This is a genomic window from Pseudomonas sp. SJZ077 (genome assembly GCF_007993905.1).
Lineage (GTDB): Bacteria > Pseudomonadota > Gammaproteobacteria > Pseudomonadales > Pseudomonadaceae > Aquipseudomonas > Aquipseudomonas mandelii.
Window position 1 is genome coordinate 112040 of sequence record NZ_VIUJ01000005.1, and the last position, 112062, is coordinate 224101.

A 112062-nucleotide genomic window follows, 5' to 3' on the forward strand; every position below is an offset into this window, starting at 1 on the left:
CCGGACATCTCTGACAAACGGCCCTGGGCCAACAGGCGCAAGGTGACCATTTGCGTGATGCGGTCGCTGGCGTGGACGTAGCCGAGGGCGAACAGGGCGTCGTGGAAGCTGTTGCTTTCGATCAGCGGCATGCCCATGGCATTGCGGCGCACCGAAACGTTCTGCGCCAGGCCCTTGAGCGGCTGTACGCCGGTGGTCGGCGGGAGGGTGTCCTGAGTGTTCCAGGTCTGACAACCGGTCAGGCTCAAAACACCGGCCACTGCTGCGGCAACGCCGAACCGGGGAAGAAAATGTGTAAGGGCTGGCGAGGCCATGGCAAAGCTCCTGCGGGGGGGTAGCGTCATTAAAGGCGCTACGTTAGTGAGCAGGAGGAGGGCGCGCAAGCAGGGTGTCAGGTTATTTCAGGATTTGTCCGATAAACACAATCTTGCCTGTAAGCGGAAGTGATGCTGAAGTGCCTGAAATTCAATGACCTGTTGTGAGAAAAGTCGGCATGGAGCTTAAGACCAACGCAGCACTGATTATCATCGACCAACAAAAAGGCATCTTGCAGCCCCGGCTCGGGCGCCGAAATAATCCTCAGGCCGAGGAACGGATTGTCGATTTGCTGGCGTATTGGCGGCGAACCGGACGGCCGGTGATTCATGTGCAGCACCTGTCCCGTTCACCGGAATCGGTGTTCTGGCCGCAGCAAGCAGGCGTTGAGTTTCAGGAACGCTTCATGCCCCTGGCCGGCGAACAACTGATTCAGAAACAGGTACCGGATGCATTTTGTGCGACCGGGCTGGAGGCGAGTTTGCGCGAGGCGGGGATCGAGCAGTTGATCATCGTGGGCGTTGCGACCCATAACTCGGTGGAGTCCACGGCGCGAACGGCCGGGAACCTGGGATTTGACGCGTGGGTGGCGGAGGATGCGTGCTTTACGTTCGACAAGGCCGATTATTTTGGCCATGCGCACTCAGCCGAGGAAGTGCATGCGATGTCGCTGGGGAATTTGCACGGAGAATATGCGACGGTCGTGAGTACTGCACAGATATTGAAGGCTGGCTGAGTTCCCTGCGGGAGCGACGCACCGTCGCTCCCACAGGGGGGATGCGCGCACAGAACCAATGTGGGAGCGGGCTTGCTCGCGAAGTCGATTCAAGCGGCGAAGAAGTTCTTCGCCCGAAGCATCAAGCGCCGTGGCACTTCTTGAATTTCTTGCCGTTGCCGCATGGGCAAGGGTCGTTGCGGCCGACATCTTTCAGGGTGTTGCGCACCGGTTCCTGGTGGGCGTGGCCGCAGTTCGGGCCGTGGACATGGCCGTGGTCGTGATCATGGTGGTCGTGATGGTCATGATCGTGGTTGCAGTCAGGGCCATGGACATGGGGTTGCTGGGTCATCGGTTTTGCTCCGGAATTAAATCGGCGGGGATTATCACGCCATTGCGCGCCAGGTGCACGTAGTGCGCGATGAATAAACCGGTTTCCATTTCACCTTCCAGACGATAGGGGATGGGCTGATCGGGTTTTTTCAGCATTTTCACCAGGTCCCGCACCTTGGGCCACAGGTTGGTGCGGATCGGCACCTTGAAATAGGCACTGCGTTTGGGGCCGACCGTGAACCAGTGTTCATGCTCGCCTTCGGCCAGCAGCATGTCGCCCAAGTGAATACGGTACTCGAGGCCGCGCACTGTCAGGTCGTTGTCATTGGGATTGTCGACGCGAAAGTGCAGGATGAATTTCTGCTCCAGCAGTTTGGCGCGGACCACTTCAACCTTCACCAGGTGCACCTGCGGGTCCGGCAGATCGTCTCCGAACCAGGACGCGCAGCCGCCGAGCCCCAGAAAGAGGAGCGAGGTGAAGAGAAAAAGTGCAAGGCGCCGGGTGATCATGGTCGTGTTTCTCCCTAGAACCCAGTCTAGCCCTTTGGAATCACCTCACGCGCCGAAATACCCCGCGCAACACTTCTTGAATTTCTGCCCGCTGGCGCACGGGCAGGCATCGTTGCGTCCGGCCTTGAGTGGCACGGTGGGGTCGATGAAGTACCAGTGCCCGGAGTTCTGCACGAACGAGGAGCGCTCACGGTGGCTGTGTTCACCCCCACCGTCATGCCAGCGTGCGGTGAACGTGACGAATGCGTGTTCCGGTTGACCGCCCAATACCTCGGAGCTTTCCACCTCCAGACCCAGCCAGGTGCTTTGCGCGCTCCAGTCGCTGATGGACTGACGATCCAGGCCGGCCTGTTGCGCGGGCAGGGTGGTTGCCACCAGATAGTCGATCAAACCCAGCACATAGGCGCTGTAGCGCGAGCGCATCAAGGCTTCGGCGCACGGCGCCGGATGCCCGGCATGGTAATGGCCGCAGCAGGCATCGAGCAGGGTGCCGCTGCCGCAAGGGCAAATGGATGTACTCATTGCGTTACCACCAATATTTCCCGAAGTTTTCCGGATTGGCCCAGAACCGCGAGTTGAGCCAGTCGGGCACCTGTTTATAGTCAAGCAGATCGTAGGTGAACAGCGTCAGCACTTGTTCATCGCGCTGGAAGCGTTCACTGGCTTGCAAGGCCAGGGAAAAGAAATCCGTCTCCTGCCAGCCGCTGGCCGGCAAATCCGCCAGCACCGCAATGCGGCTGGCATTCAGATTACGGATCCCGCCTAAAAGATTCAGACCGTCACGCTTTGGCAGGTGTTCAAGGCAATCGACCACCAGCGCCAGATCAAAGCGGCGCGCCGCCAGTTCGGCCGGCAGTGCACCCGGTGCCGCATGCGCCACGCAGCTGTCCGGGTGCGCAAGCTTGAACGCCTCAAGTGCGGGGAATTCGCTGGCGCCGATCAACAACAGGCGCGCGGGGGCGTATCGATCAAGCAAAGCGGCCAACGCCTGCTGGGGCGTGCGCGAAGAAATACCTGCAATCATCAGAGTTCCTCAAAAAGAGCACCAAGACTAGCCTGCCCAAACGTGCGGGCCTAGAGCGGGTTTGCACCAAAATCGGCGAACGGCCGTGAATACGTGACTAAACAGCGGTGGCCTATTGCTGGCGGAGATTAAAACTCCGGTCTTTACTCCCTGAATCGGTTTCAAGCCGATCCCTCAGGAGAAAACTAGATGAGCATAGTTCGGACAGCATTACCCTTGGTTCTGCTAACCAGTGTGTTGACTGGTTGCGCAGGTTTGCAGAAAACCGACTGGCCGACCTGTGCAGGGGTCGGTGGTGTCATCGGTGCGGGTCTCGGTGCGACCGAGAGTACGGCATGGGCGGGGTATGGCGCGCTGGCCGTCGGCAGTTTCGCCGCGGCTTATTGCTGGGTGCATGGCGATGGCGACGAAGACGGCGATGGTGTGCCGGACAGTCGCGACAAGTGTCCGGGTACGCCTCGAGGCGTGAAGGTCGATGCCGACGGCTGCCCTCCACCGGTACCTGCGCCAATGGTCGAAGAAGTCGTGGTGGTCAAGGAAGAAGTCATTGTCATCCGCGATGTCCACTTCCAGTTCGACAAAGCCACACTCACGCCTTCCGATAAAGATGTACTCAACACAATCGCCACGCGCCTGAAACAGGAAGCCTCCACCGCTCAATTGACCGTGACCGGCCATACCGACAGCGTGGGCAGTGATGCCTACAACCAGAAACTGTCGGATAAGCGTGCTCACTCGGTGGTTGAATACCTCATCCAGCAAGGCGTGCCACGCAGCAGCTTCGTGTCTGTGACCGGTGCCGGTGAAAGCCAGCCGGTGGCCGATAACAAAACCGCTGACGGCCGTGCGCAGAACCGTCGCACGGAAATCAAAATCAACCGCTAAGTCCCATCCGCTCCGCGGCTTGTGCAGTCGCGGATGCGGGTCTTTACTCCTGTGTAACCGGTATGGGCCGGTAACACAGGAGCTTTCACAATGAGCGTTCTCACAAGGACCGTCTTGCCGGTTCTGCTGCTAGGCAGCCTGTTGACCGGTTGCGCCACTCACAGCGATGGCACCGCCCCTCTCAATCAACGTACCTGGCCGATCTGCAGCCTCATCGGCGGACTGGTCGGCGGCGGTCTGGGCGCGATTGAAAGTGCCGGCTGGGCAGGCGGTGGCGCAGCACTCGGTATCTTGACCGGTGGCTTGATCTGTTACGCCCAGGATGGCGATGAGGACGAAGACGGCGTTTTCGATCGGCGTGATCGTTGCCCCGATACCCCGGCCAATACGCCTGTCGAACATCATGGTTGTCCGCTGCCGCAGTACCCGGCCAGCGTGAAACCTGTCGAAGTAGTGGAGCCCGAAGTCATCACTCTGCCCAGCGACGTGCTGTTTGCCTTCAACAAGTCTGACCTGAGTCCCGCCGCGCAGAGTCAGTTGGATTCGCTGATGTCCAAACTGCAATTCGCCGATGTGGTGAGCATCAAGGTGATCGGTCATACCGACAGCGTCGGTTCGGATGAATACAACCAGGCACTTTCGGAGCGTCGCGCCAGCAGTGTGGCTGCTTATCTGTTGAGCCAGGGCATTGCGCCGAGCAAACTCACCAGCGAAGGCAAAGGCGAAAGCCAGCCGTTGGCCGACAACGAAACGGATGAAGGACGCGCGAAAAACCGTAGGGTGGAGTTACACATTAATCGCTAAGTCCCGAAATAGAGCCGTCGGACAACAGTGGCTGTTGATTCGACGGCCATTCGGCGGCCTTCATGAAGAATTTTCTGTTGCCCTCTGGCTTATCCCTCGCGGAAGCCGTTACTGTGCGCGCAAAGAATAATTCTCAACGGGGGGCGTATGAAGGTGTTTTGGGGGCTGGGGAAGTTGTTGACCCTGCTGTTTTGGCTGGTGGTGCTGGTCAATCTGCTGATGCCGTTTGTCAATCCGTTGCACCTGCTGGTCAATCTGGCTGGCGGCGTGTTGGCGTCTCTTCATCTGCTTGAGGCGGTGTTCTGTTTCCGCAGCCTCAGAGGTCGCGCCCACCCTTGGCGTGATCGCTTGAAGATCCTGTTTTTCGGCGTATTCCACCTGCAAACCCTCCCGTCTCCGACCGTATCGAAGGCTTCCCATGCGTAAACTCTGTCTGCTCGCCGCACTCATCAGCCCATTGGCCTGCGCCCAGGTGGTCAGTGTCGAAACCAATTCATTGATGCGCCTGCCCAACACCGCCAGCACCTTGCAGCTTGAACGCCTGGAAGTCGCCGATTACGGCACTTTGTTGATTCCTTCGAACGTGACCGAAGTCACCGTCGGAGAATTGCATCTGGGGCGTGAGGCGCGGATCGCCATCGTGCCAAGTGAACAGGTACTGGAATTGAAAGTCAGTCGTGCCGAATTGTCTGAAGGCAGCCAGATCACGGCTCGTGGGGCGCCGGGGACTTACCTCAAGGCCGCTCGCTCCGGACGCAACCTGAATTTGCAGATCAAGGCACTGAATGCACCGCTGTTGTCGGTAGACGCTCGCGGTGGCGCGGGCGCGCCAGGTTTTGTCGGCCTCGATGGGGCCAACGGTCAGGCGCCGGGTTGCACATGGGGCCAGGCCGGCCGCGGTGCCGATGGCAGCAATGGCAGTGATGGTCAGCCGGGGGCGCCGGGGGCGCTGGTCAGGCTGGAAGTGCCACGGGATTATCCGGTTGAACAGATCAAGGTTCAGGTGGCGGGTGGTGCCGGTGGCATCGCGGGGCCTGGCGGCAAGCCGGGCGCGGGCGGCAAGGCCAAGGGCTGCCTCGTTTACGAGGCCGATGGCGGCAAAAGCGGTCGTCCTGGGGTTGATGGACAGCCGGGGCCTGCGGGTGCGGCGGGTTCGGTGACCGTTCAAAGGTTGTAAGAACGACCGAGATCCTGTGGCGAGGGAGCTGGCTCCCGCTGGACTGCGCAGCAGTCCTGTTTTGGGGCCGCTTCGCAACCCAGCGGGGCTCCCTCGCCACAGTTGTACTGTTTGCTTTAGAACATCGGTCTGGCCGCAGCAATCGCCACCAGCACCAACCCGACAATCAAATTGATCCCCACCAACTTGCGAATCTTCCCCAGCGTCGCAGCCCCGGTCGGCCAATCCTGTGCGCCCACCGCCGTGCGCAACTCTGGCAGCAGCAACGCTTGAATCCGGATAAACAGCGCGGTCATCACCACATACAAGCCCATCATCACCTGCACATACCGCGGCGCCGCCTCAAACCCGGCGTATTGCAGATGAATCATGCCCACGCCACTGATCGGCAATAGCACCACCGCGACCCAGACCCAGCGGAAAAAACCTTGAAACACTTCCACCCACAGCTTCAAGCGGGCAGGCCCCTCCAGCGCCTTCATCGCTGCAGGCCGCAAGACCATCCAGGCGAAAAACATACCGCCGACCCACACCAGGGCGGACAGGACGTGCAGGGTGTAAACGATGCCAAAAGGTGTCATTGAGGTACTCCGTTCTGCGCGGGATTAATTAGCGGGGTATGATAGCGGCCCATACGAACCACTGAAAATTTATCCAGCGTTTTTTGCGCCCGACAATCCATGATCAGCACCGAACTCAAAACCACGATCCAGGGCGCCTACTCGCGTTTTCTTGAAGCCAAGAGCCTCAAACCGCGCTACGGCCAACGCCTGATGATCGCCGAAATTGCCAAAGTCCTCGGTGACATCGACACCGACGACGAAGGCCGGCGCAGTGGCGACCCCGCGATTGTCGCGGTGGAAGCCGGCACCGGTACCGGTAAAACCGTGGCCTACAGCCTGGCGGCGATACCCACCGCCAAGGCCGCCGGCAAACGCCTGGTCATCGCCACGGCCACCGTGGCCCTGCAAGAGCAGATCGTCTACAAGGATTTGCCCGACCTGATGCGCAACAGCGGGCTGAATTTCAGCTTCGCCCTGGCCAAGGGGCGCGGGCGCTACATGTGCCTGTCCAAGCTCGACATGTTGCTCCAGGAAGGTCACGCGCAAACCGCCACGGCTCAGCTGTTCGAAGAAGAAGGTTTCAAGATCGAGGTCGATGAGGCCAGCCAGAAGCTCTTCACCAGCATGATCGAGAAGCTCGCCGGCAATAAATGGGACGGCGACCGCGACAGTTGGTCCACTGCCCTGGAAGACGCCGACTGGGCGCGCCTGACCACCGATCACAGCCAGTGTACTAACCGTCATTGCCCCAACTTCGGCCAGTGCGCCTTCTACAAGGCCCGCGAAGGCATGGGCAAGGTTGACGTGATTGTCACCAACCACGACATGGTCCTGGCAGACCTGGCGTTGGGCGGCGGCGCCGTGCTGCCGGACCCGCGCGATACCATTTACGTATTCGACGAAGGCCACCACCTGCCGGACAAGGCCATCGGCCATTTCGCCCACTACACGCGCCTGCGTTCCACCGCCGACTGGCTGGAAACCACTGCCAAGAACCTCACCAAACTACTGGCCCAGCATCCGCTGCCGGGTGACCTGGGCAAGTTGATCGAGCAGGTGCCGGAGCTGGCTCGAGAGATCAAGACCCAGCAGCAGTTCATGTTCACCGCGTGCGAGCAGGTGGCCGATTTCAAGCCCGGCGAAGACGTCGAAGGCCGCGAACGGCCGCGACATCGTTTCGTCGGCGGGGTGATTCCCGAGCACATGCGCGAAATGGGCGTCGAGCTGAAGAAGGGCTATGCCCGTCTGACCGACCTGTTCACCCGGCTCACCGAACTGCTCAAGGAAGGCATGGACGGCGAGGTCAATATCGGCATCGCCAGCAACCAGGCCGAAGAGTGGTATCCGCTGTTCGGCAGCCTGTTGTCCCGTTCTTCGGGCAACTGGGAATTGTGGGTCGCGTTCACCGCTGAAGACCCGGAAGACAATCCGCCCATGGCCCGCTGGCTGACCCTGGCCGAAAGCGGTTCGCTGTTCGACATCGAGGTCAACGCCAGCCCGATCCTCGCCGCGGAAATGCTCCGGCGCAACCTGTGGAACGTCGCTTATGGCGCACTGGTGACTTCGGCGACCCTGACCGCGCTCGGCACCTTCGACCGTTTCCGCATGCGTGCCGGCCTGCCAAAAAAAGCCGTGACTGCCGTGGTCCCGAGCCCGTTCCATCACGCCGACGCCGGTGTGTTGCGGGTGCCGGACCTGAAAGCCGACCCGCGTGACGCACCGGCCCACACCGCCGCGATCATCCGTGACTTGCCAGCCTTGGTGGAAGGTTCGCGCGGCACCCTGGTGCTGTTCTCCTCGCGCAAACAGATGCAGGACGTGTTCGACGGCCTGGACCGTGACTGGCGCAAGCAAGTGTTCATTCAAGGCAACCTGTCGAAACAGGAAACCCTGAACAAGCACAAGGCGCGTGTTGATGGCGGAGACTCCAGCGTGCTGTTCGGCCTGGCGAGTTTTGCCGAAGGGGTCGACTTGCCCGGTGCGTATTGCGAGCACGTGGTGATCGCGAAGATTCCGTTCTCGGTGCCCGACGACCCGGTCGAAGCGGCCCTGGCCGAATGGATTGAAGCCCGTGGCGGCAATCCGTTCATGGAAATCTCCGTGCCCGACGCTTCGCTGAAACTGGTCCAGGCCTGCGGCCGCTTGCTGCGTACCGAAGAAGACCGCGGCACCATTACCCTGCTGGATCGACGTCTGGTCACCCAGCGTTACGGCAAAGCAATCCTCAACGCATTGCCGCCATTCCGTCGCGAAATTTCCTGAAACACCGGTGGGCTTTTTTGCCCACCGCGTTGTCTATCGTTCAGCCACCACCTTTCCATTGGCCCATTGAGGGTCGTTCGGGAGAAACACGTTCCTATGATTCGCTGTTCGTTGCCTGCTGTTTTCGCCCTGATGTTCGCAGCCCCTTTGCTGGCAGCCCCTGCCGGCCAACAGACGCTGTTCAACTTTGTGCGCCCCGCCGATGTGGTCCAGGTGGCAACTCAAGATGCCAGCCTGCCGCAATCCAATGCGGAGCAAACGGCCGAAGGTGAAGTGCTGCGTCGGGTGACGTTCAACCCGGTGGCGCAACCGACCTTGCGTCTGACCCCGCAAACCGGCGCCTGGGACTGGTCCCAGTCAGGTGTCATGAGCTTGCGCATTCAGAGCGCGATGGACTGGGCCGTGACCCTGTACGTGAAAATCCAGAGCAACGATGGCAAGACCCTGATCAGTCGCGTCGACTTGCCCGCGGGACCGGCGCAGACCTTGCTGGTGCCGCTGCAACCGAGTTCGCCGCTGAGCCAGGGCATGAAGGCCGGGCCGCCGATGCCGATGACGTTTGACGGCCAACGGGTATTGCTGGCCAGCAGCGCCGGTGAGTTGGATCGCAGCCAGGTGGTGTCGGTGACGTTGTCGATGGATCAGCCGAAAGTAGCCCAAAGTATCTTGCTTGAGCGCTTTGGCGTGCAGGACGGTGAAGCGGTGACCAAGGCGGCATACGGCGGCCTGGTGGACGCCTACGGTCAATCGACCCGGGCCAAATGGCCGGAGAAGGTCGGTAGCGATGAGCAACTGAAAAGCGCCGCCGCCAAAGAACAGCAACAAACCAGAACCTGGCTCGCCGAGCGCCAGAAGTTATCCCTGGATAAGTTCGGCGGCTGGAACAAAGGCCCGACGTTCAAGGCCAGCGGTTTTTTCCGCACGGAAAAACGTGACGGTCGCTGGTACCTGGTGACCCCGGAAGGGCATCCGTTCTATTCGCTGGGGGTCAATACCGTTACCCCGAACGTCAACCAGACCTACATCGCCGGCCGCGAGTGGATGTTTGAATCCCTGCCAAAACCGGAAGAACCCTTGGCCAGTCATTATGGCGAAGGCGACAACCGTGGTGGCAACGGCGCCGATCAGGGCCGTGGTTATAACGCCGGTCGCTGGTACGATTTCTATGGCGCTAACTTGCAGCGCCTGTACGGCGAACCGTGCGCGCTGGGCAGCGACACCAAGGCCGGTGTCGCCGAAGCAGCCAAGGCTGATGCGGTCGAGGCCACGACCGACAAGGCCGCCGAGCAACCTGTCGCACCTACGACTGCCGAATCCGGCGTCGCCGAAGCCGCCAAGACCGGCGCGGAGGAAGCGACCGTCGCCAAAGCCGTCGAGCAAAAACCTGCTGAACCCTGCAAAGCCGTGGTTGATGAACAACGCTGGGCCAGCCATACCCTGGATCGCCTGCAAGCCTGGGGTTTCAACACGGTCGGCAACTGGAGCGCTCCGGCGCTGGCCAATGCTGACCGTGTGCCGTACACCTTGCCGCTGTCGATCGTCGGCGATTACGCCAGCATCAGCACCGGCACCGATTGGTGGGGCGGCATGCCCGACCCGTTCGACCCACGCTTCGCCATGGCCACCGAACGCGCCGTGGCCATCGCCGCCCGCGACCATCGCGACGATCCCTGGCTGATCGGTTACTTCGCCGACAACGAACTGGCCTGGGCCGGCCCCGGCGACGATCCGAAAGCCCGTTACGCACTGGCCTACGGCACCTTGAAAATGACCACCGACGTGCCGGCCAAACGGGCGTTTCTCAAGCAGTTGCGCGACAAGTACCGCAATCAGGCCGGCCTTTCCAAGGCCTGGGGCATCGACTTGCCGGCCTGGGAATTGATGGAAGACCCGGGTTTCGTGCCGCCGCTGCCGAGCGCCGAACACCCGGAAATCGAGGCTGATTTCAAATACTTCCAGAAGGTCTTCGCCGATACCTACTTCAAGACCCTTTCCGATTCGCTCAAGTGGCACGCACCGAACCAGTTGCTGCTGGGCGGTCGCTTCGCCACCAGCACCCCGGAAGCCGTTGAGTCCTGCGCCCAGTATTGCGACGTACTGAGCTTCAACATGTACACCCTGCAACCGCAAGACGGCTATGACTTCGCCAAATTGCGCAGCCTGGACAAACCGGTGCTGATCACCGAGTTCAACTTCGGCTCCGCTGATCGCGGTCCTTTCTGGGGCGGCGTGACGCAGTTGGCCAAGGAAGAAGACCGTGGCCCGGCTTATGCCAACTTCCTCAAACAGGCGCTGAGCGAACCGTCGATTGTCGGCGTGCACTGGTTCCAGTACCTCGATCAACCGGTGACCGGACGTCTGCTGGATGGCGAGAACGGTCACTTTGGCCTGGTGGGCATTACCGATCTGCCGTTCCAGGGCTTTGTCGACAGCGTGCGCAAGAGCAACCTGGCGACCGTTGACCAGTTGGGCAAGGAGGCTGAGAAGGCCAAGGCTGAAGCGGATAAAGCCAGCCATGAAGGCGAGGGCGGTAAAAAAGGTGATGCGGGCAAAGGCGTGGGCCATGCCGGCGGCCATTCGGCCAACGGTCACTGAGTCCTGCTCGACCGCGTTATCGTTTTTAGCGAGCAGGCTCGCTCCCACCATGGTCCTGCGTGATCCTTGGGGAGCGAGCCTGACGACAAATTTCTGATCCAATCCATGGGCAACCGACCGCCCGGCTCACGCCTGTTCCCAAAACCTTCAATGGCTGGAACAATGCGGGCCACTTTGTAGAACGATAGTCCGGGGAGTTGCGGGTGCAGATTCAGGGTCATTACGAGCTTAAGTTCGAAGCAGTGCGTGAAGCGTTCGCGGCGCTGTTCGACGATCCTCAGGAACGTGGTGCGGCGTTGTGCATCCGGGTCGGTGGTGAAACCGTCCTCGACCTCTGGGCCGGTACCGCCGACAAGGATGGCCTTGAAGCCTGGCACAGCGACACTATCGCCAACCTGTTCTCCTGCACCAAGACCTTCACTGCCGTCACCGCCCTGCAATTGGTGGCCGAAGGCAAGTTGCAACTGGATGCCCCGGTGGCGCGCTACTGGCCCGAATTCGCCGCTGCCGGCAAAGACTCCGTCACCTTGCGCCAGTTGCTCTGCCATCAGGCCGGTCTGCCGGCACTGCGCGAGTTGCTGGCACCCGAAGCGCTCTACGACTGGTACACCATGGTCGATGCCCTTGCTGCCGAAACGCCGTGGTGGACACCGGGCGAAGGCCACGGTTACGCGGCAATCACCTATGGCTGGCTGGTGGGCGAGTTGCTGCGCCGTGCCGACGGTCGTGGGCCGGGCTCATCGATTGTGGCGCGGGTCGCCAAGCCGTTAGGGCTGGATTTCCATGTGGGCCTGGCGGACGAAGAGTTCCATCGCGTGGCGCACATCGCCCGCGGCAAGGGCAACGTTGGCGATGCGGCGGCCCAGCGCTTGCTGCAAGTGACTATGCGCGAGCCGACCGCCATGACCACCCGGGCCTTCACTAACCCGCCGTCGATCATGACCAGCACCAACAAACCCGAATGGCGCCGGATGCAACAACCCGCCGCCAATGGCCACGGTAACGCCCGTAGCCTTGCTGGTTTCTACGCCGGCCTGCTTGATGGCAGCCTGCTGGAAAGCGAAATGCTCGAGGAGCTCACCCGCGAACACAGCCTTGGCGAAGACAAGACTTTATTGACCCGGACCCGTTTTGGCCTGGGTTGCATGCTCGATCAACCGGACGTTCCCAATGCGACCTACGGCCTCGGCCCGCGGGCATTCGGCCATCCGGGCGCTGGCGGCTCCATCGGTTTTGCCGACCCGGAACATGATGTGGCCTTCGGATTTGTGACAAATACACTGGGGCCTTACGTCTTGATGGATCCGCGCGCGCAGAAGCTTGCGCGGGTACTGGCCACTTGTCTGTAATACGCACTCTCGGGCTCCAGGGCCGGAACCCGAAAGCCATTATGGTTTCCAACCGTCTGTTTATCCGGTCACGCCGGCCTGATTTTTTATGATTTCATTTTTGTGGATATCCAATGTCATTCAATAAAACCACCCTTGCCTTGGCCCTGTGTGTCGCGATCACCGGTTGTGCACAGACCCCACAAAGTGATTCGGATGGCAGCAGCTGGTGGCCGTTCGGCTCCTCCGACAAAGTCGCGGCGAAAGAGCCGGCTCCGGCCCCGACCCCAGCCCCTTTGAAAACGGCCGCCGCGGCTCCAGTGACCAAAGCTGAAAGTTCCAACCCTTGGTACTGGCCGTTCGGCTCCGATGAAGCGCTCGACAAAAAGCCCGAAGTAAAACCCGAAGCCAAGCCTGTCGAAGTGGCCAAGGCTGAAGCTGAAGCCGGTGGAAAGTGGTGGTGGCCGTTCGGGGGTAAAGATCAACCCACCGCCAAAGCCGTGCCGATGCCGGATCCTAAAGTCACTCAAGCCTGGCTCGACGACTACGAGCCGCGCCTGCGTGAAGCGATCAAGGACAGCAATCTGCAACTTGAGCGTCGTGAAAACGTATTGGTCGTGACCGCGCCGGTAGAAGGCTCGTTCAACCCGGACCGTCCGGCCATGTTGCTGCCCGTGACCCTAGGCCCGTTCACTCGCGTCGCGAAAATCCTGGAAGTCGATCCTAAGACCGCCGTCCTGGTACTGGGTCACAGTGATACCTCGGGCGCCGCACCGGCCAACGTCAAACTGAGCCAGGAGCGTGCGCAAGCCGTCGCTGCGATCTTCCGCCTCAGCGGTTTGCAGCGTGATCGCCTGATGCTGCGCGGCATGGGCGGTGAAGCCCCTCGTGCAGCCAACGACAGCAACGAAGGTCGCGCCTTGAACCGTCGTGTGGAATTGCTGGTGACTCCGCAAAACACCATGGTCGCGTTGCTGAGCAAGTACAACATGCCGGCTCCGGCGCCCGTTCGCCTGGTCGCTGCCCAGGACGTCAAGCCAGTGGTCAAGCCTGTCACGCCTGCACCTGCGGCGAAAAAAGCGGCTGTGCCTGCTGCGAAAAAAGCCCCGGCCAAGAAAGCCGCCAAGGCTCCAGCCAAGAAGGCACCGGCTAAAACCGCGACCCCGGCGAAAAAGACTGCCCCAGCAAAAGCCGCAGTGGCTGACAAGAAAGTCGCCGCTGCCGATGCTGCAAAGAAGTGATTCGTTAACCAAAAGGAATGCGCCATGACCCAGGGCCTGGCTGATATGCGTCGCGACTACACCCGTGACGGTCTGACCGAGGCGCAAGCCCCGGCCGAGCCGTTCGGACTGTTCCATCAGTGGTTTGCGGACGCGGTGAAAACCGAGCAACCGCCGGTGGAGGCCAATGCCATGACCCTGGCCACCGTCGATCAGGACGGTCGGCCGCATTGCCGCATTCTGCTGCTCAAGGGCCTGGACGAAGAGGGTTTCACCTTCTTCACCAACTACGACAGCGCCAAAGGCCAGCATCTGGCGGCAAACCCGTTCGCCGCCATGACGTTTTTCTGGCCGACCCTGGAGCGCCAGGTGCGCATCGAAGGGCGGGTGGTGAAGGTTACGGCTGAAGAGTCCGACGCCTATTTCCAGGTCCGCCCGCTGGGCAGTCGTCTCGGTGCCTGGGCTTCGCCCCAGAGCCGGGTGATCGCCGATCGTGCTGAACTGGAAGCGCTGCTCAAGAACACCGAGCAACGTTTCAGCGACACTCAACCGCACTGCCCGGAACATTGGGGCGGTTACCGCTTGCTACCCGAGCGCATCGAGTTCTGGCAAGGCCGTCCGAGCCGCCTGCACGATCGCCTCAACTACCGTTTGCAAGGCGCCGACTGGATTCTTGAACGTCTGGCACCTTAAGCAGTCTACCGATCGGGATAGCCTGCCGCAGCGGCTTCAAGCCACTGGGGCAGGTCCCGGCGCTTGATCTTCTGCGCCTGAGCGCTTGCCAGTTGCTCGAGCATGAACGCTTTTTTCTGCTCGTCTTTACCCGCCAGCGCCAACGCCAGATCGCGGTCCATCCAGCGTTTGATCCGCACGTACAGCCACCAGTGGAAGTACAAACCGGCGACCGTGGTGACGACAATGATGAAGTAATCCATGAAAATCCTTGGGTCAGTGGGGCAGGTTTTTCGGTTTGCCGCTACTGTGTGGTGAGTTCCGAGGCGCCTGTACCGAGCCTGAATGAAACCAATTTTATCCGGGCGATGCCGTGACAGACGTCAAGCTGCGGAGTTTAATGAATACTTGTCCTTTGGAGTTGATGCTATGCGTAAGTCTGTTCTGCTGGTTGCTTCCTTTTCCACGATGGCGATGTTGCTCACCGGCTGCCAATCGAGCCTGACCGGTGACTCCTATTCCCGTGACGAAGCGCGTCGTGTGCAGACCGTTCGCATGGGCACCATCGAATCCTTGCGTCCGGTGAAAATCGAAGGCACCAAGACCCCGATCGGCGGCGCAGCGGGCGCAGTGGTCGGTGGTGTCGGCGGTAGCGCCATCGGCGGCGGTAAAGGCAGCATCGTCGCTGCGGTCATCGGCGCCGTGGCGGGCGGCCTGCTCGGTTCAGCCACTGAAGAAGGCCTGACCCGCACCCAAGGCGTGGAAATCACCGTCCGTGAAGACGACGGCAGCATGCGCGCCTATGTGCAGCAGGTTCAGGAGAATGAAGTGTTCCGCGTGGGCGAGCGGGTGCGGATTGCGACTGTTGACGGTACGAGCCGCGTTACGCACTAAGCGGGAACGAGCGGTAAAAGAAAACCCCGGCCGGGTGACTGGTTGGGGTTTTGTTTGTTAAGGATTCTCACGGCGCGGCGCGGGGGCCTATGAAATATTCCAACCCCTCGGGTAAGTCTATTTCTAATAGTTCTGCAACCTGTAGGACTTGAGTGCCTGTCAGTTCCAGCTCCCCAGGCTCTATTTCTTCCAGTTTTTTTGACTCGGTCAATTGAGCCAATGCCTGGTTCATTTCATAGTCTTTGATGGTCAGTTGGAACTGCAATGAATCATCTTGTTTTTCATCAGGGTAAAAACCGGTGATGGATAAATAGCGCATAATTTTTCTCTTCAGTTTCTTGAGGTTCTTCTACCAGGCTTTGCCTTTTTGGTTCGCTCGCCGGTTACGTGATTGAATTCGCCGAAATGCACTCCGGATTTATCGTAAAGCTCTACAGCACCGCTTTTGGAGTCCCACTCATATATACGGCCTTTGCGGTCTAGCCATCGGGCTCGTTTTTTCCCTCCACCTCGAACTGAAACCTTCGGTTTTACGGGAAATGCATCAGGGAAGCCTGGGAGGGTTTCCGGATCATCGTAGTACTTATGATCCCCCGGCATGCTCATCACTACATAAACCGGATTTACCCCCGACCCCACCGGAAAAACAAGAATGAAATCCTTGTAATCAGGCGGATACACCGGATTCACAATAATCCCGTCAGCCGCTTTCGTCGGCGGATACACCCAAATATGCGGCGCTTGCGGAGCAGCCTCCAGCGCCGGAATCCCGAGAATGTCCGAACCATCCACTGCCGGTGTCCAGATCAGCTCAACCCCATCCCCTAGATCCGCCACCTGCTGACTGTCGCGCAAGGTGAACTGCACGACATCGACCATTTCCCAACCGCGGTTCTTGCCGGTATAGAAGCCATAACCCTTGAGACGGCCATCCGCCTGTTGCTCGACCTGCAAGCGAACGCGGGTCCTGGCCTGTTTCAGAGCGCGCAACTGATCTTCGGTATACAGCGCGCTGTCGCTCAAGCTTGGCGTCCAGAACAGCGCGACCACCGTAGCCAGCGCGGTGGCCCCGGCGGCGCCGATTGCGGCCACCGGAGCGGCGAGCGTCGGAGCACTCAGGGCGAGTCGGCCAATGCCGAGCGAGAGCGTACTGCCGCTGATGGTTTCGAGATTCAGCAGCCCGGCATCGTCCGCTTCGCGGGCACCCAGCCAGGCGACTTCCCCGTAATCCTTGAGGCTGTCGGTAGGTACCATGCCCGAAGGATTCGAGTAGTCGATGATGGCGTCCGGCAGTTTGCAGGACTTGGCGAAGACGCAACCGGCACGAACCGATTCGTCCCTTTTGGGGGCGATCTCACGACTGAGCTCGAAGGCCTCTTGCCTGGCGAGCATGGCGTCGTAAGTGTTTTGTCGGGCGTCCCGCTCGGCCAGTTCGGAGGCCGTCATGAAGCGGTGAGTGACGTGGTGTCCGTCGCCGGACGGTGGGTTTTTAACCCGGGGGATATCCTTGTTTCCAGCCATTGATCTTCCTTGCGCTCGCACATCGACAGCCCCGGATAAGGGGCTGTGCGACGTTAACGAACGAGGTCAAACGTGGCTGAAGGACGAATCCTGATTGTCGTTAAGAGGGTTCTCTTTCGCTCAGGATGGCAGCGCGGTGCGCTTGCGGCTCGCTGCCGCTGTCACCGCATAACCGATCAATGCCGCCAGAATCGAACCGGTCAAAATACCCATCCGGTCCATTCCGGCGTATTCACTGACACCCGGCTCGAAGGCCAGGGAGCCGACAAACAGGCTCATGGTGAAGCCGATGCCACAGAGGATCGCGACACCCAGCACCTGGCCCCAGTTGGCGCCTTGGGGCAGGGCGGCGATGCCAATTTTCACGGCCAGCCAGGTCAGGCCGAACACACCGACGGTTTTGCCCAGCAGCAGGCCTACCGCAATGCCCATCGGCACGTGGTGAGTGAAGCTTTCCATGGTCACGCCGCTGAGCGACAGGCCGGCGTTGGCGAAGGCGAACAGCGGCAGAATGCCGTAGGCCACCCAGGGATGCAGGGCGTGTTCGAGGGTCAGCAGCGGTGACGGTTCGGCATTTTTTGTGCGCAAGGGAATGCAGAACGCCAGGGTCACACCAGCCAGCGTCGCGTGGACGCCGCTCTTGAGCACGCAGACCCAGAGGATCAAACCGATGATCATGTACGGCCCGAGCTTGACCACGCCGAGCCGGTTCATCGCGATCAAGGCGACGATGCACGACGCAGCCAATGCCAGCGAAAGTGTCGACAGTGTGCCGGAGTAGAAGATCGCAATGACGATAATGGCGCCGAGGTCGTCAATGATCGCGAGGGTCATCAGGAACAGTTTCAGCGACACCGGCACGCGCTTGCCTAGCAGGGCGAGAACGCCGAGGGCGAAGGCGATGTCGGTGGCCATCGGGATGGCCCAGCCACTCAGGGCTGCCGGGTTGTCACGATTGAGGAACCAGTAGAGGAGTGCCGGAACGACCATGCCGCCAATCGCTGCCGCGCCGGGCAGGACGATCTGCGAAGGTTTCGACAGCTGGCCGTCGAGGACTTCGCGCTTCACTTCCAGGCCGATCAGCAGGAAAAACAGGGCCATCAGGCCGTCGTTGATCCACAGCAGCGCCGGTTTGGCGATTTGCAGCGCACCGATCTGCGCCACCACCGGCGTGTCGAGGAAACTGCTGTACAGCCACGACAACGGGGAGTTGTTGATGATCAAAGCCAGGGCTGCCGCGGCGATCAATAACAGACCGCTGGCAGCTTCCAACTGAAAGAAACGCGTGAAAGTGCTACGCAGAGGCAAGGTCGCTCTCCATCGAAAAATCAAAAAGGTGGCACACCCTAACCCGTACCGTTGGTTGTTAAAACAAAAGTTATATTCTTTTTTGTTATATACCGTTACAACGCGAGGGGTTGGCACGGAGATGAGCCTAGCAGTTGCCAAACGTATTGGGCCTCAGCTGTATCTGTGCGTGGCGTGGGATTTTTCCTAAGCTTATGGGCTGAGCCTTGCACGAAGGCCGACTCAACGAGAAAAACCATCATGAACGACAACCGACAGTGGGCCCGCGAAGCCATCCGGATCATCGAAGCCGACTTCCAGCGCAGCGCCGACACCCACCTGATCCCTTTGCCGCTCCCGGGGTTTGCGGGCATCGAGCTGTACTTCAAGGACGAGTCCAGCCATCCCACCGGCAGCCTCAAGCACCGGCTGGCGCGCTCGTTGTTCCTCTATGCCTTGTGCAACGGCTGGCTCAAACCCGGCGCGCCGGTGATTGAAGCGTCCAGCGGTTCGACGGCGATTTCCGAGGCTTACTTCGCCAGGTTGCTGGGCTTGCCGTTCATTGCGGTGATGCCGGCGACCACGTCCAAAGAGAAGATCGCGCAGATCGCGTTCTACGGCGGCAAGAGTCATCTGGTCGACGATCCGACGCAGATCTACGCCGAGTCCGAGCGCCTGGCCCGCGAACATGACGGGCATTTCATCGACCAGTTCACCTATGCCGAACGCGCCACTGACTGGCGGGCGAACAACAACATCGCCGAGTCGATCTTCCAGCAAATGCGTTTTGAACGGTACCCGGAGCCGAGCTGGCTGATTTCCAGCCCCGGCACCGGCGGCACCACCGCGACGCTGGGTCGATACGTGCGTTATCGCCAGCATTGCACCCGCGTGTTGTGCGCCGATGCCGAGCGTTCGGTGTTCTTCGATTTCTACCAGACGGGGGATGCCAGCCTGCGACTGGACCATGGTTCTCGGATTGAAGGCATTGGCCGGCCACGGGTCGAGGCGTCGTTTCTGCCCAAGGTGATCGATGCGATGGTCAAGGTGCCGGACGCGTTGTCGCTGGCAGCCATGCATTACCTGGCGCAACATTTGGGACGGCGTGTCGGCGGGTCGAGCGGGACCAACCTGATCGGTGCCTTGATGGCGGCCGGGCAGATGGCAGCGGCGGGGGAGTCGGGGTCGATCGTGGCGATTCTGTGCGACGGCGGCGAGCGGTATGAGACCAGCTATTACGACCAGGATTGGCTCAAGGCCCAAGGGTATGAGTTGAGTGGGTTGATGGAGGTTGTGGCGGGGAGTGTCGAGCGCGGTGAACCGCTTCCCGCCAACGTTTTACGCGCGAATATCTGATACCACCCCCCCCCGTAGGAGCGAGGCTTGCCCGCGAAGAGGTTAACGCGGTCTTCCTAATAGACCGCGTCAATTTCTTCGCGGGCAAGCCTCGCTCCGACAAGTGGGGTGTTATTTCAGGCTTCCAGGCCGAGGATGTCGCGGGCCACGGCTTCGGCGATCCGAATCCCGTCGACACCCGCCGACAGAATCCCGCCCGCATAACCCGCGCCTTCACCCGCCGGGAACAGACCTTTCACGTTCAGGCTCTGCATCGACTCGTTGCGGGTAATGCGCAGCGGCGACGAGGTGCGCGTCTCGATCCCGGTCAACACCGCGTCATGCAGCGAGTAACCGCGAATCTGCTTTTCGAACGCCGGCAGAGCTTCACGAATGGCTTCAATGGCAAACGCAGGCAGAGCCAGCGCCAGATCACCCAAGGCAACACCCGGTTTATAGGACGGTTCTACGCTGCCCAACTCGGTGGACGGCTTGCCGGCGATGAAGTCACCGACCAACTGCGCCGGGGCTTCGTAGTTGCTGCCGCCCAACACGTAAGCGTGGGATTCCAGGCGTTCCTGCAACTCGATACCCGCCAGCGGGCCGCCCGGGTAATCGACTTCCGGGGTGATCCCGACGACGATCCCGGAGTTGGCGTTACGCTCGTTACGCGAGTATTGGCTCATGCCGTTAGTGACCACGCGGCCCGGCTCGGATGTCGCCGCTACCACGGTGCCGCCCGGACACATGCAGAAGCTGTACACCGAGCGACCGTTCTTGGCGTGGTGCACCAGTTTGTAGTCGGCCGCCCCGAGTTTCGGGTGGCCGGCGTACTTGCCCAGGCGTGCGCGGTCGATCAGCGACTGCGGGTGCTCGATGCGGAAGCCCACCGAGAACGGCTTGGCTTCCATGAACACGCCACGGCTGTGAAGCATGCGGAAGGTGTCCCGGGCGCTGTGGCCCAAGGCAAGAATCACGTGTTTCGAATGAATCTGTTCGCCACCATTGAGCTCGACGCCGACCAGTTGGCCGTCCTCGATCAACACGTCGGTGACCCGTTGCTGGAAGCGCACTTCGCCGCCCAGCGCGCGAATCTGCTCGCGCATGTTTTCCACGACGCCGGTCAGTCGGAACGTACCGATGTGCGGTTTGCTGACGTAGAGGATTTCTTCCGGGGCGCCGGCCTTGACGAACTCGTGCAGGACTTTGCGACCGATGAATTTCGGGTCCTTGATCTGGCTATAGAGCTTGCCGTCGGAGAATGTCCCCGCGCCGCCCTCGCCAAACTGCACGTTGGATTCAGGGTTGAGTACGCTTTTGCGCCACAGGCCCCAGGTGTCTTTGGTGCGCTGACGCACTTCGGTGCCGCGTTCGAGGATGATCGGCTTGAAGCCCATTTGCGCCAGCAGCAGCCCGGCGAAAATCCCGCACGGACCAAAACCCACGACGACAGGACGTTGTTCAAGATCCGCCGGCGCCTGGCCGACCACTTTGTAGCTGACATCCGGTGCCACGTTGACGTTACGGTCATCGGCGAACTTGTGCAGCAACGCGGCCTCATCCCTGGCGGTGAGGTCGATGGTGTAGATGAAGCACAGTTCAGAGGACTTTTTGCGCGCATCGTAGCTGCGCTTGAACAAGGTGAAATCGAGCAGGTCATCGCTGGCGATGCCCAGGCGCTGCACGATGGCAGGGCGCAGGTCTTCATCGGGATGGTCGATCGGCAACTTGAGTTCGGTGATTCGTAACATGACGGGATCCGGTTCGCGGGGCGCACAACTGCGCCAAGGCGTTTGAAGGCGGCGATTATAAGCCCCAAACGCCGGTCCCGTGAGGCAAAAACGATCAGTCGTTACGCGAGCCGCCGAAATACCCGCAACCGCGTTGCACCTGACCATCGATGCGCAGCTCGGCGCTCATGTGCTGGACGCTGCCGGTGGTGCTGTCGACGCAACGTTGCGGCGCGACCCACAGTTCGATGTGCTGGTTATTGGCTTCGGTGCTGAGATTGAAACGGCCATCGCCCAGCTGTTCTTCAACATAGGGCACGGCCAGGGGCGGCTGGCCGGCACGGTCGATAACCATGCCTTTGCCGCTGACCTTGACGTTCCACTCCGGCGAGTGGCCGGCGGCGCGCAGGATCAGCAATTTGAAATTGGGATCGTCGCAGGCGGCGCCGGAGCGTTCGACGCGGTACAGCTGTTCAAGATCAAGGCGACTGTCGACGATTTGCCCACGCACGTCGGCGAACAGCTTGCCCTGGGCATCGGCGAGGGCCGCGGCCTCTTGCAAGACGCTGGTGCCACCGCTGTCATTGACCACATAACTGCGCTGTTCATTGCACGGCTGGAACAGCAACTTGCCGTCCGCTGCCGTCAACTGGCCCTGCAGGCGGGTCTGGCCCACGTGGGAGGCGCTTTCACGCGGGCCATCAAACAATTGGCAGGCGGCAAACAGCGGAAGCAGGGCGACAAGGACTAAGGAACGGGCAACACGCATCTTTGGCTCTCCAGACAAGTGCCGCCACGTTACGCAGCCTGACCGTTCATCACAACCCCGGCGATGTTCGATCTCCTGTAGGAGCGAAGCTTGCTCGCGAAGGGGCCAGTGCATCCAGCATCGTCATGAATGACAGAACGCTTTCGCGAGCAAGCTTCGCTCCTACAGTGAGGGTGGTGTGTCAGCCGACGTGAAAGGTCTGGCCGGTCTGCAGGCCCTCTACGCTTTTGGCGTAGGCCAATGCCACATCCGCTGCGGGAACCGGCTTGTAGCCCCGGAAGTACGGCGCGTAACTGCCCATGGCTTCGAGCAGAACGGTTGGGCTGATCGAGTTCACCCGCAAGCCGCGGGGCAGTTCGATGGCCGCCGCACGCACGAAGCTGTCCAGCGCGCCGTTGACCAATGCCGCCGAGGCGCCGCTGCGAATCGGGTCGTGGCTGAGCACGCCAGTGGTCAAGGTGAACGAGGCGCCGTCATTGGCGAATTCACGGCCGATCAGCAGCAGGTTGACCTGGCCCATCAGCTTGTCTTTCAAGCCCAGCGCAAAGCTTTCTTCGCTCATTTCATCCAGCGGTGCAAAGGTCACGTTGCCGGCAGCGCAGACCAGCGCATCGAATTTACCGGTTTGCTCGAACAGTTTGCGGATCGAGGCGCTGTCGCTGATATCCACATTGAAATCGCCGCTGTTACGGCCGATACGGATGATGTCGTGGCGCTGGGACAGTTCCTTGTCGACCGCTGAACCGATGGTGCCACCTGCGCCTATCAAAAGAATTTTCATCGTGCTGTTCCTCGAAGTGGTTGAACGAGGTTGCAGTCTAGAGTGGTTTTTTCCATTGATAAGCGCGCTAATAGGCAACCTTTGGTTTTCAAATGGAAACAATCCATGAGCGAGATGGATGATCTGGCGGCGTTCGCGGTGTTGATCGAAGCGGGCAGTTTCACCCTGGCGGCGCAGCAATTGGGCTGCAGCAAGGGACAGTTGTCCAAGCGCATCAGCTTGCTGGAAACACGGTTCTCCGTTGTCTTGCTGCAACGCACCACCCGCCGTTTGAGTTTGACGGCGGCGGGCGCGGCGCTGTTGCCTCAAGCCCAGGCGCTGGTGGTTCAAGTCGAGAAGGCGCGTCAGGCGTTGGCGCGGTTGAAGGACGACATGGCCGGGCCGGTGCGCATGACGGTTCCGGTCTCGCTGGGGGAAACCTTCTTCGATGGCTTGTTGCTGGAATTTTCCCGCCAATATCCCGAGGTGCAGATCGAGTTGGACCTCAACAACAGCTTTCACGATTTGTCCCGAGACGGTTTTGACCTGGCCATCCGCTCCGAAGTGGCCAATGACCAACGCTTGGTCGCGCGTCCTCTGCTGGCCTGGCACGAAATGACCTGCGCCAGCCCGGCCTATCTCGAACAGTACGGTGAGCCGCAGACGCCCCAGGCATTGGCCGACCATCGCTGCCTGCTCAACAGCCATTACAGCGGTCGCGAAGAATGGCTGTATCACCAGCAGCACGAGTTGCTGCGGGTTCGGGTGTCGGGTCCGTTTGCCAGCAATCACTACAGCCTGTTGAAAAAAGCAGCGCTGGCAGGGGCCGGCATTGCGCGGTTACCTTCCTACCTGCTGCAAACGGAATTGGCTGACGGGCGATTGCGCTGGCTCCTGCGTGATTATCAGACGCGGAGCATGCCGATGTACCTGGTGCATCCGTATCAGGGCGGACTGCCCAAACGCACGCAGGTGTTGGCGGACTACTTGATTGATTGGTTTAAACGCAGCGGCGAGGCATTGGCGCGTCTCCAGCAATAGCCGCCCACATCCACCCCTTGTAGGAGTGAGCCTGCTCGCGATAGCGGTGTGACATTCAGCATTGATGTTTGACTGACACACCGCTATCGCGAGCAGGCTCACTCCCACAGGGGAAGGTGTTTACCGGGCGAAATGTCGGGCGATCAGATGATCGATCGACAATTTCCCCGGCCCGGTCGCCATCAGGTACAGCAACACCGCCGCCCAAGTGCCATGGGTCGGGTAGGCGTCGGGGTACACGAACAGTTGAATGGTCAGGGTCATGCCCAGCAAGGCCAGCGCCGAAAATCGCGTGGCTAAGCCGATCAGGATCAGCATCGGGAAGACATGCTCGGCGAAGGCGGCCAGGTGCGCCGCCAGTTCCGGGGACAGCAATGGCACGTGGTACTCGCTCTGGAACAGCGGGATGGTCGAGTCCGCCAGATGCGGCACGCCAAGCTGGAAGGAGCCGTCAAACAGGTCGATGGCCAGGCCTTCGACCTTGGTTTGCCCGGACTTCCAGAACACCGCCGCAATCGAGAAGCGCGCGATAAAGGCGATCAGACTGCGGGGAATCATCTCCAGTAACGCGATGGCGCGAACGATGGGGTTCTGTGATTCGGTCCGGATGTTCATGGCGATACCTTGTTGTTATGCAAGTGAGTGATGGCGTTGCGGCTGATCAGCAGCGCCAGGGTTTGGCTGAGGTCGAAGGCGGGGGCGGCTTCCAGCGCCTGCATCAGTGACTGGCCGTTTTGCAGATACTGGATGAACGCGCTGGCACCTTGATCAATGGCGAATACTTCAACGTCCAGGCCATTGCGCAACACCAGCGCGTGTTGTCCCTGGCTCAGGTCAATCCCCGCCAGCGTTGTTTCCTGTTGATGCGCCGCCCAGATCGCCACCACCGCGAAGGCAGAACTCAACAGGTTGAGGGAGGGATGAAGTTCGACGGTGAGCTCGCTCAGGGCTTGCGGGTCGGCCAGTGCTGCGGCGATCTGTTCATGCTCCAGGGGCTGCGCATCGGCCGCGTGATACGCGATGACGCGCAGGCGCTCCAATCGGGCGACATCGGCCAGATACGGCACGCTGGCGGCGGGCGCAAAGCCTTCGATGAAGGCTGCGAAATCATGCCCGTAGTCATTCATCAGCGGGCTGCGGGGCGGGGAGCCTTGCACATGAACACCGGCCATGGCCCGGAAGAATTCATCGCCGACCAATTGCACAACCACGGGGTAACTGTCCGCCAACGCGTTGATCAGCGAGGCCTGCACATTGTTGCGATACACCGCGAAACGGCTGGCCGGATCGGCGCCATTGACGCTGAGTAATCCGTCAGGGCAGGGCCGCTCCGGATCAAGCAGGGCGGCGGCGAAATCGGCGTGATTGCTCATGACCGGACCTCGGCGCATCGCAACAACTCATCGGCCTGACGCGCTTCGGCGTGTAATACGCCGAAGGCTGGCACCTGATTGTCGCGTTCGATCAGCGTTGCTACTGGCCCGACACGCTCCAGCACTTGCACGTACAGCGCCCACACGGCGTTGTCGATGGGCGCGCCGTGATCGTCGATCAACAGACGGTCACCGAGGCTGTCGGTGTCTTCGGCAAATCCGGCCAGATGAATCTCGCCGACGGCATGAAGGGGCAGGGCATCGATGTAGGCCACAGGATCGCGTTGATGATTGATGCTCGACACGTAAACGTTGTTCACGTCCAGCAACAGCCCGCAGCCTGTGCGGCGAATGACTTCGCTGATGAAGTCGGCCTCATTGATCGTCGAGCGTTGGAACGCCAGGTACGTCGCCGGGTTCTCCAGCAGCATTGGGCGTTTGAGTGTGGTTTGCACCTGATCGATGTGTTCGCAGACGCGGTTCAACGTCGCGTTGTCGTAGGCCAGTGGCAGCAAGTCGTTGAGGAACACCGGGCCATGGCTGGACCAGGCCAGGTGTTCGGAAAAGGAGTGGGGTTGATAGCGCTCGATCAGCTCGGCAAGGCGTTGCAGGTGTTGAACATCCAGCGGACCTTCGGCACCGATGGACAGGCCAACGCCATGCAGCGACAGCGGGTACTGCTCGCGGATCAACCCCAGGTAATGATGAAAAGGACCGCCGGCCACCATGTAGTTTTCGGCGTGGACTTCGAAGAAGCCGATGTCCGGCTTTGAACCGAGCACTTCACGCAAGTGCCCGGTCTTGAGCCCCAGCCCGGCGCGGGGCGGGAGCCCGAACAGTGAATTGTTCATGGTCGACACTCAGGCTGGGAGGCGGATCAGGCTTTGGCTTTGAAGGCTTCCATCTGACCGAAACCGGTCGGCGAGGTTTTGCTTTCGGTGGTGGCGCACGTGCCTTTCGGAACGAGTTTCCAGGCGTTTGCCTGGTGGTCCATCTTGGCAGTACCGGCGCAGGTGGTGCCTGCACCTGCGGCGCAATCGTTATGACCTTTCATGGCCACGCCGAAGCATTTTTCCATGTTGCTGTTGTCGGCGGCCTGGACGGTGGAGACAGCGGCCATGCTCAGCGCAGAACCAAGGGCCAGAACGAGGGCGGTGGCGGACAGGGTGCGGGTGGTAGCAGTCATGATGTTTCTCCGTTGTTTGAGTTTTGGTAAGCCGCATGTCTGCTGGCTTACCCCTCTAGAGAGAGGTCATCGCGATGCGTTACAGCCCAGTGCAAAACTTTTTAAAAAACCTCAAAACACCACCGAGCCCTTGTGGGAGTGAGCCTGCTCGCGATAGCTGTTTCGCCTTCAACGGTTTTGTTGACTGACACTCCGCTATCGCGAGCAGGTTCGCTCCCTCAGGGGGGCTTTATTGCCGTGAAGGTTTATGGCGGGCACAAAAAAACGGCCCGAAGGCCGTTTTTTGTTTACCGCAATTGCTTAGCCGCCGAGATACGCTTCGCGCACTTTCGGATCAGTCAGCAGTGCTTCCCCCGTGCCGGTCATCACCACCCGGCCGTTCTCCAGAACGTAGGCACGGTCGGCAATTTTCAGCGCCTGGTTGGCGTTCTGCTCTACCAGAAACACCGTCACGCCATCCTTGCGCAGCTGTTCGATGATGTCGAAGATCTGCTGGATGATGATCGGTGCCAGGCCCAACGATGGCTCGTCGAGCAGCAGCAGTTTGGGTTTGCTCATCAGCGCACGGCCGATGGCGAGCATTTGCTGTTCGCCGCCGGACATGGTGCCGCCGCGTTGGGCAAAGCGTTCTTTCAGGCGTGGGAAAAGTCCGAGAACCTTGTCCATCTGTTCCTGATAATCGCCCTTGCTGGTAAAGAATCCGCCCATGGACAGGTTCTCTTCCACGGTCAGGCGGGCGAACACTCGACGACCTTCCGGCACGACCGCAATGCTTTTACGCATGATCTGCGACGAGTCCTGGCCGACGAGCTCTTCACCCATGTAGCGGATGCTGCCGCTGTGGGCTTGCGGCGAACCGCAGAGGGTCATCAGCAAGGTCGACTTGCCGGCACCGTTGGCGCCGATCAGGGTCACGATCTCGCCCTGGCGGACTTCGACGTTGACGCTGTGCAGCGCCTGGATCTTGCCGTAGAAGGTGGAAACGTTTTCAAATTGCAGCATTTACGCTTCCCCCAGGTAGGCTTTGATCACTTCAGGATTGTCGCGGATCTGTTCCGGCGTGCCGTCGGCCAGAGGCGTGCCCTGGTTGATCACGACGATGTGGTCGGAAATGCTCATGACCAGTTTCATGTCGTGTTCGATCAGCAGCACGGTGACGTTGTGCTCTTCACGCAGCATGCTGATCAGCGCTTTGAGGTCCTCGGTTTCCTTCGGGTTCAGGCCGGCGGCCGGTTCGTCGAGCATGAGGATCCGCGGACGGGTCATCATGCAGCGAGCGATTTCCAGACGGCGTTGCTGACCGTAGGCCAGGGTGCCGGCCGGGCGGTTGGCGAACTGCGTGAGGTTGACCTTGTCCAGCCAGAACTCGGCAAACTCCATGGCCTCGCGTTCGCTTTTGCGGAATGCCGGGGTCTTGAACAGACCAGACAGGAAGTTGGTGTTCAGATGACGGTGTTGCGCGATCAAGAGGTTCTCGACCGCGGTCATGTCCTTGAACAACCGCACGTTCTGGAAGGTGCGCACCACGCCTTTGAGGGCGATCTTGTGGCCCGGCAGGCCTTCGATCGGCTCGCCGTCCAGCAGGATGCTGCCGCCACTCGGCTTGTAGAAACCGGTCAGGCAGTTGAACACCGTGGTTTTGCCGGCGCCGTTAGGGCCGATCAGTGCAACCACCTGTTTTTCTTTCACGGTCAGGGCCACGCCGTTGACCGCCAGCAAGCCGCCGAAGCGCATGCTCAGATTTTCGACTTTAAGGATCTCGCGGCTCATTTGCGCAGCTCCATGTGAGGACGTTGCATGGGCAGCAGGCCTTGAGGACGCCAGATCATCATCAGCACCATCAAGGCGCCGAACATCAACATGCGGTACTCACTGAACTCACGCATCATTTCCGGCAGCAGGATCATCACCACGGCCGCGAGGATCACACCCAACTGCGAGCCCATGCCACCCAATACGACGATGGCGAGGATGATCGCCGACTCGATGAAGGTGAACGACTCCGGTGTCACCAGGCCCTGACGGGCAGCGAAGAAACTGCCGGCGAAACCTGCGAAGGCGGCGCCCAGGGTGAAGGCGGAAAGCTTGATGACCGTAGGATTCAGACCCAGCGCACGGCAGGCGATCTCGTCTTCACGCAACGCTTCCCACGCACGGCCGATCGGCATGCGCAGCAAACGGTTGATCACGAACAGCGCAGCCAGGGCCAGCAACAGTGCAACCAGGTACAGGAAAATCACCTTGTTGATCGAGTTATAGGCCAGGCCGAAGTACTCGTGGAACGTCTGCATGCCCTCTGCCGCTTTGCGTTCGAAGGTGAGCCCGAAGAACGTCGGCTTCTCGATGTTGCTGATGCCGTTCGGGCCACCAGTGATATCGGTGAGGTTACGCAGGAACAGACGGATGATTTCACCAAAGCCCAGGGTCACGATCGCCAGGTAGTCGCCGCGCAGACGCAGTACCGGGAAGCCGAGCAGGAAACCGAAAGTGGCCGCCATCAGGCCGGCGATCGGCAGACAGATCCAGAAGCCCAGACCCAGATAGTGCGACAGCAATGCATAGCTGTACGCCCCGACGGCATAGAAGCCGACGTAACCCAGGTCGAGCAGGCCGGCCAGGCCGACCACGATGTTCAGGCCGAGGCCGAGCATCACGTAGATCAGCACCAGCGTGGCGATATCCACCGCACCACGAGAGCCGAAGAACGGCCAGACCAGGGCAGCGGCGATCAGCGCAATGATGATCCAGCGTTGGGTGGTCGGCAGGGTCAGGAAGTTACTGGCCTTGGCCGGAATCAGCGGCATGTTTGGCGACGAGCGCCAGGCCGAGCTGATCTGTTGATCGAACAGCACCCGCAGGAACATCAGCACCGAGCACACCGCGATAGTGATCAGTGTGGCGCTGCTGGTGCCGTGCACTTCGAGGTGGATGCCGACGATGGTCAGTTTCAGACCCAGTACCGGGTAGGCCACGGCCCACACGAGCAAAGCACTGAACAGTGCCTGTTTAAGATTCCTAGTCATACTTTTTCAACCTCCGGACGGCCAAGGATGCCGGTCGGCCGGAACAACAGAACCAGAACCAACAAGCCGAAAGCCACGACGTCCTTGTACTGGTCGCCGAAGATATCGGCACCAAAGGCTTCCGCCACCCCTAATACCAGCCCGCCGAGCATGGCTCCCGGGATGCTGCCGATACCGCCCAGTACCGCTGCGGTGAACGCCTTGAGTCCAACGAGGAACCCGGCGTTCGGGTTGATCACACCGTATTGCATGCTCAACAAGACGGCCGCGATGGCCGCCAATGCGGCACCGATGACGAAGGTCAGGGCGATGATGTTGTTGGTATTGATGCCCAGCAAGTTGGCCATCTTGATGTCTTCGGCACAGGCGCGGCAGGCACGTCCGAGACGAGAGCGGGAGATGAACATTGTCAAGCCGAGCATGGCGACGAAGGTCACCACGAATACCACGATTTGCATGTAGGAAATCAGCACTTCATGTGCGCCACCTGGCCCGAAGGTGAAGCTGCCGGGGATCAGGTTGGCTATGGATTTGTCCTTGGAGTCTTGCGCCAGCAGAACCGTGTTCTGCAGGAAGATCGACATGCCGATGGCGGAAATCAGCGGGATCAGACGGTTGCTGCCGCGCAAAGGGCGGTAGGCGACGCGTTCGATGCTGTAACCGTAGGCACTGGTCACGACGATGGTCGCGATGAAAGCAGCGGTAATCAACAGCGGAACGCTGTCGAGTCCCAGCATGGCCAACCCGGCGATGGCGATGAACGCCACGTAGGAGCCGATCATGTACACCTCGCCGTGGGCGAAGTTGATCATTCCAATGATGCCGTAAACCATCGTATAGCCGATGGCGATCAGAGCATACGTACTGCCAATGGTCAGGCCATTAACCAGCTGTTGGAGGAAGTGATAGATGTCAGGCATTACAGCGCTCCTAAAAACCTGATACGCATTTCACTGGTGGAGTCATTTTCCCGCTCGAGCCCCGTGGATCTGCATCCACTTCGAGTTCGAGGTTTGCCAGCGAACCGCTGATGACGGTTTTGAGATTTTCAGGTGGGGAGACTGGCGGATCACGCCAGCGCGGCCCAATACATTCGTAAAACAAAGCCCACGGCACGCCGTGGGCTTTATTGGCAGTCAGTCAGGCAACGCCTTACTGAGGCTTGGCTTCAGTTTTTGGTTTGCCGAAGTGCCACTCGTAAACCACAAATTTGAAGTCTTTCAGGTCGCCCTTGTCGTCGAAGCTCAGGTCGCCGGTAGGCGTCTTGAAGGTGCCTGCGTGGATGGCAGCAGCCACTTTGGCAGTGTCTTCGGACTTGGCGGCCTTGATGCCTTCGGCAATCACTTCCACAGCCGAGTAGGACGGGAACACGAACGGACCGCTCGGGTCTTCTTTCTTCGCTTTGAACGCATCAGCCAGGGCGATGTTGGCCGGATCCTGGTCGAAGGATTTCGGCAGCGTCACCAGCAGACCTTCCGAAGCTTTCTGAGCGATCTGCGAGATCGAGTCGTTACCCACGCCTTCCGGACCCATGAACTTGGCTTTCAGGCCTTTTTCATCTGCCTGGCGCAGGATCAGACCCAGCTCAGGGTGGTAGCCACCGTAGTAAACGAAGTCGACGTTGGCTTGCTTGAGTTTCTGGATGATCGACGAGAAGTCCTTGTCGCCGGCGTTGATGCCTTCGAACACGGCAACCTTGGTGCCTTTTTTCTCGAGGGTTTGCTTAACGGCGGTGGCGATGCCTTCACCGTATTGCTGTTTGTCGTGCAGGACAGCAACGATCTTCGGTTTTACGAAGTCGGCGATGTAGTTACCGGCGGCAGGGCCTTGGGCGCTGTCCAGACCGATGGTGCGGAACACCATTTTGTAACCACGGGCGGTGATGTCCGGGCTGGTGGCAGCCGGGGTGATCATGATCACGCCTTCGTCTTCGTAAATGTCCGAAGCCGGTTGGGTGGAGCTGGAGCACAGGTGACCGACCACGAACTTGACGCCGTCGTTGACGACTTTGTTCGCGACCGCTACCGCTTGTTTTGGATCACAGGCGTCATCGTATTCAACGGCTTCGAGTTTCTTGCCGTCTACGCCGCCTTTGGCGTTGATCTGTTCGATGGCCATTTTGGCGCCACTGAACTGCATGTCGCCGTATTGGGCTACAGGGCCGGTTTTAGGGCCGGCGATGCCGATCTTGATGGTGTCAGCTGCGAACGAATGGCTGGCAACCCCGGCCAGAACCATAGCGGCAAACAGTTTGGAAATCTGCTTAGTAGCCTTAGTCATAGTGCTCCACTCTTACTGTTGTAGTTTTTATAGTCCTGGCGCCGTAGCAGCAGAACCGGGTCAGATATCTTCGATATCCTCCGGAAAATGCCCCCGACAACTGTACCGGTACAGTGTAGAGCGCCAATTGTTAGCCTGGGAAGCTGGCGCCGGGGGGCAAAACCTGAGGGTGTCGCTTAATTGAAAGAAAAAGACAGAATAGCGGCGGGATGTTAGCTGGCTAATTGCTTGATTCAGCAGCATTCCCTGGCTTTCCTGCTCGTTTCTTTCGGTGACTCAATTGCATCCGGGTTTTTCTGCCAGACCACCGACGTTATCATTCGCGTCGATTTCTTTTCCGGACAGTGCCCATGAATGAAGAACCTAGCACCCTCTATGCCAAGCTGCTTGGTGAAACCGCATCTATTACGTGGAAAGAGTTGGAGCCCTTCTTTGCCAAGGGTGCCCTATTGTGGGTCGATCCCGGCCTGGATTTGATCGCTGCTGCCCAAGCTGTTGCGACGGATGAAGGCGAGAAAGTGGCTGCCTGGCTGGCTGCTGACAAGGTCGCCAAGCTGTCTGAAACGCGGGCGCTGGATCTTTTTGAACGCGACCCGCAGCTGTGGGCTGTGGTGGTTTCGCCGTGGATTCTGATCCAGGAAAGGGCGACGAGCTGACTGTCCGCACTTTATTGGTGCGCCTGGCGGGCGACCAAAAGTGTGTAGGTGAGTAGCGTGATGGCATGTTGCCGTAGAGAAAGGCCACAGAAGGGTCTTGGCGAGGGTGACGTAAACGTAACGGGAACAGTTTATTGAGCAGCCTTCGGGCTGCTTAATTGTTTCTGGATGTTGGATTTTTCGGTGAATCCGATGCCGCCATCGCGAGCAGGCTCGCTCCCACAAGGACCGCGTTTCTTCAGAAGAAATGCGGTCCTTGTGGGAGCGAGCCTGCTCGCGATTGGGCGCGACGCGGTTTTAGAAGGTTTTACCGGTATGGTTATTGAGCGAAATAACCTTGGTCTTGCCAATCCGGTGACGGTAGATCTCACGCAGGTACTTGATCGCCTTCTTCACGCAGTCGCGCGACAGGCGAATGTCGTTGATCGAGACGAATTTGTCCTTGTCGTTGATCAGCTCGCGGTACTTCTTCTCGTACATCGGTTTGATCGCGTACCAGTTGGTGTCGAGGATCTTCGCCGGGTTCTCGAACTCGTTCAGCAGATCGTCGATCAGGTCTTCGTCGAAGTCTTCATTGATGATGAAGTCAAGGATCGAGTTATCCAGGGTGTCGTCGAAGCGGTACGGGTTCTTCGCGAAGCAGCGCTTGATGAAGGCCACGATCAGCGTCAGGAAATCGTCCGACAGGCACGGGCTCTTGGCGATCAGGGTGGTCAGCGACAAGTTGGCCGAAGCGCCGATCACCAGGGCATAACGCTTGAGCGTAGTGTTGGGGAACAGGCTGTTGAGGTGGGTCTTCAACCGGTTCAAGTCCATGTAGGACAGCTTGTAGTCTTTCGGCAGCGAGACAATCGACACCACCGACGAGCAGTTCTTGAAGAAGTGCAGGTCGTGCAACGCGGCCGCGTCGTAACCGGAATTCTTGTACTGCTCCAGCGAGGCCCGATAGCGCTTGGACTCGATCGGCAACAGGCTGATGCCTTCGATCGCCTGGGTCACTTTGTTGAAGTGCGGCAGGTCGATGGAACGGAAGAACAGGTCGTCGATGTTCAGACGCTGTGGCTCTTTCTCGAACACCTTGAACTTGTCGCTGCTCGGCGGCGGGGTTTCCGGCACCACGGACTCGGCGTAGGCAATCGCCACCGGGCCGGCCAGGCTCATGAACAGGTCGTTGGCGTCGAGGCGAATGGTTTCGCCGATATCGATGCCGGCGCGACGGAAATAGTTCTGGTCGTAGTCAGTCGTGACCGCCTGCGCCGTCAGAATGTTGAAAATCTGCTGCGAGATGTATTGGTTGGCGTGCTTTTCCATCGCGTTGACGTCGATGTTCTGAATGTTGCCGTCATCGCTTTCTTCGGCATACCGCATGATGTCGTTGGAGATCAGCATCATGGCGTTCCATGGGCGGATCCGGCCCATGACGCTGGCTTCGCTGCTGTCTTCGTTGGCGAAGTTATAGGAGAAGTCCCACTCTTCCGACAGGTATTTGCACAGCAGGCGACCGGCGTTGATGTGCAGCGCCTCGGACATTTCGCTGCGGTGATCGGAAATGTTCGGCAGCACGCAGATGCCGCTGGTGAAGATCGGCTCGAAGACGAAGGAGTGACCGCTCTTGCCGTCGTGTTCATCCATCGGCTTGGTGTCGAACGTCTTGTTCATGTACGAGTGTTGCTGGGCCAGGCCGAATTCCGAGGCCATGCCCGAACCGGTACCGCCGCCGGCACTGAAGATCGAGAAATACAGGCGCGACTGGTTGGCCTTGATCCCGCAGCTGTCGATCAGGTACGAGTGAATCATTTTCCAGTCCGGGCTGGAGAAACGCTGGGTGTCCTTGTTCAGGATGATCTTGGCCAGGTACTGACCGAGGATCGGCGCGTTACCGGCGCCACCGGCGTGGACTTCCGACAAGTCCATGATCTTCATTTTGCTGTAGTCGCGCAGGAAGCCACTCTTTTCGCCCTTGCGCGAGAAACGGATGCGACCGGCGATGTCTTTGTCCAGGTCGCCGAGCATCACCAGCGGCTCGACCAGGAACACCGGTTTGGTGGCCTTGTTCGTTCCCAGGCGCAAGTTGTTGCGGATCCACTGCGCCGGGCTGTAGCCCTTTTCGGCGTAGCGTTTGTCCGGCGACAGACGGTCTTCGTTGTTAAATTCGTTGAGGTAAAACTTGCGGGCGTTGTACACCAGCTCCGCGACGTCCAGCGCAATGTTCGATCCGCAACGTCCCAGGCCGATCAGGCACACCGACGGGAATTCCTGATCGCTGTGCTGTTCGTTGTCGCCTTCCAGGTGCGGTGGGCGCGGGAACACCATGTCGCGCAGGCCATCGAGGTTATCGAGGATGCGGTCGGTGTTGGTTTCGGTGAAATACAGGTATTGCTGACTGGCCAGAGGACGTGACGGGATCAATGGCTTCGACGATGAGGGGCTGTTCGCCGCGGGGCTCAGTGTCAGGTCGGAAACCGTAGTGGCCGGATTATTTTTAGAGGTCATTAGGCGCCATGTACCTGGGCTGGTTAGCTCGGCGACACGGTGTCGTCGAACCTTCACGGAATAGGAACTCGCGACTTTTTTAGCGCGTATTTTGCCCAAGCGTCAGGGACTAAGCCTGAGCGACGCTCGGGGGAATCCTTTCCTTAGTCATGATGAATCGGCCAATATTCTGCGATCTTTAATCAAAAAGAAGGCTAAATGATGTCAACGCTACCTTCGTTGAGTTTTGCCGGAATCGGCCTGATGGGCTTGCCCATGTGCCGCCGCCTGTTGGCGGCGGGGTATCCGCTGACGGTATGGAATCGCAACCCGGCCAAGTGCGCAGCATTGGTCGAGGCCGGCGCCCGGCAAGTGGCAACGGCGGCTGAATTGGGTCAGCACGCTGATGTGGTGATGCTGTGCCTGGCGGACACGGCGGTGGTGCGCGAGGTGGTTTTCGGTCCGGCTGGCATTGCCGAGGGGGCGAAAAGCGGTCAGTTGCTGGTGGACTTTTCCAGTCTGGAACCGACGGCGACGCGGGACATGGCATCGGCGCTTGTCGACCAATGCGGCATGCGTTGGCTGGACGCTCCGGTGTCCGGCGGGGTCGTCGGTGCCGAGGCCGGCAGCCTGGCTATTATGGTCGGCGGCGAAGCGGCAGACCTTGAGCGAGTCAGGCCGGTGCTGTTGAACCTCGGTCAGCGGGTGACTCACATGGGCGGTGTCGGCGCCGGGCAGGTGACCAAGGCCTGCAATCAGATGATTGTTGCCTGCAATGCACTGGTGATTGCTGAAGTGGTGGCACTGGCCGAGCGCTCCGGGGTTGACGCCAGTCTGATCGCCGAGGCGCTGGCGGGAGGGTTCGCTGATTCAAAACCGCTGCAGATCCTCGCCCCGCAGATGGCCGAGAGTCGTTTCGAGCCGGTGAAGTGGCACGTGCGTACGCTGCTCAAAGACCTCGACACCGCGGTGAAATTCTCCCGCGAACAGGGCTCGGCCACGCCGATCAGCGGCTTGGCCGCACAACTGATGCGCCTGCATGGGGGACAGGGCTTTTTGGAAAAGGATCCGTCGACGTTAGTGCAGTTGTACCGTAGCCAGGCTCAGAGAACTGACACTGCGTGAATGTTTGCGCTGATTGATTTCGGCCAGCACCGCAGGCAGCTCGGCCAGCGGTACCGGGCGGCTGAGCAGGTGGCCTTGAACCAGGTCGCAGCCCTGGCGTTCGAGAAAGTCATGTTGCTCGGGCGTTTCGACGCCCTCGCTGACGACCTGTAAATGCAGGGTGTGGGCCATGATGATAATGGCGTGGACAATTTCCATGTCCTGGGTAGCCTTGGGGATGTCCTGAATGAACGAGCGGTCGATTTTCAGTGTGTTCAGCGGCAGGCGCTTGAGGTAGGCCAGGGATGAATAGCCCGTGCCGAAGTCGTCGATCGAGAGCGAGACGCCGAGAGAACGGATCTGCTTCAACAACGCCAGGGTGTTGGCGAGATTGCCCATCAGCGCGTTTTCGGTGACTTCGAGTTCCAGCCGTTGTGGTGACACTCCGGCGATGCGCAGGGCGTTTTCGATTTCATCGGCCAACTCTTCGCGGGCGAGGTTCAGCGGCGAGCAGTTCACGGCGATCTTGAGTTCTTCGCGCCCCTGGCGAGACAGCACTCCAAGATCCTCACAGGCCTTGTGCAATACCCAGTTATCCAGTTCGTTGATCAGGCCGTTGGCCTCGGCAATGGCAATGAACCGATCCGGTGCCAGCAACCCGTGAACCGGGTGTTGCCAGCGAATCAGCGCTTCGAGTTTGGTGACCTGGCCGCTTTTCAGGTCGTAGATCGGTTGGTAATAAAGGATCAGACCGGCGTCGTTGCGCAGGGCGTACCGCAGTTCTTCTTCGAGTTGCAGCTCCAGCGTGGCACGGTTTTTCATGTGTGGACTGAAAAAATGCAGCCCGTTGCGCCCGCTGCCCTTGGACTGGTAAAGCGCCAGGTCGGCGTTTTTCAGCAGCTCCTCGCAGGTCGTTCCATCTTGCGGAAAAACGCTGATGCCGATGCTGGTGGTCATGACCATGCTGCGGCCGGACAGCTCGATGGGCTCTTTCATCTTCAGCATGATGCGTTGGGCCATGCTCCGGGCTTCTTCAAGCTCATGCAGCCCGATGAGGATGCAGAACTCGTCCCCGCCAAAGCGCGCCACCACATCGTCATGGCTGCGTACCGAATCCTTGATATGGCTGGCCAGGACCTTGAGCAATTCATCGCCGGCGTCATGGCCCAGGCTGTCGTTGATCCGCTTGAAGTGGTCGATGTCTAGGAACATCACTGCAAGCATCCCGCCTTCGTTGGTCTTTTCGAGCAGTTTTTCGGCAAAAATCTGATTGAAGCCGCGGCGGTTGATCAGGTTGGTCAGCGCGTCGTAGTGCGCCACCTGTTGCAGCGACAAGCGCGCCTGATCCAGTTGGCTGAGCAGGATGTTGACCCGCTTCAGGTCGGATTCCTTGTGTTGCAGCTTCTTGTCGGCCAATGCCGCGCTGATGCTGCTGCCGATGATCAGCAAGGTCATTACCGCCACCGTCAGCCCCAGTTGCAGGTGGGTGTTGTCGTCGGGCAATGGCTGGGGGCTATCGATGGGAAGCACCAGGTTGAGCGCCGCCATGCCAGTGAAATGCATGCTGACGATGCCGGCACCGAGCACCAGGCTGGCGGTGTATTTGAGCAGTTGATGAACCACGCCGCTGCCCTCGCACAGGTGACGGGAAATCAACAGGGCCGCCAGGCTGGCGCCAATTGCGATCACGATAGAGAGCGCGAACAGGGCAGGGTTGTAATAGGCCGTCGCGTAGGAGCGCATCGCGGCCATACCCACGTAATGCATGGTCGCGATACCCAGGCCGATCCATACCGCGGCCCGCAGTGTTTTCCAGAAAGTCAGATGAGGATGGCTGAGGGTATGCATCGCCAGCCACGAAGCTGTCAGTGCAAACAGCAACGAGATCAGGGTGACGGGTAACTGATAATGGATTTCGATCGGGGCCTGGAAGGCCAGCATGCTGACAAAGTGCATGGCCCAGATACCGCCCGCCAGACACCCGGTACCAACCCAGCGCCACAGACGTTGGGACGCCGCTTTCTCGGCGTGGCCGATCCGCTCGGTGATGTCCAGTGTGGCGAAGCCGGTCGCACAGGCGACCACATAGGCCAGCAACACCAGAAAGGGGTTATGGGTGCAATTGAGGATGACCTGGCCAGTCTCAGGCAGTTGAGTCGTGAAATATAAAGCTGGCCACTCCATCGGACGCCTCGTATTTATGCAGCCGACACCATGAACCCTGGCGAATGTCTTGGAGTATAGAGGTCACACAAAGAGTGCAAACGGTAGTGGCACATTGCATTCGAACATTTTGTAATTACAGGCGCTGATATTCAGGCGATCTGCTCATAAGGGAACTCGAATTCCGGTTGCAGGGCCGGCAATCCGAACGCTGCCCGTGCCGCATCGCAATCCACATTTGCCTCGCCGTTGGCCCAGGAGGCGTCGAACTCCCGACAGGTGCTGGAACGTTGGTCGTAAATCGAGCATTGCACGGTGCTGCCGACTTCGCCGACCAGCCCGACGCAGCGAGTGGGTTTGCAGTCCGTGCCCAGCATGGCCACCCGGCTGGGGCTGATGGGTGCGACTAGCTCGTCAGGCACCGTTCCCCCGGCCGAGGTGCATTCACCCCAGAAAAAAGACACGCGAAAATGAGAACAGCAGGCACCGCAATTCAGACACGGACTGGCTTCGGACATGGGCGATAATCAAAGAGGGATAGGGGATTGGTGGGGCAGGGAAGGCCGCTATTCTAGGCTTCGCTTTGAACTTGGGAAGGGGGCGAAAAAGTATTTTTTCATGTGACCAATGGCGAGAAATACTTGCCTTGCAGAATCCCTTGTGGGAGCGAGCCTGCTCGCGAAAGCGGCGGATCAGTCACCCTCTGTATTGAATGTGCCGGCCTCTTCGCTAGCATCTCGCTCCCACAGGTTTGGATTTGGCTCCATGGGTTGATATCAGCATTACGAATAATTACAGACAGCTCCGGCGGGCCTGTCTAGATTGGAGGTTCCGGGGACAGCGAAGCCCCAATAACAATAAAAGAGACGGACCCCCATGCAGAACTCGACCCAAGCGGCGAATGCCTGGCGCATTCTGTTCCTGCTGTTCCTGGCCAATCTGTTCAACTTCTTCGATCGCACCATCCCGGCCATCATCATCGAACCCATCCGCATGGAATGGCACCTCAGCGACTTTCAGCTGGGGATCATCGGTACTGCATTCACCATCGTCTACGCCATTGCCGGCTTGCCCCTGGGGCGCATGGCCGATACCGGTTCGCGCAGCAAGCTGATGGGCTGGGGCCTGGCGGTGTGGAGCGGTCTGACGGCGGTCAATGGTCTGGTGGGCAATTTCTGGGCGTTCCTGATCGTGCGCATGGGCGTCGGCGTCGGCGAAGCCAGTTACGCGCCGGCCGCCAACTCGCTGATCGGCGACCTGTTCCCGGCGCATCGTCGCGCGCGGGCCATGGGCATTTTCATGCTCGGTCTGCCACTGGGCCTGCTGCTGGCGTTCTTCACCATTGGCGCAATGGTCAAAGCGTTCGACAGCTGGCGTGCACCGTTCTTCATCGCGGCGGTGCCGGGGCTGATCCTCGCGATCTTCATGTTCTTCATCAAAGAGCCGAAGCGTGGCGCGGCAGAAACCGTGCAGGTCTCGCAAGAGAAAGTCGACAAGCCGATCCGGCGAATTCTGGCGGTGCCGACCTTTCTTTGGCTGGTCTTGGCCGGGTTGTGCTTCAACTTCGCTACTTATGCCTGCAACTCGTTTCTGGTGCCGATGTTGCAGCGTTACTTCCTGATGCCGTTGCAGGAAGCGGCGGTGGCGACCGGCGTGATCGTCGGCGTGACCGGTTTGTTCGGATTGACGCTCGGTGGCTGGGTCGCCGACAAGATTCACCAACGAGTGGCCAATGGGCGCCTGCTGTTTGCGGCGTTCAGCCTGATCATCTCGACGGTCTGTACCGCGTGGGCGCTGCATGCCGGGCGGATCGAGATCGGGGTGTTCGTGGCGGTGTTCAGCGTGGGTTGGCTGTTTGCTTACAACTTCTATACCTGCGTTTACACGGCGATTCAGGACGTGGTCGAACCGCGCTTGCGGGCCACGGCGATGGCGCTGTTCTTCGCCGGGTTGTACTTGCTGGGCGGTGGTTTGGGGCCGGTGGTGGTGGGTGGTTTGTCCGACCACTTCGCGCACACGGCGATGGCCGCGGCGGGCACCGAGCAAATGACCGAGGCGTTCAAGGCGGTCGGCTTGCATGACGCGATGTACTTGATCCCGGTGGCGCTGTTTTTCACCATGGTGTTTCTGTTTTTGGCTTCGCGGTGTTTTGTTCGGGATTCGAAGCGGATGAAGGAAGGGTTGGTCGCTGTGGGTGAATCTGATGTTGCAGTGGCGACTGCATAATCGCTATCGCCAGCAGGCTGGCTCCCACATTGGATCTACAGCGTTAACAAATCCCCTGTGGGCGCTAGCCTGCTCCTGCTAGCGATGCGACCATCAGCATCACTGCATCAAATTTCAGGCAATAAAAAAGGCCCGCATCACTGCGGGCCTTCTTGTTTTCAGCGGTGGAGCAGGGCGGTTTAACCCGCCACCAACACCCGAATCGCTTCCAGCCGCAACGCGGCTTTATCCAGCATCGCCAGACCCTGCTCGCGTTGTTTGCGCAGGGCAACCAGTTCGCTGTCGCGCACGGTCGGGTTGACCGCTTGCAGTGCGGTCAAACGTGCCAGTTCTTCGTCGGTATCGGCCGCCAGACGACGTTGCGCTTCGGCAACCCGTTCGGCGTGACGCGGGAAGATCTTCTCTTCGCCGGCGTTGATCCGTGGCGTCAGTTGATCGCGCTGAGCCTGGATGAACTTGTTGGCGCTGGCGCGGGGTACGCTTTCCAGTTGATCGTTCAAGGTCTCGAACGACACCCGTGCCGACAGGTCGTTGCCATTGGCATCGAGCAGGCAGCGCAGGGCGGCCGGCGGCAGGTAACGGCCCAGTTGCAGCGAGCGCGGCGCAACCACTTCGCTGACGTAGAGCAGTTCCAGCAACACGGTGCCCGGTTTCAGCGCCTTGTTCTTGATCAGCGCCACGGCGGTGTTGCCCATTGAACCGGACAAGACCAGGTCCATGCCGCCTTGCACCATCGGGTGTTCCCAGGTGATGAACTGCATGTCTTCGCGAGACAGCGCCTGGTTACGGTCGTAAGTGATGGTCACGCCTTCGTCGTCGCCCAGCGGGAAACTGGCGTCGAGCATTTTTTCGCTCGGCTTGAGGATCAGGGCGTTTTCCGAATGGTCTTCGCTGTCGATGCCGAATGCGTCGAACAGGGTTTCCATGTAGATCGGCAGGGCGAACTGATCGTCTTGTTCGAGAATGTCCTCGACCAGCGCATCACCTTCGCCAGCGCCGCCGGAGTTGAGTTCCAGCAAGCGGTCACGGCCGGTGTGCAACTCGGCTTCCAGGCGCTCACGCTCGGCGCGGGCTTCGTCGATCAGGGCTTGCCACTCGCCATCGTCGGCGTTTTCCAGCAGTGGCAGCAGGCGCGGGCCGAACTGATGCTGCAAGGCGTTGCCGGTCGGGCAGGTGTTGAGGAACGCGTTCAGCGCCTCGTGGTACCACTGGAACAGCCGTTCTTGAGGGCTGGTTTCCAGATACGGCACGTGCAGTTCGATGATGTGCTTCTGGCCGATCCGGTCCAGACGACCGATACGCTGCTCGAGCAAGTCCGGATGGGATGGCAGATCGAACAGCACCAGGTGGTGCGAGAATTGGAAGTTACGACCTTCACTGCCGATTTCCGAGCAGATCAGCACCTGTGCGCCAAATTCTTCGTCGGCGAAGTAGGCCGCGGCGCGGTCACGCTCAAGGATGTTCATGCCTTCGTGGAAGACCGTGGCCGGAATACCGGAGCGCACACGCAGGGCGTCTTCCAGGTCCATGGCGGTTTCAGCGTGGGCGCAGATCACCAGCACTTTGGTGCGCTTGAGCATCTTCAGCTGATCGATCAGCCACTCGACGCGCGGGTCGAATTTCCACCAGCGTTCTTCTTCGTTGGCGTCCGGCAGGGCCTGGAAGCTGACTTCCGGGTACAGCTCGGCGTGATCGCCCAGCGGCAGTTCGAGGTATTCGTCCGGGCACGGCAGCGGGTACGGATGCAGTTTGCGCTCCGGGAAACCCTGCACGGCGGCGCGGGTGTTGCGAAACAGCACGCGGCCGGTGCCGTGGCGGTCCAGCAGTTCGCGGACCAGGCGGGCGCTGGCTTCGATGTCGCCATCGTTGACGGCGGTCAGCAGCGCTTCGCCTTCGTTGCCGAGGAAACCGTGAATGGTCTTGTGCGCTTCCGGCGACAGGCGCCCCTTGTCCAGCAGCTCCTGAACGGCTTCGGCCACCGGGCGATAATTTTCGCTCTCGGCGCGGAAGGCGTGCAGGTCATGGAAACGGTTCGGGTCAAGCAGGCGCAGGCGCGCAAAGTGGCTGTCCTGACCCAGTTGTTCCGGGGTCGCGGTCAGCAACAGGACGCCGGGAATGACTTCGGCCAGTTGCTCGACCAAGGTGTATTCAGGGCTGGCCTTGTCTTCGTGCCACACCAGATGGTGCGCTTCGTCGACCACCAGCAGGTCCCAACCGGCGGCGAACAGCGCGTCCTGGGCCTTTTCGTCGTCCACCAGCCACTCGAGTGCAACCAGCGCGAGCTGGGTGTCTTCAAATGGGTTGGCGGCATCGCTTTCGATGAAGCGTTCTTCGTCGAACAGCGCGACTTGCAGGTTAAAGCGGCGGCGCATCTCGACCAGCCACTGGTGCTGCAGGTTCTCCGGCACCAGGATCAGCACGCGGTTGGCGCGGCCCGAGAGCAGTTGGCGATGGATCACCAGGCCGGCTTCGATGGTTTTGCCCAGGCCCACTTCATCGGCCAGCAGAACCCGCGGCGCAATGCGGTCGGCGACTTCGCGGGCGATGTGCAACTGGTGCGCGATCGGTTGCGCGCGTACGCCACCGAGGCCCCAAAGCGCGGACTGCAATTGGCGGCTGGTGTGTTCCAGGGTGTTGTAGCGCAGCGAGAACCAGGCCAGCGGGTCGATCTGCCCGGCGAACAACCGGTCGCTGGCCAGGCGGAACTGAATGAAGTTCGACAGTTGGGTTTCCGGCAGGGTAACCACTTCGTTCTGCGCGTTGAGGCCGTGGTAAACCAGCAGGCCATCGACGTCGTCGACTTCCTGGACGGTCAGCTTCCAGCCTTCGAAGTGAGTGATGGAGTCGCCCGGCGAAAACCGCACGCGGGTGAGGGGCGCATTCCGTAGCGCGTACTGGCGAGTCTCGCCAGTGGCCGGATAGAGCACGGTCAACAAGCGGCCGTCCTGTGCCAGAACGGTGCCTAAACCCAGCTCGGCTTCGCTGTCACTGATCCAGCGTTGCCCCGGTTGATACTGCTGCGCCATGCTGCCTGACTCCCACCTTGAAAAAGCGGGCTATCTTAACGGAATGAGGGCTTCAGGGCCAAAGGACTCTCATAAAAACTCGCACTCTTACGTTAGTCCAGCGACGCGATGCTTGCAGGTCGGGGCACCAATTGGTGCCAAACCGGTCACAGTTTGCGACCGATGGCTCAAGTCGCCATCCCCGCAGCCGACAGCCTGCTGACAGGAGACTAATAATTATGCTGCCACCGATGCTCCCTTTGAGTGCCGTGCCGATCACGTCACAGCAGGACCCGATCCGCCAGCGCCCGGATATTCCGCCTGTCGTGCCGGTGCAGGAAAGCTCCAACGAAAACACCATCGACCTGCAACAGCGAGATCCCGAAGAAGCGGCTTTTCAGCTGCGCGAGGAACAGCGGCGCAAGCAGGAGCGGGAACGGCGTCGTCGTGAGGCTGATGAAGATCCGGAAGAGCATCTGGCGATTCCCGGTAACGAGCTCAATGCCGACAATACCGTGCCGGTGGCGCCGTTGATGGAAGATCAGCCGCGCCAGGGGTTGTGGGTTGATATCCAGATTTGAGGTTGTGGCTGGTCAGCGCTGCCGTGAGACCGCATTATTGTGACAACCCTGCCATACGATGTACTGAGCACCATGAGCCAAGACGACAAGCTGATTGATCTCAATTCCGAACGCGCCAAGCGGGTTCATGACCTTAATGAAAAGCGTCTGAATGAAGTGCGTCAGGCGTTTGAGCAGGCGATGCCGTTGGGTAAAGCCAAGAAGAAACCGAAGAACAAGCCGAAAAAGCGCTGAAACACCCTGCATCCGTTGATGCAGGTCAGTTATTTCCCCTCCTTTACGCCCTGTCTTGGGCGACATTGATCCTGGTCAATTTTCTCTTCTGCCTGATTGGTTAACTTAGCCCTATCGCAACAGGGCAAGTGCAGGAGAGCCGTCATGTTTTTCGACAACGTGGTGATCGCCGGGGTGCTGACAGTCGGCCTCATGGTTCTGTTTTTCGCAGGGTTCGGATTTTTTATCTGGAAGGATTCGCATAAGCGTAAGCCGTAGTTCTTTCTGGATGTAATGAGCACGCAAGGCATTTTGGGCAACTTCGGTTGCCCTTTTTTTCGCCTGCGATTTGGTAATGGGGGGGCTGTGGAGCCTGTTTGCGAAGGCGGCCTGATAGCCGACCTGTCTCTGCGTGGTGTACATATCCATTCCTGCGGTAACGGCCACTTATGGTTTCGCCCTTGCGGCGACTCACTTTTTTTCAAATGCCAAAAAAAAGTAAGCAAATAAAGGCTCGCCCCGAACGTCCTGCCCCTCGCCTGGGCTCGGCGTTCCTTCGCTCCGGCATTCATCTGGGGGCATCGCCTCCGGTCGGCTTCGCTTCGACCTCCTCTCGATGTGTGCGGCTTCGCCGCACGGCGCTACGCGCCCACCCCCCAGATGAACGCCTCCACTCCGCCTCCCGAAGGGGCGGGCAGATCAAGAGCAGGCGAGCTAACGCTCGGCCAAATGAGTGGTGAGAAGCGTTCGGTGGGCACCGTCCCACTGTAGGAGCGAGGCTTGCCCGCGAAGGCGTCCTCACGGCCAACCATCTCTTTCAACAGACCCGGCAATGCCGGACTGCAGGCCATAAAAAAGGCGCGAACCTTACGGAACGCGCCTCTTTGTCGCAGCCATGTATCAGCTGCCCAGTGCCTTCGATGCCAGCCAGAACAGGCCGGCCGACAAGGCCACTGTCGCGGGGAGGGTCAGGACCCAGGCCAGCAGGATGGTTCTCACGGTGCCGCCTTGCAGGCCGCTTTTATTGGCGACCATGGTGCCCGCCACACCCGAGGACAGGACGTGGGTGGTGGAGACCGGCAGGCTGAAGATGTTGGCCATGCCGATCAGGCTCGCGGTGGTGATCTGTGCCGACATGCCTTGGGAGTAAGTCATGCCCTGCTTGCCGATCTTCTCGCCGATGGTCAGCACCACGCGTTTCCAGCCGACCATGGTCCCCAGGCCCAGGGCCAGGGCGACCGCCAGAATCACCCAGAACGGGGCGTATTCGGTGGTGGTGGTCAGGTCTTTGCGCAGTTTGTCCAGGTCAGCCTTTTCACGGGCAGCGAGGCCAGGCAGCTTGCCGACTTTCTTCGCCGTGTCATCCAGGCAGAGCAGGTAACGACGCACTTCGATGCGGCTTTCCGGCGACAGCGAGTGGTAATCCGCTACACCTTTAAGGGTGTCGAGGAGGGCGGTGATGGTCGGTTCGGTCTGTTGCGGGTTGCAACGGAATTTCTCCGGCAGATCGCCTTCCACGCTTTTGCCCAGGGCCAGGTACTCGCCCAAGGTGTCGGCGTTACGCTTGTAGAACTGGCTCAGGTGCAACGTCGCATCGCGGGTCCGTTCGATCTGGTAGGTCGTGCTGCCCAGGTCGAGAACGAACTGCGCCGGCACGATACCGATCAGCACCAGCATGATCAGGCCGATACCTTTCTGGCCATCGTTGGAACCGTGCACGAAGCTCACGGCCATGGCCGAGATCACCAGCACCAGGCGATTCCAGAACGGCGGGTGTTTCTTGTCGTCGATCTTGCGGCGCTGTTCCGGTGTCTTGTGCATCTTCGACAGAGGACGCCACCATTTAAGACCGATCAATATCAGCGCTGCGACCAGGAAACCCGCCATCGGCGAGAACACCAGGGACGCCCCGATGTCGATCGCTTTCTGCCAGTTCACGCCATCGGCCAACGCAATGTCGTTGATCAACGCGTTGGCCAGGCCGACACCGAGGATCGAACCGATCAGCGTGTGGGAGCTGGAGGCCGGGATACCGAAGTACCAGGTGCCCAGGTTCCAGGTGATGGCGGCGGCGAGCAGTGAGAACACCATGGCCAGCCCGTGACCGGTGTTCACATTGATCAGCAGCTCTACCGGCAGCAGGTGGACGATGGCATACGCCACGCCGACACCGCCCAGCAGTACGCCGAGAAAGTTGAACACACCGGAAAAGAACACCGCCAGATGAGGCGGCATGGCTTTGGTGTAGATAACGGTGGCCACCGCGTTAGCGGTGTCATGAAAGCCGTTGATGAACTCGAAGGCGAGGACAAAGGCCAGGGCGAGCAAGAGGCTCACAAGCACCCAAGCATCAAGTCCGCTGAATAAATCGATCATGAAGGTTTTCTGACCCGGTCATAAGGGGGCGCGATTATGCCAGAAAAGACTGCAAATCGATGCACTAGGTGCTCATCGGTAACATTCTTCAACGAATTAATTTGTGACGATGGCCTATCGCCGAGGTTTTTACCGGGTTTTGCAAGTCATTGAATTCAGATGAAAAGGCCGCAGCCACAAGGGTTTCTCTCGTGAGACCGAGAGGCTTGAACACTTGTGTGAAATATCTGAGAAGAGGGTCAGGCAAGTGCCATTTGCCTCATCCGTAGGGTGAGGTGACCGCTGCCCGCTTGTAGCGGGCGCGAAAGGCATCATCAGAACACCCCCGCTTTTAACGGGTGCCGATGCAGACCCTTGAAGGATTCAGGCCGAGGTATTCAGGGTTCTTCGGCTTTGAGTTCCTTTTCCATCTTCTGTAATTCCTGGGTGAATGCCTGATCCTGAACGGTGGCGCGTTTACGCCAGGGTTTGCGCTCGGGTTCGGGCTGAGCGGCGTAGGTGGTGACTTCCCCGCCGTAAACTTCCTTGTAACGTTGTTCCTGGCGCTCAAGTTCCGCGCGCAGTTCGTCTTTCGTCACAGTGCTACCTGTATGAGTTGAGATAAATTCTGGTGAAACGCGCTGCATGGAACCTATTGACCACACCCGTCGAAAGGCCAATACCCGATAAAGGCATCGTTTCTACGGCGTGCGAAAAATACTTCCATGTTGCAGGCGGCCACGGCACCAGAGAAAAACAGCTGACGTAGCATCAGTTACCTGTTTCAGCGAGCGCGTTGGCGGAGCATATGAAATGAGCGTCAAGCGCTTGCTGCAGGCAGCGACGATAGAATACCGGGCTGCCGGGTAGCGGAATCGGCACGTAAAAACCGCTTCGCCACTGAGGTGCATTATAGCGGCCGATCCGAAGAACACTATCGCTTGAGAGTTAAAAGTAGTTCTACCTGTGTGATTGTTTTGTTACTCACAACTTTCAGAGGTAACTAGGGTGTGGGTGATGTCACAGTGCAACGATGTCTTTCTGACGCCATAAAGTCGAACAAGTTAATCCCACTACATCAGCCCTTAATCAGTAAAGAATAAAAGCATGTTGCGGGCGCTGCGCAAATCAGCGCGCGCAGGTAGCCATCGCCTGCGAGGTCGATTGCGATTATCGGTCGATGGTTCGATAATCGCCCAATCTTGCAGCCTGTGGCTTGTGTGCCGGACCCGAAGCCGCTTGTAATAGCCGCTGATCCGTGTGGGAAAAGGACCTGATATGAACGATCAAATGCGCAATTCCTTCGCTTCAGTGGCGCCGCCGATCGTGGCCTCGCCCGCCAAGCGAATCCAGGCCCTGACCGGCGATCCGGATTTCATGACGTCCCTGGCTCGGGGATTGGCGGTGGTTCAAGCGTTCCAGGAGCGCAAACGGCACCTGACCATTGCCCAGATCAGCCACCGCACGGAAATTCCCCGCGCCGCTGTGCGACGTTGCCTGCACACCCTGATCAAACTCGGCTACGCCACCACCGACGGTCGCACCTATTCGCTGCTGCCCAAAGTGCTGACGCTGGGCCATGCCTATTTGTCCTCAACGCCTTTGGCGGTGTCCGCCCAGCCGTATCTGGACCGTATGAGTGAGCAACTTCACGAGGCCTGCAACATGGCCACGCTGGAGGGCGACGACATTTTGTACATCGCTCGCTCGGCGACCACCCAACGCCTGATTTCCGTCGACCTGTCGGTGGGCGGGCGGTTGCCAGCGTATTGCACGTCGATGGGCCGGATTCTTCTTGCGGCGCTGGACGACACCTCGCTGCGCGAATACCTCGACCATGCGGAGTTCCAGGCCAAGACCAGCCGAACCTTGCACACACCCGAGGCGTTGCTCGAATGTCTGCAGGAAGTGCGGCAACAAGGCTGGTGCATCGTCGATCAGGAACTGGAGCAGGGTCTGCGTTCGATTGCCGTTCCGGTGTACGACGCTTCGGGCCAGGTGGTGGCCGCGCTCAACGTCAGTACCCACGCCGGACGAGTCAGCCGCAACGAGCTGGAGCAGCGTTTCTTGCCCGGTTTGTTAAGTGCCAGCCGTGACCTCAGCGCCCAGTTGTTTGCCTAAGCTGTTCGATAAACGCACAGACTCGCGTTTATCGAATTGACGCTGTTTCCCCAGGATCATTACTGTCGCGGCAGCGCCAGCCCTGAGCTGGCACCTGTCCGACTGCGTTCTTGCGTGGAATAAAAATAATGAACCAGCCTCAGTCTGCTGTAGGAAACTGCCTCGACGTGCAGTCCTTCATCAATGCTCAACCCATTTCGCGCTACCAGTGGCGAGTGGTGATCCTGTGTTTCCTGATTGTCTTCCTTGATGGCCTCGATACCGCGGCCATGGGCTTCATCGCGCCGGCCCTGTCCCAGGACTGGGGCATTGATCGCGCCAGTCTCGGCCCGGTAATGAGTGCCGCGCTGATCGGCATGGTCTTCGGCGCACTGGGCTCCGGTCCCTTGGCTGACCGCTTTGGGCGAAAAGTCGTACTGGTCGGCGCGGTATTGTTGTTCGGGGCTTTCAGCCTGGCCTCGGCGTACAGCACCAACGTCGACCAACTGCTGGTGCTGCGCTTCCTCACCGGCCTGGGCCTTGGCGCCGGGATGCCGAACGCCACCACGCTGTTGTCGGAATACACCCCGGAGCGCAAAAAATCCCTGCTGGTGACCAGCATGTTCTGCGGCTTCAACCTCGGCATGGCCGGTGGCGGGTTTATCTCGGCCAAGCTGATTCCGGCCTTCGGCTGGCACAGTCTGCTACTGATCGGCGGGATTCTGCCGTTGATCCTGACCGTCGTCTTGCTGTTCTGGCTGCCCGAATCGGCGCGTTACCTGGTCGTGCGCAACCGTGGCACCGACAAAGTGCGCAAGGCTCTCGCACCGATCGATCCGACCGTCGTCGCTCAGGCGTCGAGCTTCAGCGTACCGGAGCAGAAAACCGTGAAGGCGCGCAACGTGTTCGCGGTGATCTTCTCTGGCACCTATAGCACCGGCACCTTGCTGTTGTGGCTGACCTACTTCATGGGGCTGGTGATTGTTTACCTGCTGACCAGTTGGTTGCCGACGCTGATGCGTGACAGTGGTGCGAGCATGGAACAAGCGGCGTTCATTGGTGCCCTGTTCCAGTTTGGCGGGGTGTTGAGCGCAGTGGGCGTGGGCTGGGCGATGGACCGGTTCAATCCGCACAAGGTCATCGGCATTTTCTACCTGCTGGCCGGGGTGTTTGCCTACGCGGTAGGGCAGAGCCTGGGCAATATCACGATTTTGGCGACATTGGTGCTGGTGGCCGGGATGTGCGTCAACGGTGCGCAATCGGCGATGCCGTCGCTGGCAGCGCGGTTTTATCCGACTCAAGGGCGAGCGACCGGGGTGTCGTGGATGCTCGGGATTGGTCGTTTCGGCGCGATTCTCGGGGCCTGGATGGGTGCGACATTGCTGGGCCTGGGCTGGAACTTTGAACAAGTGCTGACGGCGCTGGTGATTCCGGCGGCGGTGGCAACCATGGCGGTGGTGATCAAGGGCATGGTCAGTCATGCGGATGCGACCTGAGTCCAGGCTCCGGAGTCTTCGGCGGGTTTGATGGCCTCTTCGCGAGCAGGCTCGGTCCTACAGTCAATCGCGTTCTCCTGTAGGAGTGAGCCGGCTCCGGGCGGCGTTCCGGCGATGCTTTTTGGGATCGATAGCGAGACAACAATATGTTCGATAAACGAACACTTAGTCGATTATCGGATTGTTTGGTGTTTTGCACAGGCTTAACCTTCAGTCATTCCGGCGCTGCGCATCGCGCCTTTTTCTACCACTGTCGGTTCATCACAAACGGGAGCCTGCCCCATGGCTGAAATCCTTTCGCTGCACGACGCGGTGAAGCAATTCGTCAACGACGGCGATACCGTCGCGCTCGAAGGCTTCACTCACCTGATCCCTACGGCGGCCGGTCACGAAATCATTCGCCAGGGCAAGAAAGATCTGACGCTGGTGCGGATGACGCCTGACCTGATCTACGACCAGTTGATCGGCGCCGGTTGTGCTCGCAAGCTGATCTTCTCCTGGGGCGGCAACCCGGGTGTCGGTTCGCTGCATCGTCTGCGTGACGCGGTCGAGAAGCAGTGGCCGCACGCGCTGGAAATCGAAGAGCATAGCCACGCCGACCTGGCCAATGCCTACGTCGCTGGCGCCTCCGGCCTGCCGTTCGCGGTACTGCGTGCCTACGCCGGTTCCGACTTGCCGAAGGTCAACCCGCTGATCAAAACCGTCACCTGCCCGTTCACCGGCGAAGTGTTGGCCGCCGTGCCTTCGGTACGCCCGGACATCACCGTGATTCACGCGCAGAAAGCCGACCGCAAAGGCAACGTGCTGCTGTGGGGCATTCTCGGCGTTCAAAAAGAAGCCGCGCTGGCGGCCAAGCGTTGCATCGTCACCGTCGAGGAAATCGTCGACGACCTCAATGCACCAATGAATTCTTGCGTGCTGCCGACCTGGGCCTTGAGCGCGGTCTGCCATGTGCCTGGCGGCGCGCATCCGTCCTACGCCCACGGTTACAACGAACGCGACAACCGCTTCTACCAGGCTTGGGACCCGATTGCCCGCGACCGTGAAACCTTCACCGCGTGGATCGACGAATACATCCACGGCTGCGCTGACTTCAGCGAGTTCCAGGCCAAACTGGCCGCTGCTTCGGAGGCCAAGTAATGACTTACACCACCAACGAAATGATGACCGTCGCCGCTGCCCGCCGCCTGAAGAACGGTTCGGTGTGCTTCGTCGGCATCGGCCTGCCGTCGAAAGCCGCCAACCTGGCGCGCCTGACGTCTTCGCCGGATGTGGTCCTGATCTACGAATCGGGTCCGATCGGTGCCAAGCCAAGCGTATTGCCGCTGTCGATCGGTGACGGCGAACTGGCGGAAACCGCCGACACTGTCGTCCCGACCGGTGAGATTTTTCGCTACTGGTTGCAGGGCGGGCGCATTGACGTCGGTTTTCTCGGCGCCGCGCAGGTCGACCGCTTCGGCAACATCAACACCACCGTGGTCGGTGATTACCACGCACCGAAAGTCCGCCTGCCCGGTGCCGGTGGCGCGCCGGAAATTGCCGGCTCGGCGAAAAGCGTACTCATCATTCTCAAGCAATCGGCGCGCTCCTTCGTCGACAAACTCGACTTCATCACCTCGGTCGGTCATGGCGAGGGCGGTGATTCGCGCAAGCGTCTCGGCCTTCCGGGCGCCGGGCCAGTCGGCATCATTACCGACCTGTGCATCATGGAGCCCGAAGCGGACACCCATGAATTCGTAGTCACCGCGCTGCACCCGGGCGTGACTCGCGAGCAAGTGATTGCCGCCACCGGTTGGGCAATTCGCTTCGCAGGCAATGTCGAAAATACGGCTGAGCCAACGGATGTTGAGCTTAAGGCGCTCAGGGACCTGGAAGCCCGCACCGCCGCCGCCCACGGCCAGACACCGGGAGAAGCGTGATGCGCGACGTTTATATCTGCGATGCGATTCGCACCCCTATCGGCCGTTTCGGCGGCGGCTTGTCAGCGGTGCGTGCAGACGACCTCGCCGCCGTGCCGATCAAGGCCTTGATGGAACGCAACCCGTCGGTGGACTGGAACGCAGTGGACGAGGTGTTCCTCGGCTGCGCCAACCAGGCCGGCGAAGACAACCGCAACGTCGCCCGCATGGCGCTGTTGCTGGCCGGGCTGCCGGAAAGCATTCCTGGCGTCACGCTCAATCGCCTCTGCGCCTCGGGTATGGATGCGATCGGCACCGCCTTCCGCGCAATCGCCAGTGGCGAAATGGAACTGGCAATTGCCGGCGGCGTCGAGTCGATGTCCCGCGCACCCTTCGTGATGGGCAAGGCCGATGCGGCGTACTCGCGCAACATGAAGCTGGAAGACACCACCATCGGCTGGCGCTTCATCAACCCGTTGATGAAAGCGCAATACGGCGTCGATGCGATGCCGCAGACCGCCGACAACGTGGCCGACGATTACGAAGTGTCTCGCGAGGATCAGGACGCTTTCGCCCTGCGCAGCCAGCAGCGCACAGCCGCTGCGCAAGCTGCAGGATTTTTCGCTGAAGAAATCGTCGAAGTGCGGATTGCCCACAAGAAAGGCGAAACCGTCGTCAGCCAGGATGAGCATCCTCGTGCCGACACCACGCTGGAAACCCTGGCCAAGCTGAAGCCCGTCAACGGTCCAGGCAAAACCGTCACCGCCGGCAACGCTTCCGGTGTGAACGACGGCGCAGCGGCGTTGATTCTGGCCTCCGCTGAAGCAGTGAAGAAACACGGCCTGACCGCCCGCGCCAAAGTGCTGGGTATGGCGAGCGCCGGTGTCGCGCCACGGGTAATGGGCATCGGCCCGGTGCCGGCGGTGCGCAAATTGACCGAGCGCCTCGGGCTGGCCGTCAGCGATTTCGATGTGATCGAACTCAATGAAGCCTTTGCCAGCCAAGGGTTAGCGGTACTGCGTGAGCTGGGCTTGGCGGACGACGCGGCCCAGGTCAACCCGAACGGTGGCGCCATTGCCTTGGGCCATCCGTTGGGCATGAGCGGTGCGCGCCTGGTCCTGACAGCGTTGCATCAGCTTGAAAAAACGGGCGGCAACAAAGGCCTGGCGACCATGTGCGTCGGTGTCGGCCAGGGTCTGGCCTTGGCCATCGAACGCGTCTGACGCCCGGCAGACTAATAAGAACAGAGGAAAGCGAAATGACTGACAAGCCTGGTTACCGTCGCCCGCAGGAAGGCACCCAGCCGGACTACCTGCACCCGACTTATCAATCCACCAACCTTCGCGCGCCGTCCAAGCCGTTGGTGTTTTTGCCGCATTCGTTGTCGGAAATTACCGGCCCGACCATCGGCGCCGAGCGTATCAACGAGAAGGACAACGACCTGACGGTGCAGCACGCGGGCGAACCGTTGGGCGAGCGCATCATCATCCACGGCCGCGTGCTGGATGAAGACGGCTTGCCGGTGCCGGGGATTCTGGTGGAGATCTGGCAGGCCAATGCCGCCGGGCGCTACAACCATGCCCGCGACCTGCACGACGCGCCGCTGGACCCGAACTTCACCGGTACCGGTCGCACCGTGACCGACGCCGATGGTTGGTATCAATTCCAGACCATCAAGCCCGGCGCTTACCCGTGGGGCAACCACCACAACGCCTGGCGTCCGGCGCACATTCATTTCTCGCTGTTTGGGCCGAGCATCCTGACGCGGCTGGTCACGCAGATGTATTTCCCCGGCGACCCGCTGCTGGCTTATGACCCGATCTACAACTGCGTACCGGACACCAGCGCCAAAGAGCGTTTGATCGCCAGTTTCGATCTGGAAAAAACCATCCCTTCCTATGCCCTCGGTTATCGCTGGGACATCGTCTTGCGCGGCCGTGAAGCCACGCCGATGGAGAAATAAGATGACGCTGAACGCGACCACATCCCACACCGTCGGGCCGTATTACCACATTGGTTTGACCTGGCTGAACCGCGAAGACCTGACGGTCGAACAAACCCTGGGCGAGCGCGTGGCGATCACCGGGCAAGTCGTCGATGGCAATGGCGATTTCGTTAACGACGCGATGCTGGAAGTCTGGCAGGCCAACGCCGCCGGCAAGTACGACCACCCCGAAGACGACCAGGCCAAACCCCTGGACCCGAATTTCGAAGGCTTCGGCCGGGTGCCGGTGGACGCCGAAGGGCGCTTTCGTTTCACCACGATCAAACCCGGAACGGTAGAAGGCCTGAAGGGCTCGACCCAGGCGCCGCACTTGGTGGTGCTGGTGTTCGCTCGCGGGTTGGTGAAGCACTTGCTGACGCGGATTTACTTTGAGGGCGAACCGGCGAACGTCGACGACCCGTTGCTGGAGTGTGTGCCGGCCGAGCGCCGCAGTACCTTGTTGGCGAAGCAGGATGCGTCCGGTGTGTACCAGTGGAATGTGATTCTGCAAGGCACCGATGCGGAGACGGTGTTCTTCGACTACTGAAAACACCGCAGATCCCTGTAGGAGTGAGCCTGCTCGCGATGGCGGTGTATCAGTGCCTTCAGTGCTGAATGACACTCCGCCATCGCGAGCCGGCTCACTCCTTACAGAGGACAGTATTGCCAACTGTGGAACGGGACTGTTGCAAAGTGTGTCTAGAATGTCATGGTCCCCAAAGAGTGAAAAACAATGACAACTCCTACCGCTATTCCAGCGCACTACACCGGCGAAGAGCGCAGCAAACGGATCTTCGCCATTGTCGGCGCCTCGTCCGGCAACCTCGTTGAATGGTTCGACTTCTACGTCTACGCCTTTTGCGCGATCTACTTTGCGCCGGCCTTTTTCCCGTCCGATAACCCGACTGTGCAGCTGGTGAATACCGCCGGCGTGTTTGCGGCCGGGTTCCTGATGCGGCCGATTGGCGGCTGGATTTTCGGCCGTGTCGCGGACAAGCACGGGCGCAAGAATTCGATGCTGATCTCGATTCTGATGATGTGTTTCGGTTCGTTGCTCATCGCCTGCCTGCCGACCTACAAGGACATTGGCGTCTGGGCGCCGATCATGCTGTTGTTCGCCCGTTTGCTGCAGGGCTTGTCGGTGGGCGGTGAGTACGGCACCACCGCAACCTACATGAGCGAAGTCGCCCTCAAGGGCCAGCGCGGGTTCTTCGCCTCGTTCCAGTACGTGACGCTGATTGGCGGGCAGTTGCTGGCGGTGTCGCTGGTGGTGGTCCTGCAACAGTTCCTCACTGAAGATGACCTGCGTGCCTACGGCTGGCGGATCCCGTTTGTGGTCGGCGCCGTGGCTGCATTGATCTCGCTGTTCCTGCGTCGTTCGCTCAAGGAAACCACCAGCAAGGAAATGCGTGAAAACAAGGACGCCGGCAGCATTCGTGCGTTATTCCGTGATCATAAAGCGGCCTTTATTACCGTGCTCGGTTACACCGCCGGTGGCTCGCTGATTTTCTACACGTTCACCACGTACATGCAGAAGTACCTGGTGAACACCGCCGGCATGCACGCCAAGACCGCCAGTTACATCATGACCGGCGCGCTGTTCCTTTATATGTGCATGCAGCCGCTGTTCGGCATGCTCGCGGACAAGATCGGTCGCCGTAACTCGATGCTGTGGTTCGGTGCATTGGGTACGTTGTGTACTGTGCCGATTCTGCTGAGCCTGAAAAGTGTCAGCAGTCCGTTCCTGGCCTTTGTGCTGATTACCGTGGCGCTGGCGATCGTCAGTTTCTACACCTCCATCAGTGGCCTGGTAAAAGCCGAGATGTTCCCGCCGGAAGTGCGCGCACTCGGTGTCGGCCTGGCGTATGCGGTGGCCAACGCGATCTTCGGTGGTTCGGCGGAATACGTCGCCCTGAGCCTTAAAGCCGCGGGCATTGAAAACTCCTTCTACTGGTACGTGACGGTGATGATGGCGGTGGCGTTCCTGTTCAGCCTGCGCCTGCCGAAACAGGCCAAGTATTTGCACCACGACCTTTGATCCAACCGCGTGGGCCCGACCGGCCTACGCCTTCAGGGACTGTCTATGAATCAGCGACCGGGCAATCAATTGTTCGATGCCTATTTCACGGCACGCGATATGCGTGAGGTGTTTTGTGATCAAGGCCGGGTGCAGGCCATGCTTGATTTCGAAGCGGCACTGGCCCGGGCCGAGGCGAGCGCGGGTTTGATTCCGCTGTCGGCTGCCGCCTCGATCGCAGCGGCTTGTCAGGCTGGGCATTACGACTTTTCAGCACTCGGCGAGGCGATTGCCACGGCGGGCAATTCGGCGATTCCGTTGGTCAAGGCGTTGGGTAAACAGATCGCCGCCAACGATGCCGAAGCAGAACGCTACGTGCATCTGGGCGCCACCAGTCAGGACGTAATGGACACGGGCCTGGTGCTGCAACTGCGCCGCGCGCTGGCGCTGATCGAAAGCGATCTGGCGCAACTGGGCGAGACCTTGGCGACCCAGGCGTTACGCTTCGTCGCCACGCCGCTGGCCGGGCGCACCTGGTTGCAGCACGCCACGCCCGTCACCCTCGGCATGAAAATCGCCGGTTGGCTGGGCGCCGTCACTCGCAGCCGCCGACGTCTGCAAGATCTCAAGCCTCGGTTGCTGGTGCTGCAATTTGGCGGCGCCTCCGGAACCCTGGCAGCCCTCGGCGAGCAAGCGATGCCGATTGCCGAAGCCTTGGCCGGTGAGCTGCAACTGACCCTGCCGGACCAACCCTGGCACACCCAGCGAGACCGCTTGGTGGAGTTCGGCGCGGTACTCGGTTTGATCGCCGGCAGCCTCGGCAAACTCGGCCGCGACATCAGTCTGTTGATGCAGACCGAAGCCGGCGAAGTGTTCGAGCCGTCGGCACCGGGCAAGGGCGGTTCCTCGACCATGCCGCACAAACGCAACCCGGTGGGCGCCGCGGTGCTGATCGGTGCGGCGACCCGCGTTCCCGGTTTGCTCTCGACCCTGTTCAGCGCCATGCCGCAGGAACACGAGCGCAGCCTGGGCCTGTGGCATGCCGAATGGGAAACCCTGCCGGAGATTTGCTGCCTGGTGTCCGGCAGCCTCAAGCAAGCGCTGCTGGTGGCGGACGGGCTGGAAGTGGACGCCGACCGCATGGCCCGCAACCTCGACCTGACCCAAGGCCTGGTGCTGGCCGAGGCGGTGAGCATCGTCCTCGCCCAACGGGTTGGCCGCGACACTGCGCACCATCTTCTGGAGCGCTGCTGCAAACGTGCGGTGGCCGAGCAACGTCATCTGCGAGCGGTGCTCGGCGAAGAGTCGCAAGTGACCGCCGAGTTGTCGGCCCTGGAACTCGATCGTCTGCTGGACCCCGCCCATTACCTTGGTCAGGCCCATACCTGGGTCGAGCGAGCGGTGGCTGAACATTCTGCGTTGACTGCCTGAAGGAGATTGCTGTGGCTTTTGTACAACTCGCCGAGGGCGAACTGCATTACCAACTTGATGGCCCGGCGGATGCACCGGTGCTGGTGCTGTCCAACTCGCTGGGCACCGACCTGCACATGTGGGACGCGCAGGTCGCCGCGTTCTCCGAGCATTTCCGGGTGCTGCGTTTCGACACCCGTGGCCACGGAAAATCGCTGGTCACGCCGGGGCCATACAGCATCGAGCAACTGGGCCACGACGTGCTGGCGCTGCTGGATGCGCTGCACATCCAACGTGCGCATTTCTGCGGCCTGTCCATGGGTGGCTTGATCGGCCAGTGGCTGGGCATCAATGCCGGTGATCGATTGAATAAGTTGGTGGTGTGCAACACCGCCGCGAAAATCGGCGATCCATCGGTGTGGAATCCACGGATCGAAACCGTGCTGCGTGACGGTCAGGCGGCCATGGTCGCCTTGCGCGATGCGTCGATTGCGCGCTGGTTTACCCCCGACTTTGCCGAGGCCAACCCGGCCGCCGCGAAGCGGATTACTGACATGCTCGCGGCCACTTCGCCAGAGGGTTATGCCGCCAACTGCGCCGCCGTGCGCGATGCCGACTTCCGTGATCAGCTGTCCGCGATCAAGGTGCCGCTGCTGGTCATTGCCGGCACCGAAGACGCGGTCACGCCGCCGTCCGGTGGGCACTTTATTCAGGAGCACGTGCAGGGCGCCGAATACGCCGAGTTCTACGCCGCGCACTTGTCCAACGTTCAGGCCGGTGCTGCGTTCAGTGACCGGGTCCTGACGTTTTTGTCAGCTGATTAAGGGGATTGTTGTGGACGAGAAACAACGTTACGACGACGGCCTGGAAGTCCGTCGCGCGGTGCTCGGCGACGCCCATGTCGACCGCAGCCTGAATGCCCTGACCGAGTTCAACTCGGAGTTCCAGGAAATGATCACCCGCCACGCGTGGGGCGACATCTGGACCCGGCCGGGCCTGCCACGCCATACCCGCAGCCTGATCACCATCGCCATGCTGATCGGCATGAACCGCAACGAAGAACTCAAACTGCACCTGCGCGCCGCCGCCAACAACGGCGTGACCCGCGGCGAGATCAAGGAAGTGATCATGCAGAGCGCGATCTACTGCGGCATCCCGGCGGCCAATGCGACGTTCCATTTGGCGGAGTCGGTGTGGGATGAGCTTGGGGTTGAATCGCGGGAGTGATCCTGGCGATTTGCGGTGTCTGAGCTGACGCCATCGCGAGCCGGCTCGCTCCTGCAGGGGATGTCCGGTGAGTACATGACTTGTGTTCACACAGGACCCGTGTGGGAGCGAGCCTGCTCGCGATAGCGGTGGGTCAGCTTGCATCGATGGTGAATGACACACCGCCATCGCGGGCAAGCGCGGTGACCACAGGGTCAAACGGTGGCGACAATGAAGATCCGCTTGAACGGAAACAGCGTGCGCCCATCGTATTCTCGCGGGTAATGCGCATGCACCCGCATCATGAAGTGATAAATGAACCGCGCCTGTTCGTCATCCTTCAAGCCTTGCATCACCGCCCGCAAGGCCGAGACCTTGATCCAGTCATAAATCGGCGACTTGCCGTCCACGACCTGCAACTGCTCGGTCTCCCAGATGTCCAGCGTCCGGGTGATCGGTGCGAGCAACCGGTGGTAATTTTCCAGTGACAGCAACGGCCGCGCCGCCATCCTCTCGCGCACTTGCGGGGAGCCGAGCGGTTTGCCGTCGGAGCCTCCATCGTTGAGGGTGTCGAGCACCAGCTGATACCACACCGCATCCCGCCAGTCGGGCATGTGCGCCGCCAGACAACCACCCGGGTTGAGATAATCGAGCAAACGCGGCAACAACTGTTCGTGACTGTCGATGAAGTGCAGCACGGCGGCGGCAAAGAGCAGGTCGGCGGGTTGCTCCGGCTGCCAGTTCTGTAGATCGCACTGCTTCCACAGCGCCTTGATCGGCAAGCCTCTGGCCTCCTGAAGCATTTGCTCCGAACTGTCGATGCCCATCAGGTGTGCGCGGGGCCAGCGTTTGGCCAAAGCTTGAGTCGCAATGCCGGTGCCACAGCCGAGGTCGTAGATGCGTTTGGGGTTTTCAAGGTCGACGCGGTCGAGTAGCTCGTTCACCGGCCGTTGTCGAAGACGTGAGAATTGTTGATAGGCCTTGGCGTCCCAGTCAGCCGTCCTTGCTCTTTGCAGTTTGGTGCTCATGAGGTTGTCCTCTCTGGACGTTCAAAGTTGTCTTCCAATGACGTTGAGGGTTTTGAGTGCAAACCCCACCCCTCTTCGCGTGTCGGGTTCGCGCAATAATTTCAGTAGCTGGTAAAAGCCAGGGGGCTGCTCGTTTGCTGTGCTATCGGCTTTTGCCATGCGCACGGCATTGCTGACGCTCCAGGTTGCCTCGGTCGCGCCTTCGAACAGCCGCGCCAGTTTCTCCACCATGGCCGGGTCCAGTAGATCGACGAGGTCGCTGATCAGTGAAAGCAGGTCCACCAGGTTGTCCAGTCGACCGCCGTCAATCAACGGTTTGAGCTTTTCCATCAGCGCGTCTGATCCAGGGCTGATGGGGGGTGTGATTGATTCATTTGAGACGTTCATTACGATTTACTCCTCTCCCCGGGCCGATCAAAGCATTGCGCGGGCAACCGCCCAGTACAGTCCACGGTTGAATCCGTTTCTGAGCAACCCGCCGAGCTTGGTGGCCGGGGTGGGCCGGACATCGTGCTGGTAGTCGTACCAAAGCGGTATGCCGGCATCCAGGCCCATTTGTGCCACGGCCTGAACACGTCCGTCGTAGACGGCGATGGGGGTGCCCAGACGAATTTCGGCAGCGATGTTGTTGGCGATCACCGGCGCCTGGTTATGGCATGCCCCGCCGGCTTTGCTGACAGGCAAGTCGACGGTATCACCGATGACGTAGACGTTTTCCAGGCCGTAGACCTGCAACGTTTCATGGTGGGTCGGCAGCCAGCCTTCGTCGTTGGGCGCTTGCGAGGCGCCGGACTCGAGCACAGCGTCCACGGCCCTGATCGGTGGTGTCGCCATCAGAATGTCGAAGGGTTGCTCGTCACCTTCCTCGGAGTACGCGATTTTTTTATCCGGATCGACTCGTTTGAGCGTGAAGCCGCGTTGAAAGCGAATATTTTTCCGTTCAAAGATACCCGGCAGAATTTCCCCGGTCGGGCGTTGCAGGAACAGGCAGTTGCGCAGTAGTTGAGCCGTGGTCGGGTAGGTGTAGACGATTTCCACCTGGTCTCTCACCCCACGACGCCGCAAGAAATCATCGAGCATCAATGTGGTTTCGACGGGCGCGATACCGCATTGATGCGGGACATTGGGTGTTTTCGGGAAGGACACGGTAATGAAGATGCGGCCTTTTTCGATCGTGCTCAGTTTTTGCGCCAGTTGCCTGGCGGGCGCGTACTGATAGAAATGATCGCCGGCTTCTTTCAAGCCTTCGATACGTTCCGGGGCCGGCACGCATCCGGTGGCGATGACTAAAAAGTCATAGCCGTACTGCTTACCGCTGCGGGTTTGCAGGTGTTGTCGGTTGAAATCGAAACGCACGACTTCATCGACATGGAACTCGATTTCCGGGCGCAACAGTGAACGTTCCGGGCGCTTGAGTTCTTCTTCAAAGAACAGGTTGAACGCCACGTACATGAACGCAGGTTTATAGAAGTGATCGGGGGAATTGGACAGCAGTGCAATCGAGACTTCGCCGCGCAGGATTTCCGGATACAGCTTGCTGGCCAGTTGATTGGCCAGCATGGTTCCACCAACGCCGCCACCGACGATAACTATTCGCTTGCTCATACCTGACCTCCTGGGTCATGGCAGCTTCGCGTACAGCATCCGGAGATAACGGAAGAAAACAGGGGCTCCTACAGCAGTGATGGAGAATTAAACACGCTTTTTGACTGTATCTGCCCACTCGCAAAATGCCAGGCAAGCCGACAGGTGGTTACAGGCAGCGGCCTTTTGACTTCGACCGCTGCCAGGGTGCGGTTACAACAAACTGATCGGATAGCTGACGATCAACCGGTTCTCATCGAACTCGTTGTTGCTGAAGTCCCGACGAATGGTCGAGTTGCGCCATTTAACGTTGAGGTCTTTGAGCGCGCCGCTTTGCACGGTGTAGCCCAATTCGCTTTCGCGGCCCCATTCCTTGCCATCGGTGATTGTGCCGGTGTGCACGTTGTCGCCGCTGATGTAGCGGTTCATCAAGGTCAGGCCGGGGATGCCGAGGGCGACGAAGTTGTAGTCATGCCGTACCTGCCAGGATTTTTCTTTCGCATTGTCATAACTGGCGTTGTAACTGTCGTTGGCCAGGGTGCCGCCGCTGGTGCCATTGACCCGCATCCACCCGCTGTCGCCAGTGAGTTTTTGCAGGCCAACGTAGAAGGTGTGGCCGCCGTATTTGGCCGAGAACAGGCCCGACCAGGTCTTGTTGTCCAGATCGCCGGCCCGGGCACTGCCATCTTCCTTGCCATAGAAGAAACCCAGGTTGGCGCCCAGGGTCCAGTCGCCGAGGGGTTGGCTGTGAATCAGGTTCACGTATTGCTGGCTGTAGATGTCCTTGAGTTCGGCGTTCCACAGGCTGATCTGGGTGCGCTTGTCGTTGAAGGCGTATTCGCCGCCCTGGAAGTTGAAGCGGTCGGAGGTAAACGCCGGTTTTCCGGTCATCGACATATCGCTCATGCTGCTGTCGTCACGGGGGCTGTTGGCGCGGAACTGGCCGCCGTAGAGCGTCAGGCCGGCGATTTCTTTCGAGGTGATCTGGCCGCCACGAAAGGTTTGCGGCAGGGAGCGACCGTCGTCCGAGCGCAGGATCGGCAGCACCGGGATCCATTCACCGACCTTGATTTCGGTCTGCGACAACCTGGCCTTAAACGCCACGTTGGTGCGACCAAAGCTGTCCGCCGGGCGACCGTCGTGATCCAGCGGCAGCAACTGAGTCCCGCCCGTGCCTTTGCCGCCGTCGAGCTTCACCGAATACAAGCCCAGCACATCCATGCCGAAGCCGACGGTGCCTTGGGTGAAGCCGGATTTGGCGTCGAGAATGAAACTTTGTGTCCATTCTTCAGCCTTGCCCTGGGCCTTGGTCGGGTTGGTGAAGTTGCGGTTGATGTAGAAATTGCGCAGGTTCAGGTTGACCTTGGCACCTTCGACAAAACCCGACTCCTCGGCCATGGCAGGCAGGGCCGCGCAGGCCAGGGCGATGGCTATCAGGCTTGGGAAGTAGTACGGCGTGGTGGAAGGCGTCATGGGCTCGGGTCTCTCTAATTGTTAGGGATGAAACGGTGCGCTGCCGCAACGTGGCCGTTGCAGACAAGGGATTCGATATCGTGAAAAACGGGGTGGGATCAGCCGGACAGGGCAGGGCGCGGGGGCATGGTGTCGAACCTGATGTTATTGGTCTTGTGCGACGAATGGTGCGGGGGATGGGCTGGAGGGTTCAATCGGGGAAAGCGGGTTTTGGGCGGTTATCGAACGCATGTTGGTCTGAGGTTTTTGTGTTTATGGGCTGGCCTCTTCGCGGGCAAGCCTCGCTCCTACGGGGTGTGCGGGTTTCATGGAATATGATTCGGCGCGGACACTGCAGGAGCGAGGCTTGCCCGCGAAGAGGCCATTACTGACACCACACCTTTTCCCGCAGGCAACAAAAAGCCCACCAAAAGGTGGGCCTCTTGTCTTACAGCGCTATCAGAACAACTTCATCTTCGGCGCTTCTTCTTTCAGCGGTTCGACTTTCGCCGTCTGCTCGTTCCAGCCACCACCCAGTGCCTTGTACAGATTGACCGCACTGATCAGCTGCGCCAGACGATCAGTGATCAGCACCTGCTGGGCGCTGAACAACTGACGCTGGGCGTCGAGGAAGGTCAGGTTGCTGTCGACACCGATACGGTAGCGACGCTCGGCCAGACGGTAGTAGTCCTGGTTGGCGGTGACGAAATCACGCTGCGCCTGCAACTGATCGGTGTAGGTCTGGCGGGCGGCCAGGCCGTCGGCGACTTCCTGGAAGGCCGTTTGAATGGACTTCTCGTAGTTCGCCACGCCGATGTCTTTCTGGATTTTCGAGTAATCCAGGCTGGCGCGCAGGCTGCCGGCATTGAAGATCGGCAGGTTGATCTGCGGCGAGAACAACCAGGTGCCCGAGCCGCCCTTGAACAGACCGGACAAGTCCGGGCTCAGGGTCCCGGCATTGGCCGTCAGGCTGATGCTCGGGAAGAACGCCGCCCGTGCCGCGCCGATGTTGGCGTTGGCAGCTTTCAGGTTGTACTCGGCCTGGAGAATATCCGGACGACGTTGCAGCAAGTCCGATGGCAGACCGGGCGGTACGTCGCTCAGCAGGTCGTCAGACAGCGGTTTGGCTTCTCGCAGATTGGCCGGGATGCCGGTGCCGAGCAGCAGCACCAGGCTGTTTTCGTCCTGCGCCACCTGACGGGTGTACTTGGCCAGTTGCGCCCGGGCGTTTTCCACCGAGGTGCGCGACTGGGCCAGGTCCAGGGCCGAGGCCACACCGACTTCGTTGCTGCGCGCGGTGAGCTTGTAGCTCTCCTCGAACGCACCGAGGGTGTCCTGGGTGAGTTTCAGCAGTTCCTTGTCGGCCTGCCAGGTCAGGTAGGCATTGGCCACGCTGGCCACCAGACTGATCTGCGTGCTGCGACGGCCTTCTTCTGTCGCGAAGTACTTCTGCAGGGCTTCTTCGCTGAGGCTGCGAACCCGACCGAACAGGTCGAGTTCATAAGCACTGATACCGACCGTAGCGGAGTAGGAACTGCTGATGCCCGCTTGACCGGTCTGCGACGCGTCAGCCGGAAGACGCTGACGGCTGCCGGTGCCATTGGCTGAAACGGCCGGGAACAGATCGGCGCGCTGGATGCGGTATTGAGCCGCGAACGCGTCGATGTTCAGGGCGGCGACACGCAGGTCACGGTTGTTTTCCAGCGACACCTGAATCAGCTGTTGCAGTGCCGGGTCATGGAAAAACTGCTTCCAGCCCTGTTCCGCAGCGGCCTGATTCGGCGCCTGGGCCGACGAGTACGCCGGACCTTGCGGGTATTGGCCCGCCACTGGTGCCTCAGGTTGCTGATAGTCGGGAATCAGCGAGCAGCCGCTCAGCACGAAGGCGGCAACTACGATGGAGAGTAGCGACTTGCTCATTGGCCAGCCTCTTTAGAAGGTTCAATTGCGTCATCCTGGTCGGCTTTTTTGCGCTGGCCAATGGACGACACGGTAACGAAGAACAGTGGGACCCAGAAGATCGCCAGAACGGTGGCGGTGATCATACCGCCAATCACCACCGTACCGATGGCGTGCTGGCTACCCGAGCCGGCGCCAGTGGAAATGGCCAGCGGCACGACGCCGAGGACAAACGCCAGGGAGGTCATGATGATTGGACGCAAACGCATGCGGCAAGCCTCGATGGCGGCCTCCTGCAAGCTCTTGCCCTGTTCATGCAGGTCTTTGGCGAACTCGACGATCAGAATGGCGTTTTTTGCCGCCAGACCAATGGTGGTCAACAGACCCACCAGGAAGTACACGTCGTTGGACAGACCGCGCAAGCTGGTCGCCATCAAGGCTCCGATAATCCCCAGCGGCACCACGAGCACCACCGCAATCGGAATCGACCAGCTTTCATACAACGCGGCCAGACACAGGAACACCATCAGGATCGACAACGCGAACAGCGCTGGCGCCTGCGAACCCGCCAGTCGCTCCTCGTACGACAGGCCGGTCCAGGAAATACCAACACCGGCCGGGAGTTTCTGGGCCAGGGCTTCGACTTCGGCCATGGCTTCACCGGTGGAATAGCCGGGTGCCGGGGCACCGAGGATTTCCATCGCCTCTACGCCGTTGTAACGCGACAGCTTCGGCGCCCCATAAATCCACTCACCCTTGGCGAACGCGGAGAATGGAACCATGGTGCCGGCACTGTTGCGTACGTACCATTTCTTCACGTCTTCAGGACTCATGCGAGCGCCCGGCTGGCCTTGTACGTAAACCTTCTTCACCCGACCGCGGTCGATGAAGTCGTTGACGTAGCTACTGCCCAGGGCAATCGACAGGGTGCTGTTGATGTCGGCGATGGTAATGCCCAGGGCGCTGGCCTTCTCGTCATCGATTTCCAGTTGGTATTGCGGTTCGTCGTTCAGACCGTTCGGGCGGACCTGCGACAGCACCTTGCTCTGCGCCGCCATGCCGAGGAACTGGTTGCGTGCAGCCATCAGTGCGTCGTGACCGATACCAGCACGGTCTTGCAAGAACACGTCGAAACCGGTGGCGTTACCCAGCTCCAGCACCGCCGGAGGTGCGAACGCAAACACCATGGCGTCACGGAAGGTGAAGAAATGCTGTTGGGCACGGGCCGCGACTTTGAACACGCTGTTGTCGGCGTTACGTTCGGCCCACGGTCGGAGCATGATGAACGCCATACCCGAACTCTGACCACGGCCGGCGAAGTTGAAGCCGGTCACAGTGAACACCGAGGCCACCGCGTCACCTTCACCGCCGTCCTTGCCCGGACGCAGCAGGAACTCACGCATCTCGTCCACGACCACTTGGGTGCGCTGGGAACTGGAACCGGCCGGGGTTTGCACTTGGGCAAACAGTACACCTTGGTCTTCTTCCGGCAGGAATGCGGATGGAATACGCAGGAACAACCAGATCATGCCGACGACGATGATCACGTACACCAGCAGATACGGCACCTTGTTGCGCAGAATGTTGCCAACGCCGCGTTCGTAGCTTTTCACGCTACGGTCGAAGTTGCGGTTGAACCAGCCGAAAAATCCGCGTTTCGGGACGCCGTGCTCACCCTTGGGAATCGCTTTGAGCATGGTGGCGCAGAGCGCCGGGGTAAAGATCAGGGCAACCAGTACCGACAGGGCCATGGCCGAGACGATGGTGATCGAGAACTGCTTGTAGATCACACCGGTGGAACCGCCGAAGAACGCCATCGGCAACAGTACCGCCGACAGCACCAGAGCAATACCGACCAGTGCACCCTGGATCTGCCCCATGGATTTCTTGGTGGCTTCCTTGGGGGACAGGCCTTCTTCACTCATGACCCGTTCGACGTTCTCCACCACGACGATGGCGTCGTCCACCAGCAAACCGATGGCCAGCACCATACCGAACATGGTCAGGGTGTTGATGCTGAAACCGAACGCCGCGAGGATTCCGAAGGTCCCCAGCAGTACCACGGGCACGGTCATCGTGGTGATGACGGTGGCGCGGAAGTTTTGCAGGAACAGGAACATCACCAGGAACACCAGCACGATCGCTTCGACCAGGGTTTCAACCACACCCTTGATCGACTCGGTCACCACCGGTGTGGTGTCGTACGGGAACACCACTTCCATCCCTTGCGGGAAGAACGGCTTGAGGGATTCGATGGTTTTGCGCAGAGCTTTTGCAGTGTCGAGGGCGTTGGCACCGTTGGCCAGTTTCACCGCCAGACCGGAGGCCGGGCTACCGTTGAACTGGGCGCTGATCGAGTAGTTTTCACCGCCCAGAGCGACATCCGCCACGTCGCCGACACGCACTTGCGAACCATCTTTGTTGACCTTCAGCAAGATGGCCTTGAACTGCTCAGCCGTTTGCAGACGAGTCTTGCCGATGATCGTCGCGTTCAACTGTTGGCCGGCCACGGCAGGCAAACCACCGAGCTGACCGGACGACACCTGGACGTTCTGCGCGGCGATGGCGGCTTTCACGTCCCCCGGGGTCAGGTTGAAGTTGTTCAACTTGGCCGGGTCGAGCCAGATCCGCATTGCGTACTGCGCACCGAAGACCTGGAAGTCACCGACACCGGCGGTCCGCGAGATCGGGTCCTGCATGTTCGACACGATGTAGTTGGACAGGTCGTCCTTGGTCATGCTGCCGTCGCGAGATACCACGCCGATCACCATCAGGAAGTTTTTCACTGCCTTGGTCACGCGGATACCCTGTTGCTGCACTTCTTGCGGCAGCAGCGGGGTGGCCAGGTTCAGTTTGTTCTGGACCTGAACCTGCGCGGTATCGGAGTTGGTGCCCTGCTCGAAGGTCGCGGTAATGGTCATGCTGCCGTCGGAGTTACTTTCCGAGGAGACATAACGCAGGTTATCGATACCATTGAGCTGTTGTTCGATGACCTGCACCACGGTGTCCTGCACGGTTTGTGCGGACGCGCCTGGGTAGGTGACCTGGATCGCAATGGCCGGAGGCGCAATGCTCGGGTATTGGTTGATCGGAAGTTTGAGAATCGAGAGTGCCCCGACCAGCATGATCACCAGGGCAATTACCCAAGCGAAAATCGGACGGTCGATAAAAAATTTCGACATGGTTTACTCCCCTTTGCCGCTGGAAGCCTTGTCAGCTGCCTGTGCGGGGGCCGGGTTCTTTGCGCCAACGTTAGTCGCTTCACTGGCTTTGACTTCGACGCCAGGTTTGACGAATTGCAGTCCTTCGGTGATCAGACGATCGCCGGCCTTCAGGCCGTCTTCGATCAGCCATTGGTTGCCGACGGTGCGGCTGGCCTTGAGCTGACGCAGTTCGACCTTGTTGTCCGCACCGACGACCAGTGCGGTCGGCGAGCCTTTGAGGTCGCGGGTTACGCCTTGTTGCGGCGCCAGAATGGCAGCGGCGTTCACACCGGATTTGAGCTGAGCGTGTACGAACATGCCCGGAAGCAGCGTGTGATCTGGGTTCGGGAACACTGCACGCAAGGTCACGGAGCCGGTGGTCTGGTCAACCGAGACTTCGGAGAATTCGAGCTTGCCTTCCTGTTTGTACTGGCTGCCGTCTTCGAGCGTCAGCTTGACCGCCGCTGCCGTGTCGCCAGCCTTTTGCAGGCGACCGCTTTCCAGTTCGCGACGCAGCTCAAGCAGCTCGACCGACGACTGGGTGACGTCGACGTAAATCGGATCGAGTTGCTGGATCACCGCCATGGCATCGACCTGGCCGTTGCTGACCAGCGCACCCTCGGTCACGTTCGAGCGGCCGATGCGGCCGGAAATCGGCGCGTAGACCTTGGTGTACCGCACATTGATCTGAGCGGTTTGCAGCGCGGCTTCCGATTGCATGCGGTTGGCCACGGCCGTGTCGTATTCCTGACGGCTGACGGCCTGTTCGTTGACCAACTGCTTGTAGCGATCCGAGATCGACTTCGTCTGTTGCAGGTTGGCTTGGGCGCTTTTCAGCGTAGCGTCATAGACCGACGGATCGATCTGATACAGCTGCTGGCCGGCCTTGACGTCACCGCCTTCCTTGAACAGACGTTTGAGAATGATGCCGTTGACCTGTGGGCGAACTTCGGCGATGCGGAACGCACTGGTGCGCCCCGGCAGTTCGGACGTCAGGGTAAAGGCTTGAGGTTGCAGGGTGACCACGCCGACCTGAGGAGGCGGTGCGGCGGGTGCCGCTTCTTCCTTTTTGCATCCGCTGAGCAGTGATGCCAGGGCGACGGCGGCGACCAGAGCGGTAACAGCTGGCTTGAATTGCATGAAAATCCTCGGGTCAGGCGCGCAAGAAACGCACTAGAAATGTGAAAGGGTAAAAAATGAGTGCTGAGTGGATAAGTAGCTTGCTAAGGAATATACTTACGTTCATGGTTGTTTGTAAACACCTTGACTGCGTATCCACCCCGTTACCAACGCCCGTCAAAGGTTCGAATTGTAAGCCGGGGACGAGTCCCAAGAGCGCTCGCCCCACTTTTGTTCAGCGGCTGTTCAGACATCGCTGAAGCATCCCGATTGAGGTTTTACTGCCATGGTCCGTCGTACCAAAGAGGAAGCTCAAGAAACCCGCAGCCAGATACTGGAAGCGGCAGAGAAAGCCTTTTATGAAAGAGGCGTGGCTCGCACTACGCTGGCGGACATCGCGACTCTGGCCGGCGTGACTCGCGGCGCCATCTACTGGCATTTCAGCAACAAGGCGGATCTGGTGCAGGCGATGCTCGATAGCTTGAAAGAGCCGCTGGATGAAATGGCCAGGGCCAGTGAAAGCGAAGATGAGCTCGATCCGCTGGGCTGCATGCGCAAACTGCTGATTCATTTGTTTCATCAAGTTGCCCTGGATCCGAAGACCCGACGCATCAATGAGATTTTGTTTCATAAGTGCGAATTCACCGATGAAATGTGCGATCTGCGTCAGCAGCGTCGTGAAGTCAGCCTCGACTGCAATGTGCGAATCGCCCTGGCCCTGAGTAATGCGGTGAATCGGGGGCAAATGCCCGAGGACCTCGACACAGTCCGCGCGGCCATCAGCCTGCACGCCTACATCGATGGCATGCTGTACCAGTGGCTATTGGCCCCGGACAGTTTTCACCTGCACACCGAAGCCGAGCGTTGGGTCAATACAGGATTGGACATGCTGCGCCTGAGCCCCAGCCTGCGCAAATAAAACAAAATGCGTAATTGGATCCGTTTATGTCAACCATTAAGGCGAGCGTTGATCCCTTCAATGTTCGCCTTAATGCACCGGGATGCTTTTATATACGCACGCTCGTCAGGTTGAAAGGTAGCGAGCTACGTATTTTGTAGTGATTTTGTGTCGTGCGTGTGAATCGGTGTGAAGCCCTGTGAATAAACATGGCGCAACAAAAAGCCCCGGCTCTTTCGAGTCGGGGCTTTTGCATTTCAAGGGGGATGCTTACATCACGGGATAGTCGATGTAACCCACGGGCCCCTTGGCGTAGAACAGCTCGGGACGCGCTTCGTTAAGCGGCGCATCCGCCTTCAAGCGTGCCGGCAGGTCCGGGTTGGCAATGAACGGAACGCCGAAGGCGACTGCATCTGCCTTGCCGCTGGCCAGCCAAGCGTTGGCGCTGTCCTTGGTGAAGCGTTCGTTGACGATGTACGGGCCGCCGAACGCTTCTTTCAATTGTGGACCCAGGCTGTCGCCGGCTTCTTTCTCACGGGAGCAAATGAACGCGATGCCACGCTTGCCCAGTTCGCGAGCGACGTAAGTGAAGGTCTCGGCCAGGTTGTCATCGCCCATGTCGTGGGAGTCGGCACGCGGAGACAAGTGCACGCCGACGCGGCCAGCGCCCCAGACTTCGATTGCGGCGTCGGTTACTTCCAGCAACAGGCGCGCTCGGTTTTCCAGGGAACCACCGTAGTTATCGGTGCGCTGGTTGGTGCTGCTTTGCAGGAACTGATCGAGCAGGTAACCATTGGCACCGTGGATTTCCACGCCGTCAAAACCGGCAGCCTTGGCGTTCTCGGCACCGGTGCGGTAGGCGTCGACGATGTCGGCGATTTCAGCGGTTTCCAGTGCGCGCGGGGTTGGGTAGTCGGACAATGGGCGAACCAGGCTGACGTGACCCTTTGGCTGGATGGCGCTCGGTGCGACTGGTGCTTCACCGTTCAGGTACGACTCGTGGGAAACCCGGCCGACGTGCCACAGTTGCAGGAAAATCTTGCCGCCCGCACCGTGGATCGCTTTGGTCACATTAGCCCAGCCACGCACCTGATCGTTGGACCAGATACCCGGAGTGTCCGGGTAGCCGACGCCCATCGGCGTGACCGACGTGGCTTCGCTGAGGATCAGGCCGGCCGAGGCGCGTTGTACGTAGTATTCGGCCATCAGGGCGTTTGGCACCCGGCCTTCGTCGGCGCGGCAGCGGGTCAGCGGCGCCATAATGATGCGGTTGGCCAGCTCGATGTCGCCCAGTTTGATCGGATCGAAAATAGTCGTCATTTAAGTACAACCCTCGTGAAGTATCAGTTGATAGCAGGGGCCAGTTCGGGATTACCGCGCTGACGGAAAGTAATCAGGGTCACCAGCAGGGCGAGTACTGCCAGTGCTGCTGCCGCGAGTGGAACGCTGGTCAAGCCGAAACCGTGGGCGATGACGCTGCCGCCGACCCAGGCGCCCAAGGCGTTGCCGATGTTGAAAGCGCCGATGTTCAGGGTCGACACCAGGTTCGGCGCGGCCTTGCCGTAGGTCACCACGTTCACTTGCAGGGCGGGGACGGCGGCGAAGCACGCGGTGGCCCAGAGGAACAGGGTGATTTCGGCCGGGATCAGCGCGACGCTGGTCCAGGTCAGTACGGTCGAGATCACGGCCATCGAGATGAAGACGCCGATCAGCGTTGCGGCCAGGCCTTTGTCAGCCAGCTTGCCGCCGATGATGTTGCCGACCGTCAGGCCCAGTCCGATGAGCATCAGGGTCCAGGTCACGCCTTTGGGCGAGACGCCGGTGACATCACCAAGCAGCGGGGCGACATAAGTGAACAGGGTGAATACCGACGCCGCGAACAGCGCCGTCATGCTCAGCGACAGCCAGATCCCGGCGCCTTTGAGGGCGCGCAGTTCGGCGCGCATGTCGAGTTTCTCTTCATCGCGCTTGGCCGGCAGGAAGCGGATCAGGCCAATCAACGCGATCACACCAATCACGGTCACTGCCCAGAAGGTCGAGCGCCAGCCGGCTTCCTGACCGAGCGCGGTGCCCAACGGAACGCCGAGCACGTTGGCCAGGGTCAGGCCGGTGAACATCAAGGCTACGGCGGAGGCACGTTTGTTCGCCGGAACCAGACCTGCCGCCACCACCGAACCGATACCGAAGAACGCACCGTGGCAGAGGGCCGTGACCACACGGGCAAACATCAGCACGTTGTAATCGGTCGCCATGGCACAGAGCAGGTTGCCGATGATGAAAATGCCCATCAACGCTACCAGTGCAGCCTTGCGCGGTAATCGGGAGGTGGCCAGTGCCATGAACGGCGCACCGATGGCCACGCCCAGGGCGTAACCGGTCACCAGCCAGCCAGCGCCCGGGATCGACACGCCGAGGTCAGCCGCCACATCGGGCAACAAGCCCATGATGACGAACTCGGTGGTGCCGATGGCGAAGGCGCTCAAGGCCAGAATGAGAAGCGAGAGGGGCATTGGTTAATTCCTTGTCGGAGCGCTGAGCTCCTTGACGATGGCCGCGAGGAATGCCTGGATCACGTCCTCGTTGCGCTTGAAGAAGTGCCATTGACCGGCTTTCTGGCTGCTGATCAGTCCCGCACGTTGCAAGGTCGCCAAATGGGCGGACACGGTCGACTGCGACAGGCCGCAGCGTTGATCGATCTGTCCGGCGCAAATGCCGTACTCGTGGTTGTGGATCTGTTCCGGGAACTGGGTCTTGGGGTCTTTCAGCCAGATGAGGATGTCTCGGCGGACTGGGTGTGCCAGGGCTTTTATTATTTCGTCGAGGTCGATGGTCATGGGGTTGGGCTCGTGATGAGTAAAACGCTATATCGCGATGTGGCGAACTTTAAATCGGTAGATCGCGATATACAAATATGATTTTGGTCTGATGAGCGCATAAATCGCTATATCGGGTTATAACGATACGGTGAGTGTCAACATTCGAAGGCGCAATGCTAAGCTGCGCCCATGAACTATCTCGCCCATCTCCACCTCGGTGGCCAGCGCCCCGGTCAATTGCTCGGCAGTCTGTATGGCGATTTCGTCAAGGGGCGGCTGCAAGGGCAGTTCAACCCGGAGATTGAAGCGGCCATCCAGCTACATCGCAGCATCGACGTCTTCACCGACCGCCATCCGTTGGTGGATGCCTCGCTGTCGCGATTTTCCACCACACGCCGGCGTTACGCCGGGATCGTGCTCGACGTGTTTTTCGACCACTGCCTGGCGCGGGACTGGACCCTCTACTCGGACCAGCCGCTGGAGCGGTTCACCTCGGATGTGTATCGGGTGCTGTCGACTGAGCCTCAATTGCCGGAGCGGTTGGCGAGGATCGCGCCGCACATGGTGTCGAATGACTGGTTGGGGTCTTATCAGGAGTTTGATGTGCTGGACCAAGTGCTGCGGGGGATTTCGCGGCGGTTGACCCGGCCTGAGGAATTGGCGGGGGCGATGCAGGAATTGCGTCGGCTGTACGAACCGCTCAGTGAGGATTTCCGGTTGTTCTATCCGCAGCTTCAGGATTTCGCCCAAAACTATCCAGCACCCTAAACCCCTTGTAGGAGTGAGCCTGCTCGCGATAGCGGTGTGTCATTCACATCATTGTTGAATGTAAAACCGCTATCGCGAGCAGGCTCGCTCCCACAAGGTTTTTGGTGTTTCTTCAGGGAATTTGTTTCACGCCGCGATCGCGGGGCGCAGCGGTTCCGGTTGCGCCTGAGGGATGGCCCCAAACAACGACCTCTGCACCGCCTGCTGTGCCTCGAACGCCAGCGCCGCACGCTCCCGGCCTTCGCAAGCGATCGGCTTGAGCACTTTGATTTCCACTTCCCCGCGATCATTAGCGAACAACCGCATCAAGTGCGACAGCAAATCATCATCGCCAATGAACGGCGCCAGTGAGTCGAGTTCACCGTCACGTAGATAACGAATCGCCACCGGCTGCAGCTTCACTTCAGAATCAATCGCTGCTGACAACAAGCGACCATGAAAGGTACGCAACGAGCGTCCATTGGTGGTGGTGCCTTCAGGGAACATCAGCAGTGGGTGTGCCTGCGCCAGGTGGCGCGTCATCTGTTTGCGAATCAGCTGGCTGTCACCCGAGCCGCGACGGATAAACAGGCTGCCGGCCTTGGCCGCCAACCAACCGGCCACCGGCCAGGTGCGCACTTCGGCCTTGGACAGAAACGACATTGGCGTGAGCATGCCCAGCAACGGAATGTCGGTCCACGACACGTGATTGCTGACCCAAAGCATCGGCTCCTTCGGCAGTTCACCGTGAACCGTCACGCGAAAGGGCAGGGCGTTGCTCAACCGCGCCATGAAAAACCGCGACCAGCGTTGGCGGCGGACCATCGAATGGGCAATGCCCAGCCGCTCGAAAAGCCCGAACACGCTGGCCATGCTCAACCCCAGCGCGACCACCACCAGCACTCGCGCAATCCGCGCGTACACCCGCAACCGGCTCATCAGACTGCCGCCTTGAAGTGCTTGGCATAACGTGGGCAGAGTTCGTCGCGCTTGAGCAGGATGAACACGTCGGCGACCTGGAAGTCTTCGTCCCAGCACGGCTCACCGCAGATCTTCGCGCCCAGACGCATGTAGGCCTTGAGCAGCGGCGGCATTTCGGCGATCACGTTGGACGGGAGGTCCAGGACCGGCAGCGGTTTTTTCGGCTCGGCCCGCAGGTGTTCGGTGCACAGATAACGTTCCCGCAGACGCTGCATGATCGCGTGGGCCTGAATCCCGCCGTCTTGCATCGGAATGCTCGCGCAACCCATCAAATAGCTGTAGCCGCCCTGATTCAGCACTTCGGCCAGTTCGCCCCAGAGCACCGCGATGGTGCCGCCGTTGCGATAAGCCGGGTCGACGCAGGTGCGGCCGATTTCCAGGATCGGGCCTTTCAAGTGGACCAGACCATGGAGGCTGAACTCTTCTTCGCTGTAGAACTTGCCCAGGCTGCTCGCGGCCGTGTGATCGAGCAAACGGGTGGTCGCCACCAGGCGGCCGGTGTTCAAGTCACGCACGCCAATGTGGGCGCAGTGAACATCATAGTCGTCCATGTCCAGACCCAACTCCGCGCCTTTGAGCTTGGCGTTGAACTCGCCGCTGAAGACGTTGAAGCGCAAGGCCTGGGCTTCCTGCAAGGCCTCGGCGCCCACCAGGCGTTCGGCTTGCAGGCGGCGTTCATTGCCGGTGTCGCTGATGCGGGCGATCTGAGTCATGGGAATCTCCGTGCGGGCTGGTCAACCCGTCTTGGGTTAAAGCCGATCGACTTTCTTTATGCAGCCGTGTTGTGCAAAGTCAGGCTATGTAGCCCCGGTGTCATCGCCATGAAGCTTTGGTGATGCTTACATGACAGCCCACAAGGAGCCTCTTATGCCCTGGCAAAACCTGTTGAATCGCCGCGATCGCCTGCCCGTCAACCCGGACCTGGCGGAGGGGTTCGCGACCTTGTTGCACACGTTGGGCACGGTCACGCCATTGGAACTGGCGGTGGTCGGCGGGCGTTTGATGTCGACGCCGGGGCTGGCGTTTCTGGTGGGCTATCAGGCGGCGCTGCGCATGCTCTGGCCGAGCGCGCCGCTGAGCCTCGGCGCGTTGTGTGCCACCGAACAGCGCAGTCTGCGGGTGGCGGACATGCAGACGCGTCTGAGCGATTTACGCGTGAGTGGGCGCAAGGATTTCGTCACCGCTGGCGATGCGGCCGACTGGCTGCTGGTCGCCGCGCGCAGTGAAGCGTCCGGCGAAACGCCGCGCTTGAGTCTGGCGGTGGTCTATCCCGATGAACCGGGCGTGCGCCTGGAAAAACTCCCGGCCATCGCGCTGATGCCGGACATCAGCCACGGTCGGTTGTTTCTGGACAACGCCCAGTGCGAACTACTCGCGGGGGATGGCTGGGATGCCTACGTCAAACCGTTCCGCACGCTGGAAGACATCTATGTATTGAGCGCGATGACCGCGTGGCTGTATGGGGTGGGGCAGGACAGTGACTGGCCGCAGGCCCTGCAATTGCGGTTGCTGGCGCTGCTGGCCGGGTGCGCGGAAGTCAGCCGGCAGGCGCCGAACAATCTGGCCGGGCATGTGCTGCTGGGGGGATTGTTTGCGCAATTCGAGGGGCTCAAGGCTGAGCTGAACGAGGCTCTGGCTGATGGCCCGCAGCACTGGGCGGCGATGTGGCAGCGTGATCAGAGTGTGATGGATCTGGCGGCGGGGGCCAGAGGCAAGCGATTGGCCAAGGCGTTGGCGGCGATCTGACAGGCCTCTTCGCGGGCAAGTCGGATCGCCGCACCGCTCGCTCCTATATTGGATCGCGAACTCCTGTAGGAGCGAGGCTTGCCCGCGAAGGCGGCCGCATAGGCGACACATATTCCAAAACTGTCATCAACCTCGACTAGGCTCAGCAAGCCCACCCCGCCGAGCCCCCGCCATGTTCAAAGGCTTGCCCCTGATTTTCACGCTGCTGCTCTGCCTCACGGCCCACGCCGAAACCTGGCCCACCGAGCAATGGTCGACCGGCCCGAACGTCTCCGGCCCCGCACTTCAAGCCCTGGAGACTTACGCCTTCCCGCCTCGCGATGACACCACTCGAAAAGGCATCCGCACCGATGCCTTGCTGGTAATCCGCGACGGCCAACTGATCTACGAACGCTACGCCGGCCCGACCACGGCCGACACCGCGCACCTGACTTGGTCCATCAGCAAAAGCCTGATGGCCACGGTCCTGGGTGTGGCCTATGGCGAGGGCCTTTTCAAACTTGAGGACCCTGCGGTGCGGTTTTACCCGCCGTTGGCGAAACACCCGGCAATGACCCTGGCCGACCTGTTGCACTGGGCTTCAGGCCTGGACTGGCAGGAAGACTACGAATACGCGCCGTTGAAGTCCTCGGTGGTCGCCATGCTCTACACCCTGGGTCATCACGACATGGCGGCGTTCACCGCCGATCACGCTGAGTACGCCAAACCAGGCCAGGCCTTTCGGTACTCCAGTGGCGACAGCAATCTGCTGGCCGCCGCGCTGAAAACCATCGTCGGCCCGGCCCGTTACCCGGACTATCCATGGACAGCATTGTTCGAGCCGCTTGGAATTCGCCATGCCGTCTGGGAAACCGATGCCACGGGCACTTTCGTCGCGTCCTCTTATGCCTACCTCACCGCCCGGGACCTGGCGCGCGTCGGCCTGCTGATGGCGCGTGACGGTCGTTGGGGTGATCGACAGCTGCTGCCCAAAGACTGGGTCGCCTTCAACCGCGAACCCTTCGCCCGTTATCAAGCCAATCAGGATGATGCGGTCCCCGGCGGTCATTGGTGGCTCAATCGCGCGGTGGAGGGCGCTGCCCGACCCTGGCCGGATGCTCCGGCCGACACCTTTGCCGCTTTGGGCCATTGGGGGCAGGCGATGTACGTGATTCCCGGCGAACAGCTGGTGATCGTGCGCTACGGCGATGACCGCGACGAGATCTATCAGCACAACGAATTGCTCAAGCTCGCGCTCAAGGCCTTTGCCGGGAAGGTGCAGCCATGAACCGCCACCGTTTTGTTCGTCGCCGACCGTTTAGCGCGCTGATGTTAGTAGCGCTGATAGCCTTGCTCGGCTGGATCTGGCAGGAGCGAGTGGCGTTGCGGGCGTTCCCCGACATCATCAGCGGCTACACCGCCAAGGAATATTGCTCGTGCCGGTACGTGATGAAGAACGACGCCGAGTATTGCCACCGCTACGTGAAGCAGTGGTTGCCCACCAGCGGCTTCACCGATGACCCCGCCAGCCAGCGCGTGACCGTCAGCGGCATGGGCCGCAGCAACAGCGCGCAATGGATCGGCGAACACCAAGGCTGCCGCCTGCAACCCTGAACACGCTGGAATTACTTGTGGTGCAGGGCTGTTGTGGCATTAGAGTTTGCAACCTGCCTCAGGGCGGTTAAGGTTCGCTCAGGTTTATTTGCCCCATGAGTCTCTATGTTCAAGCGGTCCCTTTCCAAAACCCTCGCCTTCCTGCTTCTGGCCGGCGCTTCGTTGTCGGCCGAGGCCAATTGGTATCTCGATGGCGAGTCCTCTCGGCTGTCCTTCATCAGCACCAAAAACGCCAACATTTCCGAAGTGCAGCGCTTCCTGGTGTTGCACGGCAAAGTCAGCCCCAAGGGCCTGGCCGAGGTGGAAGTCGAGATGGAGTCGGTGAACAGCGGCATCCCGCTGCGCGACGAACGCATGCGCAAGGAACTGTTTGAGATCCAGACCTTCCCTGAAGCGCTGATCACCGCGCAGATCGATCTGCGCCCGATTAGCGATCTCGCGCCCGGTGCCCAACTGGAGCTGCGCTTGCCGCTGACCGTCAACCTTCACGGTAAAACCCACGAATACAACGCCGAACTGCTGGCGACCCGTCTTGATGACCGGCGCTTCCAGGTGGTGACCCTCGAGCCGATTATCATCAATGCCGAAGACTTCGATCTGGCACCGGGCCTGGAAAGTTTGCGCAAGGTCGCTGGATTGTCGGCCATCAGTCTGTCGGTGCCGGTGGGTGCGGTACTGATTTTCACGGCGCGCTGACATGGCCGGTGCAATCTTTCCCTGGCGGGCAGGCAACCACTTTGAACTGCTGATCGACGGCCCGGAGTTTTTCCCGCGCATGTTGGTCGCGATTGCCCGCGCCGAAGAACAGGTCGAGCTGGAGTTGTATCTGGTGGAAGCGGGCGCCTGTGCCGAGGCCATGGTGCAGGCGTTGGTGCAGGCCGCCGAGCGCGGCGTGCGTGTGCGCTGTCTGTTCGATGACTACGGCAGCCTTGCATTCACCTTGACCTTGCGTCAGCGCCTGATGGCGGCGGGTGTGGAACTGCGTTTCTACAATCGCCTGAGCTGGCGACGCTGGGTCGGTAACTTTTACCGCGATCACCGCAAGCTGTTGCTGGTCGATCAGAGTCTGGCGGTGGTCGGCGGCACGGGCGTCACGGACGAGTTCTGGACGCCGGGCGAAGACACCAGCGAATGGCATGAAGTGATGGTGGAAATCACCGGCCCCTTGGTCATCGACTGGCAGCTGCTGTTCGACCGGCAATGGATCGCCAACCGCCATCGCCGCGCCTGGAGACCTGCGGCGCACTTCGGCCTGCCGCGTCTGCCACGGGTGCCGTCCATGGGCGAAGGGATGGGGCGGGTGGCCTATGCCGACGCCCGCCAGCACCGCGACATCCTGCAATCGCTGATTCGAGCGCTGAACAGCGGTCAGCGGCGGGTCTGGCTGGCCACGCCGTACTTTCTGCCGACCTGGAAAGTCCGCCGTTCATTGCGCAGGGCTGCCGGCCGAGGCGTCGATGTGCGTCTGCTGCTGACCGGGCCACGCACCGATCACCCGTCGGTGCGCTACGCCGGGCATCGTTATTACCCGCGATTGCTCAAGTCCGGGGTGAAGATCTTCGAATACCAGCCGTGTTTCCTGCACCTGAAAATGGTCTTGATCGATGACTGGGTGAGCATCGGCTCATGCAATTTCGATCACTGGAATCTGCGCTTCAATCTGGAAGCCAACCTTGAAGCGTTGGACCCAGGGTTGACGCGTGCGGTAGTGGCGAGTTTCGAGAAGGACTTTGCGCAGAGCCAGGAAGTGAGCCTGGAGGCATGGCAAAGCCGGCCACTGTGGCGGCGGGTCAAGCAAAGGGTTTGGGGATGGGTGGATCGGCTGGTGGTGAATCTGCTGGATCGACGCGGATAGTCGTCACACCCAAAATCACTGTGGGAGCGAGCCTGCTCGCGATGGCGGTGTAACAGCCAACAAAGATGTTGAATGTTATGCCCTCATCGCGAGCAGGTTTATTGCGGTGTGCCAGGAGTTACAGCAATTCAAAGCTCTGCTGCGTCACGTCCTGGGAATCCAGGCCGATCTGCACATTGAACTTGCCTGGCTCCGCTGCGTATTTGAGCTGGGCATTGAAGAACTTCAGGTCGTCTTCGGTGATGGTGAAGTGCACGACTTTTTGTTCGCCGGCCTTCAGCGTGATTTTCTGGAAGTTCTTCAGTTCCTTGACGGGGCGGATCATCGAGCCGGTCACGTCCTGGATGTACAGCTGCACCACGGTTTCGCCGTCGCGCTTGCCGGTGTTTTTCACCATGACGCTGGCGTCGAGCTTGCCGGTCTTGTTCAGCGTGGTCGACGACAAGGCCATGTCGCTCAGGCTGAAATCGGTGTAGCTCAGGCCGAAACCGAACGGAAACAGCGGGCCGGTGGTGTCATCGAAATACTGCGAGGTGTAGTTGCCCGGTTTGCCCGGCGTGAACGGCCGGCCAATGCTCAGGTGGTTGTAGTAGGTCGGAATCTGGCCCACCGAACGCGGGAAGGTGATCGGCAGTTTGCCCGATGGGTTGTAGTCGCCGAACAGCACGTCCGCGATGGCGTTGCCGCCTTCGGTGCCGCTGAACCAGGTTTCCAGAATCGCGTCAGCCTGTTCCTTCTCTTCGAGAATCGACAGCGGGCGGCCGTTCATCAACACCAGCACCAGCGGTTTGCCGGTGGCTTTCAGCGCCTTGATCAGGTCGCGCTGGTTGGCCGGGATGTTCAGGTCGGTGCGGCTCGACGATTCGTGGGACATGCCACGAGACTCGCCGACAGCGGCAACCACGACATCAGCATCTTTGGCGGCCTTCACCGCTTCGTCGATCAGCACTTGGGCGGAACGCGGATCATCCACCACTTCCGGCGCATCGAAGTTGAGGAAGTTCAGGTAATCCAGCACTTTCTTGTCGCTGGTGATATTGGCGCCACGGGCGTAGATCAGCTTCGATTTGTCTGAAACAGCGGCGTTCATGCCGTCGAACAAGGTGACCGATTGAGCCGGACGGCCAGCGGCGGCCCAGCTGCCCATCATGTCGATTGGCGCCTTGGCCAGCGGACCGACCAGCACGATCTTCGCGGTTTTCTTCAGCGGCAGGGTCTCGCCCTGGTTCTTCAGCAACACCAGGCTGCGGCGCGCGACGTCACGGGCCTCGGCGCGGTGCAGACGGCTTTCGGCGTAGGTGTCGGCCGGATCGTCTTCAGCCTTGCCGATGCGCAGGTACGGGTCCTTGAACAGGCCCATGTCGTACTTGGCGGCGAGCACTTCGCGGACGGCGTTATCGATGTCTTTCTGTTCGATCTCGCCGGCCTTCAACAGCCCCGGCAGCTCTTTGCCGTACAGGGTGTCGTTCATGCTCATGTCGATGCCGGCCTTGATCGCCAGCTTCGCGGCTTCGCGACCGTCACGAGCGACGCCATGCTTGATCAGCTCGAAAATCGCCCCGTGGTCACTGACCGCCAGGCCCTTGAAGCCCCAATCCTTGCGCAGCAGGTCGTTCATCAGCCAGGTGTTGGCGGTGGCCGGCACGCCGTTGATCGAGTTCAGCGCAACCATCACGCCACCCGCGCCCGCGTCGATGGCGGCGCGGTACGGTGGCAGGTAGTCCTGGTACATTTTGACCGGGCTCATGTCGACGACGTTGTAGTCACGACCACCCTCGACCGCACCGTACAGGGCAAAGTGCTTGACGCTGGCCATGATGCTATCGGCCGCGTTCGCGCCGGTGCCCTGGAAGGCCCGGACCATCACGCCGGCAATGCGCGACACCAGGTACGTGTCTTCGCCGAAGCCTTCGGAGGTGCGGCCCCAACGTGGGTCACGGGAAATGTCGACCATCGGCGCAAAGGTGATGTCGAGGCTGTCTGCCGCGGCTTCCTTGGCGGCGATGCGCCCGGACAGGCCGATGGCGTCCATGTCCCAGCTCGAGGCCAGGGCAATCGGGATCGGGAAAATCGTGCGGTGACCGTGGATCACGTCATAGGCGAAGAACATCGGGATCTTCAACCGGCTGCGCATGGCCGCGTCCTGCATCGGACGGTTTTCCGCGCGCGTGATCGAATTGAAGGTGCCGCCGATGTTGCCGGCGGCGATTTCCTTGCGGATCATCTCCCGAGGCATCTCAGGGCCGATGCTGATCAGGCGCAACTGGCCGATCTTTTCATCGAGGGTCATTTGTTTCATCAGGTCAGTGATGAAAGCGTCCTTGTTCTCCAAAGGTGCGGGCGTCGTGGCGGCCAATACGGTATGACTGGCCAGGCTGACGAACAGGCCCAGCAAACACAGCTTCTTCATGAATAGTTTTCTCAAAGGCCTAAACGGCAGTGAATACGCGCCGATCAGCCAAAATTTAGGGAGCGACTATTGTTGTTCAGGTAAATGCAGCACACTTCTGCAGCGTTTGGCGCTGGGGCATCTTTTAGCCCATTGGCTCGATGCAATCCAGTGGCGGGGGCAGATTATGCCCCAAGAGACCGCTCAGAAGGTCGCTGGTTGTTTTTCAACGGAAGGTGCAAGGGAGCGTCAACCAGATGAATGTACGACACCACACTCGGTCGAGCCTGCAGGTTGCAGCCTTGATGTTGCTCACCACGCTGCTGGCGGGCTGCGGCATCAACAACATTCCTACCCTCGACGAACAGGCCAAGGCTGCCTGGGGCCAGGTGCAGAACCAGTACCAGCGCCGCGCCGACCTGATCCCCAACCTGGTGGAAACCGTCAAGGGCTACGCCAAACATGAGGAAGAAACCCTGACCGCGGTGATCGAAGCCCGAGCCAAGGCGACCTCGATCCAGGTGGATGCCAGCACCCTGGACAACCCGGAAAAACTCAAGCAGTTCCAGCAGGCGCAGGATCAGCTGACCGGCGCCTTGAGCCGTTTGATGGTGGTGTCCGAACGTTACCCGGACCTCAAGGCCAACCAGAATTTCCTTGCGTTGCAATCGCAGCTCGAGGGCACCGAGAACCGCATCGCCGTGGCGCGTCGCGACTTTATCCTCGCGGTGCAGAAGTACAACACCGAAATCCGCACCTTCCCGGGTCGCCTGTGGCACACGGTGATGTACAGCGATTTGCCGATCCGCGAAACCTTCGAGGCCACCAGCCCCAATGCCGAAAAAGCGCCAGAAGTGAAGTTCTGATCGGCTTGACGCATCACCACGGATGAGGTTGCCAATGCGCGTGTTGAAAGTGGGCCTGGTGCTGGTGCTGTGGGTGTTTGCCCTGACAGCCCAGGCCGAGTTGAAGTTTCCGCAGCTGACCGGACGGGTGGTGGATAACGCCCAGATGATCGAGCCGTCGGTTCGTGAGCAACTGACGCAGCAGCTCCAGGCCCATGAAAAAGCCACGGGCGAGCAGTTGGTCGTGGTGACGTTGCCGAACTTGCAGGGCACCGACATTGCCGATTTCGGCTATCAGCTGGGGCGCTACTGGGGCATCGGCCAGAAGGATAAAAACACCGGCGCGTTGCTGATCGTTGCGCGCGATGATCGTAAATTGCGCATCGAAGTCGGTTACGGCCTGGAAGATCGCCTGACCGATGCGCAGAGTTCGGTGATCATCAACCAGGTGATCACGCCAGCGTTCAAGACCGGCAACTTCAGCAAGGGCATCAGCGACGGGGTCGCCGCGATGCTGGTGGTGCTGGGCGGCAATCCGCTGGATGAACCGTCGACGGTCTATGAGCCGAGAGGGGATGAGGGCGACGATTTCGTATCCCGCCATCCGGGCGTGTTCGTGTTCCTGGTGTTGCTGTTCATCCTGACGATTTTCGTCTGCCAGATGCTCGGGATCCTGCCCAGCGGCGGCGGTGGCCGAGGCAGTTCAGGGGGCGGTTTCGGCGGTGGAGGTTTCGGCGGCGGTGGCGGGGGCTTCAGCGGGGGTGGCGGCAGTTTCGGGGGCGGCGGTTCGTCGGGCGGCTGGTGAGCATAATAATGAATGGGCACTTTTAGACATGGCATTACTGACTGAACACGAACAACGCAAAGTCGCCGAGGCGATTGCCCGGGTCGAGCGCGACACCGACGCCGAACTGGTGACGGTGCTCGCGGCCCGCGCCGACGACTACGCGTACATCCCGCTACTCTGGGCCAGCCTGCTGGCGCTGGTGGTGCCGGGTATCGTGCATTACCTGACAGGCTGGCTGACCCTGCACAGTTTGCTGCTGGTGCAATGGATCACGTTCATCGTGCTGTGCCTGGTGTTCCGGATTCCGAAAGTCACCACCCACCTGATCCCGCGCTCGGTGCGGCATTGGCGAGCGTCAAATCTGGCGCGCCGGCAGTTTCTGGAGCAAAACCTGCACCACACGGTGGGCAGCACCGGGATGCTGATTTTTGTCTGCGAGGCTGAGCGGTACGTGGAAATTCTGGTGGATGAAGGGATTTCCAAGCGGCTGGACAACAAGAACTGGGACGCGATCGTTGCGGCGTTTACTCAACAGGTGAAGCAGGGCCAGACATTGCAGGGGTTTGTGACGTGCGTCGAGGCGTGCGGCGAGCTGCTCAAGGTGCATGTGCCGGTGACGCACGTGCGCAATGAGTTGCCGAATCGGTTGGTGGTGTTGGGCTGATTTCACTTCTGGAATTGATACACCTTCTGTGGGGAGAGGGCTTTTGTGGCGAGGGAGCTTGCTCCCGCTGGGGCGCGAAGCGGCCCCCCAAACCAGCCAATGCGGTCATTCAGATAAACACGGTTGCAGGGGGTAGGGCTGCTTCGCAGCCCAGCGGGAGCAAGCTCCCTCGCCACACAAGCCCACTCAACCCAGTAGCGTTTTTGCTTCGGGTTTCGCACCGTTCGGGAAATTACCCGTGCCCTCGTATGCCATCCCCCCTAAAATACCCGCCATTCCCGATCCGCTCCGCCCGAGGCCGTTTTTTCCATGTCTGTCACCGCCACTCCCGCCAGCCTCGCGCCGGATCACCACGCTCAGTTCATCGACCTGTTGCAAACCAGCCTCGACCAGAATGCCTTCATCAAACTGGTCCTGGCCAAGTACGTCGGCACCGAAGCCGATTTGCAGCGGCTGATCATCAAGCAACTGACGGTCAAGGATCAGCCCTGCCTGTCCTTCGTCTACCGCTACAAGACCCGCGACATCACCAAGAACCTGCCGCTTGCCGAGGGCGTCGCGACCATCGGCGCGCTGTTGCCGGCCTCGTTCAAAAATGCGCATTTACTGTCGTTGACGGACGAAGCCCAGCTCGAATACAGCAAAAAGGGCAAGTCTTCGCTGTTCAAGAGCAAACCTCAGCAATTGCGTGAAGTGCCGTCCGCCGAGCATAACCGCGAGAAGAACCGTTTCCTCGACCTGAACCGGCCGTTCCTCGCCGACCTGGGCGTGACAAACAGCAAGCACGAGCTGATCCCGGCGATGTCGCGCAAGTGGAAGCAGATCAACAAGTTCATCGAAGTCTTCAGCCATGCGCTGACCACCTCGCCCCTGGCCCTGGACAAGCCGGTGCAGGTGGCGGATTTCGGCTCGGGCAAGGGTTATCTGACGTTTGCGATCCACGACTATCTGCGCAACACCTTGAAGGCCGAAGCCGTGGTGACCGGCGTCGAGTTGCGCGAAGAAATGGTCAACCTGTGCAATGCCGCCGCCGCCAAGCTTGAGCATCCGGGGCTGGTGTTCAAGTGCGGTGACGTGCGAAGCGTCGCGCCGAGCGAGCTGGACGTGATGATCGCGCTGCACGCCTGCGACATCGCCACCGACTACGCGATTCACACAGGCATCCGCTCCGGCGCCTCGATCATCATGTGCTCGCCTTGCTGCCACAAACAGATCCGCCTGCAAATCCAGAGCCCGGCGCTGCTCAAGCCGATGCTGCAATACGGTCTGCACCTGGGCCAGCAAGCGGAAATGGTCACCGACAGCCTGCGAGCGCTGTTCCTGGAAGCCTGTGGTTATGAAACCAAGGTGTTCGAGTTCATCTCACTGGACCACACCAACAAGAACAAGATGATCCTGGCGGTCAAACGCGCCGAGCCGGTCGACCCGGCCCAGCTGTTGGTGAAGATCCAGGAGCTGAAGGATTTCTACCACATCAGCGAACATTGCCTGGAAACCTTGCTGCGCGCCGACGGCTACCTCTAAAACACCGCATGACCCTGTAGGAGCCAGGCTTGCCGGTGAAGGCGATAGTGCCGACGCCTTCGCCGGCAAGCCTGGCTCCTACGGGTCACGTGGTGGCAATGCGGGCGGGTTTGATGGCGGTCTTGCGTCCGAGCATCACCGTCACGATCACTCCGGCGGCAAACAGCCAGGTGATCGGCTCGATATGTTCACCAAAGAACAGCGCCGAAAACGCGATGGTGAAGAAGATCTGCAACAGCTGGATCTGACTGACCCGGGCAATTCCGCCCATCGCCAACCCGGCGTACCAGGCAAAGAACCCGATGAACTGCGAGAACAGCGAAACATAACCAAACGCCCACCAGGTCTTGGCGGAAATTTCGCCCTGGTGTTGCAGCGCCAAATAGACCACCGGTCCGATCAGCAGCGGCGTCGATAACACCAGCGCCCAGCAGATCACCTGCCAGCCGCCCATCTCCTTGGCCAACCGGCCGCCCTCGGCATAACCCAGGCCGCCCACGGCAATCGCCCCGAGCATCAGCAAATCACCGGCCTGAATACTGCCGGCCCCGCTGATCAGCGCATAACCCAACACCAGCGCACTGCCCAACGCCGCGCAGGCCCAGAAGGCTTTCGACGGTCGTTCGTGGGACAACCACGCGGCGTACAGCGCGACGCACAGCGGCTGCAAACCGTTGACCAGCGCGCCGTGGGAGGCCGGCAAGGTTTGCATGGCCCAGGCCGACAACACCGGAAAACCGAGGATCACGCCTGCGATCACCAGTGTCAGGCCTTTGACCTGTTTCCAGGTCGGCCATTTTTCCCGGCGCCACAGCAACAACATCGCCGCCGGCACCGCCGCAAACAGCGCCCGGCCCAGGCCGTTGAGCAGCGGATGAAGTTCCTGCACGACGATCCGCGTGAAGGGCAAGGTGAGGCTGAAGATCACAACGCCGAGCAGGCCGAGGGCCATGCCGGTGTTTTCGCGCGAGGACATGATGGGGGACCAGAATGTTAGGTGGCGGGAAGAGACTTCATCTAGCCATAAACCACGGGGATCGCGCTGTTACAGCTAGGCGCAGAGTTATCCGTACAGTTGAAGGGCACCTTCGCGCTACAGGTATGGTGGTGCCTTTGTAGGAGCGAGGCTTGCCCGCGAAGAACGATAACGCGGTTTTCAGGTAGTAGCTGGTTATTACCCGACCCGCTGGATAAGGACTACCTTGAATACTCCTATGCATTTCCCAGAGGAGTCCTCCCCATGGCTGCCAAGAAAATTCTGATGCTTGTCGGCGATTACGTCGAAGACTACGAAGTGATGGTGCCTTTCCAGGCGCTGCTGATGGTCGGCCACACGGTGCACGCCGTTTGCCCGGACAAATCCGACGGCCAGACTGTGCGCACCGCGATTCACGACTTCGAAGGCGACCAGACCTACAGCGAAAAACCCGGTCACTTGTTTGCCCTGAACTTCGATTTCGCCAAAGTCGCTGAGTCCGACTACGACGCGCTGCTGATCCCCGGCGGTCGTGCGCCGGAATACCTGCGCCTGAACGAAAAAGTCCTGGAGCTGGTGCGCGCATTCGACAAGGCCGGCAAACCGATCGCTGCCGTGTGTCACGGTGCGCAACTGCTCGCGGCAGCTGGAGTTCTCGAAGGTCGCGAGTGCAGCGCTTACCCGGCCTGCGCGCCGGAAGTGCGTCTGGCGGGCGGTACGTTCATCGATATTCCGGTGACGGAAGGCCACGTACAAGGCAATCTGGCCACTGCGCCCGCCTGGCCGGCGCACCCGAGCTGGCTCGCCGGTTTCCTTGGGTTGCTGGGCACCAAAATCACGCTGTAACGAGGGGCTTTTCCATGTGCGAGCTGTACGTCAAAGCTGATCCGATTCTCTACGAATCGCGCTCCCGCTCGCTGCGCATCTGCGGGGTGGTCACCACCCTGCGCCTGGAGAATCAGTTCTGGGACATCCTCAGCGAAATCGCCGAGGTCGACGGCATGACCACCAACCAGTTGATCGCCAAGCTGTATGAAGAGGTGATGGACTACCGCGGCGAAGTGGTGAATTTCGCCTCGTTCTTGCGGGTGAGTTGTACGCGGTATCTGAGTCAGCGACGGGTACAGGCGCCGGAGTTGTCGGTGGTGCGGGCGGTGGTGAAATAGGTTGGTTTTGCGCCGGCCTTACCGGCCCCATCGCGAGCAGGCTCGCTCCCACGGGGGAACGCATTCCAATGTGGAAGCGAGCCTGCTCGCGATGGCGGTGTTACAGGCGACAGATGTCCCGGGCTGGTCTTTACTCTGAAGCGCGAGACCACTCAATCGCCAAGGAGAAAGAGCATGTCCGGATGGTACGAAGTGAGCAAAAGCAGCAACGGTCAGTTCAAGTTTGTACTGAAGGCCGCCAACGCCGAAACCATTCTGACCAGCGAGCTGTACACCACTCGCGGTGCTGCCGACAACGGCATTGCTTCGGTGCAGAAGAACAGCCCGCTGGATGAGCGCTACGAAAAGAAAACCACCAAGGATGGCCATCCTTACTTCAATCTCAAGGCCGGTAACCACGAGATCATCGGCAGCAGCGAGACCTACTCTTCCGCTGGCGCGATGGATAAAGGCATCGCCAGCGTCAAGGCCAATGGGCCGACCACCGTGATCAAGGACAAGACCTTGCCGGTGCTTTGATCGCTCCCTTCAGGACCAACACAATTCCCCTTGTAGGCGCGAGCCTGCTCGCGATAGCGGCTTAACATTCGACGAAGATGTTGAATGTCAGTCCGCCATCGCGAACAGGCTCACTCCCACATGGGTTTTGTGTGCGGCTTTAGATCAGCGCAAGGCTTTCAGCAAGTCTTGCAACTGGCTGATCCCGGCCTCGCCGAGTGGAAACACCGGCAACCGCGGATCGCCCACTTCCAGCCCGGTCGCACGCAGCCCCGCCTTGATCGTCGCCGGCAAGCCACCCTTGAGGATGAAGTCCAGCAGCGGCAACTGGCGATAGAACAGTTCACGCGCCTTGCCCAGGTCGTTCGCCAGCACCGCGTCATACAGATCCAGATTGAGCTGCGGAATCAGGTTCGGCGCCGCTGTGCACCAACCTTTCGCACCCGCCGCAAACGCTTCCAGCGTCAGCGGGTTGCAGCCGTTGTAGAACGGCACCCGGCCTTCGCCGAGCAGTTGCAGCTTGTGCATGCGCTGGATGTCGCCGGTGCTCTCCTTGACCATGGTCACGTTCTCCACGGCGTTGACGATCCGCAGGATCAGGTCCACCGACATGTCGGTGCCGCTGGTGGCCGGGTTGTTATAGAGCATGATCGGGACGCCGATGCTGTCGCCGATGGCGCGGTAGTGGGCGAGGATTTCCGCTTCGCTGAGTTTCCAGTAGGACGTCGGCAGCACCATCACCACATCGGCGCCATGGGCTTCGGCGAAACGGGCGCGGCGCACGGCTTTGGCGGTGGTCAGGTCGGACACACTGACGATGGTCGGCACGCGCCTGGCCACATGCTTGATGCTGAATTCGCTGACCTGATCCCACTCCGCGTCGCTCAGGTAAGCGCCTTCGCCGGTGCTGCCCAGTGGCGCGATGGCGTGGACGCCGCCGTCGATCAAGCGGTCGATGGAACGCCCGAGTGCGTCGAGATCGACGCCTTCGCCATTGGCGGTGAACGGGGTGATGGTGTAGCCGATGATGCCGTGAATGGTGGGGGTCGACATGTTGTGTCTCCTTCAGGAAATGGGTGGGTTCAGTTCAGGCAATCGGCGTGTTGACGCAGGTGCTGCCGGGCGTAGTAGTTGAACGCGGCGCCGTGGCGCTTGGGTTTCGAGATCCAGTCATGGGCTTCGCGGCCCAGGTCCCGCAGGATCGGTTTGATGGTCCCGGCACTCATCGCCAGCAGTTGCAGCTTTGCGGCACGCTCGATCAGCTGAGCAATGACACAGGCTTCTTCGATGGTCGTGCCGGTGGATAACTGGCCGTGGTGCGACAGCAGGATGGCCCGTTTGTCGCCCAGTGCGCCGGCGATCAAATCACCTTCTTCGTTGCCCACCGGTACGCCCGGCCAGCCTTCGAGAAACGCGCAATCGTCGTACAGCGGGCAGAGGTCCATGTGGGAAATCTGCAGCGGTACTTCGAGCATCGACAGCGCCGCGACGTGGGTCGGGTGCGTGTGAATGATGCAGTTCACGTCGGGCCGGGCGCGGTACACCCAACTGTGGAAACGGTTGGCCGGGTTGGGCATGCCGTGGCCTTCGAGCACTTCCAGGTCTTCGTTGACCAGCAGCAGATTGCTCGCGGTGATCTCGTCGAAACCCAGGCCCAGTTGTTGAGTGTAATAGGTGCCAGGCTGAGGGCCACGGGCGGTGATTTGACCGGCCAGGCCGGAGTCGTGACCATTTTCAAATAGAATCCGGCAGGTCAGGGCCAGCTTTTGCCGGTCGGTCCACGTATTATCCGCCAGGGTGTTTTGCATCTGGGTCAACGCTTGCTTGACCAATTGCTCTTTGGGTAATGCTAAGGTCTTGGCCATCTCGGTGTCCTTGGGTGGTTCATGCAAATGACACAGCAGAGGCTATATGACACTTTGTGTCATAGGCAAGGGCAAATCGTCGCCTCTTTGATGGATTAATCGTTCTTCATGTCTATCCGTTTGAAATTACTGAGAAAAAAACTTGGCGTGACGCTGGAGGCCTTGGCCGAAAAATCCGGCATGACCAAGAGCTATCTGTCGAAAGTCGAGCGCGGGCTGAATACGCCGTCGATCGCGGCTGCCCTGAAACTGGCCAAGGCGCTGAACGTGAAGGTCGAGGAGTTGTTCTCCGAAGACAACATCAGCCTCGACAGCTACAGCCTGGTGCGCAGCGACGAGCGCCAGTCCCTGGCGGCCAACGATGAAAGCCCCGGCTACGCGGTGCTGGCCCACCAGGTCAGCGAGCGCAGCCTGCTGCCGTTCATGATTTATCCGCCGACAGAATTCGCGGACAAAACCTTCAAGGAACACGTGGGGGAAGAGTTTCTGTTCGTCCACGAAGGGCAGGTGGAAGTGGACTTCATGAACGAGCGCGTGCTGCTCAATCGCGGGGATGCGCTGCACTTCAATGCGCAGAAACCGCACCGGATTCGCTCAGTGGGGGAGGCTCAGGCGCAGTTGCTGGTGGTGGTACATAGCGCTGAGGAATGAAGTTGCGGTGCTGTTGTGGCGAGGGAGCTTGCTCCCGCTCGGCTGCGAAGCAGTCGTAAAACCTGACAATGCGTTTTCTCTGAAAGAATGCAGGGGCCGCTTCGCAGCCCAGCGGGAGCAAGCTCCCTCGCCACAGGTTCGGTGTTCGCTTCAGACCTCGACGGGAACTGTGAGCTTCGGGCTGCCGAGCGCATGGGTCTTCGAATCAAAAAACCGCAGTTCTGACCCCGTTCCCTCAAACACCTTCGTGTAATGCCGCTTCTGATGCTGGATAAACGCCTTGCTGCGCGGGTAAATCGAGATTGCCACTACCTTGGGTTTCGCCTGGCGCAACGCACGGATGATGTGGCTGTCCTGCTCGCCCAAGGCATGCCCGAACAGGCATAACCCCTCTCCATGGCTCAGCAACTGGTCATAGCAAAACGACAGATAATCCGAGCTGCGAATGGTCTTGAGCTTGTCCTGCGCCGGCCCTTCGTTGACGAACAGCGGCACATCGTCCAGCGTCTTGATGGTGTTGTTGATGGCGAAACTGCCCAGCAATGTGCCCTCCGTCGACATCAGCTTGCGCGCCGTGCCGTCCTGATTGCGCACCAGGTGCAGGCCACCGTGCAGGTACAACAAACGGGTTTTATCGGTCGCCGTGGCGCTCAAATCAAAACCCGGTTCGGCGCCCTGGAACAGATCGGTGATGGCATCCGGCTGATGCTGGATCGCCCAATAGTTGAGCAAGTCGTAATTGGTGGTGAACACCGTTCGATAGCGTCCCAGTTCCTGACTGATTGTCGCCAGGGTCGAGGGCACCACAAGCCGCCACGGGATGTGCACCGCGTGGACTGTGTTGATCAGCGCTTCCTTGATCGCGTAGTAACGATTACGCGGCGCAGCGGAGCTGACGGCCAGGGCCTTGTTGACCCGGCTGGTGATTTTCAGCGCGCTCAGCACCTGTTCGAAACTGCGGGTCTGCATGGCGTCGAACACGCTCAGCTCGGACTGGCTCAGGGGTTTTTCTTCGACGGTGCGGGCATTTTCGAACAGCGAGTCGTAGCCGAAGTCGTCCCACACCGCACGGCTGGCGCCGTTGCCGACCAGCAAACCGCTGAACGAGGCGGTGGCGCGCAAGGCGTTCCAGTCTTCAAGTTGGGCATCAACATCCTGGAAATCGGTCATTGCGGTCAAAGTCTCAAAGCAAAAGGTCTGATGGGCGGCGACTTTATCACGACCGGGACTTGAGCCAGATCAAGTTACTGCCTGCCCGAAGCGTCGATCCTGTGCGCACCCGCCGGATCGGCACTACCGATCGGTTTAGCCAGGAGAATCGCTCATGAGCAGCACGTTTTTCATTCCCGCCGTTAACATCATGGGCAATGACTGCCTGGACGAAGCCATGGTTGCCATTGGCAAATACGGCTTTCGCAAGGCGCTGATCGTCACCGACGCCGGGCTGGCCAAGGCCGGTGTGGCGAAGATGATTGCTGAAAAACTGGCAATGCAGGACATCGACTCGGTGATTTTCGACGGCGCCAAACCGAATCCGAGCATGGCAAACGTCGAGCGCGGCCTGGGCCTGCTCAAGGAAAGTCGCTGTGATTTTGTGGTGTCGCTCGGCGGCGGTTCGCCCCATGACTGCGCCAAGGGCATCGCGTTGTGTGCGACCAACGGCGGGGAGATCCGCGACTACGAAGGCGTCGACCGATCGACCCAGCCGCAATTGCCGCTGATCGCGATCAATACCACCGCCGGCACGGCCAGCGAAATGACCCGTTTTTGCATCATCACCGACGAATCGCGCCACGTGAAAATGGCCATCGTCGACCGCAACGTCACGCCGTTGCTGTCGGTCAACGACCCGGCGCTGATGGTCGCCATGCCCAAGGGATTGACCGCCGCCACGGGCATGGACGCGCTGACTCATGCCATTGAAGCCTACGTGTCCACCGCCGCCAATCCGATTACCGATGCCTGCGCACTGAAAGCCATCACCTTGATCAGCAGCAACCTGCGTCTGGCCGTGCGCAATGGCAGCGACATGGCGGCACGGGAAAACATGGCTTACGCACAGTTTCTCGCCGGCATGGCGTTCAATAATGCCTCCCTGGGATTTGTCCACGCCATGGCTCACCAGTTGGGCGGGTTCTATGACTTGCCGCATGGCGTATGCAACGCGGTGCTGCTGCCCCACGTGCAGAGTTTCAATGCGCAGGTCTGCGCCCCGCGCCTGACCGATGTGGCCCACACGATGGGCGCCGATATCCGTGGCTTAAGCCCGGAAGAGGGTGCTCAAGCGGCCATCACGGCGATCCGCAGCCTGTCCAGCGACATCGAGATTCCCGCCGGTTTGCGTGAACTCGGCGCCAAGCTCAACGACATCCCGACGCTCGCGACCAACGCGCTGAAAGACGCGTGCGGCCTGACTAATCCACGGGCGGCGGATCAGCGCCAGATCGAGGAGATTTTCCGCAGCGCGTTCTAGTCGGTTTGCCGGCCGGGCGCGAGCCTCACGCACACCATCGCGCCCAAGGCCAGCAAGGTGCAAAACAGGGACAGTGGCCATGCTTGCTGGCTCGCGATCAGACTGGCAATCGCGCCGATGATGGCGGCCATCAGCTGGTGGATGAAACCACTCAACGCCATCGCATAAGCCCCGCCGACCGGCGAGCCGTCGTTGGCCAGGGACAGGCTGATCGGGTAGTTCAAAGACTGCCCGAACACGGCAAAGCAGTATGGCAACCAGAGCAGCAGCGCAACGGAAGTGCCCGCGATGCTCCCCAGCAACATCACCGCGCTACCGCCCAATACCAGGCCCACGCCCGCCGTCATCAGCCAGCGTTGACCGGTGCGAAGCACAAAGGCATTGACCCCCAAAGCCCCCAGGAAATACGCCGCGCTGATCGGCCAGCCCAACAGCCCGTATTCCACGGCCGACCAGTTGAAGGGACCTTGCAGAATCAGCGGCGCTGCGGTGTTGAACGCAATGATCACCCCATAACCGAGGCCGCCGGCGAGTGCCGGCAGCAGGAAGGCGCGATCACGCAAAATGCGCCAGTAACTCGGCCAGGCGGACGACTGGACAGGCTCCTCGTTCAGCAGCGGGAACGTGACCCGCGCCACCGCCATCGCCATCAACAGACTCGCGCCACCCAACAGATAAAAAATCGCCGGCCAGCCCAGCGCCACCTGAATGATCGACCCCAGGTACTGGCCGATCCCCAGCGCCACTACAAACGAAATCGAGAGCCAGGACAGCGCCTTGGCCAGCAGGTCACCGCGGAAACTGTCGCGGATCAATACCCGCGCCATGACCGAAATCCCGCTGGCACCCATCCCCTGGACCAGACGCCAGAACAGGAACGTTTCAAGCGACTGGCTCAAGGGCAGGGCAAGGTTACCCAGCCCGTAGATACCGAGTGCGGCGAGCAACACCGGCTTTCGGCCAATGCGCTGCCCCAGACTGCCCCAGAACAACATCGGCAGCGCCATGCCGATCAGGTACACGGCCAACCCCCAGGACACCTGCGAGGCGTCGGCTGACAGACCCCGGGCAATGTCCGGCAACGCCGGCAGGTAAATGCTCATGCCCAGTTGGGCGAGAAACACCGTGCTGCAGGTGACGAGGAGGGTGGTGCTGCTCTTCATGGGGTCTTCCTTGGGTTTCTAGCTGAGGTCCCCGGTGTGTGCGGGTAATAGCTCGGTGACGAGTTCACAGAAATGGCGTATCAGCATCGGCTCCATGTCGGCGCGCAAGGTGATTCTGATCGCAGCCTTGCCTTGTTCGACCACGGGGAAAAAGACTGTGGAGGTAAAGAAACCGAGATTGGCCAATTCGATGGCAATACGGTTGGCCAGCGTTGCTTCACCGCAGTGGATCAAGCGGATGGCCATGTTACTGCCCTGTTGTGCGGTTCGTATCAGGCTGTCAAAGAGCCGGATATTAGCCTGAAGTTTTTCCTGTAGCGCGACGAATGCCGGCGTGCGATGCAACTGGATGGAGGCCCTTCCCGCACCGATGGCCGCGCTGTTCAGACTTTGCGACCAATTGCTGGGGCCGCCATAACGTTGAATCAGCTTTTTCTGCCGTTCATTGCCCAGCATCACCAGCCCGCCGCTGGCGCCAAATGACTTGGCCAATGAGGCGACGATCAAGGCGTCATCGTCCAGAGCCTGCAACCTTGGGCGTACCAGACCGGCCCCGCAAGTGCCAACGGCGGACAGTGCGTGGGAGTCGTCGAGATAGAGAAAAAGGCCATAGCGATCCCTCAAGTACAACAGACCGTCCATGTCGGCGACTCCGCCCATGCTGTACGCGCCGTCGGCAACATACGCGACCCTGTTGTGGTGCTGGCATTGCGTTTCGAGGAAGTCCATGTCGTTGTGCGGACTGGTCACGACCTTGGTTTCGTCGGCGCAGGCGGCTTTGAGGTGATTCATCGAGTAGTGTGCCAACCGGTCAAATACCATCACCGGTGGCTGGTTCTCGGTAAACACGCCACTGGCCAGCAGCGGCAGGATGCCGGCACTCGCCGCGCTGCACGATAAGGTGCTTAGGCACGTGGCGCCGAACAGTGCCGAGAGCTCGGTTTCGTACAGCTCCAGGATCGCCAGTTTGCAGCGGTTTTTCGAGTTGGCGACGCGCAAGGTACCGGTTTCCCACAAGGTGGTCATGGCACCGTCGAGCAAATCGGGATGGTGATCCAGGCCCAGGTAGGAGGTGGTGCAGAAGTGATGAAAGGCGCGCCCATGTTGGTCAACCATGCGGTTGCTGCTTCTGATGTCGACGTTCAATCCCGCGACTTTCCCTGCTTCCGCAGTGTCCCAGCTGTGGTCCGCCAACGAGATCAGTTTTCTATAGTTGGTGAAAGTGTTTGTAGTGTGTGTTGTCGGGTCCATTTGAGGTGTCTGTCCTTGAGTGATGAAATCGTCCGTGTGTTTCCAGACTTTACAGAGAGCGGCGGGGGCATTGAATCGGCCGTTTCCTGTTCGGTTGAGTGTTACAAGAGATTTATGTGTAGGGCGACGCCCTGCGATGCTGTGGGCCAAAACCGGGCTATCCCGCCGACTCAGCCGAACTGAAGTCATCGAGTTGGTCAAGCAACTGGCGACCAGCGCCGTCGTGCTGATCGAAAACCTGCGCCCCGGCGCCCTGGCAATGATTACTGATGTCCTGCGGGAGCGATCCGCGCCACGCCGCCGATCGGGTGGGAGCGAGCCTGCTCGCGAAAGCGGCCTGACAGTCCCCGCTCAACCCGCCGCCACCAACCCCTTCCCTGGCGCCGCACTGAACTGAATCAACGCGACCCCGGCGATCAACAAGACTGCCCCCAACACCCGCGGCAACGTCATCTGCCGCTCCACTAACCCAAACCACCCGAAGTGATCCAGCACCAGCGAAGCCACCACCTGTCCCGCCAGCGCCAACGCAATAAACCCCGACGCCCCCAGCTTGGGCAGCAGCATCAGCGCCAACGAAATAAAACACACCCCAAACGCACCCCCCGCCCACATCCACAACGGCGCCTTGCTGATGAACGCCAGTGACGGCAACGGCAAGCGCATTGCCAACATGATCGGCAACAACACGACGATACTCACCAGCAACGACGCAAGCGTCGCCCACAACGGATGGCCCAACCCACGCGTGAGGTTGGCGTTGATCGCGCTCTGAAACGGCACCACCGCCCCGGCAACCACGGCCAGCAGCAACAGCCCGGCCCAATGCAATGTACTCATGATCATTCTCCAGAAGGTTTTGCTGGACTCTAGAGTATTCGCCGCGCAGATTTAAATTCCGAATTGCTATCCAGAACATGCACCAGATGAATGATCTTCGGCGTATCGACCTCAACTTGCTGGTGATCCTTGACGCCTTGCTCAGCGAGCAGCACGTCACGCGCGCGGCGCAGCGCTTACACCTGAGTCAGCCGGCGGTCAGTCATGCCCTGGCGCGGTTACGCGACTTGCTGGGAGACCCTTTGCTGGTGCGCGCGGGTGCCACGCTCGTACCCACGCCGCGAGCCATGGAATTGATCGCACCCTTGGCCGAAGCACTCGCTCAGGTGCAATCCCTGCTGGCCCCGAACGCTTTCGACCCAGCCACGGCCAAGCGCACGTTTCGTCTGGCAATGTCCGACTATGGCGCCGCCATCGTCCTGCCAGGGCTGATTCGCACGTTGCGCCGGGAAGCGCCGGGCATCGACCTGCAAATCAGCCACGCCAGCCGCGAAGGCATGCTCGACGCAGTACTTAATGGCGACATCGACCTGGCAGCAGGTGTCTTCCCTGAACTGCCAAACGAGCTGCGCAGCACGCCACTCTTCGAAGAGCACTACGCCTGCCTGGTCGACCGCAACAGCCTGCCTGCCAATGGCGTACTCGACCTGCCGACCTACCTCGCACGGCCACACGTCCTGCTGGAAATGCGCGGCAGCGGCACGCCTGAAATCGAGCGGGCGCTGACGGCGTTACGTGAACGCCGTCGCGTCGCGATCAGCCTGCCGCACTGGAGCGTCGCTCCGGAATTCATCAGTGGCACAGACCTGATTCTTACCGTGGCTTCACGTGGGCTGCGCGAGATTGATGAGCGCTCGCTGGTCGTAGTTGCGCCGCCGTTTCATATTCCGTCGTTTACGTTTGTGTTGGTCTGGCACACACGGCGGGGTGGGGATCAGGCGTTGAACTGGTTGAATGGGCGGATTGGGGAGGGGATAGTGCATAGCGACCTGACTACCGGCCCATCAAATAACCGTTGAGGTAGACAAATTGCTCACCGGCCTCAACCACCTGACCCTCGCCGTCACCGACCTGAACCGCAGCGTGGCGTTCTATCAAGACCTGCTGCAACTGCGCCTCGAAGCCACTTGGGACACCGGGGCCTATCTGTCACTGCCGGGTTTGTGGCTGTGCCTGTCCGTTGATCCGCTGCGCAACTCGGGACCCGCCGCCGATTACACCCATTACGCCTTCACCATCAGCGCAATCGATTTTCCCGTGTTCGTCGAACGCCTGCGATCCGCCAGCGTACAAGAATGGCGCGACAACCACAGCGAAGGCGCGTCCTTCTATTTCCTCGACCCGGACGGCCACAAGCACGAAGCCCACGTTGGCGATCTGGCGTCGCGGCTGGCCGCCTGTCGCGTGCGGCCGTATGCGGGAATGAAGTTCTTCGACGATCAGTCAGTCGATATACCCGGGACCTGATATAGACTTGCGCCCATTCACCAAATAGTTAAAGGGACTTTTAATGACCCCATCGCTGCTAATGGCTGTTCTCGCCTCGGGTTTCATTTATGGCATCACACCGGGGCCGGGCGTATTGGCGGTGTTCGGGATTGGCGCCGCGCGCGGACGACGGGCGGGGGCGGGGTTTCTCTGTGGGCATTTGTTGGGGGACGTGGTCTGGTGCAGCACGGCATTGATCGCGATTGTCGGTGCCCGTGAAATCGGCAGCACGGCGTTTGATGTGCTGGGCGTACTCAGCGGGCTGTACCTGTTTTGGCTCGGTTTGCGCGCCATACGGGCGAAGCGCAGCAGCGCCGATGCCCCTCAAGGCCCGGCTCGCCAGCCCTTTTGGCACGGCATTCTGTTTGGCCTCACCAATCCCAAGGCCTACCCCGTGGCGGTGGCGACGTTCACTGCGCTGCTGTCCAGCCGGGCGGAGTTGCTGCACTGGTCAATGTTGCCTTGGTTGATTCTCCTGAGCTTCGTCGGCGGTCTCATGGCCTACGCTATCCTCATTGGCATTGTTGGTGCACGGCAAGTTCGCACCTTGTATCAGCGCCATGAACTGGCGATCACCCGTTTATGTGGGGTGATGTTTATCGGTTTCGCCATCAACGCCCTCGCTCATGCACTGCCGGGGCTGGTGACGAACAAGGCTTGAGGTTGAGCGCACGGATGCGTCAATGCCCGATGGGTCATGGAGGGGCTTTTTATTGCTGCATTGTCCGGAAACGCTTATCGCACCATGGCAACCAGAAATTCCGCGCCGTTGGCGAGCTACATCGATCTCTTGCTGGACGCCGTCTGTGCGGTGGATAAACAAGGTCGCTTCGTATTTGTCAGCGCGGCCTGCGAGCGTATTTTCGGCTACACCCCGGACGAGCTGATCGGCCAGCCGATGATCGACATGGTGCACCCCGCCGATCGCCAGCGCACCCTCGACGCGGCGCGCGAGATCATGGGCGGTGATCCCAAACTCAACTTCGAAAACCGCTACCTGCGCAAGGATGGCGCGGTGGTGCATATTCTGTGGTCGGCGCGCTGGTCTGAAGTCGATCAGTTGCGCATCGCTGTGGCCCGGGACATCACCGAGCGCAAGCAGGCCGAATCCCGGCAAGCGGCGTTATACGCGATCTCCGAGGCGGCTCACGCAGCGGAAGATCTGCTGGCGTTGTTCAAGCGCATCCACTTGATCATCGGCGAATGGCTGCCGGCACTGAATTTCTCCGTGGCGCTGTATGACGAGCACTGTGCGCAGCTGAACTTTCCGTATCACGTCGACGACCATGAACTGCAGCCCGAGCAGCCCGGAACCATGACCGGGCGCCTCTGTGCCGAAGTGATTCGTAGCGGTCAGCCAATTTTGCTGACCCTGGACCAGGACACTCTGCCAGAAGGCTTTGAGGCATCGGTCTCCGGACAGGACTCGCCTTGCTGGCTGGGTGTCCCGTTGAACTCGCAAAACGGCATCATTGGCGCGCTGATCGTCAAAAGCGTACCGGGTGGCGAGCGCTACACCGAGCAGGACAAGGAGCTGCTGCAATACGTCTGCGCCCAGGTCGCCACCGCGATCGAGCGCAAGCAGTTACATGCCCGGTTACAACGCATGGCCCAATACGACCAACTGACTCAACTGCCCAACCGGGCGTTGCTGCGCGACCGGCTTCAAAATTCGCTGGCGCAGGCTCGCACGGATTCCGGGCGGATGGCGTTGCTGTACGTCGACCTCGACCGCTTCAAGGAAGTCAACGACACCCATGGCCACGCAGTCGGCGACATGCTGTTGCAAGCGGTCGCCAATCGACTCAAGGGCTGCGTGCGTGAGACCGACACGGTGGCGCGTATCGGTGGGGATGAGTTTGTGGTGTTGTTGCACAGCATCCACGCGTCGGAAGACGCTGACAACGTTGCGGGGAAAATCCGTCAGGTGCTGGCGCAACCCCTGCGCCTGGACGGGCAAAGCGTGAACATCCGGCCGAGTATCGGCGTCGCGCATTACCCCGAGCATGGCACCGAAGAACAGCAACTGTTCCGGCATGCCGATGAGGCCATGTATGCGGCTAAGCGCCAACATCATCAGCGCCTAGGGGCCTGAAAAATCGGCCACCGTTCGTCGCGGCGATTTCATTTTTTCTAAACCTTTGTGGTGATCGAAATTCAGATTTTATGCGGGCTCCTGCTCGCCGCGATCATCACCAAGAGGTAGAGAATCATGCCTAATTCAAGAAACTCGAACTCGGGAAACTTCGCCAACGATCGAACGAAGGCGTCAGAAGCCGGTCGCAAAGGTGGGAAAACTACCACTACGACCGTCGATAAAGACCCTGCGAAACCCGATATGGGCCGCAAAGGTGGTCAGAAGTCGAAGTAGTCGCAAGGTAGTTTTGATTGAGAGGCGGGGGCGAAAGCTCCCGCTTGAATTTTTATAGAAGGAGGGCGCGACCATGAGCCGGATGGCCACCCGATTACGCACTGCCAGTCTTGTCACGTTGCTGGGCCTGTTTGCCAACAGTGCCTTCGCCCAGTCGCCCGCCGAGTTCATCAACGATGCGTCGGCCAAAGGCATGGCCGACATCGAAGCCAGTCGCCTGGCGCACCAGAAAAGCGAATCCAAAGAGGTCAAGGACTACACCATCGTGGTCATCAATGACCGCACGACCGCCAACCAACACTTGGCGAAAATCGCCAAACAGCTGGATTTGCCGGTTGCCCCTCGCGAAGAAGTGGTCGACAAGGCCAAAGCCTTGATGCCGGAAGTGAAGGACGGTGCATCCTTTGACCAGGCTTATACCGCCAGTCAGGTGAAGACGACCCAGGAAGCCATCGAGCAGCTTCAACAAATCGCTCAGACCACCGACGTGCCGCAAATCAAAGCCTTCGCTGAGGAAACCTTGCCCAAACTGCAGAACCACCTGGAAATGGCCAGAGCGTTGCAAGCCAGTCGCTAGACCAGGCGATTAACGGTGTTGAACGCAAACGGCGCGTGATTCACATCACGCGCCGTTTTGTTTGTGCTCAGCACTCATTCAAGTCCTGTTTGCGCTTGCTCGTAGTGGCCAGCCCCGCCAGGTCATGCACGTCTTTTTCGCCCATGGCGCGATAGTGTCTGCGTAGCGCTTCCAGTTGCTTGAGGTCCAGCAATTCCAGCCCCAGCATCGCGTTCTGCGCCTCCTTGTTCACCCGCAGCAACTCATCGATTTTCAAGTGCAGGATGTCGGTGTCGCGGTTCTGCGTGTTCTGGATCAGGAACACCATCAGGAACGTGATGATCGTGGTTGAGGTGTTGATGATCAGTTGCCAGGTGTCGTTGTAATCAAATATCGGCCCGCTCAACCCCCACAGACCAATCAGTATCAACGCCCCCATAAACGTCTTCGGACTGCCGGCCCACAGGGCGAGTTTCTGCGAGATTTTTGCGAATTTCATTGCCGTGTTCCTTATAGGGATGCGCCTGATTTTCAGACAGCGACGGCGGGTTGAAAATTCTACTTACATTTCTGTGCTCAAAAAAAATGACTCACTCATTACCTATTCGCCGCGCCGACTTCAAGTGAGGCGAGTTCTGGGGGGCAACATGGCTGGAAACGGGGGGGCATTTTGGTGGTCATTCGATGAGGCGGACGCCTGAGGAGGCGGCCTTTGGTTACACATGGCATTCGGTCAACTGACATGTCGCCATAGGTCGGATAGGGCAGGGCGCGCCAGTCGAGGTATCGTAGCGAACCGGTTGTGCGCCGCTGGCCACAACAACGTATCGACAGGAGAACGCAATGAGTTGGTCCGCCAGACAATACGTCGCTTTTGAAGATGAACGCACCCGCCCGGCCCGCGATTTGCTGGCGGCGGTCCCGCCCGTGGACGCGCGATCGGCCATCGACATCGGTTGCGGTCCCGGCAATTCGACCGAGTTGCTGGTGGAGCGCTTCGCCAATGCCACGGTGCGTGGCCTGGACAGTTCGACCGATATGATCGACGCCGCCCGCAAGCGCTTGCCCCAGCTGCAATTCGACACGGCTGACATTGATACCTGGAACGAACCGGGGCCGTTCGATGTGATTTTCGCCAACGCGGTGTTGCAGTGGGTGCCCGACCACGCGACGTTACTGCCTTCTCTGGCCGCCCGACTGACCGAGGGCGGTAGTCTGGCCATCCAAATGCCCGACAACCTCAACGAGCCGTCTCATCGCCTGATGCGCGAAGTCGCTGCCGATGGGCCGTGGGCCAGCAAGTTGGTGGACGCCGCCGGGCAACGCACGGACATGGCGAGTGCCAGCGAGTACTACTCGATGCTGCGACCGCATTGTGCGCGAGTCGATGTGTGGCGCACCACGTACCATCACCCGCTCGCGGGCGGCGCGTCGGGGGTGGTCGAGTGGTTCAAGGGCAGCGGCTTGCGGCCTTTTCTCGAACCGCTGAATGACGCGGAGAAGGCGCACTACCTCAAGCAGTATCAAGCCGCGATCGAGCAGGCCTATCCGGCGCTGAGCGATGGTTCGGTGCTGCTGCCGTTCCCGCGGTTGTTTATCGTCGCGACGCGCTAGGGCAAAAAGGGACGGATAACGCCGAACGTTATCGGTCCCTTTGCCTGGCACTCAGGTATTCAAAAATAAACGAAGCAAAGCCGAACAACCCGATCATCGAAATGATCATGATCCCCAACTCTGAATTGTCCATGTTGATCTCTAGGTGAAAGGTGAGCCGGCACAATAAGGTATCTGTGGACAGGTTCGACGCAGCGATACGTTGTCTTTACCGGGTATCGGAAATTCATACGCAAAAATTACGATGACCCGGCGCGGCCCTCAGCGCTGAACGCTGACCAGCATCATCATCGGCCGCTCCCGCTCTTCGGACAGGGCCGGTTGCGCCGCCACCTCGGCATCGCTCGGGCCCCATTCGTTGACCTGTCGGATGCTGAAACCTGCGCCAATCAGCGTATTCAGCAACGTGCCTATCGTGCGGTGCTGTTTGATCACGCCTTCGGCCAACCAGTTGGTCACCCGCTCGCCTTCCCGTTGATAACTGTCCAGCGGCCAGCGCTTGTTCCCTTCGCTATCAATCAGCCAGCCCGGATTGCGCGGTGCCATGAAGATTGGGTGTTCGATGGAAAATACGAAACGTGAACCGGGTTTCAGGGCCTCATGGATTTTGGCGAACAGACCTGGGAGATCCTTGATGTAGTGCAACGCCAGAGAGCTGTAGGCGAGGTCGAAACTGGCTGCGGGCAGGTCGAGTTGTTCCAGATCGGCGCGGGCGTATTGGATGTTGGTTTGCGACGTCGTCCTGCGCGCCTGCTCCAGCATTTTTTCCGAGACGTCCAGACCGAGCACGCTGTCGGCGCCGTGTTCACTGGCCCAGCGGCAGAACCAGCCGTAACCGCAGCCGAGGTCTACGGCCTTCAGGCCTTTCATGGGCGGCAGCATTGCTTTGAGCGCAGGCCATTCGGGCGCTGCGTCGAGACCGCTGATGGAGCGCGCCATCTGGCTGTAGCCCTGGAAAAACTCCGGGTCGTCGTAGATGTTTTGAGTCATGTTTGGAAGGCTCTGTTGAGATCGTTCACGGGCGGCACCTGATGCGCGGCCGATTGGGTTCCCTCGGAGAGTGATGGCGCGTGTTCGTCGATGGCCGCGCAGGGGAGAGGGTGGTTGAAGATAGGGGAGATGCTAGCGGGTTGGGCGGGGAGGGGAAACCGATTGAGCGTTATGGATTTGTAAGCTCGATTTAATGACAAATCGGCGATCCAGAACAATGCCAGGCAGTTAAGCGTGACACCGAACCTGTGGCGAGGGAGCTTGCTCCCGTCGGACTGCGCAGCAGTCCCTTTTTGGGGGCCGCTTCGCGACCCGGCGGGAGCAAGCTCCCTCGCCACAGTGATAGAGCGCTCGTGCGATCTCTTGGTGACCAATGACAGCCGGTCATGACACGCAAAGGGCGCCTCGAAAGACGCACGCTCTAACGTCAGAACTATTCCGCATCCATGCGTCGAGCGATCACGTCCAGCACATCGCAACCGTCGCGCAAGGGCACGCAGCAGAGCAATGCAAAGTCGCTGAGGATTACCGCGTCAGACGTGATGTCGCCTCGCATCGCGAGGTTTTCAAGCAGCTGCGTCACGGCCCGAATTCTGTAACTGGCGGTGCTGAGCAGTGAATGCAGCGGTTGGGTGGTGTTGACGTAGAGCGAGGGAAGGTCGTCGGCGTTGCTGGTTAAAGCCATGTATTCGTTCATGCGTAGAGCTCCATTGGGTTAAGAGGTCTACCACTCAATCGTCGCCAAACGAAAAGGGTGGCAGCTGTGCGCAGGTTGGCGAACCGGACAATGGACAACCCGGCAGACCCGAAGGCCTCCCGCGCACAGCCACCAAAAAGCAGGCAGCTAAGTGCTTTAAAGCGATCCGAAAACTGCTCGGAAGCTTTTGTTCATTGGATCGAGTCGCCAAACCCGAAGCGCCATTTTGGCGCCGGCTCGACTATAGGCCTCGATGCAAATGGACAGCAATGCGCAAGTCTACGGACAATTCCCACCGTCGTGTAGGACCTTGCCTTTTCGATAATTGGCGACTTTCGTGCCACTAGCGAATGGGTTCTCGACAGCTATTCGCAGGCATTAATTGATCATTCAGGATGAAAAATCAGCGGATCACTGAATCCTGTTCTCAACGAGTCAGGCCTAGCTGATCCATACGGAATTTAAGGGCCTCAATCGGATCAGAGGGCGGCATTGGGTCATGCCCGTCTTCGTATTTTTCGATGAGCAACGCCAGAGTTTCCAGGTCATCGCCTTCAGGCGAACCAATGCCTGCTCCCACAGCTGCTACACACGAGCGAATGCAGTGATCAGGTCGTCTTGGTTGCGAATTAGCTTAAGGTCCATTCCAAGGTATCCGCGTTGATCTGTTTATCCTGGGCAAAGGTTGCCGACAAATCCGTTACCGGAGTAAGTAAAACGCTAACAAAACATCATTTTTGTGCGAAAACGTTAATTTTCGCGATGAAACACAAATTCCACCCACAAAAAAACCGGCCATCAAGGCCGGTTTTTTCTTTACCTGCATCCCCCGTCAAAAAACAACGTGAGACAAAAATTCGATTGGAGCGGGTGAAGGGAATCGAACCCTCGTTATCAGCTTGGGAAGCTGGAGTAATGCCATTATACGACACCCGCTCAGAGCGGCTGACTTTGTACCAGATGTGCGCGTGGAAATGAAGTTTTTCTTTGCGCGGGATAGCTTTGGCGCAGGTGACACAAGACATCAGACCACGTGACGGTCGTTCGCGGGCAAGCCTCGCGCCTACAGGAATGCGTTCAACACTGTAGGGCGAAGCTTGCTCGCGATGACGCTGTTTCAGATGGCCAATGCATGTTGGTCCTGGACGTAGTGGTAACGCGGTCGGCTGGTGTGTTGTGCCGGTTTCAGGAAGCCCATCAGTGCGTCGCGGCTGTCTCGGCAGGCGGCTTTGTGTTCCATGTCGAGAAAGTGGCCGGTGGCCTGCAGGGTGCTGAAGGTGGCGTTTTGCACGTGGTTGGCGAACAACCGGGCGCCATCGGCGGCGGTGTATTCGTCCCATTCGCCGTTCATGAACAGCACTGGCACGTTGATTTTCTCTGCCGCTTTGAGAAAGCACTGGCGGTCGCTATGGAGCAGGTCGCTGATGTGGAAGTGCATCTGCCCGTATTCATGCTCGGCGAGCGAGCTGACGTGGCGATAGTTGAAACGCTTGAACAACGTCGGCAGGTGTTTGCCGATGGTGCTGTTCACCAGGTTGCCGACCCGATCCCCATCCCGACTGCCGAGGTAATCAATGCCGCGCTCAAGGTAATCGAGCATGTGCGCGTTGATCTCCGGGGAGAACGAGCTGATCACGGCTTTTTCGATGCGCCGTGGCTGTTGGGCCAGGGCGACCAGGGTCGCGGCGCCACCCCAGGAAAACGACAGCACGTGTTCGGCGGCGAAGTGGTCGATCAGCTCCAGGAGGATCTGCCCTTCGACTTCCTTGGTCAGCAATTTCTCATGCAGGTTGTGGGCTTTTGACTTGCCCGCGTAGGGCTGGTCGTAGCAGACCACATTGAACTGCGGGTGAAGGTTTTTCACGGTTTGTGCAAACGACGCAGTCGTGGCCATCGAGCCGTTGACCAGAATTATGGTCTTCTCTGCGGCGTCTGCGCGATAGAACTCCGTGTAAACCCGATACTGACCCTGTATATCCAGCACAGCGATTTCTGGCCTCATGTCATAAGACTCCAAGCAAGCGGGTATGCGCGCAAATGAGATTGCACGAGCTTTGTGACAGGTAGGCATACGCCTTGAATTTGGAGGCCCATGTCGATCCAGTGCAGTCCGGTCGACGGGTATTGTTATTGGCGGGCAGTCTGCCGGTCTGAGGCGGAACCTGAGGGTTCTCTAACCGGCAAAAAGTTTCTTAGAAGTATGTTGTGACTCGTCGGTCACATTTCGGCCGACGTCCTGATTCAAGCAGGGGTCACGTCATCGCGCAAGTGTCATTCGTAAATTGTTCGACAACTTCTGCTGAGCGGTAGGCTGCTTAGATCAAATGGATCTCTTCGGTGCGCAATGCTCGGTACTCGCCCGGTTTCAGCGCATTATCGAGCACCAGCGGGCCCATGCTTTCGCGGTGCAGGCGCAGCACTTTGTTGTCGAAGTGGCCGAACATCCGCTTCACCTGATGGTACCGGCCCTCGACGATGCTCAGTCGCGCCGCTTTCGGCCCGAGTACGATCAGCTCGGCCGGTTGCGTGGTGAGGTCTTCGAACGCGAAGTACAGACCCTCGGCAAATTTCAATGCGTATTGCGGGCCAATCTCCTGCTCGGTCTCGACGTAATAGACCTTCGGCAGTTTGGTCTGCGGCTGAGTCAGGCGCCGCGACCAGCTGCCGTCGTTGGTGATCAGCATCAGGCCGGTGGTGTTGAAATCCAGGCGACCGGCGATGTGCAGGTCATCGCTGTCCGGCTCATGGATCAGGTCGAGTACGGTCGGATGCTCCGGGTCGCGGGTGGCGCTGACGCAGCCGGGCGGTTTGTGCAGCATGAAGTAGCGTGCGGGCTTGCCGACTTGCAGGACTTCCCCGTCGACCTCGACACGGCTGAACTCGAGCACTTCGGCATGCGGGTCGCTGACGATTTTTCCGTCAACCTGAACGCGCTTTTCCACCAGCAACAGGCGTACCTGCTTACGGTTGAAGCGCGGCAGGTTGCTGAGGAAACGGTCAACGCGCATGGCTGGGGATCGGTTGGAAAGGGGCCGCGTATCTTACGTGATCGGCCGGGCGGCTGCTTACAACTGCGCCTCGACCTCGGCGCAGCGCGGGCACAGGCAGGATTTGTCGCGCAGTTCGGCTGGCAGCGCTTCAAGCACAGCGGGGTCGATACTGACGCCAAAGCACCAGCACGCCTGATCGACGGTGCGCGGGTCGGCCAGGGTGCAGGCGTTGGCGGCGCCGCAGGCGGGGCATTGGTCTGGCTTGTTCATGCAGGACTATTCATAGCTGGAGTGAGGCAATTCCACGCAGGTTCGGTTACGGCCGGCCTGTTTGGCCCGGTACATCGCATGATCGGCCCGGGAGAGCAGGGTGTGCAAGGTTTCATCGACTTGCAAGGTGGTGAGGCCGATGCTGACGGTCAGCTGCAGTTCCTTGCCGTCGTAGGCATAACGCTGTTGTTCGACATGTTGACGAATTTTCTCGGCGATCATCAGACCGGTCTCACCGTCGGTGTCCTTGAGCAGCACGATGAACTCTTCACCTCCCCAGCGGCAGACGATGTCGGAGTGCCGCAGGCAACTCTCCAGATCCCGCGCGAAGCCGATCAGCACCTGATCGCCGGCCAGGTGGCCGTAGGTGTCGTTCAAAACCTTGAAATGATCCAGGTCCAGCAACATCGCGGTCAGCGGCTTGGGCTCGCGCCGGGCTTCGAGCATGGCCTGCGCCGCCAGAAGGTCGAAGCCACGACGATTCGGCAGTTCGGTCAGGCTGTCGAGCGTTGCTTGTGCCTGGATCTTGCCTTGGTAGCGCTTGATCACGCGGTTGAGCAGCAACAGCACGATCAGCGTGACAAGCAGACAAATCAGCAGATTGAGGTACAGCGACTGGCGAATTTCACTGAGGGCGCCGTCCTCGCGCTTGTCGACAAACAGATACCAGTTCAGCTCAGGAATGAACCGCACGTTGAGGAAATGGCCCTGGCCCTGGACGGAATATTCGTAGCTGCCGCTGTGGGGTTTTGGCAGCTGGCTGACCAGGTCCTTCATGTAATCGAGGTCGCCGAGCTTCTGGCCGATGTGCGCGCCTTGCGGGCCACCCTCGGCGCCCGTCAGCACCAGGCGGCCGAAGTTGTCGACGAAATACACGCTGCGCTGGTAACGCTGTTGGTATTTGTCGATCAGCTTGATCACCGCATCGACCGTCAGACCAACGCCGGCAGCGCCGATGAAACGGTTGTTGTAGTCATAGACCTTGTAGTTGATGAAGAAGGTCAGGTTGTCTTTGTTGGCGAGGTCCGGGTCGACATTGATCTCATAGGGATCGGCCATGTCGCGGACACGGAAATACCAGGCATCGCGAGGTTCCGTGGACTTGACCTGTTTGAGCACGCCTTTGGCGTGGTAGTAGGTGAGGCTGGTGTTGGAGACAAAAAATGCCGTGTAGGCGCCGTAGTGGGTCATGACCTCGTTGAGGTAGCGAGTCATTTTCTCGGCGTCTTGCTCGCCGTTGACCACCCAGTCACGCATGAAGGTGTCGCGGGACATCATCGAGGAAATCAGGATCGGTCTGACAAGGTCTTTCTGGATTTCCGAGTAGACCGTGTCCGAGGTCAGCGGCAGCTCGGTGTTGACGATGCTGTCACGGATGGACGCTCGCGAGGCGTAGTAACTGAGGAAAGAGGTCGCGAGAAAGCCTGCGCCCAACAACGCGATGAGCGTCAGGACCAACGAACGTTGCGAATACAGCGGCGAGTGAAGCGGCATGGCGATTCCGTCGGCAGTGACCCAATGGCAGGCATTCTAATGGCACTGCGGGGAAAATAACTGCTCTATGTGCAGCGCGAATGATTGTCCACACACGCCTCCTGCGGGAGCTTGATCATTCCCATGCTCCGCGTGGGAATGCATCCTGTGACGCTCTGCGATGGGACGCGGAACGTCCCGGCCAGCATTCCCACGCAGAGCGTGGGAACGATCATTTGGCGAGGTAAGCACGCCATCCGCCTAAATGGCTGATATTGGCGGCCCCCTCCAACCCATACGCTTCACAGATAAACCCGCTCTCCCAACGCCCGTCCGCCAGTTGCACCTTGCCCAACCCCAGCGGCGCAGGAATCCCCGTCAGAAAAGAGCCCAGTTCACTGCTCGGCAATTCCCAAACCTCCACCGCAATCGCCACGCCGCCATCCTTCACCCGCACCATCCCCGGACGAAACGGCGGACCGCCGGCCAACGCATACAGCTGATAATCCGGCGAACTGTAAGTCGTCTCAACCAACCGAGCCCCGCGTCGCTTCAGTTGCCAGTTCAACGCCAACCCATCCAGATGCGCGCCACAGACCACCAGTCGTGCGCGATCATGGCGAGCGACAGTCGTCGGTGCAGGCTCAGCCGAGCGGCGCTGCAGGGAATCCGCCACCCCCAACAAATACTGATCGGTAAATGCCCGGCCAAACACGGTCACACCCCAGGGCAAACCATTGCCCATGAAGCCGCTGGGCACGGCGACGGCCGCGTAATCGAGCAGGTTCATGAAGTTGGTGTAGTAACCCAGTTCCGAATTGCGCAGGACCGGTTCGGCGTCCAGTTCCGCCGATGTGACAGGGCGGCCGATGGTGGGCGTGACGACACAATCAAGATTTTCCAGCGCCTTGTCGCACAACGCCTTCAAGGCTTGCAGCCGATATTGGGCGCGGAACGTCTGCACGCCCGTCACCGCCGGCGCCTTGGCCAGCACCGCGCGAATCACCGGCAAAACGGCTTCGGGATTCTGCTCCATCAACTCGCCGGCCACGCTGTAACGCTCGGCCACCCACGGGCCTTCATAGAGCAAACGCGCCGCTTCGAGGAAAGGCGACAGATCCAGTTCCACAGCTGTACCGCCCAGTGCCTTGAGCCGATCGATGGCATCACCGAACAACAACGGGCCTTCAGGGCAGCCGAAGAATTCCAGGTCCTGCGCACGCGGGACGCCGAAACGGAACGGACGCGGCGTACCGAACGCCGACCCGTCATTCCACAGCGGGTTGCTGCGGCTGTATTCATCTCGCGGATCGAGGTGCGCGGTCAGCGCCAGCAACTGGCTGGCCTCCCGAGCCGTTGCGGTGAACGTTGTCACGCAATCGAGCGTGCGACAGGCCGGCACCACACCCGCCGTGGAGATAAGCCCTTTGGTGGCTTTCAATCCCACCAGATTATTCAACGCCGCCGGCACACGTCCCGATCCTGCCGTGTCCGTACCCAACGAAAAACTCGCCACGCCCAGCGCCACCGCCAGCGACGAGCCGGCGCTGGATCCGCCCGACGGATACTCCGGCAGCACGCTGTTCGGGCACGCGCCATACGGCGAGCGACTGCCGTTCAACCCGGTTGCGAACTGATCAAGGTTGGTCTTGCCCAGCGGAATCGCGCCCAGCGCCAGCAACTGCTCGACGATGGTCGCCGAGCGTTCCGGCACATAGGCAAACGCCGGGCACGCGGCGGTGGTGGGAATGCCCGCCAGGTCGATGTTGTCCTTGATCGCAAAGGGCACGCCGTACAGCGGCAGGCTGTCGAGGTCGCCACCGTCGAGCGCGGCGAGGTACGGTTCCAGTTCCTCGACACTGAGCAAGTGGATGAACAGGTGATAATCCGGGTTCAGCGCTGCGGCTTTGTCACGCAGGCCCAGCAGCAATTGGCGGGGCGTGATGTTGCCGACGCGATAAGCGCTACGCAGGGCGTCGAGTTGCAGATTGATATTCATGGCGTCATTCCTTTTCAAAATGGGTTCAGTCGAGTTCCAGCACCACGACGCGCTGTCCGGCGCGCACCGCCGAACCCGGTTGCACGCGGACCTCGCGCACCACGCCGGCCATGGGCGCGAGCAGCGGAATTTCCATCTTCATCGACTCCAGAATCACCAGCACATCACCGGCGACAACCCGGCTTCCGGTCTGGACCTGAACCTGCCAGAGGTTGCCGGCGATGTGGCTGTCGACGCTCATTTCGTTGCTGGCGAGTGGTGCGTCTTCGGTGGCTTCGGGGGCTGGTTCCTCGCTGTCGAAATGCGCCTGGCCACTGGCGATCCAGCGCTCGCGTTCGGCGTTGAACGCGCCTTTTTGCTGATCGCGAAACGCCGCGATGGTATCGGCCTCTTTCGTCAGGAAGGCCTGGTAATCCGCGAGGTTCAACTGACTGTGTTCGATGTTCAAATCGAAGCGCCCGAGCGGGAAGTCCCGACGGATGCGCAGCAGTTCCTCGGCGCTCACCGGGTAGAAGCGGATCTGATCGAAAAAGCGTAGCAGCCACGGTTTGCCGTCGAACGCGGCGACTTCGCGATAACGGTTCCACATCTGCAACGTGCGACCGACAAACTGATAACCGCCGGGGCCTTCCATGCCGTAAACGCACATGTAGGCGCCACCGATGCCCACCGAGTTTTCCGCCGTCCAGGTGCGCGCGGGGTTGTATTTGGTGGTGACCAGGCGATGGCGCGGGTCGAGCGGGGTGGCGACCGGTGCGCCGAGGTAAACGTCGCCCAGGCCCATCACCAGATAGCTGGCGTCGAACACCGTGCGCTGCACTTCGTCGAGGTTCGGCAGGTCGTTGATGCGACGGATGAACTCCAGATTGCTTGGGCACCACGGGGCGTCTTTGCGCACGGTGGTCATGTATTTTTCGATCGCCAACTGACAGGCCGGGTCGTCCCAGGACAGCGGCAAATGCACGATGCGCGACGGCACTTGCAGGTCCCGGGCGGCGCACACGGCGTCCCATTCACCGGCGACAATGCCGAGCAGGTCGGCCAGCGGCAGTTGTTCGGGTTGGTAGTGGATTTGCAGCGAACGAATGCCCGGTGTGAGGTCGATGACACCGT

General features: G+C 60.1%; 110 protein-coding genes, 1 tRNA gene and 1 pseudogene (2 of these 112 only partly in view). 53 read left to right on the forward strand and 59 right to left on the reverse strand.

The annotated features are described in order from the left end of the window. Nucleotides 1-314, reverse strand: partial view of a penicillin acylase family protein gene (locus FBY01_RS10400; RefSeq protein ID WP_145307516.1) — the 5' portion only. It extends 2137 nt beyond the left edge of the window; only the first 314 of its 2451 coding nucleotides appear in the window; the start codon lies at nt 312-314; its stop codon lies beyond the left edge, outside the window. Nucleotides 315-493: 179 nt separating this feature from the next. Here FBY01_RS10400 and FBY01_RS10405 point away from each other — a divergent pair, with 179 nt between their 5' ends. Next, nucleotides 494-1051, forward strand: a complete 558-nt coding sequence (locus FBY01_RS10405) for a cysteine hydrolase family protein (protein ID WP_145307514.1) — start codon at nt 494-496, stop codon at nt 1049-1051. A 121-nt stretch (nt 1052-1172) separates the two neighbouring features. Here the strand turns inward: FBY01_RS10405 and FBY01_RS10410 are convergent, their stop codons facing one another. The 4 genes from FBY01_RS10410 to FBY01_RS10425 are packed head-to-tail and all read right to left on the reverse strand — an operon-like array spanning nt 1173 to nt 2897. Continuing rightward, nucleotides 1173-1382, reverse strand: a complete 210-nt coding sequence (locus FBY01_RS10410) for an SEC-C metal-binding domain-containing protein (protein WP_145307512.1) — start codon at nt 1380-1382, stop codon at nt 1173-1175. Next, nucleotides 1379-1873: an LEA type 2 family protein gene (locus FBY01_RS10415; protein ID WP_145307510.1), complete on the reverse strand. Its 495-nt coding sequence runs from the start codon at nt 1871-1873 to the stop codon at nt 1379-1381. Before FBY01_RS10415 ends, FBY01_RS10410 begins: the two co-directional genes overlap by 4 nt. Before the next feature lie 45 nt (nt 1874-1918). Further along, complete coding sequence (locus FBY01_RS10420; RefSeq protein ID WP_145307508.1) at nt 1919-2395, reverse strand: YchJ family protein; 477 nt, start codon at nt 2393-2395, stop codon at nt 1919-1921. Nucleotides 2396-2399: 4 nt separating this feature from the next. Next, the gene (locus tag FBY01_RS10425; RefSeq protein ID WP_010462634.1) at nt 2400-2897 is read right to left on the reverse strand and encodes a DUF6231 family protein; all 498 of its coding nucleotides are present in this window, start codon (nt 2895-2897) and stop codon (nt 2400-2402) included. Between the two features lie 189 nt (nt 2898-3086). Between FBY01_RS10425 and FBY01_RS10430 the strand changes: the two genes are divergently transcribed. The 4 genes from FBY01_RS10430 (at nt 3087) to FBY01_RS10445 (ending at nt 5763) form a co-directional block, all read left to right on the forward strand. After that, complete coding sequence (locus FBY01_RS10430) at nt 3087-3782, forward strand: OmpA family protein (protein ID WP_145307507.1); 696 nt, start codon at nt 3087-3089, stop codon at nt 3780-3782. 90 nt (nt 3783-3872) lie between these two features. After that, on the forward strand, nt 3873-4586 hold the full coding sequence (locus FBY01_RS10435; protein ID WP_010462630.1) for an OmpA family protein: 714 nt from the start codon (nt 3873-3875) through the stop codon (nt 4584-4586). 147 nt (nt 4587-4733) lie between these two features. Further along, entirely contained in the window at nt 4734-5012 is a 279-nt protein-coding gene (locus tag FBY01_RS10440) for a DUF1145 domain-containing protein (protein ID WP_145307505.1), read from the forward strand. Then, a complete protein-coding gene (locus FBY01_RS10445; protein ID WP_145307503.1) occupies nt 5005-5763 on the forward strand; it encodes a collagen-like protein in 759 nt (252 codons plus the stop codon). Before FBY01_RS10440 ends, FBY01_RS10445 begins: the two co-directional genes overlap by 8 nt. Before the next feature lie 116 nt (nt 5764-5879). Here the strand turns inward: FBY01_RS10445 and FBY01_RS10450 are convergent, their stop codons facing one another. Next, nucleotides 5880-6344 (reverse strand): CopD family protein, encoded by a 465-nt coding sequence (locus FBY01_RS10450; protein WP_083374886.1) that lies wholly within the window; start codon nt 6342-6344, stop codon nt 5880-5882. 99 nt (nt 6345-6443) lie between these two features. Here FBY01_RS10450 and dinG point away from each other — a divergent pair, with 99 nt between their 5' ends. The 5 genes from dinG to pdxH all read left to right on the forward strand — a co-directional run bounded on the left by dinG (nt 6444) and on the right by pdxH (nt 14424). Further along, nucleotides 6444-8588, forward strand: coding sequence for an ATP-dependent DNA helicase DinG (gene dinG, locus FBY01_RS10455; protein WP_077749573.1), 2145 nt, complete (start codon nt 6444-6446; stop codon nt 8586-8588). Between the two features lie 96 nt (nt 8589-8684). Beyond that, a complete protein-coding gene (locus FBY01_RS10460) occupies nt 8685-11183 on the forward strand; it encodes a beta-galactosidase (protein WP_145307501.1) in 2499 nt (832 codons plus the stop codon). A gap of 203 nt (nt 11184-11386) precedes the next feature. Next, entirely contained in the window at nt 11387-12532 is a 1146-nt protein-coding gene (locus FBY01_RS10465; RefSeq protein WP_010462617.1) for an EstA family serine hydrolase, read from the forward strand. Between the two features lie 113 nt (nt 12533-12645). Beyond that, on the forward strand, nt 12646-13752 hold the full coding sequence (locus FBY01_RS10470; protein ID WP_145307499.1) for an OmpA family protein: 1107 nt from the start codon (nt 12646-12648) through the stop codon (nt 13750-13752). A 24-nt stretch (nt 13753-13776) separates the two neighbouring features. Further along, nucleotides 13777-14424 carry a pyridoxamine 5'-phosphate oxidase gene (gene pdxH / locus FBY01_RS10475; RefSeq protein WP_010462613.1) on the forward strand — a complete coding sequence of 216 codons (648 nt, stop codon included), beginning with the start codon at nt 13777-13779 and terminating at the stop codon, nt 14422-14424. A gap of 5 nt (nt 14425-14429) precedes the next feature. Here pdxH and FBY01_RS10480 read toward each other — a convergent pair whose 3' ends face one another. Next, nucleotides 14430-14666 (reverse strand): hypothetical protein, encoded by a 237-nt coding sequence (locus tag FBY01_RS10480; protein WP_077749569.1) that lies wholly within the window; start codon nt 14664-14666, stop codon nt 14430-14432. Nucleotides 14667-14832: 166 nt separating this feature from the next. On the opposite strand from FBY01_RS10480, the gene FBY01_RS10485 reads away from it, so the two are divergent. Next, nucleotides 14833-15297, forward strand: a complete 465-nt coding sequence (locus FBY01_RS10485; protein WP_010462609.1) for a glycine zipper 2TM domain-containing protein — start codon at nt 14833-14835, stop codon at nt 15295-15297. A gap of 67 nt (nt 15298-15364) precedes the next feature. On the opposite strand, the gene FBY01_RS10490 is transcribed toward FBY01_RS10485, so the two are convergent. The 3 genes from FBY01_RS10490 to nhaA form a co-directional block, all read right to left on the reverse strand. Beyond that, the gene (locus FBY01_RS10490; protein ID WP_077749568.1) at nt 15365-15616 is read right to left on the reverse strand and encodes a pyocin S6 family toxin immunity protein; all 252 of its coding nucleotides are present in this window, start codon (nt 15614-15616) and stop codon (nt 15365-15367) included. Between the two features lie 11 nt (nt 15617-15627). Next, entirely contained in the window at nt 15628-16818 is a 1191-nt protein-coding gene (locus tag FBY01_RS10495; RefSeq protein WP_145307497.1) for an S-type pyocin domain-containing protein, read from the reverse strand. 120 nt (nt 16819-16938) lie between these two features. Beyond that, nucleotides 16939-18126 carry a Na+/H+ antiporter NhaA gene (nhaA, locus tag FBY01_RS10500; protein WP_010462602.1) on the reverse strand — a complete coding sequence of 396 codons (1188 nt, stop codon included), beginning with the start codon at nt 18124-18126 and terminating at the stop codon, nt 16939-16941. Between the two features lie 237 nt (nt 18127-18363). Here nhaA and FBY01_RS10505 point away from each other — a divergent pair, with 237 nt between their 5' ends. Further along, a complete protein-coding gene (locus tag FBY01_RS10505; protein ID WP_178113235.1) occupies nt 18364-19461 on the forward strand; it encodes a PLP-dependent cysteine synthase family protein in 1098 nt (365 codons plus the stop codon). A 116-nt stretch (nt 19462-19577) separates the two neighbouring features. Here the strand turns inward: FBY01_RS10505 and FBY01_RS10510 are convergent, their stop codons facing one another. From FBY01_RS10510 to FBY01_RS10520, 3 genes are all read right to left on the reverse strand, one after another. Further along, nucleotides 19578-21191, reverse strand: coding sequence for an NAD(P)/FAD-dependent oxidoreductase (locus FBY01_RS10510; protein WP_077749565.1), 1614 nt, complete (start codon nt 21189-21191; stop codon nt 19578-19580). 94 nt (nt 21192-21285) lie between these two features. After that, on the reverse strand, nt 21286-21939 hold the full coding sequence (locus tag FBY01_RS10515; protein WP_010462597.1) for a COG3650 family protein: 654 nt from the start codon (nt 21937-21939) through the stop codon (nt 21286-21288). A gap of 181 nt (nt 21940-22120) precedes the next feature. Next, nucleotides 22121-22720: a short chain dehydrogenase gene (locus FBY01_RS10520; RefSeq protein WP_083374876.1), complete on the reverse strand. Its 600-nt coding sequence runs from the start codon at nt 22718-22720 to the stop codon at nt 22121-22123. 105 nt (nt 22721-22825) lie between these two features. On the opposite strand from FBY01_RS10520, the gene FBY01_RS10525 reads away from it, so the two are divergent. Further along, on the forward strand, nt 22826-23740 hold the full coding sequence (locus tag FBY01_RS10525) for a LysR family transcriptional regulator (protein ID WP_010462593.1): 915 nt from the start codon (nt 22826-22828) through the stop codon (nt 23738-23740). A gap of 120 nt (nt 23741-23860) precedes the next feature. Here FBY01_RS10525 and FBY01_RS10530 read toward each other — a convergent pair whose 3' ends face one another. From FBY01_RS10530 to FBY01_RS10570, 9 genes are all read right to left on the reverse strand, one after another. Next, complete coding sequence (locus FBY01_RS10530) at nt 23861-24355, reverse strand: DoxX family protein (RefSeq protein WP_010462590.1); 495 nt, start codon at nt 24353-24355, stop codon at nt 23861-23863. Further along, nucleotides 24352-25113, reverse strand: a complete 762-nt coding sequence (locus tag FBY01_RS10535; RefSeq protein WP_083377240.1) for a DUF2063 domain-containing protein — start codon at nt 25111-25113, stop codon at nt 24352-24354. The genes FBY01_RS10530 and FBY01_RS10535 overlap by 4 nt, the downstream gene beginning before the upstream one ends. Then, nucleotides 25110-25964 carry a DUF692 domain-containing protein gene (locus tag FBY01_RS10540; protein ID WP_145307492.1) on the reverse strand — a complete coding sequence of 285 codons (855 nt, stop codon included), beginning with the start codon at nt 25962-25964 and terminating at the stop codon, nt 25110-25112. The genes FBY01_RS10535 and FBY01_RS10540 overlap by 4 nt, the downstream gene beginning before the upstream one ends. Nucleotides 25965-25990: 26 nt before the next feature. Then, nucleotides 25991-26299: a DUF2282 domain-containing protein gene (locus FBY01_RS10545; RefSeq protein WP_010462585.1), complete on the reverse strand. Its 309-nt coding sequence runs from the start codon at nt 26297-26299 to the stop codon at nt 25991-25993. A 300-nt stretch (nt 26300-26599) separates the two neighbouring features. Then, nucleotides 26600-27301, reverse strand: coding sequence for an ABC transporter ATP-binding protein (locus tag FBY01_RS10550; protein ID WP_010462583.1), 702 nt, complete (start codon nt 27299-27301; stop codon nt 26600-26602). Next, nucleotides 27302-28069 (reverse strand): high-affinity branched-chain amino acid ABC transporter ATP-binding protein LivG, encoded by a 768-nt coding sequence (gene livG / locus FBY01_RS10555; protein WP_010462581.1) that lies wholly within the window; start codon nt 28067-28069, stop codon nt 27302-27304. It abuts the gene before it with no gap. Continuing rightward, nucleotides 28066-29322 (reverse strand): high-affinity branched-chain amino acid ABC transporter permease LivM, encoded by a 1257-nt coding sequence (locus FBY01_RS10560; protein WP_145307490.1) that lies wholly within the window; start codon nt 29320-29322, stop codon nt 28066-28068. Before FBY01_RS10560 ends, livG begins: the two co-directional genes overlap by 4 nt. Next, nucleotides 29319-30242 (reverse strand): high-affinity branched-chain amino acid ABC transporter permease LivH, encoded by a 924-nt coding sequence (gene livH, locus FBY01_RS10565; protein WP_010462578.1) that lies wholly within the window; start codon nt 30240-30242, stop codon nt 29319-29321. The genes FBY01_RS10560 and livH overlap by 4 nt, the downstream gene beginning before the upstream one ends. A 232-nt stretch (nt 30243-30474) precedes the next feature. Continuing rightward, entirely contained in the window at nt 30475-31602 is a 1128-nt protein-coding gene (locus tag FBY01_RS10570) for a branched-chain amino acid ABC transporter substrate-binding protein (RefSeq protein WP_145307488.1), read from the reverse strand. Between the two features lie 350 nt (nt 31603-31952). Here FBY01_RS10570 and FBY01_RS10575 point away from each other — a divergent pair, with 350 nt between their 5' ends. Then, nucleotides 31953-32258 (forward strand): DUF2288 domain-containing protein, encoded by a 306-nt coding sequence (locus tag FBY01_RS10575; RefSeq protein ID WP_010462574.1) that lies wholly within the window; start codon nt 31953-31955, stop codon nt 32256-32258. Between the two features lie 297 nt (nt 32259-32555). Here the strand turns inward: FBY01_RS10575 and FBY01_RS10580 are convergent, their stop codons facing one another. Further along, complete coding sequence (locus FBY01_RS10580; protein ID WP_145307486.1) at nt 32556-34751, reverse strand: hypothetical protein; 2196 nt, start codon at nt 34749-34751, stop codon at nt 32556-32558. A gap of 198 nt (nt 34752-34949) precedes the next feature. On the opposite strand from FBY01_RS10580, the gene FBY01_RS10585 reads away from it, so the two are divergent. Further along, a complete protein-coding gene (locus FBY01_RS10585) occupies nt 34950-35855 on the forward strand; it encodes an NAD(P)-dependent oxidoreductase (RefSeq protein ID WP_172962155.1) in 906 nt (301 codons plus the stop codon). On the opposite strand, the gene FBY01_RS10590 is transcribed toward FBY01_RS10585, so the two are convergent. Further along, nucleotides 35808-38018 (reverse strand): bifunctional diguanylate cyclase/phosphodiesterase, encoded by a 2211-nt coding sequence (locus tag FBY01_RS10590; protein WP_145307484.1) that lies wholly within the window; start codon nt 38016-38018, stop codon nt 35808-35810. The genes FBY01_RS10585 and FBY01_RS10590 overlap by 48 nt on opposite strands. A gap of 131 nt (nt 38019-38149) precedes the next feature. Continuing rightward, nucleotides 38150-38515: a YkgJ family cysteine cluster protein gene (locus tag FBY01_RS10595; protein WP_042932325.1), complete on the reverse strand. Its 366-nt coding sequence runs from the start codon at nt 38513-38515 to the stop codon at nt 38150-38152. A 358-nt stretch (nt 38516-38873) separates the two neighbouring features. Between FBY01_RS10595 and FBY01_RS10600 the strand changes: the two genes are divergently transcribed. Further along, the gene (locus FBY01_RS10600; protein WP_145307481.1) at nt 38874-40223 is read left to right on the forward strand and encodes an MFS transporter; all 1350 of its coding nucleotides are present in this window, start codon (nt 38874-38876) and stop codon (nt 40221-40223) included. A 179-nt stretch (nt 40224-40402) separates the two neighbouring features. Here FBY01_RS10600 and rapA read toward each other — a convergent pair whose 3' ends face one another. Continuing rightward, on the reverse strand, nt 40403-43249 hold the full coding sequence (gene rapA / locus FBY01_RS10605; RefSeq protein ID WP_145307479.1) for an RNA polymerase-associated protein RapA: 2847 nt from the start codon (nt 43247-43249) through the stop codon (nt 40403-40405). A gap of 218 nt (nt 43250-43467) precedes the next feature. Here rapA and FBY01_RS10610 point away from each other — a divergent pair, with 218 nt between their 5' ends. The 3 genes from FBY01_RS10610 to ccoM all read left to right on the forward strand — a co-directional run bounded on the left by FBY01_RS10610 (nt 43468) and on the right by ccoM (nt 44301). Continuing rightward, a complete protein-coding gene (locus tag FBY01_RS10610; protein WP_010462560.1) occupies nt 43468-43809 on the forward strand; it encodes a hypothetical protein in 342 nt (113 codons plus the stop codon). Between the two features lie 72 nt (nt 43810-43881). Then, on the forward strand, nt 43882-44043 hold the full coding sequence (locus tag FBY01_RS31525; protein WP_007935839.1) for a hypothetical protein: 162 nt from the start codon (nt 43882-43884) through the stop codon (nt 44041-44043). Between the two features lie 144 nt (nt 44044-44187). Then, the gene (gene ccoM, locus FBY01_RS32120) at nt 44188-44301 is read left to right on the forward strand and encodes a cytochrome c oxidase subunit CcoM (protein ID WP_010462558.1); all 114 of its coding nucleotides are present in this window, start codon (nt 44188-44190) and stop codon (nt 44299-44301) included. 621 nt (nt 44302-44922) lie between these two features. Here the strand turns inward: ccoM and FBY01_RS10620 are convergent. After that, on the reverse strand, nt 44923-46398 hold the full coding sequence (locus tag FBY01_RS10620; RefSeq protein ID WP_010462556.1) for an inorganic phosphate transporter: 1476 nt from the start codon (nt 46396-46398) through the stop codon (nt 44923-44925). 377 nt (nt 46399-46775) lie between these two features. Next, nucleotides 46776-46976, reverse strand: coding sequence for a hypothetical protein (locus tag FBY01_RS10625; protein ID WP_007935837.1), 201 nt, complete (start codon nt 46974-46976; stop codon nt 46776-46778). Nucleotides 46977-47655: 679 nt separating this feature from the next. Here FBY01_RS10625 and pcaR point away from each other — a divergent pair. The 11 genes from pcaR (at nt 47656) to pcaC (ending at nt 58509) form a co-directional block, all read left to right on the forward strand. Continuing rightward, complete coding sequence (gene pcaR / locus FBY01_RS10630) at nt 47656-48498, forward strand: pca regulon transcriptional regulator PcaR (RefSeq protein ID WP_010462552.1); 843 nt, start codon at nt 47656-47658, stop codon at nt 48496-48498. A 128-nt stretch (nt 48499-48626) separates the two neighbouring features. Beyond that, the gene (locus FBY01_RS10635) at nt 48627-49973 is read left to right on the forward strand and encodes an MFS transporter (protein WP_010462550.1); all 1347 of its coding nucleotides are present in this window, start codon (nt 48627-48629) and stop codon (nt 49971-49973) included. A gap of 282 nt (nt 49974-50255) precedes the next feature. Beyond that, on the forward strand, nt 50256-51113 hold the full coding sequence (locus tag FBY01_RS10640; protein WP_010462548.1) for a CoA transferase subunit A: 858 nt from the start codon (nt 50256-50258) through the stop codon (nt 51111-51113). After that, entirely contained in the window at nt 51113-51892 is a 780-nt protein-coding gene (locus FBY01_RS10645; protein WP_010462546.1) for a CoA-transferase subunit beta, read from the forward strand. The genes FBY01_RS10640 and FBY01_RS10645 overlap by 1 nt, the downstream gene beginning before the upstream one ends. Beyond that, the gene (gene pcaF, locus FBY01_RS10650) at nt 51889-53094 is read left to right on the forward strand and encodes a 3-oxoadipyl-CoA thiolase (RefSeq protein WP_178113234.1); all 1206 of its coding nucleotides are present in this window, start codon (nt 51889-51891) and stop codon (nt 53092-53094) included. The genes FBY01_RS10645 and pcaF overlap by 4 nt, the downstream gene beginning before the upstream one ends. Before the next feature lie 35 nt (nt 53095-53129). Continuing rightward, complete coding sequence (pcaH, locus tag FBY01_RS10655) at nt 53130-53834, forward strand: protocatechuate 3,4-dioxygenase subunit beta (protein WP_010462543.1); 705 nt, start codon at nt 53130-53132, stop codon at nt 53832-53834. A 1-nt stretch (nt 53835) separates the two neighbouring features. Next, nucleotides 53836-54402, forward strand: coding sequence for a protocatechuate 3,4-dioxygenase subunit alpha (gene pcaG, locus FBY01_RS10660; RefSeq protein WP_145307474.1), 567 nt, complete (start codon nt 53836-53838; stop codon nt 54400-54402). A gap of 186 nt (nt 54403-54588) precedes the next feature. Further along, the gene (locus tag FBY01_RS10665; RefSeq protein WP_010462539.1) at nt 54589-55893 is read left to right on the forward strand and encodes an MFS family transporter; all 1305 of its coding nucleotides are present in this window, start codon (nt 54589-54591) and stop codon (nt 55891-55893) included. Between the two features lie 45 nt (nt 55894-55938). Next, nucleotides 55939-57303, forward strand: a complete 1365-nt coding sequence (locus FBY01_RS10670; protein WP_145307472.1) for a 3-carboxy-cis,cis-muconate cycloisomerase — start codon at nt 55939-55941, stop codon at nt 57301-57303. Nucleotides 57304-57314: 11 nt separating this feature from the next. Further along, nucleotides 57315-58106 carry a 3-oxoadipate enol-lactonase gene (gene pcaD, locus FBY01_RS10675; RefSeq protein ID WP_145307470.1) on the forward strand — a complete coding sequence of 264 codons (792 nt, stop codon included), beginning with the start codon at nt 57315-57317 and terminating at the stop codon, nt 58104-58106. 10 nt (nt 58107-58116) lie between these two features. Then, nucleotides 58117-58509, forward strand: coding sequence for a 4-carboxymuconolactone decarboxylase (gene pcaC, locus FBY01_RS10680; RefSeq protein ID WP_083374868.1), 393 nt, complete (start codon nt 58117-58119; stop codon nt 58507-58509). Between the two features lie 194 nt (nt 58510-58703). On the opposite strand, the gene FBY01_RS10685 is transcribed toward pcaC, so the two are convergent. The 7 genes from FBY01_RS10685 to FBY01_RS10715 all read right to left on the reverse strand — a co-directional run bounded on the left by FBY01_RS10685 (nt 58704) and on the right by FBY01_RS10715 (nt 68794). Next, nucleotides 58704-59516 carry a methyltransferase domain-containing protein gene (locus FBY01_RS10685; protein WP_145307468.1) on the reverse strand — a complete coding sequence of 271 codons (813 nt, stop codon included), beginning with the start codon at nt 59514-59516 and terminating at the stop codon, nt 58704-58706. A gap of 21 nt (nt 59517-59537) precedes the next feature. Continuing rightward, on the reverse strand, nt 59538-59903 hold the full coding sequence (locus tag FBY01_RS10690) for a DUF1641 domain-containing protein (RefSeq protein WP_077749553.1): 366 nt from the start codon (nt 59901-59903) through the stop codon (nt 59538-59540). Nucleotides 59904-59930: 27 nt separating this feature from the next. After that, complete coding sequence (locus tag FBY01_RS10695; RefSeq protein ID WP_145307466.1) at nt 59931-61121, reverse strand: NAD(P)/FAD-dependent oxidoreductase; 1191 nt, start codon at nt 61119-61121, stop codon at nt 59931-59933. A 192-nt stretch (nt 61122-61313) separates the two neighbouring features. After that, nucleotides 61314-62573, reverse strand: a complete 1260-nt coding sequence (locus tag FBY01_RS10700) for an OprD family porin (RefSeq protein ID WP_145307464.1) — start codon at nt 62571-62573, stop codon at nt 61314-61316. Between the two features lie 438 nt (nt 62574-63011). Beyond that, the gene (emhC, locus tag FBY01_RS10705) at nt 63012-64472 is read right to left on the reverse strand and encodes an efflux RND transporter outer membrane subunit EmhC (RefSeq protein ID WP_145307462.1); all 1461 of its coding nucleotides are present in this window, start codon (nt 64470-64472) and stop codon (nt 63012-63014) included. After that, nucleotides 64469-67633 carry an efflux RND transporter permease subunit EmhB gene (gene emhB, locus FBY01_RS10710; RefSeq protein WP_145307460.1) on the reverse strand — a complete coding sequence of 1055 codons (3165 nt, stop codon included), beginning with the start codon at nt 67631-67633 and terminating at the stop codon, nt 64469-64471. The genes emhC and emhB overlap by 4 nt, the downstream gene beginning before the upstream one ends. Nucleotides 67634-67636: 3 nt before the next feature. Next, entirely contained in the window at nt 67637-68794 is a 1158-nt protein-coding gene (locus FBY01_RS10715) for an efflux RND transporter periplasmic adaptor subunit (protein WP_010462517.1), read from the reverse strand. A 265-nt stretch (nt 68795-69059) separates the two neighbouring features. Here FBY01_RS10715 and emhR point away from each other — a divergent pair, with 265 nt between their 5' ends. Next, complete coding sequence (emhR, locus tag FBY01_RS10720) at nt 69060-69692, forward strand: efflux system transcriptional repressor EmhR (RefSeq protein ID WP_145307457.1); 633 nt, start codon at nt 69060-69062, stop codon at nt 69690-69692. A 249-nt stretch (nt 69693-69941) separates the two neighbouring features. Here emhR and FBY01_RS10725 read toward each other — a convergent pair whose 3' ends face one another. From FBY01_RS10725 to FBY01_RS10735, 3 genes are read right to left on the reverse strand one after another with little or no spacing between them, the layout of a single operon-like run. After that, on the reverse strand, nt 69942-70991 hold the full coding sequence (locus FBY01_RS10725; RefSeq protein ID WP_010462513.1) for an alkene reductase: 1050 nt from the start codon (nt 70989-70991) through the stop codon (nt 69942-69944). 23 nt (nt 70992-71014) lie between these two features. After that, the gene (locus FBY01_RS10730; protein WP_077749549.1) at nt 71015-72181 is read right to left on the reverse strand and encodes an MFS transporter; all 1167 of its coding nucleotides are present in this window, start codon (nt 72179-72181) and stop codon (nt 71015-71017) included. Nucleotides 72182-72184: 3 nt separating this feature from the next. Beyond that, a complete protein-coding gene (locus FBY01_RS10735) occupies nt 72185-72505 on the reverse strand; it encodes a helix-turn-helix transcriptional regulator (protein WP_010462509.1) in 321 nt (106 codons plus the stop codon). A gap of 171 nt (nt 72506-72676) precedes the next feature. Between FBY01_RS10735 and FBY01_RS10740 the strand changes: the two genes are divergently transcribed. After that, nucleotides 72677-73255 carry an ACP phosphodiesterase gene (locus FBY01_RS10740; protein ID WP_145307455.1) on the forward strand — a complete coding sequence of 193 codons (579 nt, stop codon included), beginning with the start codon at nt 72677-72679 and terminating at the stop codon, nt 73253-73255. A gap of 126 nt (nt 73256-73381) precedes the next feature. On the opposite strand, the gene FBY01_RS10745 is transcribed toward FBY01_RS10740, so the two are convergent. Together FBY01_RS10745 and olsB are read right to left on the reverse strand one after the other, a co-directional pair. After that, nucleotides 73382-74173 (reverse strand): lysophospholipid acyltransferase family protein, encoded by a 792-nt coding sequence (locus tag FBY01_RS10745; RefSeq protein ID WP_145307453.1) that lies wholly within the window; start codon nt 74171-74173, stop codon nt 73382-73384. Beyond that, entirely contained in the window at nt 74173-74928 is a 756-nt protein-coding gene (gene olsB, locus FBY01_RS10750; RefSeq protein ID WP_010462503.1) for an L-ornithine N(alpha)-acyltransferase, read from the reverse strand. Before olsB ends, FBY01_RS10745 begins: the two co-directional genes overlap by 1 nt. A gap of 154 nt (nt 74929-75082) precedes the next feature. On the opposite strand from olsB, the gene FBY01_RS10755 reads away from it, so the two are divergent. The 5 genes from FBY01_RS10755 (at nt 75083) to FBY01_RS10775 (ending at nt 79409) form a co-directional block, all read left to right on the forward strand. Next, nucleotides 75083-75961 (forward strand): acyl-CoA dehydrogenase family protein, encoded by an 879-nt coding sequence (locus FBY01_RS10755; RefSeq protein WP_145307451.1) that lies wholly within the window; start codon nt 75083-75085, stop codon nt 75959-75961. A 172-nt stretch (nt 75962-76133) separates the two neighbouring features. After that, nucleotides 76134-77228, forward strand: a complete 1095-nt coding sequence (locus FBY01_RS10760; RefSeq protein WP_145307449.1) for a serine hydrolase — start codon at nt 76134-76136, stop codon at nt 77226-77228. Then, nucleotides 77225-77554, forward strand: a complete 330-nt coding sequence (locus FBY01_RS10765; RefSeq protein ID WP_145307447.1) for an amidase — start codon at nt 77225-77227, stop codon at nt 77552-77554. The genes FBY01_RS10760 and FBY01_RS10765 overlap by 4 nt, the downstream gene beginning before the upstream one ends. Before the next feature lie 105 nt (nt 77555-77659). Continuing rightward, a complete protein-coding gene (locus FBY01_RS10770; protein WP_010462496.1) occupies nt 77660-78250 on the forward strand; it encodes a YceI family protein in 591 nt (196 codons plus the stop codon). A 1-nt stretch (nt 78251) separates the two neighbouring features. Then, a complete protein-coding gene (locus tag FBY01_RS10775) occupies nt 78252-79409 on the forward strand; it encodes a phosphatidylserine/phosphatidylglycerophosphate/cardiolipin synthase family protein (protein WP_077749544.1) in 1158 nt (385 codons plus the stop codon). A gap of 118 nt (nt 79410-79527) precedes the next feature. On the opposite strand, the gene bglX is transcribed toward FBY01_RS10775, so the two are convergent. Next, nucleotides 79528-81819: a beta-glucosidase BglX gene (gene bglX / locus FBY01_RS10780; protein ID WP_077749543.1), complete on the reverse strand. Its 2292-nt coding sequence runs from the start codon at nt 81817-81819 to the stop codon at nt 79528-79530. Between the two features lie 236 nt (nt 81820-82055). On the opposite strand from bglX, the gene FBY01_RS10785 reads away from it, so the two are divergent. From FBY01_RS10785 to FBY01_RS10800, 4 genes are all read left to right on the forward strand, one after another. Next, nucleotides 82056-82664, forward strand: coding sequence for a LemA family protein (locus tag FBY01_RS10785; RefSeq protein ID WP_145307445.1), 609 nt, complete (start codon nt 82056-82058; stop codon nt 82662-82664). A gap of 34 nt (nt 82665-82698) precedes the next feature. Continuing rightward, on the forward strand, nt 82699-83448 hold the full coding sequence (locus FBY01_RS10790; protein ID WP_010462491.1) for a YgcG family protein: 750 nt from the start codon (nt 82699-82701) through the stop codon (nt 83446-83448). 28 nt (nt 83449-83476) lie between these two features. Then, on the forward strand, nt 83477-84094 hold the full coding sequence (locus FBY01_RS10795; protein ID WP_010462489.1) for a TPM domain-containing protein: 618 nt from the start codon (nt 83477-83479) through the stop codon (nt 84092-84094). A gap of 309 nt (nt 84095-84403) precedes the next feature. Then, complete coding sequence (locus tag FBY01_RS10800) at nt 84404-85618, forward strand: SAM-dependent methyltransferase (protein ID WP_077749583.1); 1215 nt, start codon at nt 84404-84406, stop codon at nt 85616-85618. A gap of 85 nt (nt 85619-85703) precedes the next feature. Here FBY01_RS10800 and FBY01_RS10805 read toward each other — a convergent pair whose 3' ends face one another. After that, entirely contained in the window at nt 85704-86594 is an 891-nt protein-coding gene (locus FBY01_RS10805; protein WP_077749584.1) for a DMT family transporter, read from the reverse strand. A gap of 264 nt (nt 86595-86858) precedes the next feature. On the opposite strand from FBY01_RS10805, the gene FBY01_RS10810 reads away from it, so the two are divergent. The 3 genes from FBY01_RS10810 to FBY01_RS10820 all read left to right on the forward strand — a co-directional run bounded on the left by FBY01_RS10810 (nt 86859) and on the right by FBY01_RS10820 (nt 88279). After that, nucleotides 86859-87440: a DJ-1/PfpI family protein gene (locus tag FBY01_RS10810; protein ID WP_102595575.1), complete on the forward strand. Its 582-nt coding sequence runs from the start codon at nt 86859-86861 to the stop codon at nt 87438-87440. Nucleotides 87441-87454: 14 nt separating this feature from the next. Further along, nucleotides 87455-87760 carry a ribbon-helix-helix domain-containing protein gene (locus FBY01_RS10815; protein WP_008025707.1) on the forward strand — a complete coding sequence of 102 codons (306 nt, stop codon included), beginning with the start codon at nt 87455-87457 and terminating at the stop codon, nt 87758-87760. Between the two features lie 174 nt (nt 87761-87934). Next, nucleotides 87935-88279: a YegP family protein gene (locus FBY01_RS10820; protein ID WP_010462476.1), complete on the forward strand. Its 345-nt coding sequence runs from the start codon at nt 87935-87937 to the stop codon at nt 88277-88279. Between the two features lie 144 nt (nt 88280-88423). Here the strand turns inward: FBY01_RS10820 and FBY01_RS10825 are convergent, their stop codons facing one another. Together FBY01_RS10825 and FBY01_RS10830 are read right to left on the reverse strand one after the other, a co-directional pair. After that, the gene (locus tag FBY01_RS10825; RefSeq protein WP_145307443.1) at nt 88424-89311 is read right to left on the reverse strand and encodes a dihydrodipicolinate synthase family protein; all 888 of its coding nucleotides are present in this window, start codon (nt 89309-89311) and stop codon (nt 88424-88426) included. Nucleotides 89312-89340: 29 nt separating this feature from the next. Continuing rightward, on the reverse strand, nt 89341-90123 hold the full coding sequence (locus FBY01_RS10830; protein ID WP_145307441.1) for an aldolase: 783 nt from the start codon (nt 90121-90123) through the stop codon (nt 89341-89343). Between the two features lie 108 nt (nt 90124-90231). Between FBY01_RS10830 and FBY01_RS10835 the strand changes: the two genes are divergently transcribed. After that, nucleotides 90232-90774: a helix-turn-helix domain-containing protein gene (locus FBY01_RS10835; RefSeq protein WP_077749587.1), complete on the forward strand. Its 543-nt coding sequence runs from the start codon at nt 90232-90234 to the stop codon at nt 90772-90774. A 150-nt stretch (nt 90775-90924) separates the two neighbouring features. Here FBY01_RS10835 and FBY01_RS10840 read toward each other — a convergent pair whose 3' ends face one another. Beyond that, nucleotides 90925-91944, reverse strand: coding sequence for a DUF4917 family protein (locus FBY01_RS10840; RefSeq protein WP_145307439.1), 1020 nt, complete (start codon nt 91942-91944; stop codon nt 90925-90927). A 154-nt stretch (nt 91945-92098) separates the two neighbouring features. Here FBY01_RS10840 and yiaY point away from each other — a divergent pair, with 154 nt between their 5' ends. Further along, nucleotides 92099-93247, forward strand: a complete 1149-nt coding sequence (gene yiaY, locus FBY01_RS10845) for an L-threonine dehydrogenase (protein WP_145307437.1) — start codon at nt 92099-92101, stop codon at nt 93245-93247. Here yiaY and FBY01_RS10850 read toward each other — a convergent pair. The 3 genes from FBY01_RS10850 to FBY01_RS10865 form a co-directional block, all read right to left on the reverse strand. After that, nucleotides 93244-94410, reverse strand: a complete 1167-nt coding sequence (locus FBY01_RS10850; protein WP_145307435.1) for a multidrug effflux MFS transporter — start codon at nt 94408-94410, stop codon at nt 93244-93246. The genes yiaY and FBY01_RS10850 overlap by 4 nt on opposite strands. 18 nt (nt 94411-94428) lie before the next feature. Further along, entirely contained in the window at nt 94429-95661 is a 1233-nt protein-coding gene (locus tag FBY01_RS10855) for an aminotransferase class I/II-fold pyridoxal phosphate-dependent enzyme (RefSeq protein WP_077749591.1), read from the reverse strand. A gap of 351 nt (nt 95662-96012) precedes the next feature. Then, nucleotides 96013-96501 carry a DMT family transporter gene (locus FBY01_RS10865; protein WP_145307430.1) on the reverse strand — a complete coding sequence of 163 codons (489 nt, stop codon included), beginning with the start codon at nt 96499-96501 and terminating at the stop codon, nt 96013-96015. Between the two features lie 77 nt (nt 96502-96578). On the opposite strand from FBY01_RS10865, the gene FBY01_RS10870 reads away from it, so the two are divergent. The 6 genes from FBY01_RS10870 (at nt 96579) to FBY01_RS10895 (ending at nt 100937) form a co-directional block, all read left to right on the forward strand. Continuing rightward, the gene (locus FBY01_RS10870; RefSeq protein WP_049870737.1) at nt 96579-97520 is read left to right on the forward strand and encodes a LysR substrate-binding domain-containing protein; all 942 of its coding nucleotides are present in this window, start codon (nt 96579-96581) and stop codon (nt 97518-97520) included. 10 nt (nt 97521-97530) lie between these two features. Next, a complete protein-coding gene (gene fos, locus FBY01_RS10875) occupies nt 97531-97968 on the forward strand; it encodes a fosfomycin resistance glutathione transferase (RefSeq protein ID WP_145307428.1) in 438 nt (145 codons plus the stop codon). Nucleotides 97969-98011: 43 nt separating this feature from the next. After that, nucleotides 98012-98650 (forward strand): LysE family translocator, encoded by a 639-nt coding sequence (locus tag FBY01_RS10880; RefSeq protein WP_145307426.1) that lies wholly within the window; start codon nt 98012-98014, stop codon nt 98648-98650. An 84-nt stretch (nt 98651-98734) separates the two neighbouring features. Then, the gene (locus FBY01_RS10885; protein ID WP_145307424.1) at nt 98735-100084 is read left to right on the forward strand and encodes a GGDEF domain-containing protein; all 1350 of its coding nucleotides are present in this window, start codon (nt 98735-98737) and stop codon (nt 100082-100084) included. Nucleotides 100085-100201: 117 nt separating this feature from the next. Then, nucleotides 100202-100360, forward strand: coding sequence for a KGG domain-containing protein (locus FBY01_RS10890; protein WP_010462447.1), 159 nt, complete (start codon nt 100202-100204; stop codon nt 100358-100360). A gap of 73 nt (nt 100361-100433) precedes the next feature. Continuing rightward, on the forward strand, nt 100434-100937 hold the full coding sequence (locus FBY01_RS10895; RefSeq protein WP_145307422.1) for a DUF4142 domain-containing protein: 504 nt from the start codon (nt 100434-100436) through the stop codon (nt 100935-100937). Between the two features lie 67 nt (nt 100938-101004). On the opposite strand, the gene FBY01_RS10900 is transcribed toward FBY01_RS10895, so the two are convergent. Continuing rightward, on the reverse strand, nt 101005-101415 hold the full coding sequence (locus tag FBY01_RS10900) for a low affinity iron permease family protein (RefSeq protein WP_010462444.1): 411 nt from the start codon (nt 101413-101415) through the stop codon (nt 101005-101007). A 344-nt stretch (nt 101416-101759) separates the two neighbouring features. On the opposite strand from FBY01_RS10900, the gene tam reads away from it, so the two are divergent. Continuing rightward, nucleotides 101760-102530, forward strand: a complete 771-nt coding sequence (gene tam / locus FBY01_RS10905) for a trans-aconitate 2-methyltransferase (protein WP_145307420.1) — start codon at nt 101760-101762, stop codon at nt 102528-102530. Between the two features lie 261 nt (nt 102531-102791). Here tam and FBY01_RS10910 read toward each other — a convergent pair whose 3' ends face one another. The 10 genes and pseudogenes from FBY01_RS10910 to uca form a co-directional block, all read right to left on the reverse strand. Beyond that, on the reverse strand, nt 102792-103520 hold the full coding sequence (locus FBY01_RS10910) for a bifunctional 2-polyprenyl-6-hydroxyphenol methylase/3-demethylubiquinol 3-O-methyltransferase UbiG (protein WP_145307418.1): 729 nt from the start codon (nt 103518-103520) through the stop codon (nt 102792-102794). 433 nt (nt 103521-103953) lie between these two features. Next, a complete protein-coding gene (locus tag FBY01_RS10915) occupies nt 103954-104217 on the reverse strand; it encodes a hypothetical protein (protein WP_010462435.1) in 264 nt (87 codons plus the stop codon). A 433-nt stretch (nt 104218-104650) separates the two neighbouring features. After that, nucleotides 104651-104862: pseudogene (locus tag FBY01_RS31815) on the reverse strand (type II toxin-antitoxin system HigA family antitoxin); the annotation flags it as partial. Nucleotides 104863-105079: 217 nt separating this feature from the next. Next, nucleotides 105080-105153 (reverse strand) — tRNA-Gly (locus tag FBY01_RS10925). 181 nt (nt 105154-105334) lie between these two features. Then, nucleotides 105335-106219: an alpha/beta fold hydrolase gene (locus FBY01_RS10930; RefSeq protein ID WP_145307415.1), complete on the reverse strand. Its 885-nt coding sequence runs from the start codon at nt 106217-106219 to the stop codon at nt 105335-105337. Nucleotides 106220-106532: 313 nt separating this feature from the next. Continuing rightward, nucleotides 106533-107225 (reverse strand): pseudouridine synthase, encoded by a 693-nt coding sequence (locus FBY01_RS10935; protein WP_010462322.1) that lies wholly within the window; start codon nt 107223-107225, stop codon nt 106533-106535. 57 nt (nt 107226-107282) lie between these two features. Next, nucleotides 107283-107477, reverse strand: a complete 195-nt coding sequence (locus FBY01_RS10940; RefSeq protein WP_010462319.1) for a cysteine-rich CWC family protein — start codon at nt 107475-107477, stop codon at nt 107283-107285. Between the two features lie 6 nt (nt 107478-107483). Continuing rightward, nucleotides 107484-108971 carry a sensor domain-containing diguanylate cyclase gene (locus FBY01_RS10945; RefSeq protein ID WP_102594109.1) on the reverse strand — a complete coding sequence of 496 codons (1488 nt, stop codon included), beginning with the start codon at nt 108969-108971 and terminating at the stop codon, nt 107484-107486. Nucleotides 108972-109182: 211 nt separating this feature from the next. After that, nucleotides 109183-110949: an allophanate hydrolase gene (gene atzF, locus FBY01_RS10950; RefSeq protein WP_145307413.1), complete on the reverse strand. Its 1767-nt coding sequence runs from the start codon at nt 110947-110949 to the stop codon at nt 109183-109185. 25 nt (nt 110950-110974) lie between these two features. Continuing rightward, nucleotides 110975-112062: the end of an urea carboxylase gene (gene uca / locus FBY01_RS10955; RefSeq protein WP_145307411.1), read on the reverse strand. It continues 2554 nt past the right edge of the window; only the last 1088 of its 3642 coding nucleotides appear in the window; its start codon lies beyond the right edge, outside the window — the gene reads right to left on this strand; its stop codon occupies nt 110975-110977.

Excerpts from the sequence above, each read along its gene's own strand:
- FBY01_RS10835 (WP_077749587.1), top strand. The coding sequence starts at position 90,232 with ATGTCTATCCGTTTGAAATTACTGAGAAAAAAACTTGGCGTGACGCTG.
- FBY01_RS10585 (WP_172962155.1), top strand. The coding sequence starts at position 34,950 with ATGATGTCAACGCTACCTTCGTTGAGTTTTGCCGGAATCGGCCTGATG.
- FBY01_RS10800 (WP_077749583.1), top strand. The coding sequence starts at position 84,404 with ATGTCTGTCACCGCCACTCCCGCCAGCCTCGCGCCGGATCACCACGCT.
- FBY01_RS10690 (WP_077749553.1), bottom strand. The coding sequence starts at position 59,903 with ATGAACGTCTCAAATGAATCAATCACACCCCCCATCAGCCCTGGATCA.
- FBY01_RS10880 (WP_145307426.1), top strand. The coding sequence starts at position 98,012 with ATGACCCCATCGCTGCTAATGGCTGTTCTCGCCTCGGGTTTCATTTAT.
- FBY01_RS10410 (WP_145307512.1), bottom strand. The coding sequence starts at position 1,382 with ATGACCCAGCAACCCCATGTCCATGGCCCTGACTGCAACCACGATCAT.
- FBY01_RS10815 (WP_008025707.1), top strand. The coding sequence starts at position 87,455 with ATGTGCGAGCTGTACGTCAAAGCTGATCCGATTCTCTACGAATCGCGC.
- pcaR (WP_010462552.1), top strand. The coding sequence starts at position 47,656 with ATGAACGATCAAATGCGCAATTCCTTCGCTTCAGTGGCGCCGCCGATC.
- FBY01_RS10840 (WP_145307439.1), bottom strand. The coding sequence starts at position 91,944 with ATGACCGATTTCCAGGATGTTGATGCCCAACTTGAAGACTGGAACGCC.
- pcaH (WP_010462543.1), top strand. The coding sequence starts at position 53,130 with ATGACTGACAAGCCTGGTTACCGTCGCCCGCAGGAAGGCACCCAGCCG.
- FBY01_RS10435 (WP_010462630.1), top strand. The coding sequence starts at position 3,873 with ATGAGCGTTCTCACAAGGACCGTCTTGCCGGTTCTGCTGCTAGGCAGC.
- FBY01_RS10665 (WP_010462539.1), top strand. The coding sequence starts at position 54,589 with ATGACAACTCCTACCGCTATTCCAGCGCACTACACCGGCGAAGAGCGC.
- rapA (WP_145307479.1), bottom strand. The coding sequence starts at position 43,249 with ATGGCGCAGCAGTATCAACCGGGGCAACGCTGGATCAGTGACAGCGAA.
- FBY01_RS10510 (WP_077749565.1), bottom strand. The coding sequence starts at position 21,191 with ATGTTACGAATCACCGAACTCAAGTTGCCGATCGACCATCCCGATGAA.
- FBY01_RS10445 (WP_145307503.1), top strand. The coding sequence starts at position 5,005 with ATGCGTAAACTCTGTCTGCTCGCCGCACTCATCAGCCCATTGGCCTGC.
- FBY01_RS10725 (WP_010462513.1), bottom strand. The coding sequence starts at position 70,991 with ATGACGACTATTTTCGATCCGATCAAACTGGGCGACATCGAGCTGGCC.
- FBY01_RS10530 (WP_010462590.1), bottom strand. The coding sequence starts at position 24,355 with ATGAACATCCGGACCGAATCACAGAACCCCATCGTTCGCGCCATCGCG.
- FBY01_RS10755 (WP_145307451.1), top strand. The coding sequence starts at position 75,083 with ATGCCCTGGCAAAACCTGTTGAATCGCCGCGATCGCCTGCCCGTCAAC.
- FBY01_RS10460 (WP_145307501.1), top strand. The coding sequence starts at position 8,685 with ATGATTCGCTGTTCGTTGCCTGCTGTTTTCGCCCTGATGTTCGCAGCC.
- FBY01_RS10830 (WP_145307441.1), bottom strand. The coding sequence starts at position 90,123 with ATGGCCAAGACCTTAGCATTACCCAAAGAGCAATTGGTCAAGCAAGCG.
- FBY01_RS10485 (WP_010462609.1), top strand. The coding sequence starts at position 14,833 with ATGCGTAAGTCTGTTCTGCTGGTTGCTTCCTTTTCCACGATGGCGATG.
- FBY01_RS10520 (WP_083374876.1), bottom strand. The coding sequence starts at position 22,720 with ATGAAAATTCTTTTGATAGGCGCAGGTGGCACCATCGGTTCAGCGGTC.
- pcaG (WP_145307474.1), top strand. The coding sequence starts at position 53,836 with ATGACGCTGAACGCGACCACATCCCACACCGTCGGGCCGTATTACCAC.
- FBY01_RS10930 (WP_145307415.1), bottom strand. The coding sequence starts at position 106,219 with ATGAGGCCAGAAATCGCTGTGCTGGATATACAGGGTCAGTATCGGGTT.
- FBY01_RS10700 (WP_145307464.1), bottom strand. The coding sequence starts at position 62,573 with ATGACGCCTTCCACCACGCCGTACTACTTCCCAAGCCTGATAGCCATC.
- FBY01_RS10600 (WP_145307481.1), top strand. The coding sequence starts at position 38,874 with ATGCAGAACTCGACCCAAGCGGCGAATGCCTGGCGCATTCTGTTCCTG.
- dinG (WP_077749573.1), top strand. The coding sequence starts at position 6,444 with ATGATCAGCACCGAACTCAAAACCACGATCCAGGGCGCCTACTCGCGT.
- FBY01_RS10895 (WP_145307422.1), top strand. The coding sequence starts at position 100,434 with ATGAGCCGGATGGCCACCCGATTACGCACTGCCAGTCTTGTCACGTTG.
- ccoM (WP_010462558.1), top strand. The coding sequence starts at position 44,188 with ATGTTTTTCGACAACGTGGTGATCGCCGGGGTGCTGACAGTCGGCCTC.
- FBY01_RS10885 (WP_145307424.1), top strand. The coding sequence starts at position 98,735 with ATGGCAACCAGAAATTCCGCGCCGTTGGCGAGCTACATCGATCTCTTG.
- FBY01_RS10945 (WP_102594109.1), bottom strand. The coding sequence starts at position 108,971 with ATGCCGCTTCACTCGCCGCTGTATTCGCAACGTTCGTTGGTCCTGACG.
- emhB (WP_145307460.1), bottom strand. The coding sequence starts at position 67,633 with ATGTCGAAATTTTTTATCGACCGTCCGATTTTCGCTTGGGTAATTGCC.
- FBY01_RS10735 (WP_010462509.1), bottom strand. The coding sequence starts at position 72,505 with ATGACCATCGACCTCGACGAAATAATAAAAGCCCTGGCACACCCAGTC.
- FBY01_RS10805 (WP_077749584.1), bottom strand. The coding sequence starts at position 86,594 with ATGTCCTCGCGCGAAAACACCGGCATGGCCCTCGGCCTGCTCGGCGTT.
- FBY01_RS10790 (WP_010462491.1), top strand. The coding sequence starts at position 82,699 with ATGCGCGTGTTGAAAGTGGGCCTGGTGCTGGTGCTGTGGGTGTTTGCC.
- FBY01_RS10525 (WP_010462593.1), top strand. The coding sequence starts at position 22,826 with ATGAGCGAGATGGATGATCTGGCGGCGTTCGCGGTGTTGATCGAAGCG.
- FBY01_RS10415 (WP_145307510.1), bottom strand. The coding sequence starts at position 1,873 with ATGATCACCCGGCGCCTTGCACTTTTTCTCTTCACCTCGCTCCTCTTT.
- FBY01_RS10825 (WP_145307443.1), bottom strand. The coding sequence starts at position 89,311 with ATGTCGACCCCCACCATTCACGGCATCATCGGCTACACCATCACCCCG.
- FBY01_RS10745 (WP_145307453.1), bottom strand. The coding sequence starts at position 74,173 with ATGAGCCGGTTGCGGGTGTACGCGCGGATTGCGCGAGTGCTGGTGGTG.
- FBY01_RS10760 (WP_145307449.1), top strand. The coding sequence starts at position 76,134 with ATGTTCAAAGGCTTGCCCCTGATTTTCACGCTGCTGCTCTGCCTCACG.
- FBY01_RS10495 (WP_145307497.1), bottom strand. The coding sequence starts at position 16,818 with ATGGCTGGAAACAAGGATATCCCCCGGGTTAAAAACCCACCGTCCGGC.
- FBY01_RS10670 (WP_145307472.1), top strand. The coding sequence starts at position 55,939 with ATGAATCAGCGACCGGGCAATCAATTGTTCGATGCCTATTTCACGGCA.
- FBY01_RS10785 (WP_145307445.1), top strand. The coding sequence starts at position 82,056 with ATGAATGTACGACACCACACTCGGTCGAGCCTGCAGGTTGCAGCCTTG.
- FBY01_RS10870 (WP_049870737.1), top strand. The coding sequence starts at position 96,579 with ATGCACCAGATGAATGATCTTCGGCGTATCGACCTCAACTTGCTGGTG.
- emhC (WP_145307462.1), bottom strand. The coding sequence starts at position 64,472 with ATGAGCAAGTCGCTACTCTCCATCGTAGTTGCCGCCTTCGTGCTGAGC.
- FBY01_RS10540 (WP_145307492.1), bottom strand. The coding sequence starts at position 25,964 with ATGAACAATTCACTGTTCGGGCTCCCGCCCCGCGCCGGGCTGGGGCTC.
- FBY01_RS10730 (WP_077749549.1), bottom strand. The coding sequence starts at position 72,181 with ATGCCCCTCTCGCTTCTCATTCTGGCCTTGAGCGCCTTCGCCATCGGC.
- FBY01_RS10480 (WP_077749569.1), bottom strand. The coding sequence starts at position 14,666 with ATGGATTACTTCATCATTGTCGTCACCACGGTCGCCGGTTTGTACTTC.
- FBY01_RS10405 (WP_145307514.1), top strand. The coding sequence starts at position 494 with ATGGAGCTTAAGACCAACGCAGCACTGATTATCATCGACCAACAAAAA.
- FBY01_RS10890 (WP_010462447.1), top strand. The coding sequence starts at position 100,202 with ATGCCTAATTCAAGAAACTCGAACTCGGGAAACTTCGCCAACGATCGA.
- FBY01_RS10570 (WP_145307488.1), bottom strand. The coding sequence starts at position 31,602 with ATGACTAAGGCTACTAAGCAGATTTCCAAACTGTTTGCCGCTATGGTT.
- emhR (WP_145307457.1), top strand. The coding sequence starts at position 69,060 with ATGGTCCGTCGTACCAAAGAGGAAGCTCAAGAAACCCGCAGCCAGATA.
- FBY01_RS10595 (WP_042932325.1), bottom strand. The coding sequence starts at position 38,515 with ATGTCCGAAGCCAGTCCGTGTCTGAATTGCGGTGCCTGCTGTTCTCAT.
- livG (WP_010462581.1), bottom strand. The coding sequence starts at position 28,069 with ATGAGCCGCGAGATCCTTAAAGTCGAAAATCTGAGCATGCGCTTCGGC.
- FBY01_RS10855 (WP_077749591.1), bottom strand. The coding sequence starts at position 95,661 with ATGGACCCGACAACACACACTACAAACACTTTCACCAACTATAGAAAA.
- tam (WP_145307420.1), top strand. The coding sequence starts at position 101,760 with ATGAGTTGGTCCGCCAGACAATACGTCGCTTTTGAAGATGAACGCACC.
- FBY01_RS31525 (WP_007935839.1), top strand. The coding sequence starts at position 43,882 with ATGAGCCAAGACGACAAGCTGATTGATCTCAATTCCGAACGCGCCAAG.
- yiaY (WP_145307437.1), top strand. The coding sequence starts at position 92,099 with ATGAGCAGCACGTTTTTCATTCCCGCCGTTAACATCATGGGCAATGAC.
- FBY01_RS10810 (WP_102595575.1), top strand. The coding sequence starts at position 86,859 with ATGGCTGCCAAGAAAATTCTGATGCTTGTCGGCGATTACGTCGAAGAC.
- FBY01_RS10545 (WP_010462585.1), bottom strand. The coding sequence starts at position 26,299 with ATGACTGCTACCACCCGCACCCTGTCCGCCACCGCCCTCGTTCTGGCC.
- FBY01_RS10900 (WP_010462444.1), bottom strand. The coding sequence starts at position 101,415 with ATGAAATTCGCAAAAATCTCGCAGAAACTCGCCCTGTGGGCCGGCAGT.
- FBY01_RS10450 (WP_083374886.1), bottom strand. The coding sequence starts at position 6,344 with ATGACACCTTTTGGCATCGTTTACACCCTGCACGTCCTGTCCGCCCTG.
- FBY01_RS10645 (WP_010462546.1), top strand. The coding sequence starts at position 51,113 with ATGACTTACACCACCAACGAAATGATGACCGTCGCCGCTGCCCGCCGC.
- FBY01_RS10850 (WP_145307435.1), bottom strand. The coding sequence starts at position 94,410 with ATGAAGAGCAGCACCACCCTCCTCGTCACCTGCAGCACGGTGTTTCTC.
- FBY01_RS10620 (WP_010462556.1), bottom strand. The coding sequence starts at position 46,398 with ATGATCGATTTATTCAGCGGACTTGATGCTTGGGTGCTTGTGAGCCTC.
- FBY01_RS10640 (WP_010462548.1), top strand. The coding sequence starts at position 50,256 with ATGGCTGAAATCCTTTCGCTGCACGACGCGGTGAAGCAATTCGTCAAC.
- FBY01_RS10935 (WP_010462322.1), bottom strand. The coding sequence starts at position 107,225 with ATGCGCGTTGACCGTTTCCTCAGCAACCTGCCGCGCTTCAACCGTAAG.
- FBY01_RS10440 (WP_145307505.1), top strand. The coding sequence starts at position 4,734 with ATGAAGGTGTTTTGGGGGCTGGGGAAGTTGTTGACCCTGCTGTTTTGG.
- FBY01_RS10430 (WP_145307507.1), top strand. The coding sequence starts at position 3,087 with ATGAGCATAGTTCGGACAGCATTACCCTTGGTTCTGCTAACCAGTGTG.
- FBY01_RS10535 (WP_083377240.1), bottom strand. The coding sequence starts at position 25,113 with ATGAGCAATCACGCCGATTTCGCCGCCGCCCTGCTTGATCCGGAGCGG.
- FBY01_RS10470 (WP_145307499.1), top strand. The coding sequence starts at position 12,646 with ATGTCATTCAATAAAACCACCCTTGCCTTGGCCCTGTGTGTCGCGATC.
- FBY01_RS10610 (WP_010462560.1), top strand. The coding sequence starts at position 43,468 with ATGCTGCCACCGATGCTCCCTTTGAGTGCCGTGCCGATCACGTCACAG.
- FBY01_RS10580 (WP_145307486.1), bottom strand. The coding sequence starts at position 34,751 with ATGACCTCTAAAAATAATCCGGCCACTACGGTTTCCGACCTGACACTG.
- FBY01_RS10775 (WP_077749544.1), top strand. The coding sequence starts at position 78,252 with ATGGCCGGTGCAATCTTTCCCTGGCGGGCAGGCAACCACTTTGAACTG.
- livH (WP_010462578.1), bottom strand. The coding sequence starts at position 30,242 with ATGCCTGACATCTATCACTTCCTCCAACAGCTGGTTAATGGCCTGACC.
- FBY01_RS10770 (WP_010462496.1), top strand. The coding sequence starts at position 77,660 with ATGTTCAAGCGGTCCCTTTCCAAAACCCTCGCCTTCCTGCTTCTGGCC.
- bglX (WP_077749543.1), bottom strand. The coding sequence starts at position 81,819 with ATGAAGAAGCTGTGTTTGCTGGGCCTGTTCGTCAGCCTGGCCAGTCAT.
- FBY01_RS10550 (WP_010462583.1), bottom strand. The coding sequence starts at position 27,301 with ATGCTGCAATTTGAAAACGTTTCCACCTTCTACGGCAAGATCCAGGCG.
- FBY01_RS10715 (WP_010462517.1), bottom strand. The coding sequence starts at position 68,794 with ATGCAATTCAAGCCAGCTGTTACCGCTCTGGTCGCCGCCGTCGCCCTG.
- FBY01_RS10635 (WP_010462550.1), top strand. The coding sequence starts at position 48,627 with ATGAACCAGCCTCAGTCTGCTGTAGGAAACTGCCTCGACGTGCAGTCC.
- FBY01_RS10765 (WP_145307447.1), top strand. The coding sequence starts at position 77,225 with ATGAACCGCCACCGTTTTGTTCGTCGCCGACCGTTTAGCGCGCTGATG.
- FBY01_RS10695 (WP_145307466.1), bottom strand. The coding sequence starts at position 61,121 with ATGAGCAAGCGAATAGTTATCGTCGGTGGCGGCGTTGGTGGAACCATG.
- FBY01_RS10915 (WP_010462435.1), bottom strand. The coding sequence starts at position 104,217 with ATGAACGAATACATGGCTTTAACCAGCAACGCCGACGACCTTCCCTCG.
- olsB (WP_010462503.1), bottom strand. The coding sequence starts at position 74,928 with ATGACTCAGATCGCCCGCATCAGCGACACCGGCAATGAACGCCGCCTG.
- FBY01_RS10740 (WP_145307455.1), top strand. The coding sequence starts at position 72,677 with ATGAACTATCTCGCCCATCTCCACCTCGGTGGCCAGCGCCCCGGTCAA.
- FBY01_RS10910 (WP_145307418.1), bottom strand. The coding sequence starts at position 103,520 with ATGACTCAAAACATCTACGACGACCCGGAGTTTTTCCAGGGCTACAGC.
- atzF (WP_145307413.1), bottom strand. The coding sequence starts at position 110,949 with ATGAATATCAATCTGCAACTCGACGCCCTGCGTAGCGCTTATCGCGTC.
- FBY01_RS10560 (WP_145307490.1), bottom strand. The coding sequence starts at position 29,322 with ATGACTAGGAATCTTAAACAGGCACTGTTCAGTGCTTTGCTCGTGTGG.
- FBY01_RS10590 (WP_145307484.1), bottom strand. The coding sequence starts at position 38,018 with ATGGAGTGGCCAGCTTTATATTTCACGACTCAACTGCCTGAGACTGGC.
- FBY01_RS10685 (WP_145307468.1), bottom strand. The coding sequence starts at position 59,516 with ATGAGCACCAAACTGCAAAGAGCAAGGACGGCTGACTGGGACGCCAAG.
- FBY01_RS10865 (WP_145307430.1), bottom strand. The coding sequence starts at position 96,501 with ATGAGTACATTGCATTGGGCCGGGCTGTTGCTGCTGGCCGTGGTTGCC.
- FBY01_RS10515 (WP_010462597.1), bottom strand. The coding sequence starts at position 21,939 with ATGCGTGTTGCCCGTTCCTTAGTCCTTGTCGCCCTGCTTCCGCTGTTT.
- FBY01_RS10425 (WP_010462634.1), bottom strand. The coding sequence starts at position 2,897 with ATGATTGCAGGTATTTCTTCGCGCACGCCCCAGCAGGCGTTGGCCGCT.
- FBY01_RS10575 (WP_010462574.1), top strand. The coding sequence starts at position 31,953 with ATGAATGAAGAACCTAGCACCCTCTATGCCAAGCTGCTTGGTGAAACC.
- FBY01_RS10940 (WP_010462319.1), bottom strand. The coding sequence starts at position 107,477 with ATGAACAAGCCAGACCAATGCCCCGCCTGCGGCGCCGCCAACGCCTGC.
- FBY01_RS10490 (WP_077749568.1), bottom strand. The coding sequence starts at position 15,616 with ATGCGCTATTTATCCATCACCGGTTTTTACCCTGATGAAAAACAAGAT.
- pdxH (WP_010462613.1), top strand. The coding sequence starts at position 13,777 with ATGACCCAGGGCCTGGCTGATATGCGTCGCGACTACACCCGTGACGGT.
- FBY01_RS10795 (WP_010462489.1), top strand. The coding sequence starts at position 83,477 with ATGGCATTACTGACTGAACACGAACAACGCAAAGTCGCCGAGGCGATT.
- FBY01_RS10820 (WP_010462476.1), top strand. The coding sequence starts at position 87,935 with ATGTCCGGATGGTACGAAGTGAGCAAAAGCAGCAACGGTCAGTTCAAG.
- FBY01_RS10420 (WP_145307508.1), bottom strand. The coding sequence starts at position 2,395 with ATGAGTACATCCATTTGCCCTTGCGGCAGCGGCACCCTGCTCGATGCC.